This is a genomic window from Nocardia sp. NPDC051833 (assembly GCF_040681225.1).
GTDB lineage: Bacteria > Actinomycetota > Actinomycetes > Mycobacteriales > Mycobacteriaceae > Nocardia.
Genome location: NZ_JBFAYK010000004.1, coordinates 1 through 110,899, shown reverse-complemented (window position 1 = coordinate 110,899; position 110,899 = coordinate 1). Strand labels below are relative to the sequence as shown.

General features: G+C 70.4%; 115 protein-coding genes, 1 rRNA gene and 2 pseudogenes. 58 read left to right on the top strand and 60 right to left on the bottom strand.

Going from position 1 to position 110,899, the window contains the following annotated elements:
• Window positions 1-122: 122 nt before the first annotated feature.
• Both AB0L91_RS28845 and AB0L91_RS28840 read right to left on the bottom strand, forming a co-directional pair.
• Window positions 123-4,316 carry a bifunctional nitrate reductase/sulfite reductase flavoprotein subunit alpha gene (locus AB0L91_RS28845; protein ID WP_365015485.1) on the bottom strand — a complete coding sequence of 1,398 codons (4,194 nt, stop codon included), beginning with the start codon at window positions 4,314-4,316 and terminating at the stop codon, window positions 123-125.
• On the bottom strand, window positions 4,313-5,545 hold the full coding sequence (locus tag AB0L91_RS28840; RefSeq protein WP_365015483.1) for a molybdopterin biosynthesis protein: 1,233 nt from the start codon (window positions 5,543-5,545) through the stop codon (window positions 4,313-4,315). The genes AB0L91_RS28845 and AB0L91_RS28840 overlap by 4 nt, the downstream gene beginning before the upstream one ends.
• 232 nt (window positions 5,546-5,777) lie before the next feature.
• On the opposite strand from AB0L91_RS28840, the gene AB0L91_RS28835 reads away from it, so the two are divergent.
• On the top strand, window positions 5,778-6,146 hold the full coding sequence (locus AB0L91_RS28835) for a gamma-glutamylcyclotransferase family protein (protein ID WP_365015481.1): 369 nt from the start codon (window positions 5,778-5,780) through the stop codon (window positions 6,144-6,146).
• On the opposite strand, the gene AB0L91_RS28830 is transcribed toward AB0L91_RS28835, so the two are convergent.
• The 3 genes from AB0L91_RS28830 to AB0L91_RS28820 are packed head-to-tail and all read right to left on the bottom strand — an operon-like array spanning window position 6,134 to window position 8,416.
• Window positions 6,134-7,183, bottom strand: a complete 1,050-nt coding sequence (locus AB0L91_RS28830; protein WP_365015479.1) for an ABC transporter ATP-binding protein — start codon at window positions 7,181-7,183, stop codon at window positions 6,134-6,136. The genes AB0L91_RS28835 and AB0L91_RS28830 overlap by 13 nt on opposite strands.
• A complete protein-coding gene (gene modB / locus AB0L91_RS28825) occupies window positions 7,180-7,992 on the bottom strand; it encodes a molybdate ABC transporter permease subunit (RefSeq protein ID WP_365015962.1) in 813 nt (270 codons plus the stop codon). Before modB ends, AB0L91_RS28830 begins: the two co-directional genes overlap by 4 nt.
• Window positions 7,993-8,017: 25 nt before the next feature.
• A complete protein-coding gene (locus AB0L91_RS28820) occupies window positions 8,018-8,416 on the bottom strand; it encodes a helix-turn-helix transcriptional regulator (protein WP_365015960.1) in 399 nt (132 codons plus the stop codon).
• A 262-nt stretch (window positions 8,417-8,678) separates the two neighbouring features.
• Here AB0L91_RS28820 and AB0L91_RS28815 point away from each other — a divergent pair, with 262 nt between their 5' ends.
• Complete coding sequence (locus tag AB0L91_RS28815) at window positions 8,679-9,311, top strand: methionine biosynthesis protein MetW (protein ID WP_365015477.1); 633 nt, start codon at window positions 8,679-8,681, stop codon at window positions 9,309-9,311.
• Between the two features lie 159 nt (window positions 9,312-9,470).
• Window positions 9,471-11,756 (top strand): hypothetical protein, encoded by a 2,286-nt coding sequence (locus tag AB0L91_RS28810; RefSeq protein ID WP_365015958.1) that lies wholly within the window; start codon window positions 9,471-9,473, stop codon window positions 11,754-11,756.
• Here AB0L91_RS28810 and AB0L91_RS28805 read toward each other — a convergent pair.
• Window positions 11,707-12,380 (bottom strand): annotated as a pseudogene (locus AB0L91_RS28805) (thioredoxin domain-containing protein). The gene AB0L91_RS28810 and the pseudogene AB0L91_RS28805 overlap by 50 nt on opposite strands.
• Window positions 12,381-12,593: 213 nt before the next feature.
• On the opposite strand from AB0L91_RS28805, the gene AB0L91_RS28800 reads away from it, so the two are divergent.
• The gene (locus AB0L91_RS28800; protein ID WP_365015475.1) at window positions 12,594-12,920 is read left to right on the top strand and encodes a hypothetical protein; all 327 of its coding nucleotides are present in this window, start codon (window positions 12,594-12,596) and stop codon (window positions 12,918-12,920) included.
• A gap of 34 nt (window positions 12,921-12,954) precedes the next feature.
• Here AB0L91_RS28800 and AB0L91_RS28795 read toward each other — a convergent pair whose 3' ends face one another.
• Complete coding sequence (locus AB0L91_RS28795) at window positions 12,955-13,314, bottom strand: Rv2640c family ArsR-like transcriptional regulator (protein WP_357348300.1); 360 nt, start codon at window positions 13,312-13,314, stop codon at window positions 12,955-12,957.
• Window positions 13,315-13,413: 99 nt separating this feature from the next.
• On the opposite strand from AB0L91_RS28795, the gene AB0L91_RS28790 reads away from it, so the two are divergent.
• Complete coding sequence (locus AB0L91_RS28790) at window positions 13,414-13,932, top strand: ArsI/CadI family heavy metal resistance metalloenzyme (RefSeq protein WP_365015472.1); 519 nt, start codon at window positions 13,414-13,416, stop codon at window positions 13,930-13,932.
• Between the two features lie 93 nt (window positions 13,933-14,025).
• Here the strand turns inward: AB0L91_RS28790 and AB0L91_RS28785 are convergent, their stop codons facing one another.
• Entirely contained in the window at window positions 14,026-14,838 is an 813-nt protein-coding gene (locus AB0L91_RS28785; protein WP_365015470.1) for an SGNH/GDSL hydrolase family protein, read from the bottom strand.
• On the bottom strand, window positions 14,835-15,251 hold the full coding sequence (locus tag AB0L91_RS28780; RefSeq protein WP_357348306.1) for a nuclear transport factor 2 family protein: 417 nt from the start codon (window positions 15,249-15,251) through the stop codon (window positions 14,835-14,837). The genes AB0L91_RS28785 and AB0L91_RS28780 overlap by 4 nt, the downstream gene beginning before the upstream one ends.
• Window positions 15,252-15,371: 120 nt before the next feature.
• Between AB0L91_RS28780 and AB0L91_RS28775 the strand changes: the two genes are divergently transcribed.
• Entirely contained in the window at window positions 15,372-15,971 is a 600-nt protein-coding gene (locus tag AB0L91_RS28775; protein ID WP_365015468.1) for a PadR family transcriptional regulator, read from the top strand.
• Window positions 15,972-16,023: 52 nt separating this feature from the next.
• On the opposite strand, the gene AB0L91_RS28770 is transcribed toward AB0L91_RS28775, so the two are convergent.
• Window positions 16,024-16,170, bottom strand: a complete 147-nt coding sequence (locus tag AB0L91_RS28770; RefSeq protein ID WP_365015466.1) for a hypothetical protein — start codon at window positions 16,168-16,170, stop codon at window positions 16,024-16,026.
• Window positions 16,171-16,337: 167 nt separating this feature from the next.
• Between AB0L91_RS28770 and AB0L91_RS28765 the strand changes: the two genes are divergently transcribed.
• Entirely contained in the window at window positions 16,338-17,564 is a 1,227-nt protein-coding gene (locus tag AB0L91_RS28765; RefSeq protein WP_365015463.1) for a lipase family protein, read from the top strand.
• Window positions 17,565-17,566: 2 nt separating this feature from the next.
• Here the strand turns inward: AB0L91_RS28765 and AB0L91_RS28760 are convergent, their stop codons facing one another.
• From AB0L91_RS28760 to AB0L91_RS28710, 11 genes are read right to left on the bottom strand one after another with little or no spacing between them, the layout of a single operon-like run.
• Window positions 17,567-17,698 carry a hypothetical protein gene (locus AB0L91_RS28760; protein WP_365015461.1) on the bottom strand — a complete coding sequence of 44 codons (132 nt, stop codon included), beginning with the start codon at window positions 17,696-17,698 and terminating at the stop codon, window positions 17,567-17,569.
• A 4-nt stretch (window positions 17,699-17,702) separates the two neighbouring features.
• Complete coding sequence (locus AB0L91_RS28755) at window positions 17,703-18,296, bottom strand: SRPBCC family protein (RefSeq protein WP_365015459.1); 594 nt, start codon at window positions 18,294-18,296, stop codon at window positions 17,703-17,705.
• A 5-nt stretch (window positions 18,297-18,301) separates the two neighbouring features.
• Complete coding sequence (locus AB0L91_RS28750) at window positions 18,302-18,886, bottom strand: hypothetical protein (protein ID WP_365015458.1); 585 nt, start codon at window positions 18,884-18,886, stop codon at window positions 18,302-18,304.
• 25 nt (window positions 18,887-18,911) lie between these two features.
• Window positions 18,912-20,186, bottom strand: coding sequence for an MCE family protein (locus AB0L91_RS28745; RefSeq protein ID WP_365015456.1), 1,275 nt, complete (start codon window positions 20,184-20,186; stop codon window positions 18,912-18,914).
• On the bottom strand, window positions 20,183-21,265 hold the full coding sequence (locus tag AB0L91_RS28740) for an MCE family protein (protein ID WP_365015454.1): 1,083 nt from the start codon (window positions 21,263-21,265) through the stop codon (window positions 20,183-20,185). Before AB0L91_RS28740 ends, AB0L91_RS28745 begins: the two co-directional genes overlap by 4 nt.
• Complete coding sequence (locus AB0L91_RS28735) at window positions 21,262-22,356, bottom strand: MCE family protein (RefSeq protein WP_365015452.1); 1,095 nt, start codon at window positions 22,354-22,356, stop codon at window positions 21,262-21,264. The genes AB0L91_RS28740 and AB0L91_RS28735 overlap by 4 nt, the downstream gene beginning before the upstream one ends.
• Window positions 22,356-23,420 (bottom strand): MCE family protein, encoded by a 1,065-nt coding sequence (locus AB0L91_RS28730; RefSeq protein ID WP_365015450.1) that lies wholly within the window; start codon window positions 23,418-23,420, stop codon window positions 22,356-22,358. The genes AB0L91_RS28735 and AB0L91_RS28730 overlap by 1 nt, the downstream gene beginning before the upstream one ends.
• Window positions 23,420-24,445, bottom strand: a complete 1,026-nt coding sequence (locus AB0L91_RS28725) for an MlaD family protein (protein ID WP_365015448.1) — start codon at window positions 24,443-24,445, stop codon at window positions 23,420-23,422. The genes AB0L91_RS28730 and AB0L91_RS28725 overlap by 1 nt, the downstream gene beginning before the upstream one ends.
• Before the next feature lies 1 nt (window position 24,446).
• Window positions 24,447-25,829 carry an MCE family protein gene (locus AB0L91_RS28720; RefSeq protein WP_365015446.1) on the bottom strand — a complete coding sequence of 461 codons (1,383 nt, stop codon included), beginning with the start codon at window positions 25,827-25,829 and terminating at the stop codon, window positions 24,447-24,449.
• Between the two features lie 9 nt (window positions 25,830-25,838).
• Entirely contained in the window at window positions 25,839-26,702 is an 864-nt protein-coding gene (locus AB0L91_RS28715) for an ABC transporter permease (RefSeq protein WP_365015444.1), read from the bottom strand.
• A gap of 1 nt (window position 26,703) precedes the next feature.
• On the bottom strand, window positions 26,704-27,510 hold the full coding sequence (locus tag AB0L91_RS28710; RefSeq protein WP_365015957.1) for an ABC transporter permease: 807 nt from the start codon (window positions 27,508-27,510) through the stop codon (window positions 26,704-26,706).
• Window positions 27,511-27,691: 181 nt separating this feature from the next.
• Here AB0L91_RS28710 and AB0L91_RS28705 point away from each other — a divergent pair, with 181 nt between their 5' ends.
• Window positions 27,692-28,459 carry a TetR/AcrR family transcriptional regulator gene (locus tag AB0L91_RS28705; RefSeq protein ID WP_365015442.1) on the top strand — a complete coding sequence of 256 codons (768 nt, stop codon included), beginning with the start codon at window positions 27,692-27,694 and terminating at the stop codon, window positions 28,457-28,459.
• Here the strand turns inward: AB0L91_RS28705 and AB0L91_RS28700 are convergent.
• Window positions 28,451-28,666, bottom strand: coding sequence for a hypothetical protein (locus AB0L91_RS28700; RefSeq protein ID WP_355276739.1), 216 nt, complete (start codon window positions 28,664-28,666; stop codon window positions 28,451-28,453). The genes AB0L91_RS28705 and AB0L91_RS28700 overlap by 9 nt on opposite strands.
• Window positions 28,667-28,677: 11 nt before the next feature.
• Complete coding sequence (locus tag AB0L91_RS28695; RefSeq protein WP_365015956.1) at window positions 28,678-29,751, bottom strand: oxygenase MpaB family protein; 1,074 nt, start codon at window positions 29,749-29,751, stop codon at window positions 28,678-28,680.
• Window positions 29,752-30,153: 402 nt separating this feature from the next.
• On the opposite strand from AB0L91_RS28695, the gene AB0L91_RS28690 reads away from it, so the two are divergent.
• Window positions 30,154-31,176 carry an LLM class flavin-dependent oxidoreductase gene (locus AB0L91_RS28690; RefSeq protein ID WP_365015440.1) on the top strand — a complete coding sequence of 341 codons (1,023 nt, stop codon included), beginning with the start codon at window positions 30,154-30,156 and terminating at the stop codon, window positions 31,174-31,176.
• Here the strand turns inward: AB0L91_RS28690 and AB0L91_RS28685 are convergent, their stop codons facing one another.
• A complete protein-coding gene (locus tag AB0L91_RS28685) occupies window positions 31,177-31,494 on the bottom strand; it encodes a GYD domain-containing protein (RefSeq protein ID WP_365015438.1) in 318 nt (105 codons plus the stop codon). It lies immediately after the preceding gene.
• 208 nt (window positions 31,495-31,702) lie between these two features.
• On the opposite strand from AB0L91_RS28685, the gene AB0L91_RS28680 reads away from it, so the two are divergent.
• The 4 genes from AB0L91_RS28680 (at window position 31,703) to AB0L91_RS28665 (ending at window position 34,336) form a co-directional block, all read left to right on the top strand.
• On the top strand, window positions 31,703-32,110 hold the full coding sequence (locus tag AB0L91_RS28680) for a hypothetical protein (protein ID WP_365015437.1): 408 nt from the start codon (window positions 31,703-31,705) through the stop codon (window positions 32,108-32,110).
• A 170-nt stretch (window positions 32,111-32,280) separates the two neighbouring features.
• Window positions 32,281-32,721, top strand: coding sequence for an anti-sigma factor (locus tag AB0L91_RS28675; RefSeq protein ID WP_365015435.1), 441 nt, complete (start codon window positions 32,281-32,283; stop codon window positions 32,719-32,721).
• A gap of 94 nt (window positions 32,722-32,815) precedes the next feature.
• Window positions 32,816-33,616: a SigB/SigF/SigG family RNA polymerase sigma factor gene (locus AB0L91_RS28670; RefSeq protein WP_365015433.1), complete on the top strand. Its 801-nt coding sequence runs from the start codon at window positions 32,816-32,818 to the stop codon at window positions 33,614-33,616.
• Window positions 33,617-33,727: 111 nt separating this feature from the next.
• Window positions 33,728-34,336 carry a hypothetical protein gene (locus tag AB0L91_RS28665; protein WP_365015431.1) on the top strand — a complete coding sequence of 203 codons (609 nt, stop codon included), beginning with the start codon at window positions 33,728-33,730 and terminating at the stop codon, window positions 34,334-34,336.
• Between the two features lie 42 nt (window positions 34,337-34,378).
• Here the strand turns inward: AB0L91_RS28665 and fadD11 are convergent, their stop codons facing one another.
• The 7 genes from fadD11 to AB0L91_RS28630 all read right to left on the bottom strand — a co-directional run bounded on the left by fadD11 (window position 34,379) and on the right by AB0L91_RS28630 (window position 42,985).
• The gene (gene fadD11, locus AB0L91_RS28660) at window positions 34,379-36,178 is read right to left on the bottom strand and encodes a fatty acid--CoA ligase FadD11 (RefSeq protein WP_365015429.1); all 1,800 of its coding nucleotides are present in this window, start codon (window positions 36,176-36,178) and stop codon (window positions 34,379-34,381) included.
• 24 nt (window positions 36,179-36,202) lie between these two features.
• Complete coding sequence (locus AB0L91_RS28655; RefSeq protein ID WP_365015428.1) at window positions 36,203-37,135, bottom strand: alpha/beta hydrolase; 933 nt, start codon at window positions 37,133-37,135, stop codon at window positions 36,203-36,205.
• Window positions 37,132-38,013: a short-chain dehydrogenase/reductase gene (locus tag AB0L91_RS28650; RefSeq protein WP_365015427.1), complete on the bottom strand. Its 882-nt coding sequence runs from the start codon at window positions 38,011-38,013 to the stop codon at window positions 37,132-37,134. The genes AB0L91_RS28655 and AB0L91_RS28650 overlap by 4 nt, the downstream gene beginning before the upstream one ends.
• Entirely contained in the window at window positions 38,013-39,473 is a 1,461-nt protein-coding gene (locus AB0L91_RS28645) for an NAD(P)/FAD-dependent oxidoreductase (RefSeq protein ID WP_365015426.1), read from the bottom strand. Before AB0L91_RS28645 ends, AB0L91_RS28650 begins: the two co-directional genes overlap by 1 nt.
• A gap of 2 nt (window positions 39,474-39,475) precedes the next feature.
• Window positions 39,476-40,963 carry an aldehyde dehydrogenase family protein gene (locus tag AB0L91_RS28640; RefSeq protein WP_365015425.1) on the bottom strand — a complete coding sequence of 496 codons (1,488 nt, stop codon included), beginning with the start codon at window positions 40,961-40,963 and terminating at the stop codon, window positions 39,476-39,478.
• Window positions 40,964-41,024: 61 nt separating this feature from the next.
• Window positions 41,025-42,086: a PDR/VanB family oxidoreductase gene (locus tag AB0L91_RS28635; protein ID WP_365015423.1), complete on the bottom strand. Its 1,062-nt coding sequence runs from the start codon at window positions 42,084-42,086 to the stop codon at window positions 41,025-41,027.
• Between the two features lie 5 nt (window positions 42,087-42,091).
• Complete coding sequence (locus tag AB0L91_RS28630) at window positions 42,092-42,985, bottom strand: metal-dependent hydrolase (RefSeq protein WP_365015422.1); 894 nt, start codon at window positions 42,983-42,985, stop codon at window positions 42,092-42,094.
• A 97-nt stretch (window positions 42,986-43,082) separates the two neighbouring features.
• Here AB0L91_RS28630 and AB0L91_RS28625 point away from each other — a divergent pair, with 97 nt between their 5' ends.
• The gene (locus tag AB0L91_RS28625; protein WP_365015420.1) at window positions 43,083-43,697 is read left to right on the top strand and encodes a helix-turn-helix domain-containing protein; all 615 of its coding nucleotides are present in this window, start codon (window positions 43,083-43,085) and stop codon (window positions 43,695-43,697) included.
• A gap of 49 nt (window positions 43,698-43,746) precedes the next feature.
• Here the strand turns inward: AB0L91_RS28625 and AB0L91_RS28620 are convergent, their stop codons facing one another.
• Complete coding sequence (locus AB0L91_RS28620; protein WP_365015418.1) at window positions 43,747-44,343, bottom strand: TetR/AcrR family transcriptional regulator; 597 nt, start codon at window positions 44,341-44,343, stop codon at window positions 43,747-43,749.
• A 55-nt stretch (window positions 44,344-44,398) separates the two neighbouring features.
• Between AB0L91_RS28620 and AB0L91_RS28615 the strand changes: the two genes are divergently transcribed.
• The 3 genes from AB0L91_RS28615 to AB0L91_RS28605 are packed head-to-tail and all read left to right on the top strand — an operon-like array spanning window position 44,399 to window position 48,145.
• Window positions 44,399-46,564: a molybdopterin-dependent oxidoreductase gene (locus AB0L91_RS28615; protein WP_365015417.1), complete on the top strand. Its 2,166-nt coding sequence runs from the start codon at window positions 44,399-44,401 to the stop codon at window positions 46,562-46,564.
• A 1-nt stretch (window position 46,565) separates the two neighbouring features.
• Window positions 46,566-46,826, top strand: coding sequence for a ferredoxin family protein (locus AB0L91_RS28610; protein WP_365015416.1), 261 nt, complete (start codon window positions 46,566-46,568; stop codon window positions 46,824-46,826).
• Window positions 46,823-48,145 carry an FAD-dependent oxidoreductase gene (locus AB0L91_RS28605; protein ID WP_365015415.1) on the top strand — a complete coding sequence of 441 codons (1,323 nt, stop codon included), beginning with the start codon at window positions 46,823-46,825 and terminating at the stop codon, window positions 48,143-48,145. Before AB0L91_RS28610 ends, AB0L91_RS28605 begins: the two co-directional genes overlap by 4 nt.
• A 21-nt stretch (window positions 48,146-48,166) precedes the next feature.
• On the opposite strand, the gene AB0L91_RS28600 is transcribed toward AB0L91_RS28605, so the two are convergent.
• Window positions 48,167-48,628, bottom strand: coding sequence for a VOC family protein (locus tag AB0L91_RS28600; protein ID WP_365015413.1), 462 nt, complete (start codon window positions 48,626-48,628; stop codon window positions 48,167-48,169).
• Window positions 48,629-48,750: 122 nt separating this feature from the next.
• Between AB0L91_RS28600 and AB0L91_RS28595 the strand changes: the two genes are divergently transcribed.
• From AB0L91_RS28595 to AB0L91_RS28585, 3 genes are read left to right on the top strand one after another with little or no spacing between them, the layout of a single operon-like run.
• Window positions 48,751-49,725, top strand: a complete 975-nt coding sequence (locus AB0L91_RS28595; protein WP_365015411.1) for a YafY family protein — start codon at window positions 48,751-48,753, stop codon at window positions 49,723-49,725.
• Window positions 49,726-49,759: 34 nt separating this feature from the next.
• Window positions 49,760-50,635, top strand: a complete 876-nt coding sequence (locus AB0L91_RS28590; RefSeq protein ID WP_365015410.1) for an alpha/beta hydrolase — start codon at window positions 49,760-49,762, stop codon at window positions 50,633-50,635.
• A gap of 14 nt (window positions 50,636-50,649) precedes the next feature.
• Window positions 50,650-51,408 carry a MerR family transcriptional regulator gene (locus AB0L91_RS28585; RefSeq protein ID WP_365015408.1) on the top strand — a complete coding sequence of 253 codons (759 nt, stop codon included), beginning with the start codon at window positions 50,650-50,652 and terminating at the stop codon, window positions 51,406-51,408.
• Between the two features lie 151 nt (window positions 51,409-51,559).
• Here the strand turns inward: AB0L91_RS28585 and AB0L91_RS28580 are convergent, their stop codons facing one another.
• Window positions 51,560-51,931 carry a universal stress protein gene (locus AB0L91_RS28580; RefSeq protein WP_365015954.1) on the bottom strand — a complete coding sequence of 124 codons (372 nt, stop codon included), beginning with the start codon at window positions 51,929-51,931 and terminating at the stop codon, window positions 51,560-51,562.
• Between the two features lie 64 nt (window positions 51,932-51,995).
• Here AB0L91_RS28580 and AB0L91_RS28575 point away from each other — a divergent pair, with 64 nt between their 5' ends.
• Window positions 51,996-52,883 (top strand): helix-turn-helix transcriptional regulator, encoded by an 888-nt coding sequence (locus AB0L91_RS28575; RefSeq protein ID WP_365015406.1) that lies wholly within the window; start codon window positions 51,996-51,998, stop codon window positions 52,881-52,883.
• Between the two features lie 67 nt (window positions 52,884-52,950).
• Here the strand turns inward: AB0L91_RS28575 and AB0L91_RS28570 are convergent, their stop codons facing one another.
• On the bottom strand, window positions 52,951-53,868 hold the full coding sequence (locus tag AB0L91_RS28570) for an alpha/beta hydrolase (RefSeq protein ID WP_365015405.1): 918 nt from the start codon (window positions 53,866-53,868) through the stop codon (window positions 52,951-52,953).
• Between the two features lie 166 nt (window positions 53,869-54,034).
• On the opposite strand from AB0L91_RS28570, the gene AB0L91_RS28565 reads away from it, so the two are divergent.
• From AB0L91_RS28565 to AB0L91_RS28555, 3 genes are all read left to right on the top strand, one after another.
• Window positions 54,035-54,604: a TetR/AcrR family transcriptional regulator gene (locus AB0L91_RS28565; RefSeq protein WP_357348378.1), complete on the top strand. Its 570-nt coding sequence runs from the start codon at window positions 54,035-54,037 to the stop codon at window positions 54,602-54,604.
• 73 nt (window positions 54,605-54,677) lie between these two features.
• On the top strand, window positions 54,678-55,700 hold the full coding sequence (locus AB0L91_RS28560) for a medium chain dehydrogenase/reductase family protein (RefSeq protein WP_365015403.1): 1,023 nt from the start codon (window positions 54,678-54,680) through the stop codon (window positions 55,698-55,700).
• Window positions 55,701-55,731: 31 nt separating this feature from the next.
• Window positions 55,732-56,328, top strand: coding sequence for an ABC transporter permease (locus AB0L91_RS28555; RefSeq protein WP_365015402.1), 597 nt, complete (start codon window positions 55,732-55,734; stop codon window positions 56,326-56,328).
• A gap of 51 nt (window positions 56,329-56,379) precedes the next feature.
• Here AB0L91_RS28555 and AB0L91_RS28550 read toward each other — a convergent pair whose 3' ends face one another.
• Window positions 56,380-57,180: an alpha/beta hydrolase gene (locus AB0L91_RS28550; RefSeq protein WP_365015400.1), complete on the bottom strand. Its 801-nt coding sequence runs from the start codon at window positions 57,178-57,180 to the stop codon at window positions 56,380-56,382.
• Window positions 57,181-57,444: 264 nt separating this feature from the next.
• Between AB0L91_RS28550 and AB0L91_RS28545 the strand changes: the two genes are divergently transcribed.
• Entirely contained in the window at window positions 57,445-57,642 is a 198-nt protein-coding gene (locus tag AB0L91_RS28545) for a three-helix bundle dimerization domain-containing protein (RefSeq protein ID WP_355276684.1), read from the top strand.
• 80 nt (window positions 57,643-57,722) lie between these two features.
• Entirely contained in the window at window positions 57,723-58,712 is a 990-nt protein-coding gene (locus AB0L91_RS28540; RefSeq protein WP_365015398.1) for a hypothetical protein, read from the top strand.
• A gap of 3 nt (window positions 58,713-58,715) precedes the next feature.
• Here the strand turns inward: AB0L91_RS28540 and sulP are convergent, their stop codons facing one another.
• Entirely contained in the window at window positions 58,716-60,398 is a 1,683-nt protein-coding gene (sulP, locus tag AB0L91_RS28535) for a sulfate permease (protein WP_365015396.1), read from the bottom strand.
• 209 nt (window positions 60,399-60,607) lie between these two features.
• On the opposite strand from sulP, the gene AB0L91_RS28530 reads away from it, so the two are divergent.
• The 3 genes from AB0L91_RS28530 (at window position 60,608) to AB0L91_RS28520 (ending at window position 63,976) form a co-directional block, all read left to right on the top strand.
• Window positions 60,608-61,252: a response regulator transcription factor gene (locus AB0L91_RS28530; protein WP_365015393.1), complete on the top strand. Its 645-nt coding sequence runs from the start codon at window positions 60,608-60,610 to the stop codon at window positions 61,250-61,252.
• Window positions 61,253-61,291: 39 nt separating this feature from the next.
• Window positions 61,292-63,031, top strand: a complete 1,740-nt coding sequence (locus tag AB0L91_RS28525) for a GAF domain-containing protein (protein WP_365015392.1) — start codon at window positions 61,292-61,294, stop codon at window positions 63,029-63,031.
• An 87-nt stretch (window positions 63,032-63,118) separates the two neighbouring features.
• Window positions 63,119-63,976: a universal stress protein gene (locus AB0L91_RS28520; protein WP_357348392.1), complete on the top strand. Its 858-nt coding sequence runs from the start codon at window positions 63,119-63,121 to the stop codon at window positions 63,974-63,976.
• Window positions 63,977-63,982: 6 nt separating this feature from the next.
• On the opposite strand, the gene AB0L91_RS28515 is transcribed toward AB0L91_RS28520, so the two are convergent.
• On the bottom strand, window positions 63,983-64,690 hold the full coding sequence (locus AB0L91_RS28515) for a hypothetical protein (protein ID WP_365015391.1): 708 nt from the start codon (window positions 64,688-64,690) through the stop codon (window positions 63,983-63,985).
• A gap of 309 nt (window positions 64,691-64,999) precedes the next feature.
• On the opposite strand from AB0L91_RS28515, the pseudogene AB0L91_RS28510 reads away from it, so the two are divergent.
• Window positions 65,000-65,419: pseudogene (locus AB0L91_RS28510) on the top strand (MgtC/SapB family protein); the annotation flags it as partial.
• 76 nt (window positions 65,420-65,495) lie between these two features.
• Window positions 65,496-66,077, top strand: coding sequence for a TerD family protein (locus tag AB0L91_RS28505; protein WP_365015390.1), 582 nt, complete (start codon window positions 65,496-65,498; stop codon window positions 66,075-66,077).
• On the opposite strand, the gene AB0L91_RS28500 is transcribed toward AB0L91_RS28505, so the two are convergent.
• Window positions 66,078-66,932 (bottom strand): AraC family transcriptional regulator, encoded by an 855-nt coding sequence (locus AB0L91_RS28500; protein ID WP_365015389.1) that lies wholly within the window; start codon window positions 66,930-66,932, stop codon window positions 66,078-66,080.
• Between the two features lie 144 nt (window positions 66,933-67,076).
• Here AB0L91_RS28500 and AB0L91_RS28495 point away from each other — a divergent pair, with 144 nt between their 5' ends.
• The 3 genes from AB0L91_RS28495 to AB0L91_RS28485 all read left to right on the top strand — a co-directional run bounded on the left by AB0L91_RS28495 (window position 67,077) and on the right by AB0L91_RS28485 (window position 68,610).
• Window positions 67,077-67,613: a carboxymuconolactone decarboxylase family protein gene (locus AB0L91_RS28495; RefSeq protein ID WP_365015388.1), complete on the top strand. Its 537-nt coding sequence runs from the start codon at window positions 67,077-67,079 to the stop codon at window positions 67,611-67,613.
• Window positions 67,614-67,733: 120 nt separating this feature from the next.
• On the top strand, window positions 67,734-68,069 hold the full coding sequence (locus AB0L91_RS28490; protein ID WP_355276665.1) for a hypothetical protein: 336 nt from the start codon (window positions 67,734-67,736) through the stop codon (window positions 68,067-68,069).
• A 28-nt stretch (window positions 68,070-68,097) separates the two neighbouring features.
• The gene (locus AB0L91_RS28485; RefSeq protein WP_365015387.1) at window positions 68,098-68,610 is read left to right on the top strand and encodes a DUF1990 domain-containing protein; all 513 of its coding nucleotides are present in this window, start codon (window positions 68,098-68,100) and stop codon (window positions 68,608-68,610) included.
• Between the two features lie 7 nt (window positions 68,611-68,617).
• Here AB0L91_RS28485 and AB0L91_RS28480 read toward each other — a convergent pair whose 3' ends face one another.
• A complete protein-coding gene (locus AB0L91_RS28480) occupies window positions 68,618-69,655 on the bottom strand; it encodes a beta-ketoacyl-ACP synthase 3 (RefSeq protein WP_365015386.1) in 1,038 nt (345 codons plus the stop codon).
• Between the two features lie 88 nt (window positions 69,656-69,743).
• Between AB0L91_RS28480 and AB0L91_RS28475 the strand changes: the two genes are divergently transcribed.
• Complete coding sequence (locus AB0L91_RS28475) at window positions 69,744-70,325, top strand: TetR/AcrR family transcriptional regulator (RefSeq protein WP_355276659.1); 582 nt, start codon at window positions 69,744-69,746, stop codon at window positions 70,323-70,325.
• Here AB0L91_RS28475 and AB0L91_RS28470 read toward each other — a convergent pair.
• Together AB0L91_RS28470 and AB0L91_RS28465 are read right to left on the bottom strand one after the other, a co-directional pair.
• Window positions 70,322-71,218, bottom strand: coding sequence for an alpha/beta hydrolase fold domain-containing protein (locus AB0L91_RS28470; protein WP_365015385.1), 897 nt, complete (start codon window positions 71,216-71,218; stop codon window positions 70,322-70,324). The two genes, AB0L91_RS28475 and AB0L91_RS28470, sit on opposite strands and share 4 nt — an antisense overlap.
• Before the next feature lie 58 nt (window positions 71,219-71,276).
• The gene (locus AB0L91_RS28465) at window positions 71,277-71,825 is read right to left on the bottom strand and encodes a YaeQ family protein (protein ID WP_355276655.1); all 549 of its coding nucleotides are present in this window, start codon (window positions 71,823-71,825) and stop codon (window positions 71,277-71,279) included.
• 55 nt (window positions 71,826-71,880) lie between these two features.
• Between AB0L91_RS28465 and AB0L91_RS28460 the strand changes: the two genes are divergently transcribed.
• The gene (locus AB0L91_RS28460) at window positions 71,881-72,315 is read left to right on the top strand and encodes a hypothetical protein (protein ID WP_365015383.1); all 435 of its coding nucleotides are present in this window, start codon (window positions 71,881-71,883) and stop codon (window positions 72,313-72,315) included.
• Here the strand turns inward: AB0L91_RS28460 and AB0L91_RS28455 are convergent.
• The 6 genes from AB0L91_RS28455 to AB0L91_RS28430 form a co-directional block, all read right to left on the bottom strand.
• Entirely contained in the window at window positions 72,309-72,650 is a 342-nt protein-coding gene (locus AB0L91_RS28455; RefSeq protein WP_365015381.1) for an MmcQ/YjbR family DNA-binding protein, read from the bottom strand. The two genes, AB0L91_RS28460 and AB0L91_RS28455, sit on opposite strands and share 7 nt — an antisense overlap.
• Window positions 72,651-72,690: 40 nt before the next feature.
• Window positions 72,691-73,209: a hypothetical protein gene (locus AB0L91_RS28450; RefSeq protein ID WP_355276650.1), complete on the bottom strand. Its 519-nt coding sequence runs from the start codon at window positions 73,207-73,209 to the stop codon at window positions 72,691-72,693.
• Window positions 73,210-73,319: 110 nt separating this feature from the next.
• On the bottom strand, window positions 73,320-74,195 hold the full coding sequence (locus tag AB0L91_RS28445) for a metal ABC transporter permease (RefSeq protein ID WP_365015380.1): 876 nt from the start codon (window positions 74,193-74,195) through the stop codon (window positions 73,320-73,322).
• 10 nt (window positions 74,196-74,205) lie between these two features.
• Window positions 74,206-74,937 (bottom strand): metal ABC transporter ATP-binding protein, encoded by a 732-nt coding sequence (locus tag AB0L91_RS28440; RefSeq protein ID WP_365015378.1) that lies wholly within the window; start codon window positions 74,935-74,937, stop codon window positions 74,206-74,208.
• A complete protein-coding gene (locus AB0L91_RS28435; RefSeq protein ID WP_365015376.1) occupies window positions 74,934-75,878 on the bottom strand; it encodes a metal ABC transporter substrate-binding protein in 945 nt (314 codons plus the stop codon). Before AB0L91_RS28435 ends, AB0L91_RS28440 begins: the two co-directional genes overlap by 4 nt.
• A 67-nt stretch (window positions 75,879-75,945) precedes the next feature.
• Complete coding sequence (locus AB0L91_RS28430; RefSeq protein WP_365015374.1) at window positions 75,946-76,380, bottom strand: cupin domain-containing protein; 435 nt, start codon at window positions 76,378-76,380, stop codon at window positions 75,946-75,948.
• Between AB0L91_RS28430 and AB0L91_RS28425 the strand changes: the two genes are divergently transcribed.
• A complete protein-coding gene (locus tag AB0L91_RS28425) occupies window positions 76,379-76,855 on the top strand; it encodes a MarR family transcriptional regulator (RefSeq protein WP_355276640.1) in 477 nt (158 codons plus the stop codon). The genes AB0L91_RS28430 and AB0L91_RS28425 overlap by 2 nt on opposite strands.
• A 187-nt stretch (window positions 76,856-77,042) precedes the next feature.
• Window positions 77,043-77,273 carry a hypothetical protein gene (locus AB0L91_RS28420; RefSeq protein ID WP_355276638.1) on the top strand — a complete coding sequence of 77 codons (231 nt, stop codon included), beginning with the start codon at window positions 77,043-77,045 and terminating at the stop codon, window positions 77,271-77,273.
• Here the strand turns inward: AB0L91_RS28420 and AB0L91_RS28415 are convergent, their stop codons facing one another.
• Together AB0L91_RS28415 and AB0L91_RS28410 are read right to left on the bottom strand one after the other, a co-directional pair.
• Entirely contained in the window at window positions 77,274-78,698 is a 1,425-nt protein-coding gene (locus AB0L91_RS28415; RefSeq protein ID WP_365015372.1) for an amidase, read from the bottom strand. It abuts the gene before it with no gap.
• A gap of 99 nt (window positions 78,699-78,797) precedes the next feature.
• Window positions 78,798-79,493 carry a hypothetical protein gene (locus AB0L91_RS28410; protein ID WP_365015370.1) on the bottom strand — a complete coding sequence of 232 codons (696 nt, stop codon included), beginning with the start codon at window positions 79,491-79,493 and terminating at the stop codon, window positions 78,798-78,800.
• 105 nt (window positions 79,494-79,598) lie between these two features.
• Between AB0L91_RS28410 and AB0L91_RS28405 the strand changes: the two genes are divergently transcribed.
• From AB0L91_RS28405 to AB0L91_RS28355, 11 genes are all read left to right on the top strand, one after another.
• On the top strand, window positions 79,599-80,864 hold the full coding sequence (locus AB0L91_RS28405) for an ATP-grasp domain-containing protein (RefSeq protein ID WP_365015369.1): 1,266 nt from the start codon (window positions 79,599-79,601) through the stop codon (window positions 80,862-80,864).
• Window positions 80,861-81,529, top strand: a complete 669-nt coding sequence (locus tag AB0L91_RS28400) for a hypothetical protein (RefSeq protein ID WP_365015367.1) — start codon at window positions 80,861-80,863, stop codon at window positions 81,527-81,529. Before AB0L91_RS28405 ends, AB0L91_RS28400 begins: the two co-directional genes overlap by 4 nt.
• A 15-nt stretch (window positions 81,530-81,544) precedes the next feature.
• Window positions 81,545-81,685, top strand: a complete 141-nt coding sequence (locus AB0L91_RS28395; protein WP_365015365.1) for a hypothetical protein — start codon at window positions 81,545-81,547, stop codon at window positions 81,683-81,685.
• A complete protein-coding gene (locus AB0L91_RS28390; RefSeq protein WP_365015363.1) occupies window positions 81,682-82,773 on the top strand; it encodes a pyridoxal-phosphate dependent enzyme in 1,092 nt (363 codons plus the stop codon). Before AB0L91_RS28395 ends, AB0L91_RS28390 begins: the two co-directional genes overlap by 4 nt.
• A complete protein-coding gene (locus tag AB0L91_RS28385) occupies window positions 82,770-84,080 on the top strand; it encodes an MFS transporter (protein WP_365015361.1) in 1,311 nt (436 codons plus the stop codon). The genes AB0L91_RS28390 and AB0L91_RS28385 overlap by 4 nt, the downstream gene beginning before the upstream one ends.
• Window positions 84,070-85,011 (top strand): hypothetical protein, encoded by a 942-nt coding sequence (locus tag AB0L91_RS28380; protein ID WP_365015359.1) that lies wholly within the window; start codon window positions 84,070-84,072, stop codon window positions 85,009-85,011. Before AB0L91_RS28385 ends, AB0L91_RS28380 begins: the two co-directional genes overlap by 11 nt.
• Window positions 85,008-86,144, top strand: a complete 1,137-nt coding sequence (locus AB0L91_RS28375) for an ATP-binding cassette domain-containing protein (RefSeq protein WP_365015358.1) — start codon at window positions 85,008-85,010, stop codon at window positions 86,142-86,144. The genes AB0L91_RS28380 and AB0L91_RS28375 overlap by 4 nt, the downstream gene beginning before the upstream one ends.
• Window positions 86,141-87,229, top strand: coding sequence for an iron ABC transporter permease (locus AB0L91_RS28370; protein ID WP_365015356.1), 1,089 nt, complete (start codon window positions 86,141-86,143; stop codon window positions 87,227-87,229). Before AB0L91_RS28375 ends, AB0L91_RS28370 begins: the two co-directional genes overlap by 4 nt.
• Window positions 87,230-87,262: 33 nt before the next feature.
• Entirely contained in the window at window positions 87,263-88,240 is a 978-nt protein-coding gene (locus AB0L91_RS28365) for an ABC transporter substrate-binding protein (protein WP_365015354.1), read from the top strand.
• Entirely contained in the window at window positions 88,237-88,791 is a 555-nt protein-coding gene (locus AB0L91_RS28360) for a GNAT family N-acetyltransferase (RefSeq protein WP_355276617.1), read from the top strand. The genes AB0L91_RS28365 and AB0L91_RS28360 overlap by 4 nt, the downstream gene beginning before the upstream one ends.
• 96 nt (window positions 88,792-88,887) lie before the next feature.
• Window positions 88,888-90,312, top strand: coding sequence for an AIM24 family protein (locus AB0L91_RS28355; RefSeq protein WP_365015352.1), 1,425 nt, complete (start codon window positions 88,888-88,890; stop codon window positions 90,310-90,312).
• A gap of 8 nt (window positions 90,313-90,320) precedes the next feature.
• Here AB0L91_RS28355 and AB0L91_RS28350 read toward each other — a convergent pair whose 3' ends face one another.
• Both AB0L91_RS28350 and AB0L91_RS28345 read right to left on the bottom strand, forming a co-directional pair.
• Complete coding sequence (locus AB0L91_RS28350) at window positions 90,321-91,571, bottom strand: hypothetical protein (protein ID WP_365015350.1); 1,251 nt, start codon at window positions 91,569-91,571, stop codon at window positions 90,321-90,323.
• Between the two features lie 65 nt (window positions 91,572-91,636).
• A complete protein-coding gene (locus AB0L91_RS28345; protein WP_357348437.1) occupies window positions 91,637-92,938 on the bottom strand; it encodes a hypothetical protein in 1,302 nt (433 codons plus the stop codon).
• A gap of 419 nt (window positions 92,939-93,357) precedes the next feature.
• Between AB0L91_RS28345 and AB0L91_RS28340 the strand changes: the two genes are divergently transcribed.
• From AB0L91_RS28340 to AB0L91_RS28330, 3 genes are all read left to right on the top strand, one after another.
• Window positions 93,358-94,503, top strand: a complete 1,146-nt coding sequence (locus AB0L91_RS28340) for an acyl-CoA dehydrogenase family protein (RefSeq protein ID WP_365015348.1) — start codon at window positions 93,358-93,360, stop codon at window positions 94,501-94,503.
• A 189-nt stretch (window positions 94,504-94,692) separates the two neighbouring features.
• Window positions 94,693-95,148: a DUF4254 domain-containing protein gene (locus tag AB0L91_RS28335; RefSeq protein WP_355276608.1), complete on the top strand. Its 456-nt coding sequence runs from the start codon at window positions 94,693-94,695 to the stop codon at window positions 95,146-95,148.
• Between the two features lie 244 nt (window positions 95,149-95,392).
• Window positions 95,393-96,769, top strand: coding sequence for a metallophosphoesterase (locus AB0L91_RS28330; protein ID WP_365015346.1), 1,377 nt, complete (start codon window positions 95,393-95,395; stop codon window positions 96,767-96,769).
• Window position 96,770: 1 nt separating this feature from the next.
• Here AB0L91_RS28330 and AB0L91_RS28325 read toward each other — a convergent pair whose 3' ends face one another.
• Both AB0L91_RS28325 and AB0L91_RS28320 read right to left on the bottom strand, forming a co-directional pair.
• Window positions 96,771-97,205: an Rv3235 family protein gene (locus tag AB0L91_RS28325; RefSeq protein ID WP_365015345.1), complete on the bottom strand. Its 435-nt coding sequence runs from the start codon at window positions 97,203-97,205 to the stop codon at window positions 96,771-96,773.
• A 162-nt stretch (window positions 97,206-97,367) separates the two neighbouring features.
• Complete coding sequence (locus AB0L91_RS28320; protein WP_355276602.1) at window positions 97,368-98,210, bottom strand: DUF72 domain-containing protein; 843 nt, start codon at window positions 98,208-98,210, stop codon at window positions 97,368-97,370.
• Between the two features lie 104 nt (window positions 98,211-98,314).
• Here AB0L91_RS28320 and AB0L91_RS28315 point away from each other — a divergent pair, with 104 nt between their 5' ends.
• The 5 genes from AB0L91_RS28315 (at window position 98,315) to AB0L91_RS28295 (ending at window position 103,209) form a co-directional block, all read left to right on the top strand.
• A complete protein-coding gene (locus tag AB0L91_RS28315; protein WP_365015343.1) occupies window positions 98,315-99,568 on the top strand; it encodes an MFS transporter in 1,254 nt (417 codons plus the stop codon).
• Complete coding sequence (locus AB0L91_RS28310; protein ID WP_365015341.1) at window positions 99,565-99,759, top strand: hypothetical protein; 195 nt, start codon at window positions 99,565-99,567, stop codon at window positions 99,757-99,759. Before AB0L91_RS28315 ends, AB0L91_RS28310 begins: the two co-directional genes overlap by 4 nt.
• Window positions 99,760-99,836: 77 nt before the next feature.
• On the top strand, window positions 99,837-100,382 hold the full coding sequence (locus AB0L91_RS28305; RefSeq protein ID WP_365015339.1) for a YceI family protein: 546 nt from the start codon (window positions 99,837-99,839) through the stop codon (window positions 100,380-100,382).
• A gap of 26 nt (window positions 100,383-100,408) precedes the next feature.
• Window positions 100,409-101,611, top strand: a complete 1,203-nt coding sequence (locus AB0L91_RS28300) for an Ig-like domain-containing protein (protein WP_365015337.1) — start codon at window positions 100,409-100,411, stop codon at window positions 101,609-101,611.
• Window positions 101,608-103,209 (top strand): LCP family protein, encoded by a 1,602-nt coding sequence (locus AB0L91_RS28295; RefSeq protein ID WP_365015335.1) that lies wholly within the window; start codon window positions 101,608-101,610, stop codon window positions 103,207-103,209. Before AB0L91_RS28300 ends, AB0L91_RS28295 begins: the two co-directional genes overlap by 4 nt.
• Before the next feature lie 38 nt (window positions 103,210-103,247).
• On the opposite strand, the gene fadD32 is transcribed toward AB0L91_RS28295, so the two are convergent.
• The gene (fadD32, locus tag AB0L91_RS28290) at window positions 103,248-105,128 is read right to left on the bottom strand and encodes a long-chain-fatty-acid--AMP ligase FadD32 (RefSeq protein WP_365015952.1); all 1,881 of its coding nucleotides are present in this window, start codon (window positions 105,126-105,128) and stop codon (window positions 103,248-103,250) included.
• A 121-nt stretch (window positions 105,129-105,249) separates the two neighbouring features.
• Window positions 105,250-106,470 (bottom strand): KasA/KasB family beta-ketoacyl-ACP synthase, encoded by a 1,221-nt coding sequence (locus AB0L91_RS28285; RefSeq protein WP_355276591.1) that lies wholly within the window; start codon window positions 106,468-106,470, stop codon window positions 105,250-105,252.
• A 257-nt stretch (window positions 106,471-106,727) separates the two neighbouring features.
• Between AB0L91_RS28285 and AB0L91_RS28280 the strand changes: the two genes are divergently transcribed.
• The gene (locus AB0L91_RS28280; protein WP_365015334.1) at window positions 106,728-107,720 is read left to right on the top strand and encodes an acyl-ACP desaturase; all 993 of its coding nucleotides are present in this window, start codon (window positions 106,728-106,730) and stop codon (window positions 107,718-107,720) included.
• A 27-nt stretch (window positions 107,721-107,747) separates the two neighbouring features.
• Here the strand turns inward: AB0L91_RS28280 and AB0L91_RS28275 are convergent, their stop codons facing one another.
• The 4 genes from AB0L91_RS28275 to rrf all read right to left on the bottom strand — a co-directional run.
• Window positions 107,748-109,028, bottom strand: a complete 1,281-nt coding sequence (locus tag AB0L91_RS28275; RefSeq protein ID WP_365015332.1) for a sensor domain-containing diguanylate cyclase — start codon at window positions 109,026-109,028, stop codon at window positions 107,748-107,750.
• A 44-nt stretch (window positions 109,029-109,072) separates the two neighbouring features.
• Complete coding sequence (locus tag AB0L91_RS28270; RefSeq protein WP_355276585.1) at window positions 109,073-109,882, bottom strand: SAM-dependent methyltransferase; 810 nt, start codon at window positions 109,880-109,882, stop codon at window positions 109,073-109,075.
• A gap of 86 nt (window positions 109,883-109,968) precedes the next feature.
• Window positions 109,969-110,604, bottom strand: coding sequence for a YdcF family protein (locus tag AB0L91_RS28265; protein ID WP_365015330.1), 636 nt, complete (start codon window positions 110,602-110,604; stop codon window positions 109,969-109,971).
• A gap of 204 nt (window positions 110,605-110,808) precedes the next feature.
• Window positions 110,809-110,899 (bottom strand): 5S ribosomal RNA (gene rrf / locus AB0L91_RS28260); the annotation flags it as partial.

The window sequence follows — 110,899 nt, the reverse complement described above, 5'->3', positions numbered from 1 at the left end:
CGGTTACGGTTACCTCTCCGCAGATGCGGGGATTCTTGTGAGATCACCTCGGGGATGCGGAATAACAGGGCTGATCGTACTTCAACTGCGAACATTATGTGCGGTGGTCCGGGAGGGCAGGCTCAGTACACGTCGCGGACATACCGCTTGTCGGTGGCGAGTTTCTTGACGTAGGCGTCGGCGTCTTCTTCGGTCATCGCGCCGTGGTGGGAGACGATCTCGCGCAGTGCGGCGTCGACGTCCTTGGCCATGCGGGCCGCGTCGCCGCAGACGTAGAAGTGGGCGCCGTCGCGCAGCCAACTCCACAGGTGCGCGCCGTGCTCGCGCATGCGGTCCTGGACGTAGATCTTGGCCCGCTGGTCACGGGAGAACGCGACGTCCAGGCGGCTCAGCACACCGTGTTGCTGGAGTTCGCGCAGTTCGTCGCGGTAGTAGAAGTCGGTGGCTTCGTGCTGTTCGCCGAAGAACAGCCAGTTCGGGGCCTGGTCGCCGCGGGCGCGGCGGTGTTCGAGGAAACCGACGAACGGGGCGACCCCGGTACCGGGACCGACCATGATCGCCGGGGTGGCCGGGTCGTCGGGTGGCCGGAAGTGCGGCGCGGGCTGGACGTGCAGGACCAGCGGCTGGTCGAGGTCGACGTCGGCGAGGTAGGCCGAGCACAGGCCGCCGCGCGGGCGCCCGGTCGGGCCTTCGTAGCGGATCACCGAGACCGTGGTCCGGACGATCGCGGCGTCGACCAGCGGGCTGGAGGAGATCGAATACAGGCGCGGCTGTAGGCGTTTGAACAACGCCACCCACTGTTGTGGCCCGGCCGACAGCGCGAATTCGGCCGCGATGTCCACAGGTTGGCGTCCCCACAGCCATTTCGCGAGTTCACCCTTGTTGTCGGGTCGCAGCAACCACTTGATGGTGCGGTCACCGGTCTGTTCGGCGACGAAACGCAGCAGTTCGGTGGTCGTCTTGGTCAGGTCGAGGTAACCCTCGAGCGCGATCGACAGCGGCATCGGCCCCGCCTTGGGCACCTCGACGACGACGGCCGGGTCCAATCCGGTGACGGCGAGGAATTCCCAGACCAGGCCGAGGTCGTTGGCCGGTCGGACGCCGAGCGCGTCGCCGACGTCGTAGCGCAGGTCCGATCCGGTCAGGTCGTAGGTGAACTGGCGGACCTCCTTCTGCGCGCCGGACAGGCTGAGCAACCGGTTGCCGACCAGTCGTCCGGTGGGGGTATCGATGCGGACCGCGGTGCTGGTCGAGCCGGACATCGGCGCCGGGACGGTGGCCGGAGGCGCGAGGGCGGCGGTGGACTCGGGCGGCGGGTCGCCCAATGCCGGCAACAGTTGGGCGAGCCACGCGTGCGCGGCTTCCTCGAAGTCGGGTTCGCAGTCGACCCGATCGATGATCCGCTCGGCGCCCAGCTCGGCGAGGCGTTCGTCGAGGCGTTTGCCGTGGCCGCAGAACGCGTCGTAGTTCGAGTCGCCGAAAGCCAGGACCGCGAACCGCGAACCCGCCAGCAGGTCCCCGGGCGCCGCCGCCAATGAGGTCCAGAAGGTGGCGCCGTTGTCGGGGGCGTCACCGTCGCCGAAAGTGCTCGACACCACCACCAGATCGCAGTGCGGCGGAAGCTTGTCGATCGCGATCTCGTCCATGCCGTGGACCGCGGGCGCACGTCCGGTTCCCGCGAGTGCGGGTACCGCGGTGGCGGCGACGAAGTCTTCGGCGTTACCGGTCTGGGAGGCCCACAGCACGACCAGCGGCCGGACCGCGGCGTCCGCGGATACGCTGCCGACCTCGGCCGGAGGCACCGGTTCGACCATGGGCGCGAGCCCGTGAGTCACGGTCTGGTGCGGGCCGAACACCGCCGCCAGCATGCCGTTCACCCAGGCCGTGGCCGGTGCAGGCAGCGGTGCGCTCGGTGGCAGGACGGGGAGGACGGCGGCGTCGAGGCGGTCGATGCCGGAGAGGAATCCGGCCAGATAGGCCCGGTCGGTCTCCGACAGGGGCGGAACAGCCAGGTCACCCAGGCCGAGCGCGGCGGCAGCGGCGGCCACCGATCTGGCCGATACCCCGACGCCGGGCACGCCTGTCGGCGGCGCGGTGGTGGCCGCTGCGGCGTCGACGACCGGCGCGTCGGCAGTGGGCTCGACGACGATCGGTGCGGGCACCTTCAGCAGCCGCACGGCGCAGACCTTGAATTCGGGCTGCTGGGAGATCGGGTCGATGGCGTCGTTGGTGACGGCGTTGACGGCCCGGTACTCACCGAACAGGTCGTTCCAATGGAACGGCGCGAAGACATCACCGACCCGGACCCGATCGGTGACCACCGCTGGCAGCACGGCGCGACCGCGGCGGGATGCGACCTCGAGCCAGTCCCCGGCCGACACGTCGAGGCGGGCGGCGTCATCGGGGTGGACTTCGACGAACGGGCCGGGATTGAGCTTGTTCAGCTTGGCGATCTTGCCGGTCTTGGTCAGGGTGTGCCATTGATGTTGCACACGACCGGTATTCAGTACGAATGGGTAGTCGTCGTCGGGCAGTTCGGCCGGTTCCAGATTCGGTCGGGCGAAGAACACCGCGCGCCCCGACGCGGTCGGGAACCACAGTCGTGGTGTGGTGCCGTCCTCGCGGGTGCGGAGCTCCTGACTGATCCCGTCGTTGCGGTAGCGGATGGGATTGCGGCGCGGGCCGTCCGGGGCGATCGGCCACTGCACCGAGCCTTCGCGGAGCCGGGCGTAGGTGGCCCCGCGCAGGTCGTAGCCGGTGCGCGGATTCCAGGCCCGTTTGATTTCCTCGAAGATCTCCTCGGCGCTGCCGTAGGTGAAAGCCTCGGAATAGCCCATCGCGCAGGCGATTCGGGCGATGATCTGCCAATCCGGGATGGCCTGGCCCGGCGCCGGGAGGGTCTTGGGGATCAGCGTGAGGTTGCGTTCGGAGTTGATCATCACCCCCTCGCCCTCGATCCATAGCGTCGCGGGCAGGATCACGTCGGCGTAGGCGTTGGTCTCGGTCTCGGCGAAGACGTCCTGGGTGATCACCAGCTCGGCCGCTTCCAGCCCGGCCAGCACCGTCTTGCGGTTCGCCACTGTCGCCACGGGATTGGTGCAGATGATCCAGCACGCCTTGATCTCGCCCGCCGCCATGCGGGCGAACATGTCGATGGTGCCGCTACCGACCTCGGTGCGCAGTGTGCCCGCCGGGACCTGCCACAGCTTCTCGATGAACTCGCGATCACCGTCGACCAGGACCGACCGCTGTCCGGGCAGACCCGGTCCCATGTAGCCCATTTCGCGTCCACCCATGGCATTGGGCTGGCCGGTCAGGGAGAACGGGCCGGAACCGGGACGGCAGATCGCACCGGTGGCCAGGTGCAGATTGATCAGGGCGTTGGAGTTCCAGGTGCCGTGGGTGGACTGGTTCAATCCCATTGTCCAGCAGCTCATCCACTCCCCCGCCGTGCCGATCAGTTCGGCGGCGCGGCGCAGGTCCTCGACCGCGACGCCGGTCAGCGCGGCGACGGTCGCCGGGGTGTAGTCGGCGAGGAACTCCGGCATGCCCGCCCAGCCCTCGGTGAACTCGGCGATGAACTCCTCGTCGACGTATCCGCCCTCGACGAGCAGGTGCAGCAGGCCGTTGAGCAGTGCCAGATCGCTGCCGGGCGTGACCTGGAGGAACAGGTCGGCCTTGTCGGCGGTCGCGGTGCGGCGCGGGTCGACCACGATCAGCTTCGCTCCGGCCTTGACGCGGTCCATCATGCGCAGGAACAGGATCGGGTGGCAGTCGGCCATATTGGCGCCGATCACGAAGAACACGTCGGCGTGATCGAAGTCCTCGTAGGAGCCGGGCGGGCCGTCCGAACCGAGCGACAGCTTGTAGCCGCTGCCCGCGCTGGCCATGCACAGCCGCGAGTTCGATTCGATCTGGTTGGTCCCGATGAATCCTTTCGCCAGCTTGTTGGCCAGGTATTGGGCTTCCAGTGTCATCTGGCCCGAGACGTACAGCGCCACCGCGTCGGGACCGTGGGTGTCGATCAACTGCCGGAGCCGCTGTGCGGTATCGGCGATGGCGGTGTCCACCGATCGCGCGACGGGCTCGGCGCCGCGCTCGGCGCGCACGAGCGCGGTGTCGAGGCGGCCGTCGACCCCGAGCAGGTCGAGGTGGCTGCCGCCCTTGGTGCACAGGCGTCCGCCGTTGGCCGGATGTTGTTTGTCGCCAGGGGCTTTGCGTACTCGCGTGGTGCCGTCGGCTCCGGTCTCGACCTCGAGCGCGATGCCGCAACCGACACCGCAGTAGGAGCACACCGTGCGGATCGGCCCGGTCATCGCGGGAGCGGGATCAGTTCGGCGAGCGCGCCCCTGGTGCCGCCCGGCGGGAGCAGCGCGAGGGCTTGGGCCTCGACCAGATGCGCCAGGTGCGGGATGCCGACGGGGCCGGTGGCCCGCCATACTCCGCCGCCGACCTGACCGACCGGGACTACTTCGGTCAGGTCCGCGGTCGCGGCGCAGCGGTCGACCAGACGCCCGAGCATCGGCGGCACCGGATCGCGCGCGGTCAAGGCCTCGAGGACGCGCCGTCCGGTGACCATGAGCGCGGCGATCGCTTCGAACGGATCGGCGGGCACCGCGAGCAGGGTGCGTCCATCGGGTAGCCGGGCCAGCAGCTGGTCGCCGCCGGGGCGCATCCGGACGCCGTCGACGAGGAGGTCGGCGGCGATCTCGGCCAGCAGGAAACGAACTTCCTCGAGTGCGCCGACGACAACGACGACCTCGGCGTCGGCCGGCAGTGCGAACCAGGAGCGCAGCAGTTCGCCGTCGCTCATCGGCCACACCTTGCCGGAGCGGATGTCGCACGCCCGCAGGAAATCCGAGATCACGGGGGCGACGGCGTCGGGTGCCCACTGCGCGCCGCGGTTGACGCCCCGACCGAGCCGACCGCTGGTCACGAGGACATCGGCCGACAGCGGTCCGCGCACCGAGGCCTGCCCGACCCGCGCGCTCGATCCGACCGAGACCACCGCCGGGCCGACCCGCATGCCCGCCGAAGCCAGCACCATGCCCGCGTGCCACTGCGCACCGCGGACTCGGGTGTCGTCGGACTTGGGCGCTCCCGCGGCGCGCATCAGCACGGCCTGGCCGAGCACGCGCGCGAATTCCACGTGAGCGTCGCGGATCACCGCCGTGGTGCATAGCGGCGTCGAGGTCCCGGCGGTGATCCGCGCGGCTTCGCCCACCGCCAGCGCCGGGGTCGTCGTGCTCACTCTGCCCGCGCGGACCACCCAGTAGGGGCCGGGTCCGCTGACGGCGTAGCCATCGCGCGCGGCGGTGTCGACGGAGGGTTCGGCGGTCTGGGCCAGCAGCGGCCGCGCCAGGGTCGCGCCGACGGCGTCGGACAGCAGTCGGGTCGCCGGCGCGATCGGCCGCAGCCCGCGACGGACCGCCGGCCCGAGGTCCGCGACCGAGATCCGCGCGGCGCATTCCGGCACCGGGTCCGCGGTGATCGTCTTTCCCGCGGCACCGGCCGCGACCTGCTGCAACCCATCGACTCCGACCATGCCACGATCCTCAGTATCGGATATTGCCGCTCAATATCACCGCAGTTGCCCATTCATCACCGACTTCTCACCCGCATTTGCAGGTCGGTGTGCGCTCGCCCGCTGGTCGACCTCAATCGCGAGGTCACGGCGGGTATGAGCGGGAATGTTCGACAGGGAGATGGCCGAATCCGCAGGAGAGGAGACTCAGATCACGTTCGTCCGCAAGTGCGGATCTGCTTGAGTCGACACCATGGCCGACATCCTGCTGTTCTCCTACGGAACCCTGCGTCAACCCGAGGTGCAGCGCACCGTGTTCGGCCGCGAGCTCGACGGCAGGCCCGATGCGATCGTCGGCTACCAACTCGGTGAGGTGACCATCACCGACGCGGCGGTCATCGCGGCCAGCGGCAGCGCCGTGCATCCGGCGCTGGTGTCCGCCGACCCCGATTCCGGGGTGAACGGGACCGTATTCGCCCTCACCGCAACCGATCTCGCGGCAGCCGACGACTACGAGGTCGACGACTACACGCGGGTGCTGCTGCCGCTGCGCTCAGGCGCGAAAGCGTGGGTGTATGTGCTGGCGGCCGCGACTCCGGACGGTGTCGATCACGCGGGATAGGTGTGGATCTCGGTCGCTTTCACCGAGGCCCACAGCCGCGCTCCGCTGTGCAGGCGCAGGTCGGCGACGGTGGCGGGGGTGATCTCGGCCAGGACCGGCGGGGCGCCGTCGAGGCGGACGCGGGTGGTGTGCGCGTGCTGTTCGAGGCCGGTGACGGTGACCTGCCAGGTGTTGCGCGGGCTGCCGCTGGGGCGTTCGGGATACAGGCTGACCGCGGTGGGCGCGAACGACACGTGGACCGGGCCGTGCGCGGGTTCGGCGATGGTGAAAGACGCGCCGCCGCCGAGGTCGACCGTGGTGCCCGCGGCCGTGCCCCGGTAGAGGTTGAGGCCGACCAGGTCGGCGACGTAGTCGGTGCGGGGGCGGCGGGCGACCTCGCTCGGCGCACCCTGCTGGACGACGTTGCCGTTCTCGATGATGATCAGCCGGTCGGCCAGGACCATCGCGTCGAAGGGGTCGTGGGTGACCAGCACGGTGTGGCCGGGGTAGTCGCCGAGGTGATGGGCCAGTTCGGAGCGAACCTGCAACCGGGTGCCCGCGTCGAGCGCGGCCAGCGGTTCGTCGAGCAGCAGCAGGGCCGGGTCGGTCACCAGGGCCCGCGCGAGCGCGACGCGCTGGGCCTGACCGCCCGACAGCGCCCGGGGTTTCGCGTGCAGGTGCTCGCCGAGGCCGACGCGTTCGAGCCAGGCGCCGGCCGCGGCCCGGGCGGTGGTGCGGTGTTGTCCGCGAGCGCGCGGGCCGAAGGCGACGTTGTCCTGGGCGTTCATGTGCGCGAACAGCAGATAGTCCTGGAACACGACGCCGACCTCGCGTCGTTCCGCCGGGACGAACCGGTCCGGCGGCGCGTCCCAGACGTGGTCGTCGAGGACGATCCGCCCGCCGGTGAGCGGGGTGAGCCCGGCCAGCGCCCGCAGGGCGGTGGTCTTGCCCGCGCCGTTGGGCCCCAGCAGGGCGACGACCTCGCCCGGGGCGACCTCGATCGTGATGTCGAGTTCGAACGCCGCGCGGGTGACGCGGATGTCGGCGGTGAGGGTCACAGGGCACCCCGCGTCCACCGGTCCCGCAGGGCCACCAGTACCGCCACCGACACCGCGAGCAGCACGACACTGAGCACGATCGCGTCCTCGGGATCGGTTTCCAGCGCCAGGTAGACGGCCAGCGGCATGGTCGTGGTCGTGCCGGGATAGCTGCCCGCGAAGGTGATGGTCGCGCCGAACTCGCCGAGTGCCCGCGCCCAGCACAGCACCGCGCCCGCGACGACGCCGGGCAGCACCGAGGGCAGGGTGACCCGGCGGAAGGTCAGCCACCGCGACGCGCCGAGGGTGGCGGCGGCCTCCTCGTAGCGCGGATCGGCGCCACGCAGCGCACCCTCCACCGAGATCACCAGGAACGGCATCGCGACGAATGCCTCGGCCACGATCACGCCGGTGGTGGTGAACGGCAGCGAGAAACCGAACCATTCGTAGAGGTATCGGCCGACCAGACCGCGTCGCCCCAGCACCAGCAGCAGCGCCACACCGCCGACGACCGGCGGCAGCACGAGCGGCACCGTGACCAGCGCACGGACGAACCGCTGACCGGGCACCTCGCCGCGCGCGAGCAGCCACGCCAGCGGGATGCCGAGGACCAGGCACACCAGGGTCGCCGAGCTGGCGCAGATCAGCGAGAGCCGCAGCGCCTGCCAGACCTCGGGACTGCTCAACCGCTCCGGCAGGGTCCGCCACGGCGTCCGCAGCAGCATGCCGAGCAGCGGCAGGGTCAGAAAGACCAGACCGCATACGGCGGGCACCAGCAGGATCAGCGGCCGCCTGCCGCGCACGGCCCGCCGCCGGGCGACCCGTGTCACGATCCGGCCCACACGATCGACCTCGTCAGCTTTCCGGAACTTCGACGACGACATGCGTCGACTTGACCGAGGCCACCGCGATACTGCCGACCTCGAGCCCGAGCTCGTCGACCGAATCGCGGCTCATCAGCGACACCAGCTGAAACGGCCCGGCCTGCATCTCGACCTGCGCCATCACGGTGTCCTTCACGATCCGCGTGACGATCCCGCGCAGGCGATTGCGCGCCGAGGACGCGATCGTGATCCCCGGCTCCGGCGCCTCCGCATTGTGTTGCAGGAATTCCGCCAGCTCACGCCCCTCGACGCCCTTGCGCCCGCTGTCGAGCTGGATCGCGGTGAGCCGCCCCTGGTCGATATACCGGCGCACGGTGTCGTCACTGACACCCATCAAGGCCGCAACTTCACTGATCCGCAGATTCGACACGATAGGCAGCATATTCGGAGCACTTGCGGAACGCTCGATCCCCGGTCCCTCGGATCCGGTCCGACGCGAAGGCACTGGATGAACCGGAGTCGACAAGCCGAGGACAATCGAGCTTTCGCGTTGCCGCCGCCCACGGCTCGCAATATCGTGGTGCGCAACCGATCCGGCTGCGGCGCGATGAAGCGCTCACACCGACGACCAGACACCGTTCGCGCCCGCCGTCGGCAGCGCATTCACGCAGTCACCCCGAGCAGGAAAATCTGTGAGCACCACCAGCGTCATCTATCGGCACACGTCTGTCTACAACCTCCTCATGCGCGGGCTCTACGGCCGCCACTACGGAGCCCGATTCGAAGCGATCGCCGCGTTGATCCCCGACGGAGCCGAGGTCCTCGACCTGTGCTGCGGCCCGGCCACCCTCTACACCCGCTACCTGCGCGGAAAGTCGGTCCGCTACAAGGGTTTCGACATCAACGAACGCTTCGTCGACCGGGTGGTCGCCGCGGGCGGGGACGGCCTCGTCTGGAACCTCAGGGAAGACACCGCGCTGCCTCGCGCCGACTACGTCGTCATGCAGGCCAGCCTCTACCACTTCCTGCCCGACCCCGACCCGGTCGTCCGGCGCATGCTCGAGGCCGCCCGCGAGCAGGTGATCCTCGCCGAACCGATCCGCAATCTCACCACCAGCTCCAACCGGACCCTCGCGCGATTGTCGGGCCGGTTCACCGACGCGGGCGAGGGCGCTCAGGCGCACCGATTCACCCGCGACACCCTCGACCGGGCACTCGCGCGCTATGCCGACCGCATCGCGTCGACCAGCCTCATCGCCGGCGGCCGCGAGCAGCTGTATGTGCTCACACCGCACCCGCGGGCCCATGTCACCTCGGCGTCCTGACCACCGCGGGCACCGCGATCGCATCCCCTGCCGAGTGCCGCCCGTCGCTGTAGGGTCTGCTGCGTGACCGACAGAGCTGTACCGATCACGGCGGCTGACCCCACTGGCTCCGAATCCCGCGAACACGAAGCCGGAGAACCGTTCTCCCGATCCGGGAGGATTCGCTGGGGCATCGTCACCGTCGTCGGCACGATCGTCGGCTACCTGGCGGTGCTGCTGGCCGACCCGCGCCACTACTACCTTGACGACACCGAATCCCAGTACACCGGCCTGTGGGTCGGGCTGGGGCGCTCGCTGCGCGCGGGCGATTTCCCCGCGCTGTGGCCCAACCAGTGGATGTCGGGCAACAACACCATGGACGACGCGGGCCTGTTCAACCCCGTGCAGCTGCTGATCGACGTCATCGCGCCGTCGGTGGACAACATGGCCGTCTACGCCACGGTCGTCAAGCTGGTGTTCTCGATTCTGTGCGCGCTCGGCGTCTACCGGATCTGCCTGGTCTATCGAGCGGCTCCCGCGTGGAGCGCCGTCGCCGGTGTCGCGTTCCCGCTGTCCGGGTTCTTCCTCTTCTTCGACCAGGCCAGCTGGATGACGGCGCTGACCGGAACCGCCTGGATGCTGCTGGCCTGGGCCTCGGCCGTGCGCTACACCCGCGGTGACGGCGGACCGATCCCCGTCTTCGTCTTCCTGTACCTGACGATCTCGACGCAATACATCTTCCCCGCCGTCGAGGCCGTGCTGATGCTGTTCGCGATCGCCGTCGGCGAGCTGGTCTCCCGGGGCGACTGGCGATCGGTCCTGCGGCTGACGGCCGTGTCGGCGTGCGCGGGCCTGGCCGGGCTGCTCACCTTCCTCCCCTCGATGCTCTCGGCGAAAGTCACCTGGCGCGGTACGGCGCAGATCAACAACGACAATTTCCTCGCGGTGCCGTGGTCGGAATCCCTCAACGCGAGCCTGCCGACGGTGTCACCGGCGTTCACCACCTGGTGGGGCTATATCCAGCCGTTCCCGGTCACCTACGTCGCGTGGTTCCTCATCCCGATCCTGGCGTTCGTCGACTGGGACCGCGCCCGCCGCCACTGGCGCGAACTCACCACCGTGGCCCTGTTCACGATCATGATGCTGATGTGGACGGCGGGCCCCGGCACCATCGGCCCGCTCCGGTGGCCCGCGCGGGTGCTGCCGATGCTCGCGATCGGTCTGCTCGTCCTGGTCTGTGTGCTGGTCGGACGCTTCGGCACCACCGCCAACGCGCGGGCGCGCGGCATCGCCGCCGGCGTGCTGATCGGCTTGCTGTGGATTCGCACCGCCTCCGCGGATCCCGCCGACTGGATCAGCCACGGTGTGGCCGCGGGGTTCGTCGCCGCGGCGGGCGCGGGCGTCTACTGGCTCGCGCGGCATCGGAACACCGCCGCCGCGTGCGCGGCGACCATCGCGGTGATGTTCCCGATCGCCTTCTATCAGGTGGATCACGCCCTGCCCAACATCATGTCCTATAACCTGCCGACCAGCCGCGCCGAGGCCAAAGCGGTGTTCCCCGACCTGCCCGGGTCGACGATCCAGCTCGCCGACCGCGCGCTGCTGCAGCCCGGTGACAAGAGCCTCGACGGCGCGTACGGGTCCCTGGTGTTCGGCAACTACGCCAAGTCACTCGAGCTCGACTATGTGAACGGCTACACCCCGACCGGACATTTCTATTTCGGTGAACTGCTGTGCATGCGCTGGGATTCGAGCGTGTGCCCCGATGCCTATCGCCGCATGTTCGCCCCCGAGTCGACGACCGGGCGGCCCCTGGTCGATCTGATGCTGCTGGATCGGGTGGTGCTGCAGAAGGCACTGTTCCCCGAGGCGGGCAACCAATCCGCGCCCACCGGATGGCATTTCGTCCGCTACCCGGGTCACGAACGCTATATCTGGGTGCTGGAACGCGATGGTGGCGCGGTTTCGACGGTCAACGGCCGGGTCTCCGACCTGCGCGGAGTGTCGGCGACCTCGCTCACCGAAACCGATATGTCGAGCACGCTGCGGGTCAGCTCCGCCGACGGCGGCCGGATCGTGTTCGCCCGCCTGGCCTGGCCCGGCTACCGAGCGACGCTCGACGGCAAGCCGATCCCGATCACCAACGTCGCGAAATCGATCACCGCGGTAAATATCCCCGCCGGCACGGACAACGCTGTCCTCGAACTGACGTGGCGCCCTCCGGGCTGGAAGATCGGCGCCGCGACTGCAGCCGCCGGTCTGGCGGGCCTGGCGGTGCTGCACTGGCTCTACCTCCGCACTCGCCGCCGCGCCGCCATCGCGTCACCTCCCGACCACGACGACCTGGTCGCCGCACCGGCCGATGCGCACCCGGATCCGGCCGGATCGCCGCCCGATCAGACCGACTTGGCGACCGTCATCGCAGCGCCGCGTCCAGAGCGGCGGCCAGGTCGCGTGAACCGCTGACCGTGATCTTCTCGCCGTTGAGGAAGAAGCTGGGGGTGCCCGCCACGCCCAGCGTCAGCCCCTCGTCGAAGTCCGCCCGCACGCGCGCCCCGTCGCGGGGTCGGTGTAGGCGGAATCGAAAGCTGCCATGTCCAAGCCGATTTCGGCGGCCAGATTCCGGAACACGGCGTCCTGGCCCACGCGCTTCTCACCCCAGTCGGCCTGCGTTTCGAACAGGCGCTGATACATCCGCTCGAACCGGCCCTGTCGCGCGGCCGCCTCGGCGGCACGAGCCGCGCGCCCCGAGTTGACGTGCGCCGGAATGGGGAAATAGCGCACGACGAAGCTGACACGATCGCCGTACTCGGCGCGTAGTCGCTCCATGGCCGGATACATCGCCCCGCAGGCCTCGCACTCGAAGTCCAGGAACTCCACCAGCGTCACCCGCGCCCCGGCGGGATCCGACAGCCGATGACTGTCCGGCCGGACCGCCATCGCGGGTTGATCGGTCGCGGCGGCGCCGGGCACTGGAGCGCGGTCGTCAGTGCGGGCCGCGGCCAGCACCACGGCGCCGACCACGATGACGAGCACCGTGGCCAGCGTGGTCAGAATCCTGGTGCGGCGGGAGACCGAGCGCGTGTTCACCGACACCAACTCCTGACAGAAGAGACAAATCGGGCAGATTCGAACATGGCCGCCATGCTAGCCAGATGCACGCCGCCCTCGGCTTCACCGAACGCGAACGCGTCGTGTACTACCGGAAGATGCTGTAGCAGAGCACTATCGGTGTGGGTGCCCCGGACCGGCAGCAACACGGGCGTGGGTTCGAACACACCCGTCGAAGCGGGGGAGGAAATGATGGGACCGAGACGCGCACCGAGCACGCGATGGCGGCTGCCGATCGCGGTCGCGGCCGGCGTCATCGTCACCGTGGCGGGCCTGATCTTGCTGCGGTGCGTGTACATCGCGCTGCGCTCTCGGCTGTCGACCGATCCGCTGACCGATCCCCACGGCTACGAACTCATCGCCGGCACCGTGCTCGCCTTCCCCGCCGCCGCCGTGGTCGCGGTAGCCGCGCCGCTTCTCGTCGCGCCGGGCCCGGGCCGGACACGCTTGACGAAGACCGTGACGATCCTGCTCGTGGTCCTGACGCCGCTTCCCCTGATAGCGCTGCTCACCGCCTGAACCCGACCTCGAGCCGCACTCGGGCGGCGCCCGATCAGGTGCAGCAGTTGGGATCGAGGACCACACAGAGCGCGGAGAGGGCGTCGCGGCGGGCGCGGTGGAAGGTGTTCATTCCGCGCCGCTCGGATTCCACCAGTCCGGCCTTGCGGAGCTGGCCGAGGTGATGGGAGACCGTGGACTCGCCCAGGCCGACCTCGGCGGCCAGATCGCCGCCGTTGCGTTCCCCCTGCGGGGCGGTGAGCAGCAGCGACAGCAGCCGGACCCGGACCGGGTCGGCGATCGCCTTGAGCCGCAACGCCACTTCGAGCGCGGCGGCGTCGTCGACCGGTCCCGCCGCGACGGGGGCGCAGCAGACCGGGGCGGACATGTCGATCACGGGTAGCGCCTTGGGCATGACATCGACACTACCCGCGGTATTGACATATGTCGAAAAGGTAAGCAGACTCGGCAGCAGAAGTTCTTCGATATATGTCACACAAGTGGAGGTTCGATCATGTCTCGCATCCAGCTCGCCCTCAATGTCGACGACCTCGACACCGCCGTGCGGTTCTACTCGACCCTGTTCGACACCGAACCGGCCAAGCGCAAGCCCGGCTACGCCAACTTCGCCGTCACCGATCCCCCGCTCAAGCTCGTCCTGATCGAGAACGCCGGACAGGGCGGGTCCATCAACCACCTCGGCGTCGAGGTCGAAACCTCCGAGCAGGTGCACGGCGAGATCGCCCGACTCTCGGACGCCGGACTGTTCACCGAGGAGCAGATCGCGACCACGTGTTGCTTCGCCACCCAGGACAAGGTGTGGGTGACCGGTCCGGGCACCGAGCGATGGGAGGTCTACACCGTGCTGGCCGACAGCGAAACCTTCGGCACCGCACCCGAACTCGGCCGTGCCGACGCCGAGGCGGTCGAGGTGTGCTGCGGCACCACCGCCGAAGCCGAGGCCGAGGGCGCGTGCTGCGGCAGCCAGGCCAAGGAGAAGGCCGTGGCGTCCGGCGCCGGCTGCTGCGACTGATCGGAGCGCCTCGCGACCGTCCGAACCCGCCTTGCCGGGCGCGTCCCCGATGGTGGTGACGCGCCCGTGCCCCCGATGCGGGGAGGCCGCGACCTACGCGGGCGAATCCAGCGTGACCGCGTCGGGCCGTGCCTCGACCGGAGTCAAGGTCGGCCGCTTGGCCACCCGGCCGTCGCCGGACGACTTGCCGGTGAGGCGCCGCAGCACCCACGGCGCGAGAAATCCTGTCACCCAGCGGATTTCGGTGGCGACGGCGGCCACCACACCCCGCTGGTCCGGGTCGGGCGGCAACGGCTCGGTCCAGCCACTGCCGGATCCCGGCAGATCCAGCACTTCGGCCAGGGCGTCCGCGATGCGCTGGTGCCCGAGCACACTGGCGTGCAAGCGATCCCACGACCACATGCGCGGATCGGTGCACACCGGGTGGGCGGCGGTTTCCGCCACGAGGACGCCGTGTCGTCGCGCCACGGCGCGGATCTCGTCGTTGAGCGCGACGACGCGGCCACCGAGGGGCCTGGTCACGGGGTTGATCCGGGTGATGTCGGGGACGGTCACCGTCGCCACCACCGCGCCCTGCGCGATCAGGGCCGCGAACATCGCGTCGAGGTGGCGGCCCACCACGCTCGCGTCGAAGTCCGGGCGGAGCAGGTCGTTCACGCCGGCGATCACCGTGGCGACATCGGGGCGCAGCGCCAGCGCGGCCTCGAGCTGCTCGTGGCGCACCTGGCCCGCGAGCTTCCCGCGCACCGCCAGATTCGCGTACCGCACGTCGGGATTCGACCGCGCCATCGCGATCGCGAGCCGGTCGGCGAGGCCGATCAGCCCGGTGTCGTCGGTGCCGTCGCCGACCCCTTCGGACTGACTGTCCCCCAGCGCGACGTAGCGGGCGAACGACGGATCGCTCACGCCGAAGCCTGGCTCTCGATCGCCGCGCGGGCTTCCTCCTGGATGCGCGGGTACTGCTCGGCCATCCGGGCGGCCAGCGCCTGGGCCGCCGAGAGCGGTCGCACCATCACCGTGAACTCGTCGATCCTGCCGTCGGCGTCGAAGTGCAGGAAGTCGCAGCCCGTCAGCTGCAAGCCGTTCACGGTGGCCTCGAACACCAGCGCGTGGTCACGGCTCGCCGGGTCGCCGATCTCGCGCACGTAGCGGAAGTCCTCGAACACGCGCAGCACCCCGCGCAGGATCGCCGCCGTCACCGCCTTGCCGGGGTACGGGGCGAACGCCACCGGGCTGGTGAACACCACATCGTCGGCCAGCAACTCTTCCACGTTGTCGAGATTCCTCGCCTCGACCGCGGCCCGAAATCGTTGATGCACCCGTTCCTCCTAAGCAAATAATTGAATAGATTTGATCGAGGCTATCCCGCGTCGACATCGCTGTCCAGGGTGGCGCTATCAGTGCCAGAATTGAATAGTTCAATCCTGTAGAATCGGCCGATGGCGTTACGACATGCGGTGCTGGCCACGCTGATGGAAGGCGAGGCGTCCGGCTACGACCTGGCCAAGCTCTTCGACGCGGCGGTCGCGAACTACTGGATGGCGACCCCCCAGCAGCTGTACAAGGAGCTCGAGCGGATGACGGCCGACGGCCTCATCGAGGCGCGGGTGGTCGAGCAGGAGAAGCGGCCGAACAAGCGGCTGCATTCGATCACCGAATCCGGCCGGGAGGCCCTGCGCGCCTTCATCGCCGACTCGACCAAACCCACTGTCATCCGCGACGAGATGCTGGTCAAGGTGCAGGGCATGGACTCCGGCGACGCCGCCGCCGTGGCCGCGGTCCTGATCGAGCGCATCGGCTGGGCGGAGGCGAAGCTCGCCCGCTACGAACGGTCGCGAACCCGCCTGCTCGCAGGCCGCAGCGAGCAGGCCTACCTCAGCGAATCCGCGCACATCGGCCCCTACCTGACCCTGTTGCGCGGCATCGCCTTCGAACAGGAGAACATCCGCTGGGCCCGGTTCAGCCTGGACGCCATCCGACGCCGCGACGCGACTGCGGCCGATCCGGCCGACGGCGAGGACTCGACCACCCGCCGGTGACCACACGACCGGAGCCCGCGTTTCCCGGCGGCGAACGCCCGTCGAGCGACGATCAGCGCAGGTACGCGCCGATCCGGTTGCCGAATTCGCAGGCCAGGTGCCACTGGTGTTCGGCGAGGTAGAGCCCCGGCATCGCACCGCCGCCGCCGTGGTCCCGGCCGCACGAATCATGAAACTTCCCCTGGTCAGCATCGACCATTCCCTTCGGATACCCGCTGCCCACACCGCACAGCGGGCGGGCGACAGCCCAACAGTTGCGTTACCGAACCGGCATCGGCGAGGGCCTTCCCGCTACCCGGTCCAGTGGCCCGTCGAATGCACTACGCTCGCTCGAACTAGAACAGGTTCCAGGGGTGGGAGCGGGCAATGCGGGTAGTGGAGATCGCGGCGATGCGGGCGGCGGTCGCCGGTGTGGCGTTCGCGCTGGTGGTCGCGTGCGCGGGAGCGGCCGCGGCAGTGCCGCCGCCGGAACAGGATTCGTTCTACGTCGAGCCCGGCGGTCTCGCGGGGGTGGCCGACGGGAAGGTACTCGCGTCCCGGGTGATCGAACCGGAGTCGTTCGGGCAGCCACTGCCCGCGCACGCGTGGCAGGTGCAGTACAAGACGATCGACAACCATGGGACGCCTCGCGCCTACATCGCGACAGTTCTCGTGCCGCAGCGCGAATGGACCGGAAGTGGTCCGCGTCCGCTGCTGTCGTACCAGGTCGCCGAAGACGGTGTCGGCGCGAAATGCACTCCCTCGTACGCGCTGCGCGGCGGGCTGAACCGCGTTCCGAGCAACGCGTACACCGAGACCGGCATGATCCGGTTCGCGCTGGAACAGGGGTGGGCCGTGGTCGTGCCGGACTTCCAGGGGCCCGACTCCGATCTGTTCGGCGCCGACGGGTACGCCCGCGGCGTGCTGGACGGCATCCGCGCCGCCACGGCGTTCACACCCGCGGGGGTCGATCCCGCGGCGCCGATCGGGCTGTGGGGATACTCCGGCGGGGCGCAGGCCAGCGCCATCGCGGCGCAAGCGCAGCGCACCTATGCCCCGGAGCTCCGGGTGACCGGGGTGGCACTGGGCGGGACCGTGGCGGATCTCGAGGCCACCCTGTCCGGCTTCAGCGGTAGCGCCCTCGGCGGAGCCGTCGTGATCGGGCTGGCGGGGTTGAACCGGTCCTACCCGGACGCCGATATCTCCCGGTACCTCAACGAATACGGCCGCGGCGTCATGGCAGCCGTCGACGCGGAGTGCCTGACCGACGCCGCCGTCGCGTATCCCTTTCTCGACGCGGCGGCGTTGGAGGCGTGGCCCGGATCGATCACGAACAACCCCGAATTGAACGCGGTGGTGCGGCGTGCCAGCCCCCGGTACCGCCCGGGCGCCCCCACCGCGCCGACCCTGATCTACCACGCCGTCGCCGACGAATTCGCCCCCGTGTCGGCGGCCCGGGCCTTGGCCGGGAACTACTGCGCCACCGGCATTCCCGTGCAAGTCGTCGAGCATCCGATCGGCGAGCACGGCACCGAGGCCATGGTCGGACTGCCGACGGCCCTGACCTACCTGGCCGACCGTTTCGCCGACAAACCGGCGCCGAGCACCTGCTGAGCTCAGGTCATCGTGGTCCGGTCGGACACTCCCCGCCAGCCGCAGGGCAGACCACAGGTAGCGACCACCTCGGTCACGATGCGGCCGTCGACGAAGGCCCCGGCGGCGTAGTTCGGCACCGGATGCACGGTCACCCCCTCAGCGGTAGTAGTTCGCCCATCGCCCGAGGACGACCCGGACGAACGGACGGAGGAAAGGGGCGGTCCAGCTCAGCGGTACGAAGGCGAAGACGGCGGGCCTGCCTGCGATCGTCCAGCGGAGAAGCGTTGCGCCGTCGGGTGTTTCGGTGAGCTGGAAATCCATCGTGTAGGACTCGACGAGCAGCGGGATCGAGGTCTTGACGGCGGCCACGCTCAACCGGGTGTGCGGATCGCGGCGGGTGACCTGTTCCGCGGCGGCGAAGACGATGGCGTCGAGGGTGCGGACGGTGCCGGGACCACGCGCCTGGTCGCGGTAGCTGACGCCGTCGATCATCGGGATCCAGGTGAAGGCCCCGTCTTCGAGGGCGGACCACACTTCCCAGGGCATGGCGGGGAAGTACTGCTCGACCGTCATCCGGAAGGTCGGGCGCCGGGATTCGAGCAGCCGGATCGTCGGGTCGTCGACCGGCGCGATCTCGGTGGCGCGCAGGCGGACAGCGCGGCGTTGCAGGACGAGGAGGACGACGAGACCGCCACCCGCGGCCACGAGGAGCGCGCCGAGCGCGGAACCGAGGAGACCGAACCACACCATGGGTGTCACGGGGCGGGGCGCAGCAGGGGCGAGGAGACTTTGCTGGTCAGCCATCGGTCGCCGGACTTGGTCAGCGACAGGGTGATCGACAGCTGACCGCGCCGGGGCTGCTGCTGCGTCCCGACACTGGCGATGGACTGGTCGACGACGACGATCGCCTCGGCGGACTCCGTGTCACTGGTGGCGATCGCGCAGTCGACGGTGCCCGCCGTCGACTGCACCCGGCCCTGGACCAGCACCTCGCGCAGATCGGCGCTGGTGGACTCGAATTCCTGTTTCCACGCGCCGGTGGCCCGGTCGAGCACGGCGGCGAAGTAGGCATCGAGATCGGTGGCGTTGTAGGTCGACAGCACCGAGCCGTAGGCGCAGGCCGCCGCCCGCGCCTCGGTGCGCGCCCGGTCGAGTTCCCCGGCACGGTGGTGCTGCCAGCCGAAGTACCCGCCGCCGGCTGTTCCGCCGATGCCGAAGGCGACGGCCAGGGCGACCACGATCGAGGTGGTGCGATTCCGGCTGCGCGATGGTGTTGCCGCGGTGGCGGTTTCCTCGGATTCCGCCGCGGCGGGGGCTGTCGATTCGTCGGTGTCGGTCATGGGGTTCCTTTCGGTGGCGGGGGCATCAACGGCCGGGCAGCGGCGCGGACCGCTCGTCGCCGGTGCTGCCCGGCGGTGGTCCGGCGGTGTTGTCGGGCGTCGCGGGCCGTGGCGCGTTGGCCGACCCGCGGACCTGCTGCGCGGGATCGCTGGTGACGCAGTAGTTGTAGAGGCGGACGGTGCCGTCGGAGACGGTGGCGGGCGAGACCGGGATGGTGTCGTACTCGCAGAACGGCCGCGGCCAGATGTCCACCATCGTGTGGAAGGCGTTGTCGTGCGCGGGAACTCCGAGCAGAGCCGTGCCCGTGCGCAAGGCCGGGAACAGCGCCGTCAGCGCCGGAGTGCGCAGCCGGGCCGCGCGGGTGATGGCCCGCAGGTTGGTCACCAGGTTCGTGATCGGGTCGGTGGTCTCGGCGACCACCCCGCCGAGCGTCGCCAGCTGTCCGGGGCCGAGGTCGAGCAGGCGCCGCAGCTCCTGGTCGGCGGCGGCGAACTGCCCGAACAGCACGCCCGACCCTTCGACGAGCGTGCGCAGGTCCGGCTGGGCGTGCGAGGTCGTCTCCGCGATGACCGACAGCTTCTCGACGAGGTTGCGGGTCTGCGGAAGCAGCTCCGTCATCCCCACCATGGCCTGGCTGATCCCGCTGATCACGGTGCGCAACTGGTCCGGCCCACCGGCCAGCGCCCTGTCGAGTTCAGCGACGATGACGTTGAGCCGCTGTGGATTCAGGCCGCCGATGAAACCGGCCGTGTCGGTGAGGAACTCGTCGATGGTGACCGGTGTCGCGGTCCGGTCCCGTTCGACGACCGCGCCGTCGGACAGGTACGGGGCGTCGTTGGAATCGGGCCGGAAATCGAGGTACTGCTCCCCCGCGGCCGACAATCGGGCGACGACGACAGCGCCACCCGCGGGCACGTGATATCCGGCATCGATATCGACGACGGCGGTGACACCGGTCTCGGACAACTCCAACGAGCGCACCGTCCCGACCCGCACGCCGCGGAAGGTGGCATCGGAATGCTCGAGCAGCCCACCGGAGCCGGCCAGTTCCACCCGGACGGTGATGCTGTCCCGCCGCGGGTCGACCCGGATGACATCGACGAGCAGATATCCGCCGCTCACCAGCAGCGTCAGCACCAGCCCCACCGCCGCGATGCCGTTGACATGGTGTTTCGCCCAGCCCGCGGCCCGGAGCAGGTATTGCGCGGCGACCTCGAGTGCCACACCGGCGAACCAGATTCCGGCGGTGAACACGAGCGCCAGCGTGTACCGGACGCTGCCTCGGGGGTACTCGGTCATCGCCCACCGCCCTGCAATCGGCCGATCACCCGGGCGAGGACTTCGGCGAGGCTGCCGACGAAGGCGCCGGGGTCGGAGCCGTCGGGCAACCTGCTGCCCTGCGGGTCGGTCAGGGCGCCGACGCTGAGGTAGGAAATCGTCGCCGCGACCGCGAGGCTGGTGCCCTGGGTGGTCGCCAGCAGCGACGGGTGCAGCGCGTGCAGCTGGTCGAGCGCGCCGGCCAGGTTGTCGCCCATCTGGGTGAAGCCGGTCATCAAGGCCTGCACGCTGTCGAAGAGGCCGACGAAATCCGCGCTGCTGGTGGACGTGAACTCGCCCAGCGCGCCGAGGGTGACCGAGACATCGGCGGTGAGCTCGGTGATGGCGCGATTGTTCTCGGTGAGCACCGAGATCAGCGGCGGGAAGGTGTCGGCGGCCTGGCCGAGCTCGGCTCTGCGCTGGTTGAGGGTGACGCTGAGCGCGTCGAGACCGTGCAGGACGGCGTCGATCTGACCGGTTCGTTCGTTGAGCGCGGTGAGCGTGGCGGTCAGCTCGGTCAGCAGGTGCGCGAGCTGGGGACCGCGGCCCGCGAACATCGAGTTCGACTCGCTGGTGATCCGGGCCACCTGGCTGAGCGCGCCGCCGTTGAGCAGCATCGACAACGACATCATCAGTTCCTCGACCGAGGCGCCCGCCGAGGTGTGGTCCCGGTCGATCACGTCACCGTCGGCGAGCATCGGTGTGCCGGAACGGAGTTCGGGCAGCACGATCGCGACGTAGATGTCACCGAGCGGGGTCGGCTGGCGGAGTTCGGCCCGCGATCCGCGTGGCAGCCGGACATCCGCGCGGATCTCCAGGTCGACGGTGGCCACGAAATCGGTGGTGTCGAGGCCGGTGACGACGCCGATGTCGGTCCCGCCGGTCTTCACGTGCGCGCGATCGGGCAGGTTCAGCGCATTGTCGAACAGCGCCCGCACCGTGTAGGTGGGGCCGTCGAGGCCGGGCTTGGGCAGGGGCATGGAGTCGACGGTCACGGCGCAGCCGGCGACCGAGCAGGCCGCCAGCGCCAGGACCGCCGCCCGGGCGAGCCGGGGCCTCATCGGGTCAGTCCCAGCAGTGCGGCGAACAGTCCGAAGTCGGGCCCGAAGTCCTGCAGCTTGCCGGTCCGGCAGCCGTCGGCCCGGAGCTCGACCCGCTGGCAGAACAGCGCGAGCAACTCGTTGTCGAGCAGGCTCTTGTCCGTCAGCAGGTGCAGGCGCACCGCCTTGGCCTCGGGACTGACCGCGTTGCCGAGGTTGTCGAGGAACAGCGGTGCGATGTCGACGATCTCGGTGAGTCCGCGGGCATGGTCGCGCATCTGCGCGGTGATCGTGATCAGGCGCAGCAGCGCGTCGGTCAGCGGTTGCTCGTTCTCCCCGACGACGGCGCTGGTGTTGGCGACGAAGTCGTTGATCTGGGTGAGCACGGCCTGTAGTCCCGGGGACTGCTCGCGCATCAGCGTGACCAGCTGGGTGAGCCGGGCGCTGAAGTCACGGACCGTCGCGTCGTTGTCGGCGAGAATCTGGGTGACGTCGTTGAGCCGGACGATCGCGTTGGCGATCTGGTCCTTGTTGGCCAGGGTCACGTCGAAGGCGCCGGCGAGCGCGTCCAGGGTTTCGCGAATGCGGTCACCGTTTCCGTCGAGCAGCGGGAACAGCACCCGGCTCGCCATCGGACCATCGGAGTTGTTGCCCGCCAGTGCCTTTCCGATGTCGTCGAAGTTGCGCAGGATGCGGTCCAGCTCGACCGGTGTCCTGGTGCGGGCGAACGGGATGTGGGCGCCGTCGGACAGGGTGGGGCCGCCGGTGTAGGCGGGGGTGAGTTCGATGTGCCGGTTGGTGATCATCTGCGGGGAGACCAGCGCCGCGATCACGTCGGCGGGCACGTCGACCTCGGGGTCGACGACCATGTGCACCTGCACGTACTCGCCTTTGGGGACCAGCGCGGTCACCCGGCCCACCGGCATGCCGAGGACGGAGACCTCGTTGCCGACGTACAGGCCCGCGACATTCTCGAAATCCGCCGTGAAGGTCTTCTCGCGGCCGAGCAGCCGGTCCGGCAGGGAGGTCAGGCTGTGCGGCAGCGCCGAGCAGCCCGACAACAACACAGCGACAGCGGCCACGACGGCCAGCCGGACGAATCTCGTGCGCATCAGCGGCACCCCGCTACGGCCTGAACGGCACACAGCCAGTTGTCGGGGAACATCCACGGCAGATAGAGCTCCCCGTACGGGCCGTTGCCGAGGGAGTTGTTGAACTGCCGGAGCGTGACCGGCATGATCTGGAACAAGCTGTCGAGGTTGGCCTTGTTGTTCTGCAGGCCCGCCGACATCGTGTTCAGATCGGCGATCAACGGCGCGAGCTGTCCCCCGTTGTCGATCCCCATCGCCTGCAGGTCCTTCGAGACCGCGGCGATACTGTCGAGCAGCTGGGTGACCAGGGTCTGCCGCCGGGCGACCGCGTCGCCGATGGCCTGGCCGCGGGTCAGCAGCAGGAGAACGGCATTCTGGTTGTCGGAGACCACGCTGGAGACCTTGTCGATATTGCGCAGCAGCTGCTCGACCTCGTCCCGGCGCTCGCTGATCACCTGGGCCAGCGAACCCACCGAGTCCAACGCCGTCGCGGTCAGCTGCGGCGAGTCGCCCATCTGCCGGGCGAGGGCGTCCAGCGATGCCCGCAGGGCCACGGGGTCCACCCGTTCGAGGTGCTCGAAGGAGTGGGTGTACTTGTCGTCGTTGACGACCTTGGCCAGGTTGTAGGGAACTTCGGTCCGGTCCAGGGGAATTCGCTTGCTCTCCGGCGCCGAGGGCGCGCCCGGATCGAGTTCGACGTGCATCCGGCCGAGGATGGTCGACATCTTGATCGCGGCTCTGGCGTCGTCGCCGACGCGGATGTCGTTGTCGATCGAGAGCGCGGCCTCGATCCGGTCGCCGGCCAGTCGCGTCGACTTCACCGTGCCGACTTCGATGCCCGCGATATCGACACTGTCGCCGGCGCGGAGCCCGGCGGTCTGGGCGAATTCGGCGTGCACGGTGCGGTTGCCGAGGTCGAACCGGGTGAGCGCGCTCGAGCCGAACAGCAGCACCAGCACCGCCGCGCCCGCGCCCAGGCCGAGCCACCAGTGGCGATTGTCCGCGAAGCTCGGTATCGCCTGCCACAGTCGCCGCGCCGTGGGCAGCAGCGCGCGCAGGCGCTCGGATGGTCGGGTGGACGTCATTACCGGCATACCTCCGAATGGGAATTGCCACCGATCTGGGTCAACATCCCGGGCGGCAGCACCACGCCCCACAGCGAGACGTCGAGACTGCAGACATAGGAGTTGATGTAGGTGCCGTTGCCGCTGATCCGGGCGAGGCCGGCCAGGACGAACGGCAGTTCGGCGGCGGTGATGTCGAGCCGCGCGCCGTTGGCGATCAGCAGGCGCACGCCCTCGTTCGCGGACTGCTGCGCCTGCGCGAGCCCGGGCCTGATCCGGGCGATGAGATCGGCGAGCTGCCTGGTCGACCCCGAGGCCTGCTCGACCGCGGACGCGAGCGTCGTGCCCTGCTCGTAGAGCTCGACGGTGAGCGTGCGCGACTGGGTGATCAGTGTCTCCAGCTCACCGCTGCGGTTGGCCAGACCCTCCACCACCCCACCGAGATTGGTGATCACCTGCCCGAGGATCTCGTCCCGGTCGCGGAAGGTACTCGCCAGTTGCGCGGCCTGGGTGACCAGCGCGCTGAGCGATACCCCGTCGCCCTGGAGGGCCTGAATCAGGGTGTGCGACAACGAGTTGATGTCGTCGGGCTCCAGGGTCGCGAACAGTGGTTCGAAGCCGGCCAGCACCGTGGACACGTCGAAGGACGATTCGGTGCGCTCGTAGGGAATGGTCCCGTCCGGGGGCAGCCGGTTCCCGCCACGGTCCCCGGCGGCCAGCGCCACATACCGCTGCCCGATCAGGTTCTGATAGCGGATCAGTGCCTTGGTCGTGGTGGTGAGCTGATGGCGTGACTGCACGCGCAGCACCACCGAGGCGCGGCGGTCGGCGTCGAGTTCGATGGCATCCACTCGGCCGACGCGGATTCCGGCCATGCGGACGTCGTCGCCCACCCGCAGACCGAGGACATTGCCGAAAGTCGCGGTGTAGCGGACGGTGTCGCCGCTGACTCCGCGCTGCAAGGTCGAGAAGATCGTGTAACCGGCCACCAGGGCCAGCCCGACGAACAGCGTCAAGATCAGCAGGGCGGTGCGGGTTTTCATCATGTCAGTTCCCCATCGGCGGTGCGTCGGCGTAGGTGACCTGGACTGCCCCGTCGGCCAGGACCGGCGTGAGCAGCACCAGTTGCGCGGCGTTCGGCGGTCGCCCGACGAGCGCCTCGATGGCTTCGATGCCGTGCAGCGACGCCGGTGCGGTGGCCGACGCCGGGGCGGCGGGGCCGGGGACGACCGCGCTCAGTGTCAGACCGGGGACCGCGGGCAGGCCGGGAATCGCTGGGAGACCGGGGACCGCGGGCGGCGGGCCCGCCGCTTCCAGCCTGCCCGGCAGCAGCTGGGTCGGAATGTGCTGCTCCGGCGCGGTATACGGCACCGTCGCTCCGCCACAGCGCGGCCCGGCCAGGCTGCCGTATCGAGGGCAGTCCGCCGCGGTGTACTGGGTGAAGGGGGTGAAGCTGACGTCGACGACCCAGCGCATCTGCCGGTCGGGTCCCCAGTTGAAGACGGTCGCCAGCTTGCGCAGCGCGGTGTCGAGATTGGCGACCGCGGTGCCGATGGCACCGGAGTCGGCGGCCAGCGCGCCGAAGGTCTCGTGCAGCCCGCCGACCAGTTCCGGGCCCGCGTCCGGATTGCGCTCGAAGAGGGTGTTGGTGACACCGACCGCGCCGCGCGCGGCGGTCAGCAGCGCGATCAGGTTCGCGCGTTTCTCGGTGAGGGTGCGCGCCGCGGTCACCGACGAGACGAGGGTGTCGACCAGCTGCGGCGCGGACTCGTTGACCGCCGACGCCGCGGCGCCGAGATCGCCGAGCAGGTCACCGATCCCCGGTGTCGTCCGGACCTGGGTGGTCCAGGTGTCGAGTCGTTCGATGGTGGAGCCGGGCATGCGGTAGCTGGGGTCGAGCGCGTCGGCCAGCGTGCCGAGGACGGTGGCCAGCCGGATCGGATCGATGGCGTCGAGCACGGTCCGCAGGGTGGTCAGGGTCGTCTGCAACTGGGCGCCGACCTCGCTGGTGTCCTGGGTGACGGTGGCGCCGTCGCGCAGCGGGTCCGGCGCCGGGCCGTTGTCGACGAGTTCGACGGCGGTGACGCCGAAGATGTTGTTCGGCACCACCCTGACGGTGACCGTGGCGGGAATACGCTGGGCCAGTGCGGGTTCGATGCGCAACCGCACCTCCTGCCGCTCGCCCCGCGCGGCGATGTCGGTGCCTGCGACCTGGCCGACCAGCACCCCGCGGAAGGTGACATCGGCGCGCTCGGGGACGCCGTCGCCGGTGCTGGTCATCCGCGCGGTCACCTCGACGGTGTCGAGGAACTCGCCGTTGTAGCGCAGTCCGAGCAGGTAGACGACCGCGGCGAGGAGCACCGCGATGAGCACGCCGAACAGGCCGAGTCGCAGCGCACTCGGGCCGCGACCACTGGGATCGAGAATCATGGTCGCCGCCTATCCCGTGATCCGGATGCCGGGGTCGATCCCCCAGATCGACAGGGAGAACAGGAGATTGACGAACACGACGGTGACGATGGTCATCCGGATCGCCCGGCCGGAGGCGACGCCGACACCCTCGGGTCCGCCCGCCGCGGTGAAGCCGTAGTAGCACTGGATGAAGGTCGCCACGGCGGCGAAGACGATGATCTTGAGGATCGAATAGGCCACGTCCACCGGGTCGAGGAACTGGTGGAAGTAGTGGTCGTAGGTGCCCAGCGTCGTCCCGCCGAGGAAGGCCACGGTGAATCGCGTCGCGAGATAGGCGACGGCCAGGCCCGCGGTGTAGAGCGGCACGATGGCGACGACCGCCGCCAGCATCCGCGTCGTGATCAGGTAGGGCAGCGGCCGGATGGCGATGGACTCCAGGGCGTCGATCTCCTCGGAGATGCGCATCGAGCCCAGCTGCGCGGTGAACCGGCAGCCGGCCTGGGCTCCGAACGCGAGGGTCGCCAGCAGCGGCGCCAGTTCCCGCGTGGTGGCGAATCCGGAGATCGCGCCGGTCAGCGGGCTCATGGTGAGCAGGCTCAGCGCGGTGTGCGACTCCATGCCGACGGTGATCCCGCCGAAACCGCAGAGGATCACCACCACACCGATCACGCCGCCGCCGACGATCAACGAGCCGTTGCCGAAGCTCACGTCGGTGATCAGCCGCAGCAGTTCCTTCCGATAGTGCCTGAGCACGAAGGGAACAGCCGCGACCGCCTGCAGGAACACCAGTCCCTGATGGCCGAGCCGCACCGGCACGGTCGCCGGCGCGGTGGCGGCGGCGCGCAGCCGGGCGAGCGGACGCAACAGTGGTGGAACGTAACCGGACGCCATCTCAGAGCACCTTCGACGGGAACACCGCGTTGTAGAGCTGGGTGAGGATGATGTTGGCCGCGAACAGGACGATCGCGGAGTTGACGACCGCGGAGTTCACCGCGTCGGCCACGCCCGCCGGTCCGCCCCGGGTGTGCAGCCCGGTGTCGCAGGCGATGATCGCCGCCAGCGCGCCGAAGACCGCGGCCTTGACCATCGCGACGACCAGATCGGCGGCCACCGCGAAGGAGGCGAAGGTGCCGACATAGGAGCCCGGCGTCCCGCCCTGGATGTAGACGTTGAACACGTAGCCGGTCGCGAAGCCGACGAACACGACCAGCCCGCACAGCAGGGTGCTGATCACGACGGCGGCGGCGAGGCGCGGGGCGACCAGGCGGCGGACGGGATCGACGCCCATCACGACCATGGCGTCGATCTCCTCCCGGATGGTGCGCGAACCGAGATCCGCGCAGATCGCCGACCCCACCGCGCCGGCGATCATCAGCGAGGTCACCAGCGGGGCACCCTGGCGGATGATGCCGAGCCCGTTGACCGCGCCGATGAAGGTGGTCGCCCCGACCTGGCTGACGAGCGAGCCGACCTGGATCGACACCACGACGGCGATGGGAACGGCGACCAGCAGCGTCGGCGTCGCCGACACACTGGCCATGAACGCGCACTGCTTGACGAATTCCGTGGCCGGAAAGCGCCGGGTGACCAGCGCGCGGATCAGTTCGGCCAGCGCCCGCCCTGTCATCAGGACCTGGCGCCCGGCCGTCTCGACGGCCCGTTGCGGGTGGTCGCGCCAGTAGGTCAGCCCGAAGGTGATGACCTGATCACGGGCATCTCCGCCCGGTGGTGGAGCTGTAGTCGACGACTGCTGCACGATGGTTCACTCTCCGCGGACATTTTCTACGGTGAAGTAGTTAGTAATTACTACGCTAGAGTAGATATATGGACACTGACGGCGCCGACAGCGCGGCACCCTGCCGGTGGGGGATCATTTCTCGATGAGCATCGAAGAGGACACCGACGGCGTCTGGCGGATCGCTCCGCCGCGCCCGGCCCGGCCGCGGCGCCGCAACGGACCGCGACTACCGCCGGAGGAACGCCGCGAGCAACTGCTCGACGCCGCCCGCGCGGTCGCGGGCCGGGACGGCTTGGCCGAACTCACGATGCAGGCGGTGGCCAAGCAGGCCGGCGTCGCGAAGCCCGTGCTGTACGCGATCTACCCCACCGCACCCCAGCTGCTCGACGCACTGCTGCGGCGCGAACACTCCCGGGGCATCGCTCAGGTCCTCGAGGCCCTGCCCGCGGGCTTCGACGACGCCGACCCGGACGCGGAGTTCGAGGAGGCCGTCATCGCGTTCCTCACCGCCGTCCAAGACGATCCGGTGCGCTGGCGGTTGATCCTCATGCCCGCCGACGGCGCCCCCGCCTCCTATCGCGGCCTGCTCGCCGGCGCCAGGGAGAAGGTCGTCGAGCGCTGCGCCCAGCTGCTCGAAACGGGCATCGCGCGGCGCGGTGGACCCAGCGACGTGGATGTCGAACTGGCCGGTCGCGTCATGCTCGGGTTCATCGAGTCGCTCGGCCGACTGGTGCTGTCGAATCCGGAACTCGCTTCCCCCCAGGCGCTCCGGCCCACGGTGCGGGCACTGACCAGGACGCTGCCCAAGGACGACAAGGGCACTCGGATCATCCCGTCCGGCGGGTCGGTGGTGTCCGCCTGGCAGGCCGGGAACGCGCGGACGCCACCCGAGCATCCGGCGTCACCGTAACCGGATGTCGGAGATCAGCAACGGCGGCCAGGCGATGATCTCGCCGATCGCCGAGAACAGCTTGTCGAAGCCGTGCAGTTCGGCGAGGTGCTCGTGGTGGTAGCCCAGCCAGAACAGCCCGATCAGGAAGTACGGCACGCCGAAGGCGATGCCGAGGAAGATGAGCTGGCGCAAGCTGATCCGGTAGCCCAGCAGTTCTTTGATCATCACCGCTCCCCTTACGCGATCTCGCCGAGCACGGCCTGCGACTCGATCAGCCCCTGGTCGTCCGGCGCTTCCCCGCGACCGAAGACCCTGGCCCGCTGCTTGTCCCGCAGTGCCTGATGGGCCTGTGCGGGAATGTCGTAGCCGTAGAGTTCTTGCGCCTGGCGCGGAGTCATCGTGGTCGCGTTCGCCGGCGGGATCTTCAGCAGCACCGGACCGGCCACCGGCACCGACATCGGCGAGATCAGCCGCAGCAGCTGAATCTGCAAGCGCGCGTTGAGACTCACCACCGTGAACGCGACGCTCATCGGCGTGGTGACGAGCACGTCGAGCAGCCTGCCGGTCGGTAATCCGGCCATCTCCCGCATCCAGCGCGGCATGGTGGCCAGGGTGCCGCGGCGCAGGAAGGCGTAGACGACCTTGAAGATCGGCCGGAGCGGCAGCGGGATCTCCGGCATCATCACCTCCGCCCGCAGCAGGTGCCGCATCGCCTTGCGGGCGATGTCGGACCCGATCAGCTGCGGGCGCATCCGCTCGAAGTACTCGCTGATCCCGGCCCTGGTGCGCGGCACGTCCGCGGGGTCGCAGGTCTGGAGTTCCGCCGCCCGCGCGCACTCCGCCCAGTACTGCAACTCGTCGGCCTCGCTGAGCCGGCCCGGCCCGTACTTCTCGTAGGCGACGAGGATGGAATGCCATGCCGTCAGGTGGATCCACAGCTGGGACTGCGGATCGTTCGCGTCGTAGGACCGCTGAGTGACGGGGTCGACGCCGATCCCCTTGGAGTGGATCTTCACCAGGATGTCGGCCGCGTGCGCGGTGGACCGACTGTCGGCGAACATCACCATGGCGAAATACCGCAGGGTGCGGTCGTAGCGGGTACGCGGCCGGTCGTAGATGGCATGGGTGGCGTCCACCGAGGCGACCAGCGCCGGGTCCAGCTCCTCGATCACCACCGCCCGCTGGAAGCCGACCGTCAGGCTGGTCGGGTAGCTCCAGACCTGCCACGCGACCGACTCCGGACCGAAGAATCCGTAGTCCTCCGCGGGCGTCAGCGGGGGTATCGACAGCCACTCACGCAAGGACGCCATCGTTGCCATCGCGGGCTCCAATCCATTTACTACTCATGCGTAGAAGTATTACTACGCGTGAGTAGAAACGATAGACCTGCCTCAGGCGGCCAGTCAACGGTTTCGGCCGAAAAATCGCCAACTGACTCAGACAGATACTCACACAGGACTATCTCCGAAAACTGCTGACCGAGGCCACACTTGAATACAGAGTCGCCGCACAGCAGTCAGATATCGCGCGCATCAGCGGGGCATCCAGATCAACCAACCCAGACACTGACATTTCGGCTGTGAAGCCGCCTCGACACAGGGCCGGGTAGCCGAATTGCGTTCGGGCTGAGCGGAATCCTGTCCGTCGGCCGCCGGATCGGATTCCATCGATGACATGGCTACCCAGGCGACCGAGACCGACGAGCGCCGGGGATGAGCACGCCGCGGATCAGCTCGCTGGCGTTCCTGACCCCGGGCAACTACCTCGACGAGGATCCGTACACCGGCCTCGAGGACACCCTGCGGCTGTTCGAGTACGGCGAGCGTCTGGGGTTCGACGGCGCGTGGGTCCGGCAGCGGCATCTCGAGCACGGGGTCGGTTCGGCGGCGGTGTTCCTGGCCGCGGCGGCCCAGCGCACCAGCCGGGTGGAGTTGGGGACCGCGGTCATTCCGATCGGATACGAGAGCCCGTTCCGGCTGGCCGAGGATCTGTCGCTGGCCGACGTGCTGTCGCGGGGGCGCCTGCAGCCGGGGTTCAGCGCAGGGACACCGCCGCACGCCGACCTGATCGGCGATCTGGTCTTCGACGGCGACTGGCGCACCTTCGACCTGTCCTACGGCCGGGTCGCCCGGCTGGTCGAGAACCTGCGCGGCCACTACCTGGGCGACGCCGACACCGTCATCCACTCGCCGGGCAACACCCAGCGCCCCCGGCTCCAGCCGCACAGCCCCGGCCTCGCCGATCGTGTCTGGTACGGCGGCGGGAGCACCCGATCGGTGCGCTGGGCCGCCGAGAGCGGACTGAATCTGCTCAGCGGCAATATCGTCTTCGGGGATCGCAGCGACGACTTCGCGACCGCCCAGCGGGGCCTGATCAGCGACTACCGCGAGCGGATCGATCCGGCGCGACCGGCGCGCGTCGCGGTCGGCCGGGTCCTCGTCCCGTTCGACAGCGCCGATCGCGCGACCCGCGAGCGGTACCGGGCCTACGCCGCGAGCAGGCACGAACGCACGCTCGGACCGCAGGGCGAGCGGCGGGTGCTGTTCGCCCCCGACGTCGTCGGGACCGCCGAGCAGATCCTCGACCAGCTGCGCGCCGATCCGGTGCTCGCGCTGACCACCGAGCTGCGCCTGGAATTGCCGTACGAGTTCCACCGTGCGGACTACGAGCAGATCCTGCACGACACGGTGACGCTGATCGCTCCCGAACTCGGGTGGAAACCCGCGCTCGGCTAGTTATTCCGGCGGTCGGTAGGTGACATCCAGCCCCGTCGCGGCATCGATCTGCTCGGGCGTGAGCAGGCCGACGGTGTGCGAGACGGCGGCACCGGCGGCCGCGGTGCGGATCGCGAGCGCCGCGGCGGCCACCTCGTCGGGGACCTCACCGATCACGAACAGATCGTCGTCGCCGAAGGCGAAATAGCAGGCTTCCACCCGCCCGCCGACGCTCTCGACCATCTCGGTGATGGCCGCGCGGCGAGCGCTACCACCCTGTGCGAGGAGGCCGTTGGCCCCGTCTTGCAGATAGCTGACCCGCCACATGTACTTCGGCATACCTTCGAGCCTCCTCGGACTGGGACGCGATCTCGGCGTCAAAAGCCTAGGTCACGACGGCACGCGGCGCGGAAAGGCGCGGCCGCAATGATGCGCCACCGTGACGATGGCGATACCGCCTTGCCTCGGATCGACGATGCTGGCATTATCCGAAACCGATAGTTTCGAAACTAAAGGTTTCGTAATCCGAAGCACGGGAGGACCCGACATGAAACTCACTGCACAGCTCGCGGGGTTGCTGGCCGCCACCGCCGGCGTCGCGCATCTCGTCCTCGCCGCGCCGCAGGCGGCGGCCGCCACACTCGCGCCCGGGATCACCTGCGACGGATTCGCCTGCCGCAACGACACCGACGACACCTACCGGGTGCGATCACAGGTGCTCTGCGATGCGGCGGGTGTCTCGGCGGTGCCCCGGCAGACGGTCATGGTCGACACCCACGTTCCGCCTCGGGACACCGCGCGGATCAGCGTGGCGTGCCCGGTGGTGTCCACGCCGCCCACCCCGCCCGAGGTCCGGCCGGGCCCACTGGTCGGCACCATGGCGACCGGGGTGGTCCACCTGTCGGCCGAGGTCGACAACGGTCCGCGACCGGACAGCGGTTCCGGTGGAGCGTGAGCCCTGGTCCGCGCGACCGCCGCTGAGGTTGCCATCGACGTGCGCCCCGATGATTCCGCGAATGCGTCTAGGCTCGGCGAACGGCGATTGGCCCGGCGTGGTGTGGGTACGCGCCGGGTGGAGCTCATCGCACGGGAGTCCACCGGTCAGCGACGACGAAGGGAGGCGGCGTGCGGAACGGCAACCAGGACGGCGCGCCGCGATCGCGGGCCGTCGGCTTCACAGTTCCGGCCGAACTGGACCAGTTGACCATGGCGCACGCCCTCGCCGAGACGATCCTGCTCATCGAGGGATTCGCCCTCGACGAGGTCACCGACCTGCTGCTGGCCCTGGACGAGGTGGTCACCGCGCTGGTGCTGGCCGCCGTCCCGGGTTCGCACCTCGAGTGCGTGTTCACCGGACGCGACGGTGTGCTCGGCGCACGTGCCTCCACCCTCGCGCGGGCACCCGCGGCGATCGACGAGAACGCCTTCGGCTGGCACGTGGCGGCGACCCTGACCGACGCGCTGGCTACGGAGTACAGCGAGTACGACCCGGCACGCGACGGCTACCCGACGACCATCGAATTCGGCTGGATTCGCCGAGCTCACCGGCCCGCGCTGCCCGAGTAGCCCGCCGCCGAGGCATAGCCACCGTGATGCTGGGTACCCCATTGTCATCCAACTCCGCCCGGAAGCGAGGCACGTGGCGATGACAGTGGAAACGATGACGGCAGGCGAGACGGGTGCCCGGCGATCCCGGTCCAGCGGCGACAGCTACGACAACATCGAGCCCTGGTTCGAGAAGCTGGGGGCGCTCCCGTCCGACGACGAACACCACGAGGCCCTGCGGGCCGAGGTGATCCGGCGGTGCCTACCGCTGGCCGACCACATCGCCCGCAAGTTCACCGGCCGTGGCGAGGCGTTCGACGATCTGGAGCAGACGGCCCGGGTCGGGCTCGTGCTCGCCGTCGACCGGTTCGACGTCACCCGGGGCTTCACCTTCCTGTCCTTCGCGATCCCCACCATCATGGGTGAGGTCCGCAGGCACTTCCGCGATCGCACCTGGGCCGTGCACGTCCCGCGCAGGCTCAAGGAGCTCCAGCTGCGGATCGGTCCGGCCACCGAGGAACTGTCCCAGCGCTTGGGCCGGATGCCGAACGCGCCCGAGCTGGCCGCGGAACTCGAGGTCGAGCTGGACGAGGTGACCAGGGCGCTCGTGGCGAGCAACGGCTACCAGACCAACTCGATCGACGGGATCACCGACGACGATCGCGACAACCCGGCGCCGCCGATCGCCGACACCCTCGGCGCCGACGAACCCTGCTACGAGCTGACCGAGAACGCCATCGCGGTGGCGCCCCTGATCGCCGCACTGCCCGCGGAGAGCAAGCGGGTGCTGGTGATGCGGTTCTACGAGAACCTGACGCAGAGCCAGATCGCGGAACGCCTCGGGGTGTCCCAGATGCAGGTCTCGCGCATCCTGGCCAAGACGCTGGGCGACCTGCGCGAACAGGCGCTGGGCTGATATCCCATAGCCACCGCGCGGTGCGAGCGAGGCCGCTCACATCCCGGTAGCGCCTGGTCGTCCGACCACGATCTGCACGGTGACGGATGTGGACTCGGGAAGGACATCACGGTGGCTGGACGGCATCGAGCAGTGAGCAAGCGCGGCAAGGCCTTGCGCGGACTTCCCGTGGCGGTCGCGCTGCCCGCGGCGATCGCCTTCGGCATCGGGCCGGGCGCCGCCCAGGCCGCGCCGGTGGAGACCGTCTCCTACACCCCTGACCTGCCGGATTTCGCGGCCACGCAGGCCGAGGAGGTCGCCTTCGAGACGGCGGCGACGGACCTCGAACACCGTGCCGCGCAGCCGATCTCCTTCGTCGACGACGAGCCGTACCTCGGTGCCGACACGGAATCGGTTGTCCCGCAGCCGAGCACGGACGCCCGGCCGATCGCGACGGCGGCCCCGATCGCCAGCCCGATCGAGAACGCCACGTTCCTCGGATCGACGGCCGGGCAGGTGATCGGCGGTCTGGCCGGTGCCGGGCTCGGCGCGGCGGGCGGCGCGGCGCTGGCCACCCCGCTGGCGGTCCCCACCGCGGGCCTCGGCATCCCGGTCGGCGCGGTCGCCGGTGGCATCGTCGGTGGCGTGGTCGGTACGTATGCCGGTTACTACGCCGGTGCCTACCTCGGCACCCTGGTCGCCCAGCAGGCACCGCAGATCATCCCCAACGTGCTGCCCTGACCGGTGTGCGGTGGCGGGCCGGGGTGGCCCGCCACCGGACGGCTACACCGGTTGCCGGACCTGGACGGGCGGGTTGTCGGCGTAGAGCTCGGCGATCTCGGCCGTGTACTTCTCGGCGATCACCTTCCGCTTCAGCTTCATGGTCAGCGTCACCTCGTCCCCACCGGCCTCCCAGAAAACCGGCAGAATCCGGAAACGCTTCACCTGCTCGACCCGCGACAACTTCGCGTTACCCGCCGCCACACCCGCCGCGATCTCCTTGACCACCTCGGGATTCACCGCCAACGCCGCAGCCGAGGCATCGGACAGATTGTGCTGGGCCGCATACGGTTCCGCGCTCTCGGCATCGAGGACGATCAACGCGGTGTTGTAGGCCCGACCATCACCGATCGTGGCCATCGCACCGATCAGCGGGGTCGCCGCCTTGATCGCGTGCTCGATCGTCGTCGGTGACATGTTCTTGCCGGAGGCGTTGATGATCAGTTCCTTCTTGCGGTCGACCACCCGCAGGTAGCCGTCGTCGTCGACGGTCACCACATCACCGGTACTCAGCCAGCCCTCGGCGTCGACGGCCTCGGCCGTCTTCTCCGGCTCGCCGCGATAGCCCTTCATCACCAGCGGGCCCTTGACGAGCAGTTCCCCGTCCTCGGTGATCCGCGCTTCCATGCCGGCCAGCAGTCGCCCGACCGTCCCGAGCCGGGTCTCGCCCGGCGCGCTGACACTGCAGATGCACGACAGCTCCGACATGCCCCAGATCTCCGAGATCGGCACCCCGAGCCCGGCGAAGAAGCCGAGGGTCTGCGGCGGAATCGGCGCGGCGCCCGAGAGCGCGAAACGCAGCCGGTCGAAACCCAGCTTCGCCCGCAACTTCGACAGCACCAGCTCGTCGGCCTTGGCCCACTCGGCGGCCACCTCGTCGGGAACCGGCTGTCCGGCCAGCTGATACCCACTGCGCTTGACACCCACCGACAGCGCCCACTGCATGCCCTGCTTGCGCGTCTCGTCGGGCTCGTTGGCGACGACGAATTCGATAGCGGCCTTGAGTTTTTCCCACACCCGCGGCACCGCGCCCCAGATGGTCGGGCGCAGATCCGCCAGCGCGGCCGCGATCAGCTTCGGGTCCGACACCGCGGTGACCTGGGTGCCGAACACCTCCTGCAGATACAGCGCGGTCAACCGGTCGGCGATGTGCGCGCTCGGCATGAACGAGGTGATCGAATCACCGAACTCGAACCCGAGCACGTCGCCGAGGCCGTAGGCCTGGAACATCAGGTTCGCGTGCGTGGTCTCCACGCCCTTCGGGTTGCCGGTGGTGCCCGAGGTGTAGATCAGGGTCGTCACGTCGCCCGGCTCGACCGCTCGCCAGGACGCGTCGAAGTCGAAATCCGGTGCACCGCCGGCGATCAGCTCGGCCACCGGCACCGTGCCCTCGACCGCGTCGTCGAGACAGACGATGTGGTCCAGCGGCACCCCGCTGTCACGCAGTCGCGACACGTACTGCGGCTCGCAGATCACCACGCGCGCGCCCGCGTTGCCGAGGACATGTGCCAGCTGCTCGGCGGAGAGCGTGTTGTAGACCGAGAACGACGTCGCGCCCACATGCTGGGCGCCGACCTCGAGCGGATAGAACTCGACGCGATTGCCCATCATCAACGCGACGGTGTCACCGCGCCGCACACCCAGCCCGGCCAGACCCGCCGCCGCGGCGCGCACACCGTCGGCGTACTCGCGCCAGGTCATGGTCCGCGCGTCACCAGGGGTACGCAACGCGACGGCGTCGGGATCGATGGCCGCGTTGTACTGGAATGCGGCACAGAGGGTTTCGAAACGTGGTGTCGACATAGTTGTGTGTGGTTCTTCCGTGTATCAGACCGCGGTCGCGGCCGGTGATTCGAGCAAGGAGGTGACGAAGCGACCCGCGGCGCCGAAGGCGAAACGGGCCTCGGGAGCCAATGCGGGCATGACCTGGAAGACGTGCATCTGGTCCGGCCATACCTGGAGTTCGCACGCCCCGCCGACCTGCCGGAGGCGATCGGCCAGTTCGATCGCGTCGGCGGCGAAATACTCGGCCCCACCGGTCTGGATCAGCGTGGGTGGCAGCGTCATGCCCCGTTCCGGCCGCAGTTCGAGGCGATCGCTGGTGAAGTGCGCGACCGCCTTGACCGACAGCGCGTAGGAGATCACCCCGTCGCGGTTCCGGTCGCCGGTGTGGGCGATCCGCAGACCGAGGTCGGCCATCGGCGAGAACAGCACGAGTCCAGCGGGTCCGGGGATCCGCAGGCGGGCGTTGGCGAGGGCTAGATCGGCGGCGAGGAATCCCCCGGCCGAATCGCCGGCGACCACGATCCGGTCCGGCGCGAACCCACGGCGCAGCAGCCACCGGTACGCCCGCGCCACGTCGAGCTGGGCGCACGGGCTCGGGTGTTCCGGCGCCAGCCGGTAGTCGGCGACGAACACCGGGGTGCGGGTCGTCGTCGACAGGCGCGACGCCACCCCGCGATACGCGGCGACCGAGCCGGCGACGAAGCCACCGCCGTGCACGTACAGGATCACCGCGTCGAGGCGATCGGCCTTGAGCCCGGTGACGAACTCACCGCGGACCGCGCCGTCGTCGACCCGGTGCGCCGATGTACCCGGCAGGCTCGGCCCCACCACCCGCATCGCCGCCTCGATCACGAATCTGGCCACCGGCAGGGTCGCGGTGTTGACCGGGAGCGCGGCGGCCAATGGCTTGACCGTGTGTTCGGCCACCAGCCGGGTTGCCCTGGTACGCAACGAGCCCCGGTCCGGCGCGGTCATCGGCCGCTCCGCCGCTCGACCCGGTCGAGCAGGTCCTTGACCTTGCCGCTGCCCGCGAGCTGCGCGTCGAGCACCACGTTGACCAGGCCGCGCAGCAGCGCGTAGGGCTCCCACCCGCTGGGGGCGATGGTGCGGGCGGCGCGGCGCGCGATGCCGTCGGCGATCACGGTCGCCGCGTGCGCCGCGCTGATCCGGACGTTCAGCGGCCACGGCAGCAACTCGTCGAGTTCCCGGCCGAGGTCGTCCTGGTCGAGCATCGCGTGGGTCATCTCGGTGTCGACGACGCCGAAGTAGGCGATGCCCGCGCTGGCGCCCGCCGCGGCGAGTTCCACCCGCAACGCGCGCCCGAACTGCTCGACCGCGGCCTTGCTCATCATGTACGGCGACCCGGCCATGCCCGGCGCGAACGACGCGCACGACGAGACGACGACCACGTGCCCCTCGGCGGCGACGATGTGGTCGAGGGCGGGATGCACGGTGTTGAAGCAGCCTTCGAGATTGATCGCCATCACCCGGTCGAAATCCGCCGGGTCCATCGTGCGGACCGTGGCGGGCTTCGGGGTGACCCCGGCATTGGCGACGACCACATCGAGGCGGCCGAAGTAGTCCACCGCGAGCTGTGTCGCGTCGGCCATCGCCCCGCGATCACGCACATCGGCAACGATCGCCAGTGCCCGGGAACCGAGACGCTGCGCGGCAGTCTTGACGGCGATCTCATCGATATCGACGAGCGCGACGAACGCCCCACGGTCGATGAGGATTTCGGCCAGCGCGAGCCCGATGCCCTGTCCCGCGCCGGTGATCAGGACGACCTTGTCGCGGACATCGAAGGACCGGCGACCGAGCAGGTTCGACGGGGTGAGCGCGGTGATATCCATCAGGCACTCACCTCGTAGGACGAGGCGTCGAACACGCTGGTGCGCTTGCGGTATTCGAAACTCCAGCTCGGGTATAGCCCGGCATTCTGGCCGTCCGCTGTCGTGTAGTAGCTGTCACAGCCGCCGGTGAGCCACACCGTCGACGCGCTGCGCCGGTGCATCTCCTCGACGAAGCGGTCCTGGACGTCCTGGCGGACCTCCACCCGATGCGCGCCCTTGTCGTGCAGCGTCTTCAGCGCGTCGACGATGTAGGCGACCTGGGATTCGATCATGAACACCGCCGACTGGTTGCCCACCGCGCCGAACGGGCCCAGCGTCAGGAACAGGTTGGGGAATCCGGCGATGGCGGTGCCCAGATAGGTCCGGCGCTGCTTGCGCATGACGTCGCCGACCGACATCCCGTCACCATCCATGACCCGGTCGAAGAACGCGGGCGCCGGATCGAAGCCGGTGCCGTAGATGATGGTGTCGACCGGGATCTCGACCCCGGCGCGGGTGACGACGGAATGCGGCCGCACCTCGGCGATGCCGTCGGTCACCACCTCGACGTTGTCCTGGTCGAGCGAGGGCAGGTAGGCGTCGGAGAAGATCGCTCGCTTGCAGCCGATCATGTAGTCCGGCGTCAGCTTCGCGCGCAGCTCCGGATCGCGCACCTGACGGCGCAGCTGCCAGCGGCCCAGCAGCTCGTACGGGTGCCGGAAGCGGTTGTCGACGAAGCCGACCAGGCCGAATCCTTCGATCGCCGCGTACCAGGCGCTGCGAATCGCCTTCCGCGCCAACGGCACCCGACGCAGGACGAAGCGCTCCAGATCCGGGATCGAGCGGTCCATCCGCGGGATGATCCACGGCGCCGAGCGCTGGAACACGGTCAGCGCCGCCACCTTCGGCTGGATCTCGGGCACGAACTGGACCGCCGAGGCGCCGGTGCCGATCACCGCGACCCGCTCGCCGGTGAGGTCGTGGTCGTGGTCCCAGTGCAGGGAGTGGAAGGTCTTGCCCGCGAAGGTGTCCAGGCCGGGCAGCGTCGGGTACTTGGCGTCGGCGAAGATACCGGTGGACGAGATCAGGTAGTCCGCAGTGAGCGCACCCTGGGAGGTTTCGAGGTGCCACAGCGAGCGATCCTCGTCCCAGCGGGCCTCGAGCAGTTCGGTGTTCAGCCTGATCCGCGGGACGACATCGAATCTCGTCGCCACGTCGCGCAGATAGGCGAGAATCTCCGACTGCTTGCCGTAGGTCCGTGACCAGTCGGGATTGGGCGCGAAGGAATAGCTGTAGAGCTGGGACGGCACATCGCAGGCGCAGCCCGGGTAGGTGTTGGCCTGCCAGGTTCCGCCCAGATCCGCGGCGCGTTCGAGGATCGTCAGATCGTCGAACCCGGCCTCGCGCAGTTTGATCGCGAGCGCGATGCCGCCGAATCCGGCACCGATCACGACGATGTGACGGTGTTCGGTTGCTGCCATGATTACCGATTCCTTCCGTGCAGCACGGTGACCAGGCGATCGACGAGGGCGTCGGTGGTCTCGCTGCGGGTGAACGTGGTCAGCGCGGGCGGCATCGCGAAGCGCTGACGGGTGGTCGCCTTGGCGTAGGTGAACTCCTTGAGTCCGTCCTCGCCGTGCACGCGGCCGAAGCCGGAGTCACCGACGCCGCCCAGCGGCAGGCGCGCGATGGTGGCATGGGCGACATAGGCGTTGATGGAGGTGCCGCCCGCGCGGATCCGGTCGGCGATCCGCTTGCCGTTGCGCCGGGAGAAGACGGTGCTGCCCAGCCCGTAGGACCCGGCGTTGACCCGCTCGATCGCCTCGTCCATATCCCGCACCCGGGTGACGATGAGGGTCGGGCCGAAGGTCTCCTCGGTGACGGCGAGCGCGTCCTCGGGAACACCGACCAGGATGGTGGGTTGCACGAACTGACCGTCGATCGCGTGGGCGCCCCCCAGCAGGGCCCGCGCGCCGCGCGCCAGCGCGTCCTCGATGTGGTGACGGATGATCTCGATCTGCTTGGGCATGGTGATCGGGCCGATCTTCGCCGCGCCGGTGCCCGCCCGCAGATCCGTTGCGCGGTCGAGGAGTTCGGCGAGGAAGTCGTCGTAGACGTCGGTGTGCACGTACACCCGCTCCACCCCGAGACAGGTCTGGCCCGCGTTCGACATGCCGCCCCACACCGCGGCGTCGGCGGCCGCGGCCAGGTCGGCGTCGGCGTCGACCACGAGCGCGTCCTTGCCGCCGAGCTCCATCAGCACCGGCGTGAGTGTCTCCGCGCACGCGGCCATGACCCGCTTGCCGGTGGCGGTCGACCCGGTGAAGCCGATCTTGCCGACCCCGGCCCGGCACAGGGCGGCGCCGGTGTCGCCGAGGCCCGTGATCACCTGGAACACCGGCTGTTCCGGGACCACCGCCGCGAACCGCTCGGCCAGCCACTGCCCGACACCCGGGGTGTACTCGCTCGGCTTGAACACCACCGCGTTGCCCGCGGCGAGGGCGAACGACACCGATCCCAGCGGCGTGAACACCGGATAGTTCCACGGCCCGATCACGCCGACCACCCCGAACGGGCGGTACTCGAGCGTGCATTCCTGATTCAACGCGAGCAGCCCCGGGCGGACACCGCGCGGGCCGAGCACCCGGCGCGCGTTGCCCGCCGCCCAGGCGAGATGTTCGAGCGCCATGGCGATCTCGAGCCGCGCGTCCGAGCGCGGCTTGCCCATCTCGGTGTGGATGAGCTCGGCGAGTTCGGCTCGCCCCCGGGTGATCTCGGACCGCCAGGCATCCAGTCGCCGGGCCCGCTCACGGAAGCCGATCCGCGACCACCAGTCCGCGGCCCGGCGCGCGTCGGCGACCGTGGCCGCGACGTCGGCCGCGGTGTGCACCGGATACGTGCCGACGACCGCACCGGTCGCCGGCGAGACGACGTCGAAGGTCGAGTCCTCCCGCGCGGGAACAGAATTCAAGGATTCCGCGGAAGAGAGTGTTGTTCGCCCCATGGACGACCCTTTCTCGTTCGTGCCCTGCTCAGAGATCGAGGACCAGGGATTCGCCTGCCGCGCGGGACACGCAGGTCAGCATGTGGTCGCCGCGCTCGGCGTCGAGGAGTTTGCGGTCGCGGTGGTCGACCTCGCCGGCCATGACCGCGACCTTGCAGGTGCCGCAGAAGCCCTGCCTGCACGAGTACACGGCGTCCGGCTGGACCCGGGTGATGGCGGACAGGGCGGTCTCGTCCGCGCCGACCCGGACTGTGGTCCCCGATCGGGCCAGCGTGAGCTCGAATTCCCGGCCGTCGACCACCGGCGCCGCGGAGAACCGCTCGGTGTGCAGCGAACCCGTCGGGTTGACGGTGAAGGCGTGGCGGTGCGCGGCGTCGAGGACCGGCGGCGGGCCGCAGACATAGATCGCCGCGCCGGGCGCGGCCCGGCCGAGCAGTTCGCCGACGTCCGGGGTGCCGAACTCGTCGTCGGGCCGGATGTCGATCCGGCGACCGCCGATCACGGCCAGTTCGTCGAGGAACGGCATGGTCGCCCGCGAGCGCCCCAGGTAGATCAGCCGCCAGTGCGCCCCCGCGCGGGCCGCCGCCCGGACCATCGGCAGGATCGGCGTGATCCCGATCCCGGCCGCGACGAACAGGTACGACGGCGCGTCGATGAAGTCGAACGCGTTGCGCGGGCCGCGGATTCGCAGCGCGTCGCCCACCGCCAGCCGGTCGTGCACCTCGATCGATCCGCCCTCGCCGTCGGCGATGCGGCGCACCGCGATCCGGTAGCGGCGCCGATCCGCGGGGTCACCGCACAGCGAGTACTGGCGTTGCTTGCCGGAGGGCAGCACGATGTCGAGGTGCGAGCCCGGCCGCCACGGGGGCAGCGGCGCGCCGGTCGGCGAGGTCAGGGTGAGACAGGTGACGTCGACCGCCACCGGCTCGATTCCGGCGACGGTCACCGGAATCTCGAAGCCGGTGTGCCGCACCGGGTTCGGTCGCGAGATGAGCGATGCCGCGCGCCCGGAGACGAACAGCTGCCGATAGCCGTCGGCGACGGCGCCGATCGCGCGCAGGGCGGCGGGCGGGGTGTACCGCTCGGTCATCGCCGTCACTGCTCGGCCGCCCGCGCCGCGGGCGAATGCGCGAGATAGCGCAGCGCGCGATCCATCGGACCCAGCTGGGACGGATGGAAGCCCGGCCGCAGGTAGCGCGGAATCTCGGTGAGGAACAGACCGAAATTCGGCATGATGCCTCGGGTGGTCGCCCGCACCAGCTGCACCGGCCAGAACGGGCCCTTCTTCGGCGACGGGTCCTTGGCGTAGAGGTAGGCCGAGGACAGGATGAAGGTCGCGAGCAGCGCCGTGCTCGCCGCCACCGCGGTGCGCGCCTTGCGCGCGTAGCCGCCGTCGACGTACATGTAGGCGTCGTAGACCACGCTGCGGTGCTCGACTTCCTCGGCGCCGTGCCAGCGGATCAGATCGAGCATGGTCGGGTCCATGCCGAGGTCTTCGAACTTGTCGTTCTCCAGCAGCCATTCGCCGATGACGGCGGTGTAGTGCTCCATCCCGGCGAACAGCGCGAGCCGCTCCTTGAGCCATTCCTCCTTCGCCCGGCCGGTCAGGCCGTGGTCGCCGAGGATGCGATCGACGAACCAGGCGAAGGTCTTGACCATCGAGTCGACGTCGAGGCCGATGGACTGGAGGTGGTCGCGCGCGCCGGCGTGGCTGCTGGCGTGCATCGTCTCCTGGCCGACGAAGCCCTGCACCTCCTCGCGTAACCGCTGGTCGTCGATGTAGGGCAGGGCCTCGGCGAGCGCCTGGGCCATCGCCCGTTCGCCTTCCGGCAGCACCAGGTGCATGACATTGATGACATGGGTCGCGAAGACCTCGCCCGGGATGTAGTGCATCGGCACATCACCGAAGTCGAAGTGCACGTCTCGCGCGTGGATCGCGTGCGCTTCCTCGCGGTGATGACGCCTCGTTGCGTCAGCGGAGTGAGCCATGCCTCAACCGTACGATGCAACACAAATGATTGCAATGTTGCAGCAACAAATTGTGTGGATATGTTGCACCGAGCCCGGAGTTGCTACCGTGGTCCCCATGACCGCGGCGTCCCCCACCTCGACGAACACCCCCGAAACCGACGATTCCGCGGCGGCGCGCATCCTCGACGCGGCGCTGGTCCAGTTCGAGCAGGTGGGCGTCAAGAAGACGACGATCGAGGACATCGCCCGCCAGGCCGGCGTGGACAGGGCGACGGTGTACCGCCGGGTCGGCTCCCGCGACGACGTGGTCACCGCGGTGTTCGCGCGGGAGGTCGCGCGAGTGCTGGCCGACCTGCGCAGCCTGCCGGGCAAGCACGACGACCTCGACGACCTCGTCGCCGACATCCTCGTCACGGTCGTGGGCCGGTGGCGCGATCACCCGCTCGTGCAGCGGCTGCTGGTCCTCGAGCCGGACCGGGTGATGCCGCACCTCACCACCGACAGCGCGTCGACCTTCACCATGTCGATCCTGACCACCGAATCCATGCTGCGGGAAGCGATCTCGGCCGGGCTCCTGCCCGAGACACCGGACCTGCTGGCCCGCGCCGAGGTGCTGTGCCGGGTGGTGCACTCGATGATCCTGGCGCCGAGCGGCCTGCTCCCCTTGCGGACCGACAAAGAACTCGACACCTTCGCCCGCACCTATCTCGTTCCGATCATCACCCGCTGACCGTGCGCGACCAGGTCCACCACGGACAGGTCGCGCGAGACGCGTTCCGTCAGCGCAACGGCGCGACGGGTATCAGCGCACGCAGCACATCGGTGAGACTGGCCGCCGGGATGCGCGGGTCCATCGCCCGCTGCGCACCGATGCCGTAGGCCAGGCCGACGAAGGCCAGCGCCGCCAGCTCCGGGTCGAGGCGCCCGGCCAGCGCGGGCGAACTCCGCCACGCGGTGGCGATGGCCTGCCGCATCCGCGCCTGCCGGTGCGCGATCGCGGCGCGCAACGCCTCCTCGTTGGGATCGGCGGCCAGCACCTCGAGTTCGAGTCGCACCCAGGCCAGATTGCCGAGGACATCGGCCAGCTCGACCTCGGCGGAGTCGAGTAGCGCGGGCAGATTCCCGGCGTCCAGCTCGCCGAAGTTCGCGATGACCCGATCCACCGTGCCGATGTAGAGCTCGTCGAGCACGGCGGTGCCGAGCGCGGCCTTGTTGGCGAAATTGGAGTAGACCGCGCCCACCGTGTAGCCCGCCCTGGCGGCGACGGAGACGAGCGATGTCGCGCGAAATCCCTGCTCGAGGAACATCGCGGTCGCCGCCTCGATGATCAGCTTGCGCGTCTGCTGCTTGGACTCGACCCGGTTGACGCGTTGCATGCGGTCAGTCTACTCAGATAACGTGATTATCTGAGTGTTGACGAAAGGCCGCGAAATGCGCGAGGAAAAAGTCACCTTCTGCCGGATCTGTGAGCCGTTCTGCGGCATGATCGCGACAATCGAGAACGACAAGCTGGTCGGGCTGCGACCGGACCGGGACCACCCGCTGTCGAAGGGATTCGCCTGCCCGAAGGGCATGGCCTACCCGCACGTCCAGAACGACCCCGACCGCGTGCGCTTTCCGCAGCGGCGGCGACCCGACGGCAGCTTCGAGCGCGTGAGCTGGGACGAGGCGATGACCGACATCGCGGCCCGCCTCCGTCACCTGCGCACGGAGTACGGCGGGCACACCATCGCGAGCTACATGGGCAACCCGGCGGCGCTGAACTACTCGGGAGCGCTGTGGGGTCAGGTCGCCTTGAAGGCCTTCGGCGTCACGAAGTTCTACTCCGCGGGCTCGCAGGACACCAACAGCCGGCTGGTCGCGAACTACCTGCTCTTCGGCAACCTGCTGCTGCAGCCACTGCCGGACCTCGACCACACCGAACTACTCGTGATCCTCGGGGCCAACCCGGTGGTCTCCCATCTCAGTCTGGCCAGCGTGCCCCGGGTGTCGGACAAGCTGCACGCGATCACCGGTCGGGGCGGTCGCGTGTTGGTGATCGACCCGCGCCGCACCGAGACCGCGCGCGAGTTCGAGTGGCTGCCGGTCGTGCCGGACGCCGACGCCTGGCTGCTGCTGTCGCTGGTCCACGTCCTGTTCGAGGAGGGGTTGGTCCCGAACCGGGTCCGCGAGATCGCGACGGGGGTGGACGCCATGCGGGCGCTCGCGGCGCCGCACACCCCCGAGGTGACGCACGCGCACACCGGCATCGACCCCGAGCAGGTCCGCTCGCTGGCCCGTCAGTTGGTCGCCCGGAAATCGGTCGTCTACGGGCGGCTCGGCGCCTGCCTCGGGTCCTCGGCCACGCTGGTCAACTTCCTGATCGACACCGTCAACCTGCTGGCGGGCAACCTCGATGTGCGCGGTGGCGTGGTCTTCGGGCAGTCGCCGCTGCGGCTGGTCGAGCTGGCGGCGCGGGCGGGGATGGGCAGCGACTACCAGCCGGGAGATCCGGACACCGGACGGCTTCCCGTGGTCATGGGGATGTATCCCGCCGCGCCGATGGCCCGCGAGATGACCGTCGACGGTCCCGATCAGGTCCGCGCCCTGATCGTCCAGGGCGGCAACCCGGTCCTGTCCACACCGGCGGCGGCCGATCTGGCGACGGCGATGCAGGGGCTGGACCTGGTGGTTTCGCTCGACCTGTACGTCAACGAGACCAATCAGTACGCCGACTACATCCTGCCGTGCACGGCGATGTACGAGCGGGAGGACCACGCGCTGTTCTCCGGTGCGCACTATCTGCAGCCGTTCCTGCAGGTCACCGACGCGGTCGTCCCCGCGCCCGGCGAATGCCGAGAGGAGTGGGTCATCCTGCAGGAGCTGATGGAGCGCGTCGGCGTCGGGCCGGCGCCGCACTGGTTGGTCGCGGTCACCAGCCGGGTCGGCCGGCTGCTCCGGATGCAGCCCACCCCGCGCCGGATCCTCGACACGCTGATCCGGCTGGGCACCGTCGGTGATCGGTTCGGCCTCCGTCCCGGTGGGCTCACCTTCGCCGAACTGCTGCGCAGGCATCCACACGGCCTCGTCGTCGCCGAGCAGGTCGAGGTGGGCAGGCTGCGCGAGGTCGTGCAGCACAAGAATCACCGGGTCGCGCTCGACCATGCCGAGATCCGCGCCGAAGTCGCGCGGCTGGCGGCCCGCGAACCGGCCGCCGACTTCCCGCTGCGACTGATCGGACAGCGGGAGCCCCGCTCGGAGAACTCCTGGATGCACAATGTGGCCACGCTGCGGGCGGCGCGCGATCCGCACGCCGCGCGGATGCACCCGGCCGATGTGGTCGAGCTCGGCTTGACGCACCGCGGCCGGGTCCGGCTCGTGTCCAAGGCCGGGGCGATCGAACTGCCGGTCCTGGCGACCGAGGACATCAGCCGCGGCGTGGTGGCCGTGCCGCACGGCTGGGGTCACGGCGGCCGGGGGTCGTGGCGGCGCGCGAACGCGGAGGGCGGGGTGAACGTCAACGAGCTGGCCTCGACGGATCCGGCCGATCTCGACCCCCTGGCCGGAATGTCGCACCTCACCGGCATTCCGGTGCGGGCCGAGCGGGTGGGAGCCTGACGTGGCGTACGTGATCGGTCCGGCCTGTGTCGCCGACTATTCCTGCCTCGAGGTCTGTCCGGCGGACTGCATCCGGCCCCGCCCGGACGACCCCGGGTTCGACTCCGCCGAGCAGCTCTACATCGATCCCCGGTCGTGCATCGACTGCGAGGCGTGCGTGTCGGCGTGCCCCGTCGGCGCCGTGCACGAGGCGACCCGCCTGCCCACCGAGATCTCCGGCTACGCCGAGCACAATGCCGCCTGGTTCGAGGAGACCGCATGAAGCCGCTGCGTGTCGCCGTCGTCGGGGCCGGTCCGTCCGGGCTCTACGCCGCGGGCCACCTGCTCGAGGGCCCCGGTGGGACGTACCTCGACGGTCGCCTCACCACACTGCACACCCGGGCCGTCGAAGTCGACGTCTTCGACCGGCTGCCGACCCAGTGGGGACTGGTCCGGCACGGTGTCGCGCCGGACCATCCCGACAAGAAGCAGGTCGCCACGGTCTTCGAGCAGATCGCGGCGCGTCCCGGCTTCCGGTTCTTCGGCAATGTCGAGGTCGGTCGCGACGTGCAGACCGAGGAGCTCTCGGAGTGGTACGACGCCGTCGTCTACGCCGTCGGCGCGACGGGTGACGCCACCCTGGGCATCCCCGGCGAGGATCTGCCGGGCTGCCTGGCCGCTCGCGCCATCGTGGCCTGGTACAACGGCCACCCCGACTACCGGACGGCCCCGATCGACCTGTCCGGCGAGCGGGCGGTCGTGATCGGGAACGGCAACGTGGCCATGGATGTCGCGCGGCTGCTCACCACTCCGATCGACACCCTGGCACGGACCGACATCGCCGATCACGCGCTCGACGCCCTGCGGGCGAGCCGGGTGCGGGAAGTCGTCGTGCTCGGCCGCCGGGGCAGACAGCACGGCGCGTTCAACAACCCCGAGCTCGAAGAACTGGGGCACCTGCCCGGCGTCGACCTGGCCGTCGTGCACGGCGAGCCGGCGGACTCCGCCGATCTCGACCCGTCGAGCGCGCGCAAGCTTCGCACGCTGCACGACTACGCGACCCGGCCGTCGACCGGTGCCGCGCGCCGCATCGTCCTGCGTTTCCAGACCTCGCCCCTGGAGGTCCTCGGCACGGAGGCCGTGCGCGGCCTGCGGGTCCGGGGCCCGGACGGTGACGAAGTGCTCGACGCGGGCCTGGTGCTGCGCGCGATCGGCTACTTCGGGACGCCGACGCCCGGCCTGCCGTTCGACCACGATCGCGGCGTCATCCCGCACACGGACGGCCGGATCACCGACGTCCCGGGCAGTTACGTCACCGGCTGGATCAAGCGGGGACCGCGCGGGATCATCGGCACGAACAAGAAGTGCGCGCGCGACACGGTCCGTTCGCTGCTGGCCGACGCGGACGCGGGCGCGCTCCGCGCCGGGACCCACACCGGCGAGGAGGTGGAGCGGGCGCTGCGCGAACGTCAGCCCGCGCTGGTCGACCAGGCCGGCTGGCTGGCCATCGACCACCACGAGCGCGCCGCGGGCCTCGCCGCCGGGAGGCCACGGGTCAAGGTCACCGACCTCGCCGGGCAACTCGCGCACGGCGTGCGCTGATCCGGTCCGGCGGACGGCCGGTCAGTCGAGGCAGAACTCGTTGCCTTCGGGATCGGCCATGACGATGAAACCGAAGCTCATCGGGGGCTCGGGTTCGAAGCGGCGCAGCCGGGTCGCGCCGAGGGCGACCAGTCGCGTGCATTCGGCTTCCAGGGCGGTCATCCGCTCGTCGCCCTGGAGGCCGGGGGCAACGCGGACGTCGAGGTGGACGCGGTTCTTGGCGACCTTGCCCTCCGGCACCTGCTGGAAGAACACGCGCGGGCCATCCCCCGCCGGGTCTTCGATGGCCGAGCGGGTGTTGCGCTGATCCGCCGGAACGCCGAGCCGGGCGAGGAATTCGTCCCAGGCGGCCAGCGGGTCGGCGCCGTCCGCCAGCTCGACCCCGGGCGGGCCGGGATGCACATAGCCGAGCACCTCACGCCAGAAGGTCGACAGCGCCTTCGGATCGGCGGCGTCGAAGGTGACCTGGAATTGGCGGCTCATCGCGATTGCTTCCTTTCGTCGGTTCAGCGGATGGTCCCAGTCGAGGTCGACTGCGTCCCTGCGGACACTCTCGCACCAATAGCGGACAGATCAGGTCCGCTATCTCTGGCACGCTGAGAAACGTGAACACCGACAGCGCGGAACGCGGCCAGACCGAGCGGGTCCTCACGCTGCTCGGGCTCCTGCAACAGCGGCAGGTGTGGACCGGTCCCGAGCTGGCCGAACGGCTCGGGATCACCACCCGCACGGTCCGCCGCGATGTCGACCGGCTGCGCGCTCTCGGCTATCCGGTCCAGGCCGGTCATGGGGTCGGCGGCGGCTACCGGCTCGGCCCCGGTCAGGAGCTGCCGCCGCTGCTGCTCGACGATCAGGAGGCGATCGCCACCGCGGTCTCGCTGCTGGTCGGCGCGGGCGGGGCGGTCACCGGCGACGGCGCGCTGCGGGCACTGACCAAGCTCGACCGGGTGCTGCCGACCCGGCTCCGGCACGAGGTGCGCGCGCTGACCGGCTCGGTGGAGTCGTTCGGCACCGGGCACACGCCGGTCGACCCGGACGCGCTGATCACCCTGGCCAGGGCCTGTCGGGACGAGGTCGAGGCGGGGTTCGGCTATCCGTCCGCCGGCGCGACGCGACGCAGGCGGGTCGAGCCCTATCGCCTGGTCGCCTCGGATCGGCGCTGGTATCTGTTCGCCTACGATCTCGACCGCGCCGACTGGCGCAGCTTCCGCGTCGACCGGATGACCGAGGTCGCCGCGCGCACCTGGCGGTTCCGGCCGCGGCCCGCACCCGACGCGGCGACCTACGTGCAGGAGGGCGTGGCGAGCCGGGTCTATCCGAAGCAGGCGCGCTTCCTCGTGCACGCGGACGCCGACACCGTCCGCGCCCAGCTCCCCGGCTCGACCGCCGTGGTCCGGGAGCGCGACCGGACGTCGTGCGAAATCCTCAGCGGTGCAGCCGATCTCGACATCCTGCTGGTGCGGATCCTGCTGCTCGGCCACGACTTCGCGGTGCTCGATCCCCCGGAGCTGGCGGCGCGCTGCCAGGCGCTGGCGGACCGGCTGCGGGCGGCGGGCACCGCGATCCCGGACGGGGCTTGACCTTGACCCTGCGTCAGGGTTGGAGGGTGGTCGCATGACGAACATCAGCAATCACGCCCCGCCGATCGGCGGGTTCCAGGAGATCGACGGCCGACGCCTCTTCGTGTTCCGGTGCGGTACCGGTGGGCCCGCGGTCGTCTTCCTGCCGGGCGCGAGCGCCGTCGGCCTGGACTATTTCGGTGTCCAGCAGCAGGTTTCGCAGTTCACCACCGCCGTCGTGTACGACCGTGGCGGCACCGGGTACAGCGACCCGCTGCCCCTACCACGCACCGCAGCCGAGGTCGCCATCGAGCTGCGAGAACTGTTGCGGGCCAGCAACATTCCCGGACCCTACGTGCTGGCGGCCCACTCTCTCGGCGGGTTCTACGCGCATAGGTTCGCGCAGTTGTACTCGGGCGAGGTCGCGGGGCTGGTCTGGCTCGACGCCCTGCACCGCGATTGGGACGACCACGTGCCGCCCGAGGCGCGCCTGGCCGCGACCGAGCGGCTCGGTCCCGACCTCGCCCAGCTCGCCGAGCTGCGGCCCGCCATGCGCGCGATGCGGGCCGAGCTGCTCACCGGCTATCCGGCCGCGATCAGCGACGCGCTGCTCGACGCCAAGGGCAGCGACGCCTGGCTGCGCACCGGGATGGCCGAACGCCGCACTCTCGTACCGCTCGCCACCGAATTGCGGAGCGGGCCGGGGATTCCGGACGTGCCGGTGGTCGCGCTGACCGTGGTCTCCGACGACCCGGCCCAGCGCGACCTCGACGCCGCCAAGACGCGGATGGACGCGGCCCTGGTCGGCGCCGTCTCGCACGGCGAGCAGCGCGTGCTCACCGATACCTTCCACCACCGGCTCTGTTTCGACCGGCCGGATGCGGTGGTCCGGGCGATCCGGGACGTCGTCGACCGGGCGGCCCGCCCCTAGACTCGGCGGCGACGATGTTCGACGACCCGAGGGGACCGGTGCTCACGATCGGCCAGCTCGCGGCGACGGCCGGGGTGACCGTGCGCGCCGTGCGCCACTACCACCACGTCGGCCTGCTGCCCGAGCCGGAGCGCGACGCCTCGGGGTATCGCCGCTACGGCGCGCAGGCGGCGGTGGACCTCATCCGGATCCGCACCCTCGCCGACGCCGGGGTGCCGCTGTCGCGCATCGACGCCCTGCTGCACGCCGAGCCCGCCGAGTTCGCCGCCGCCGTCACCGCCATCGACGACGAGCTCCGGCGCCGGATCGACCAGCTCACCGACTACCGCCGCCGGATCGCGGCGCTCGACAGCGGCGAGAGCCTGGTGCTCCCCGCCGAGGTGGTCGCGCTGCTGGACCGGATGCGCGCGCTCGGCATCGGCGAGCGCCGGATCCGGCTCGAACGCGACGCCTGGATCCTGTTGCGGGCCATCGACCCGCGCGCCCTCCCCCGCCGCGTGCGCGAGAAGAACGCCGACTTCGACGACCCGGCGACGACCCGGGTGTTCCTGGCCTGTGATCGATCCGTCGACTGGGACCCGAACGACCCACGCCTCGACCAGCTCATCGACGAGCTGGACGCCTGGGAGATCGCGCACGAGAGCGATACCGGCCGCCCGGCGAACCGCCTCGTCACCGCCCACATCGCCGAGGCGTCCCCAGCCTGGCAACGCATCGTCGAAACGCTCGCCCACCGGGCCGAGCAGCGTCGGACTTCGCTGCGCGACAGCTGAACCGTGCACGGTCGGGCCAGGATCGGCGACTACCCGCGAGCGGGCGGACAACACAGGGAGTGCGGCGGTACCGTCCGGCCTCACTCCCCGGCGCCCGCCGGAACCGGCGACAGTGGGCCGACGACACCAGCGGTGCGGCGGCCGTCCGGGCTCAGCCGCCGGGACCGGCCGGGACCAGCAGCACCGGGCGATGAGCGTGGTGGACGAGATGGGCGGAGACCGACGCGCCGAGCAGGCGCTCGACGAGCGACTGCAGTCCGTGCCGGGGCGCGCCGATCACGATCATCGACGCGTCGTAGGTCTCGGCGAGGGCGTCCAGCAGGTGCGCTGGGTTGCCGCGGCGCGCGTAGTAGGTCCAGTTGCCCGGCAGTTCGGCGAGCCGGGCGCATGCGGCGGCGCGTTCCCGCTCGACCGTTTCGGTGACGGCCCGCTCCCAGTCGGCCGCGTCGGGGTCGTCGGGCAGATCGTCGGCGTCGATGACGTGGACGACGTGCAGGTGAGCGTCGAGCCTGGCGGCCGGTATCCGCGCCGGACGGGGGTACCGCCAGACCCTCCATCCGGCGCGGCAGCCGTCTTAACCTGGAGGGATGGAGTTCGCCGAGGACATCAAGGAGTTCCTGACGACCCGCCGCGCCAAGATCGTGCCGGGCCAGGTCGGGCTGCCGACCAGCGGGCGACGCCGGGTCGCCGGGTTGCGCAGGGAGGAAGTCGCGCTGCTGGCGGGGGTGAGCGCGGAGTACTACATCCGGATCGAGCGCGGGCGCGTGGACGGAGTCTCCGACGACGTGTTGCACGCGATCGCCACCGCGTTGCGGCTCGACGAGGCCGAGACCGAGCACCTGTTCGATCTCGCCCGCGCCGCCACCACCCGGCCGGGGCGCAGGCGCGGCCAGGCGCCGAAACGCGAGCAGGTGCCCGAGGGGATTCTGGCCCTGATGCATTCGATGACCGCGCCCGCGGTCGTGCAGAACGGCCGCCTCGATCTGCTCGGCGCCAACACACTCGGCCGCGTCCTGTACGGGCCGGTGTACGAACGGCAGACCGGCACCCCGAATCTCGCGCGGTTCCTGTTCCTCGACCCGCGCGCGGGCGAGGTCTTCCCGGAGTGGGAACGCGCCATCGACGAGGTGGTCGCGCTGCTGCGGGTGGAGACGACGCGGGCGCCGCAGTCGACCGCGCTGACCGGGCTGATCGGCGAACTGGCCACCCGCAGTACCGAATTCCGCACCCGCTGGGCCGCTCATGATGTGCGGGTTCATCGCCGGGGCACCAAGACGTTCCGGCATCCCGCCGTCGGCACGCTGCCACTGCGCTACGAGGCGCTCGAGATCGGCGGCACGGCGGGCCTGACCCTGATGGGTTTCACTGCGGTACCCGGCTCCACCGCCGACGAGGCGCTGCGGCTGCTGTCGAGCTGGGCGGCCACCGAGCAGACGGCCGCGACCACACCGGTGTCCCCGGCGATCGACGAGTAAGCCCTTCGACGACGCGAAAACAGCGCAGCGGCGGAGGATTCCGCCGCTGCGCTGTTCCGGTGTGCGCTCAGTTCCGCGCGGCCAGGTTCTCCTGGAAGAACGGCGTCGCCTCGGTGACGGCCCGCTCGACGTACTTCGGCACGTCGTAGAAGTCCATGTGCGTCGCGCCGTCGACGACGACGAACCGCTTGGGACTGCGCACCCGCGAGTACAGACCCGCCGAGGCCCACAGCGAGCCCGCCTCGCTGCCCGCGATGATCAGGACCGGCTGCGTGAGCAGGTCCTCCACCAGGTGGAACGCGTCGAAGCCGAAGATCTTCGAGATGCTCTTGGTGAACAGCTTCTTGTTCTGCGCGTTGGGGTGCTGCGCGCGCGGGGTCAGGTAGTAGTCGCTCGCCTCGACCAGGTCACGCGGGGTGTTCTCGTCCGGCTGCGCGGGCACGTACGGGATGTAGGCGGGTTCGGCGCCCTGCGCCTCGGCGGTGCGCTGCCCGGCGACGGCGTCCAGGGTCGGCACCGCGGCGGAATCGGGGTCGGTGCCCAGCCAGCCTCGGCGGTAGGACGAGCCGATGTCGATGCCGCTGACGGTGGCCAGCGCCTTGATCCGGTGGTCGGTCTTGGTCGCGGCGACGGAGTAGCCGCCACCGGCGCAGATGCCGAACACGCCGACGCGCTCGGCGTCGATGTAGCCCAGCGACTGCAGGTAGTCGACCGCGGCGCGGACGTCCTCGACGCGGGCGCCCGGGTCCTCCAGGAAGTGCGGTTCGCCGCCGCTCTCGCCCTGATGCGACGCGTCGTAAGCCAGTGCGACGAAGCCCTGCTCGGCGAACTTGCTCGCGTAGAGCCCCGCGGTCTGTTCCTTCACGCCGCCACCCGGATGCACCGTGATGATCGCGGCGTAGCTGCCGGCCGGGTCGAAATCGGCGGGCAGGTGCAGGTTGCCCGCGATATCGATCGGCCCACTGGGGAACTTGACGGATTCCATGAAAACTCCCTGCTCGAGACGGTGCTCGACCGGTCGGTGCGAGCCTCGATCTCTACTCTGCTGCGCCGCGGGAGAGCGCGGGAGAGCCGGTTTATAGGGGGTACCGGCGGTTCCCCCCACCCGTGCGGATTGACGCCCCAGAAAGAGTGAGTGTACAGTCACTCACATGAGCAAGAGCGGAGCCACCCTCTCCAAGTCGGACGTGCGGCGCGATGCCGTGGTCGACGCCGCGATCGTCGAGTTCGCCAGGACCGGCTATCACGGCACGCCGATCAGCACGGTGGCGGCGACGGCTCAGATCTCGCCGGCGTACGTGTTCAAGCTGTTTCCCGGCAAGGTCGCCCTGTTCGTCGCGGCGCTCGAGCGGTGCTTCGACCGGATCGTGGCGGCCATGTCGAGCGGTGCGGCCAGGTCCACCGGCGAGAGCCCCGAACAGATCCTCTACGACATGGGCGGCGCCTATGCCGAGCTCATCGGCGACAAGAGCCTGCTCATGCTGCAAGTACACGCCCAATCCGTCGCGGACGTGCCGGAGATCGGCGCGGCCCTGCGCGACGGGCTGGCCCGGGTGACCGAGCTGGCCAAACAGCGCTCGGGCGCCGCGGACGAATTCGTCCAGCGCTTCATCGCCTTCGGCCAGCTCTGCCACCTGATCACCACCCTCGGCCTCGACGGCGACAACAGCGCCTGGGCGCAGATCGTCACCGCGGGCATCCGCCACCCGAAACCGCACTGACCGACCATGCCCCTCGCGGGGCATTTTTTCGACCCATCGAGTGATTGACCAGTCACACACTAGGAGTGTCGCCATGTCCACCACCGCCACCGAAATCGTCCTGCCCGGCCGCGTCGAACCCGCGGGCCTGCTGATCACCCGGCGTGAACTGCCCGCGCCCGCCGCCGGACAGGCGCTCGTCCGTGTCGAGGCCAGCGGCGTCTCCTTCGCCGAGCAGCAGATGCGGCGCGGCAAGTACTACGACCAGCCGCCGTTCCCGTTCGTGCCGGGCTACGACCTGGTCGGGACCGTCACCACGGTCGGGGCCGACGTCGACCCGGCCCTGGTCGGCACGCGGGTCGCCGCGCTCACCAAGATCGGCGGCTGGGCCAGCCACGCCGTGCTCGACGCGGCCGACCTGGTGCCGGTACCGGCCGCGCTCGACGCCGCCGAGGCCGAGACCTTCGTCGTCAACGGGATCACCGCCTGGCAGATGCTCTTCCGGACCGCGAAGGTCCGCGCGGGGCAGACGATTCTGGTGCTCGGCGCCAACGGCGGCGTCGGCTCGACTCTCGTGCAGCTGGCCCGCGCCAACGGAATCCACGTCATCGGGACCGCCTCGGCCCGCCATGCCGACGCGGTGCGCGCCCTCGGCGCGACCTGGGTGGACTACCGCGGCGAGGTCGCGCGGCAGGTGCGGGCACTCGCCCCCGGCGGGGTGGACGCCGTCTTCGACCATGTCGGCGGACCCGGGATCGCCGACTCGTTCGCACTGCTCGCGCCGCACGGCACGCTGGTCTCCTACGGCACCGCGGCCACCAAGAACGACGAGGGCGACTCCCGGCTGCCGGTGCTGAAGCTGTTCGCCCGGCTGCTGCTGTGGAACGCGTTGCCCAACAAGCGCAACGCGCACTTCTTCAATCTCTGGGCGGGCAAGCGGAACCACGCCGGCTTCCGCGCCCGCATCGCCGCGGACCTGGGACAGGTCTTCGCGCTCGCCGTCCGCGGCGACCTGCGCGCCCAGGTCGCCGCCCGCATCCCGCTCACCGAGGCCGCCCGTGCCATGGAACTCGCCGAGTCCCGCACGGTCGTCGGCAAAGTCGTCGTCGTCGCCTGATCCGTTCCACCCCGCACCCAGGAGATCTGTGATGTCCCAGCCCGTTTCGTCCGCCGAAGCCCGACCGTCCACCCTGCGCGTCCTGCTCGACAACCGGCCGTCCTACCTGAGTTTCGGGCTGGCCTGGCTGCTCGGCCACGGCGCCTACGCCATGTCCCACGGCGCCGATCCGCTGCTGCGGTTGCCCGCGGCCGTGCCGACCGCGCTGCTGATCGCGGGGCTGCTGATCGCGATGGTGATCACCAGCGTCGTGACGATGCGGGCCCAGCGTGGCGCCACCGGCGCCGACGCCGTCGTCGGCAACCTGCTCGCGGTGTCCTGGCTGGTCGGATTCGGCGCACTGTTCCTCGTGATCACCGCGCTGAGTTCGGCACTGGCCCAAGATGATCTGAAGATGCTGCTCTGGCCGACCGGTTCCGGCCTGATCGTCGGCCTGCTCTACCTCGCGGGCGGCGCCGCCTACCGTGACGTCCTGCAATACGCGCTCGGCGCCTGGCTGGCCCTGACCTCGACGGCCGCCCTGTTCCTCGACGGCGCGAGCCCGTACTGGGTGCTGGCCCTCGCGGGCGGCGGCAGCTATCTGGTCGCCGCCGCCGTCGAACCCCGGCGACGGGCCCTGGCCGCCTGACGTTTTCGCCCCGATTGCCCGCCCGGACCCGCCGGGCGGGCAATCGGTGGTTCAGCCCGCGGCGGCCTGCTCGACGACCTCGGCGACGACCTGCGGCTGCGCGACCAGGGACGCGTGCGACGCGGGGATCTCGCTGGTCCTCGCCCCGATCCGGTCGGCCATGAAGCGCTGGGACGCGGGCGGGATGACCCGGTCCTCGCCCGAGACCAGGTACCAGCTCGGCAGGTGCCGCCAGGCGGCGGGCCCGGACAGCTCGAGATTGGCGGCGACGGCGATCGAGCGCTGATGGGCGATCATGTCGGCGGCGGTCGCGTCGTCGACGTCCTGGGCGAACACCCGGTGGAACGACGCGGGATCGACATAGCCGTCGAGGCTCTTGCCCGCGAGGCCCTGCGGGTCGTCGACCAGTGCGAGTTGCAGGACCGGGGGCAGCAGCTGGCTGCCGGGGAAGCGGATCGGGTCGAGCAGGAGCTGGGTCGGCTCGCCCTGCGTCGGGGCGAAGGCCGCGATGTAGACCAGGGCGGTCACGTCGGGATCGTCGACATTGGTGATCACCGCGCCGCCGTAGGAGTGGCCGACCAGCACGATCGGCCCGTCGATACCGGCGATGGCGCGTTCGACGGCCGCCGCGTCGTTGGCCGGGCCGCGCAGCGGGTTGTCCGGCACGACCACGCGATAGCCGTCGGCGCGCAGGGCGGCGGCGACACCGTCCCAGCTGGTGGTGTCGGCGAACGCGCCGTGCACCAGCACCACGGTCGGGCTCTCGGCGGCCAGGGCGGGCGCGGCGGTGAGCACGCAGGCGCTCAGCCCGGCGGCCAGCGCGAGGGCCGTGCTCGGTCGGATTCTGCTCATGATCGGTCTACCTCTCCCGGCGATCTCGGATTCAGATGACGTGCGGCGCGGATCCAGGCGACATGGCGACATCACGGGTCCCGGCCGTGACCGGAACGCCCGTCGGCGATCGCCCACCGCCCAGTATCGTCCGGCGCCGACAGCCCCTGCGCGGCGGACCACATCGAGGGACTCTCGTGTCCACCATCACCGCTCCGGCAACATCTGGCAAACGATCCGCGTGATTCGATTGACCCCCGATCGACCCGAGCTGACCATGGACTCATGGCCACCGATGAAGCTCAACAGATCGACGAAGTCGTCGTCCGCCTCACGCAGCGATATCCCAGCATCGCCCCCGAGTTCATCTCCGACACCGTCCACACGGCCTACGACCGGTTCGCCGACGTGCACGTCCGCGACTTCGTCCCGCTCCTGGTCGAGCGCCGCGCCAGCCGCAGCCTGTCGACCCCGCCCACCTGAGCCGATGAGTGACTTCGGTCCCCCGCGAAAGTGCGCAAAGCCCGTTTCGGCCGTCCGGATCCCGGACCAGGCTGGATGACATGACCGAGCAAACGGTTCCCCCGATCCCCGACCACCCCACGGTGCGCGCGGCGATCCGGCTCGGGTGCCGGGCGCCGTCGGTGCACAACACCCAGCCGTGGCGCTGGGTCTTCGACGGCACCGCGCTGGAGCTGTGGCGCGACCCCACCCGCGTGCTCACCGAGGCCGACCCGACCGGACGGCAGGCCGTGATCAGCTGCGGTGCCGCGCTGCACCATGTGCGGACCGCGTTCGCCGCCGCCCACTGGCACACCGAGGTCACCCGGCTGCCCGATCCCGACCGCCCGGATCTGCTGGCCCGCATCGGGTTCGCGCCGTGGCCCGATCCGCCGATCGGCGAGCTGCGCCGCGCGGAGGCGATCGACCGCCGCTACACCGACCGGCTGCCGATGGCGGCCCCGATCGGCCTGCCCTCGGTGATGTCCACCGTCGGGGGACTCGTCGCGCCGCACGATCTCGACGTGGATGTGCTGCCGGAGGACGCGCGTCCCCGGTTGACCACCGCATCCGAGCAGGCCGACGCCCTGCGCACCTACGACATGCAATACCAGGCCGAACTGCGCTGGTGGGCGGGACATTCCGAGAAATCCGACGGCATCCCGCCGACCGCGCTCGCCTCGGAATCCGAGCGGGCCAGGGTGGGTGTCGCGCGCGCGTTCCCGGCACCGGGTCGCTCGGCGCGACGCGGCGAGCTCGACGACGATCACGCGCGCCTCGCCGTCCTGTCCACCGGTGCGGAAGCGACGCTGGACTGGCTGCGGGCGGGCGAGGCGCTCTCGGCGGTGCTGCTCGAGTGCACCGCGTCGGGCCTGTCGACCTGCGCGCTGACCCACATCACCGAACTCCCCGCGAACCGGCGCCAGCTGGCCGGCCTGGCCGGGCGGCCGGGTGCCCCGCAGGTCGTCATCCGGATCGGCATCGCCCCCGGCGACGAACAGCATCCGCCCACCCCGCGGCGGCCGCTGACCGAGGTGCTCACCGAGAAGTAGCGGTCAGGCGTCGGCCCGGAAGGCCTCGATCGCGGTGGGCAGGGTGGGAAACAGCAGGTCGGGACCGATACGCTCGGTGAGGCCGAACGCGTCCAGATCGTCGCGCAGATCCTGTTTGACCCGCGCCATCGCGAAAACCACCCCGCGAGAGGTCAATTCGTCGCGGACCTGGTCCACGGCGTCGAGCGCGGTGAGGTCGACCTCGACATTGGCTTCCGCGTTGAGCACGAACCAGCGCACCGGTTCACCACTGCGCTCGGCCCACCAGTCGACCGCGGCCAGCGCGCGCTTGCGGAAGTCCTCGGCATTGGCGAAACACAGCGGCGCGTCGTAGCGGTACACCACCAGTCCGGCCAGGGGTGTCGCCTCGGGGTAGTCGTCCACGTCGTGCATGCCGTCGAGACCGGGGACGAAGCCGAGGACGGCGTCGTGGCCGCGGGCGATCCGGCGCAGCAGGTCGAACACCGACAGCGCGATCGCGACGAGCACGCCGTAGAGGACGCCGAGCACCAGCACCGCGGCGACGGTGCCGAGCGCCAGGAACAGCTCGCTGCGCCGGAACCGGGCGATCCGGCGGAACTCGCGCACGTCGATCAGCCGCAGCGCCGCGTAGACGACCAGCGCGCCCAGCGCGGCCGAGGGGAATTGGGCCAGCAGCCCGGTGGCGCCGAAGAGCACGACCAGCACCGACACGAGGGTGACCAGGGCGTAGAGCTGAGTGCGCGCGCCCATCAGGTCGGCGATGGTGGTGCGGCTGCCGCTACAGCTCACCGGGAACCCGTGGGTGAACGCGGTGGCCACATTCGTCGCGCCGAGACCAGCCAGTTCGGCGTTGGCCTGCACGCGCTCGCCGTGCCGGGCGGCGAAGGCCCGCGCGGTCAGCGCGTTGTCGGAGAAGCCGACGACGGCGATGCCGACCGCGGGCAGCAGCAGGGCCACCACATCGTCGAACGCGATGGCGGGCAGCCCCGGCGCCGGCAGACCGGCGGGCACCTCCCCGACGACATCGATGCCGAAGCGCTGCAACGAGAACACCCCGACCGCCAGCGCCGCGGCCAGCACCGCGATGAGCGGGCCCGGCGCGCGTGGCGCCCACCGCGCCATGATCAGCAGGGCCGCCAGCACGGTACCGGCCAGGAGCGCGGTGGCCGGATGCCACTGCGCGAGGTTGGACACGAACGATCGCACCTGGTCCAGGACGGACTCCCCCTCGACCGGCACGCCGGTGACGGACTCCAGCTGACCCGCGATCATCAACCCGGCGGTGCCTGCCAGATACCCGACGAGGACCGGCCGGGACAGCAGATCGGCCAGTACCCCGAGCCGTGCCAGCGCCGCGACCAGGCACAGCACGCCGACCAGCAGCGCCAGCAGCGCGGCCAGCGCCGCGTAGCGGGACGGGTCGCCCGCGGCCAGCGGCGCCAGCGCGACCGCCGTCATCAGCGCGGTCGTCGACTCGGGGCCGACCGAGAGCTGTCGCGAGGTCGCCAGCAGCGCGTACACCGCCAGCGGCCCGATCGTGGCCCACAGCCCGACCACCGGCGGCAGCCCGGCGACCGTCGCGTACGCCATCACCTGGGGGATCAGATAGGCGGCGACGGTCACGCCCGCGACCACGTCCGAACGCAGCCACGCGCGCCGATAGTTCCGGAACTGCCGCAGACCGGGCAGTGCGCGCTCCAACACAGTGCGAACATTGTGCGCCGTCGCGGCCGCGCGCGGCGCCGACGTCACCGGATCGGGACGCGAGTCCCACTCCCGGAGGACCTTCGGCCCTGCCCCCGGCCACCCACCGGGGGCAGGCTCGAAGCATGATCGGCTACCTGCGATGTCCCCGGCCGGCGACGACGGCGGACAATGGAACGCGACGGTCGGTCTTCGAGAGAGGGTCAGCGATGATCACGGTGTTCCTGGTCGACGATCACGAGATCGTCCGGCGCGGCGTGGGTGACCTGATCGCGCTCGAATCCGATCTCGGGGTGGTCGGTGAGGCGGGTACCTGCGCGGAGGCGCTGGCCCGCATTCCCGCGCTGCGACCCGACGTCGTCGTGCTCGACGTGCGCCTGCCCGACGGCAACGGCATCGAGCTGTGCCGCGAACTGCTCTCGGCCGACCCGGCGCCGCGCTGCCTGATCCTCACCTCGTTCACCGACGAACAGGCCATGCTCGACGCGATCCTGGCCGGCGCCAGCGGCTACGTGGTCAAGGACATCCGCAGCCTGGAGCTGATCAACGCCGTGCGCGAGGTCGGCCACGGCAAATCGCTGCTGGACAACCGGGCCGCCGCCGCGCTGATGGCCAAGCTGCGCTCGGAGGCGGCGGAGAAGTCCGGACCGCTGGCGACGCTCACCGAGCAGGAGCGCACGCTGCTGTCGCTGCTCGGTGAGGGCCTGACCAATCGGCAGATCGCCGCGCGCATGTTCCTGGCCGAAAAGACGGTCAAGAACTACGTCTCCCGGCTGCTGACCAAACTCGGCGTCGAGCGTCGCACCCAAGCCGCCGTCATGGCCGCCGACCTGGACCGACCGCCACGCCCATGACGTCGGCCACGGCGCCCGCACCGTGGAAGAATGCCCGGCATGGACGACGATTCGGCGGCCGCGGGCCGGCCCCCGGTGACCGAGACCCTGTCCCAGCTGCGTCTGCGTGAACTGCTGACCGAGGTACAGGACCGGATCACCCAGATCGTCGACGTGCGCGACCGGATGGACCGGTTGATGGAGGCGATGCTCGTCGTCACGGCGGGCCTCGACCTGGACAACACCCTGCGCACCATCGTGCACACCGCGATCGAACTCGTCGACGCCAGCTACGGCGCGCTCGGCGTGCGCGAGACCGACAAGACCAGCAACCAGCTCGCCGAGTTCGTCTACGAGGGCATCGACGACCGCACCCGCGTGCTGATCGGCGACCTACCGCGCGGGCACGGCGTGCTCGGGCTGCTCATCGCCGAGCCGAAACCGATTCGGCTGACCAATCTTTCGGACCACCCGTCCTCGGTGGGGTTCCCCGACCGGCATCCGCCGATGCGCACGTTCCTCGGCGTTCCGGTACAGGTGCGCGGCGAGGTGTTCGGCAACCTCTATCTCACCGAGAAGGCCGACGGGCTCGAGTTCACCGAGGACGACGAGGTGGTGGTGCAGGCGCTGGCCGCCGCCGCCGGCATCGCGATCGAGAACGCCCGCCTCTACGAGCAGTCGCGGATCCGGCAGCAGTGGCTGGAGGCGATCCGGGATGTGGCCACCGAACTGCTGGCGGGCAGCCCGTCCGAGGACGTGCTCGAGCTGATCGCCGAACGTGGCCGCTCCCTGACGAATTCGGCGTGCACCTTCCTGGCCCTGCCCGAGGACCCCGATGTCCCGTCCGAGGAGATCACCGAGCTGAGGGTGGTCGCGGCGGCCGGTGCCGACGCCGGTGTCCTGGTCGGCCGGGCCATTCCGCTGACGGCGAGTTCGCCGGTGGCGGCGGCGTTCCGGTCGGGCCTGCCGGTCACCTCCGATGCCCCCGCCCACGATCCGGTCTTCGACTCGATCGCCGACTTCGGGCCGGCGCTCACCCTGCCGCTGCGGGCGAACGGCCTGGTCACCGGGGTCCTGACCACGGTGCTCCCGGCCGGGACCACCCCGCCCAGCGACGAGGACCAGGCGCTGATGACCACCTACGCCGACCAGGCGGCGGTGGCGCTGCAACTGGCCGCGACCCAGCGCCGGATGCGCGATCTGGACGTCTACGCCGACCGCGACCGGATCGCCCGTGGGCTGCACGATCACGTCATCCAGCGGCTGTTCGCGGTCGGCCTGTCGCTACAGGGCACGATGCAGCGGGTCCGGACGCCGGAGGTGCGGACCCGCCTGGACGAGACCATCGACGACATCCAGGCGATCGTGCAGGACATCCGGTACTCGATCTTCGACCTGCAGTCCAACACCACCACCGACTCCTCGCAGTACCGGAAACGGTTGCACCACATCATCACCGAGATGACCGCCGAGACCGGGCTGCGCACCACGGTCCGGCTGGCCGGGCCGGTCACCGTACTCGAGCCGCCGCTGTCCGATCACGTCGAGGCGGTGCTGCGCGAGGCGGTGAGCAATGTCGTGCGGCACGCGAAGGCGAACTCGGTGGCGGTGGAACTCGTGGTGCGCGACGAGGTGACGATCGAGGTCGCCGACGACGGCATCGGGATCGCGCCCGAGGTGACCCGGCGCAGCGGACTGGCCAATCTGGCCGCGCGGGCCGGGGCCGCCGGCGGCGTCTTCACCGCCACCGCGCGGCCCGAGGGCGGCACGCTGCTGCGCTGGTCGGCCCCGCTGGACTGAGGGACCAAAGTCCCTGCGGCCCAGGTCCTGCGGCCCTGTCCCGGCCCGGCGTCCGGGGCGCAGGGTGGACTCGAGAGAGAGGCCGTCATGTCCCTTCCCGAGTACCCCGGCCGCCCGGTCGTCGCCGGTGTCGACGGTTCGGCGCAGTCGCTGATCGCGGTGCGCTGGGCCGCCGAGTACGCCGTTCACCATGGAGCTCCACTCGAACTCGTCTACGCCGTCGAGATCCCGATCGACTACGGGCCGGGACTCAGCGGTCCGCTCTTCGACGGTGCTGCGCTGCACGCGCACGGCGAATCCGTGGTCGCGGAGGCGGCGGCGCTGGTCGCCACCGACCGGCTCACCGTCGGCACGGGCGTCGAGGTCGGGGACGCGCGCGCGGTGCTGCGGGACCGCAGCGAACGGGCCAGGTTGGTCGTCGTCGGCTGCCGGGGACTCGGCGCGTTGCGGCGCACGCTGCTCGGCTCGGTCAGCACCGCGATCGCCCGGCACGCCGCGTGCCAGGTCGCGGTGGTGCCGGAAGCACCGGCCACCGCTGGTGCGGTGGTCGTGGGTGTCGACGGTTCCGGGGTCAGCGCGGACGCGATCGCGGTCGCCTTCGACGAGGCGAGCAGGCGCGGGGTCCGGGTGATCGCGGTGCACGCCTGGTCGGAGTTCTTCCGCTACGAATCGCGGGCGACGATGCGGGCCGAGGCCGAGGCGGAGCTCTCGGCGAGCCTGGCGGGCTATCGCGAGAAGTATCCCGAGGTGTCGGTCGAGCGCATCGCCGTGGAGGACCGTCCCGCCCGAGCGATCCTCACCGCCGCCGCGGGCGCGCAGCTGATCGTGGTCGGCAGCCACGGCCGCGGCGGTTTCGCCGACGCCGCGCTCGGCTCGGTCGCCCAGGCCGTCCTCCACGGCACCACCTGCCCGCTGATCATCACCCGCCCGGAATCCCCGCGCTGATCGGGGTCACCGCGAGCCGGTGTGCGGCGGCGGCCGGTGTTCGTCCTGCGCCACCGCGCTGCCGAGGTCGGCGAGGAATGCCTTCCAGGTGTACAGCTCGACGCCGGCCCGGCGCGCCGCGTCGTGCGCGTCGGGGCCGAATCCCGTCGCCGCGGGGTTGCTCGACGCGATGGCGTCGATGGCGAGGGTGCGGTGTTCGGCAACCAGGCTGTGCACCTCCCCGGCGGTCAGCTCGTATTCCTTCGTGATCACGACCCGCCTGGTCCCGGCCGCGACGGCGCCGAGCACCACCTCGTAGGCCCGTTTCGCGATCCGCCCGAACCCCTCGACCCCCGCGTGGCGGGCCAAGCCGTTCTCGATGAAGATCCGCTCACTCGTGCGCGCGCTCGCCACGTCCGCGTGCCGCAGCGCGAACAGCAGGTCGCCGAGCGAGCCGAGGCCGATGCCCAGCACGTCGGCACGGTGATAGGTCTGATGGGCGATCGGACTCGACCGGGTGCCCACCACGAAGTCGACCTCCGGGATCTGCGCGCAGACCGCGTCCAGATCCGCGGCGGTGAACTCGGCCCCCGAACGCTCCAGGCACACCACGATCGCGGGCCCGCACGTCGGCGTCCGCTCGACGATCAGGACCTGCTCACCCTCGGGCCGTGTCCGGTAGGTGGCGCCCCTCGACTCTTCCACCTTCTCGGCGATCCACTCGCGGGTGTCCATTCGCTTCCCTCCCGGCCATGGCTCCCCTGCGCCCACCCCTCGATTGTATGGCGCGAAACATGTTGGTAATCAAAAGAACTCGATCGTTACCGATATTCGGGTTGCGGAATCCGGTAACCGGGGGTTTACTGGGCCCCGATCGGCGCCCGGCACCGCCGGGTGCGCGGGTTCACGCCGTGAAGTGGGCGAAAGGAGGTGGTTGTCGTGTCCGACGGAAGTCATCGAGCTGTGCTGTCCCTCGTTCACCCGGCGATCGCCTCCGCGACTGCGCGGTAGCGACGCCACCACCCGCCGAAAGGTGTGGTCGTCATGTCGACTCTGGAAATGCTGCTTCGTCTCGGCGCCGGCATCGGTCTCGGTGCGCTGATCGGGATCGAGCGGCAATATCGCGCCCGGATGGCCGGGCTGCGGACCAACGCGCTCGTCGCCGCGGGATCCGCCCTCTTCGTCCTGCTGTCCGCCAACGGTTTCCACGGCGCCGACGCCGACCCGACCCGGGTGGCGGCGCAGATCGTCTCCGGCATCGGGTTTCTCGGCGCCGGGGTGATCCTGCGCGACGGTGTCAATATCCGCGGGCTGAACACCGCGGCCACGCTGTGGTGCGCGGCGGCGGTGGGCGCGCTCGCCGGTGCGGGCATGTACGCCACCGCGGCGGCGGGCACGGTCGCCGTCGTCGTCACCAATGTCGCGCTGCGGGCGGCGGGGCGCGCGGTGGATCGGCAGCCGGAGCCCGAGACGGCGGGTGACCGTTCCGGGTGAATTCTGTTGCCCTGCACCCCGCTCCGCGAGTCCGTAGCCTGGAATCGTGATTACGCTGAAGAAGGAAGACGGCGCGGCCGACCTCGCCGGCATCACCAAGATGAGCGTGGGGGTGAGCTGGGACCCGTCGGCCGGATCCAGCGGCGGCCTGCTCGGCATCGCCCGGCGCAAGCGCGGCGTCGACCTGGATCTGATCGCCATCCTGCTGCAGGGCGGGGAACCCGTCCGGTTCGCCGGGCTGGATTCGCTGAATCCACTGGGCAACGGCGCGGTGGTGCACACCGGTGACGAGCAGACCGGCGCCGCCACGGGCGACGACGAGACCGTGCACGTCACCTTCGCCGAGGTCCCGCCCGGCATCGACGCGATCGTGTTCGTCGCCGCCGCCTTCAAGAAGGGCTCCTCGTTCGAGAAGGCGAACAACGTCTCGTTCAAGATCTACGACGCCACCGGCGCCGACAGCCAGCCGGTCGCCGACATCTGGCCCTCGCTGCTCGGCCAGGAGAACGCCAACGCGATCGCCAGGGCGTTCCGCAACGGCCCGGTCTGGCAGCTGGAAGTGCTCGACCGCAAGGGCAAGATCAAGCAGGGCGACCGCCAGGCCCTGCTGCGCTTCGCGATCCAGTAGTCAGTCGCCGAGCTCGGCCAGCCACGCCGTCGGCGACCGGCCGATCCGCTGGGTGAAGACCCGCGACAGGGCCGAGCTGTTGGCGTAACCGAGCTCGGCGGCAACGGCTTTCACCGAATGCCCGGCCTGCAGCCGCAGCTGGGCGAGCGCGAGTCGCCACGCGGTCAGATAGTCCAGCGGGGTCTGGCCGAGGACGGCCCGGAACCGGGCCGCGTAGGCGCTGCGCGACATCGCCGCGTGCCGGGCCATGCTCGCGAGCGTCCAGTCGTCGCCCGGCGCCTCGTGCAGGGCGAGCAGCGTCGGGGCGAGCTGCGGGTCGGCGATGCCGGCGAGCAGGCCGGGCGGCATCGCGACGTCGCCGGGGTGATCGAGCAGCCAGCGCAGCAGTTGCAGGAGCACCACTTCGAAGAGGCGATCCGCGAGCACCCGGTGCCCGCACCGATGCCGATCGATCTCACCGAACAGCAGTTCCAGCGCCTGATCGAGCCCCTCGACCCGCGCGAGGGGGACGACGATCACCGGCGGCAGCGCCCTGGCGAGCGGATGCTCCGCGCCGCCGTCGAAGTCCACGGTGGCACAGGCGAAATCGGTGTCGCCGCAGGCGTCGGTATGGAAGACGTGCGCCAGCGGCCGCGGATAGAACACGACGCTCGGCTCGGCCACCTCCAGCCGGTGCGTCGCGCCGAGCGGATCGCGGTGCTCGACGGTCATCCGCCCGGCGCGGATCAGATGCAGGAACCCCCGCCCCCGCTCGGCACCGAATCGCGTGACGCCGCACAGCGGTCCGGTGTGCAGCACGTGCGCCCGCACCCGGAACTGTTCGAGCAGTGGGGACAGCCGATCAACCGAAGACATCCCCCAAAGTTAGACGATTCGGTAAGCATCACGGACTTTTAGTACCTTTTCGGCCGATTTCGACGACGAAGCTGGAGGCATGCCCAGGCATCCGCCGGAGCCGATCGGTCCCGGTGGCAACCCCCGCACCACGGAGGAATCACCATGTCGCACGTCTCGCTCATCGCCCGGACCGACACCACGGGCGGCACTCGCGAGCTGCTCGATCAGATCGACGGCGCCTTCGGCACCACCCCGGCCATGTTCCGGGCGGTGGCGAATTCGCCCGCGGCACTGCGCAGTATGTGGGGATCGTTCACCGCGCTCGGCGCGGGCACCTTCGGCCCGGCCCTGACCGAGCTGATCGCGGTGGCCGTGGCCAATCGCAACAGTTGCGAATACTGCCTGGCCGCGCACACCGGCCTCGGCCGCAAGGCCGGGCTGTCCGCCGACGCGCTGTCCGCGGCACAGGTCGGCGCCGCCGACGACCCCAAGACGGCCGCGCTGCTCGGGCTCGCGCTGGAGCTGGTCGAGCAGCGCGGACACGTCGACGACGAGCACGTCGAGCGGGCGCGCGCGCTCGGCTGGACCGACGCCGAGCTCGTCGAACTCATCGCGCACGTGGCGCTGAACCTGTTCACCAACTACGTGAACGTGGCGCTGCGCGTGCCGGTCGACTTCCCGGTGGTCGCCCTGCGGTAGCCCACCCGCGATCCGCCGGGCCGGCGACCCGCCCGGCGGATCGGAGTGACTTTGCGAAGTTTGGTCAAGGGCACTCGATTTCCGTGTTCCCTGAATAGTTGCTGAGTTACCGTTTCCCGCATGGACGACATCGAGTTGGATTTGCCGAGCGTCGCTTCTGCCCATAACGCCGGACGAATTCTGGAAATCGGCGCGGTCGGTCTGCGCAACCCACTGCCCGTCGACGGCGAGCGGACACACGCCTACGTGTCCTGCGTCGACGGCACCACCCTGCGCCTGCCGGATTCGCTGCAGAACTGGGCGATGCAGACCCTCGCGGCGAACTACGACCTACGCTCCACCGGCCTACCCTCGCTGTTCCCGTGCCGCTTCGAATTCGGCATCCGCGACGGCGCCGCCTACGCGATCCCGGTCACCGAGCGGCGCGCCAAGCGCACCCCGCAGCCCACCGCCTGACCTCCCTCGGCGCTCTATCGTCGACGGTATGCCCGCGGCACTCACCTATCACCCGGCGGGGGCGACCCGCCCCGCCGAGGAATCCTGGACGGCGGAACTCCCCGGGTTCCGCCGGTTCGAGACCTCGGTGGTGATCGGCCACGGCGACCACGTCTGGACCGCCGCGACCGACACGATCCTGCGCTGGGGCATCAAGCGCCGCAGCGGGTTTCGCGTGGCACCCAACACCCCGGTGGTGACCGACGCCGACTACCGGATCACCGCGGGCTTCGGCCCGATCGTCGTGCACGAGCCGGTGCGGGTGGTGGCGGTCGTCGACACCGGCGACCGGTGCGGCTTCGCCTACGGCACCCTGCCCGGCCACCCGGTCACCGGCGAGGAGGCGTTCGTGGTGCATCGGCGCCCCGACGGTGCCGTTGTCCTCACCCTGCGCTCGCTGACCAGGCCCGCGCGGGTGGGCTACTGGCGCGCGGCGTTCCCGATCCTGCTGCTGGCCCAGCGTGTCTACCGTCGCCGGTACCTGCGCGCGCTGGTGCGCTGAGCACCGCTCAGGCGATCGGCGGCAGATGCACCACCTGACCGGCGTAGGCCAGGCCGGCGCCGAAGCCGAGCAGCAGCGCGGTGTCGCCCGGCTTCGCGCCGCCGGAGCGCAGCAGCTGTTCCATCGCCATCGGGATCGAGGCGGCGCTGGTGTTGCCGGTCTCGATGATGTCGCGCGCGACGGCCACCGACTCGGGCAGCCCGAGGGTGCGCACCAGCGCGTCGGTGATGCGGATATTGGCCTGGTGCGGGACGAACGTGTCGAGGTCGGCCGCCGCGACACCGGCCTGATCGAGCGCGGCCCGGCACGCCTTCTCCAGGAACGTCACGGCCCAGCGGAACACCTCGGTCCCGTTCATCCGGATGTACGGGCGCACCGACGTGCCGCCGTTCGCCTCCGCCTCCGCGACCTCGGCGAAGTACTCGAGGAAGTCCTTGTCCTGCTTGATCGCCGAGGTCCGGCTGCCGTCCGAACCCCACGCGACCGGGCCGATCCCCTCCTGCTCGGCCGCGCCGACGACCACCGCGCCCGCGCCGTCGGCGAAGATGAAAGCGCAGCTGCGGTCGGCGGTGTCGAGCAGATCCGACAGCCGCTCCACGCCGATCACCAGGACCTTGCGGGCCTGACCGGAACGGACCAGGTTCGCGGCGTCGCCCAGGGCGTAGCAGAAGCCCGCGCACCCGGCGGAGATGTCGTAGGCGGCGGTGTCGTCCATGCCGAGTTCGGTGGCGACGACCGCGCCCGCCGACGGGCCGAGCACCATCTGCGAGGAGGTCGCGAGCACGACGACATCGATCTCCGCGGCCGCGACGCCGGCCGCCGTCAGCGCGTCGCGGGCGGCCGCGACGCTCATCCCGACGATGGTCTCGTCGGGCTCGGCCCAGTGCCGGGCGGCGATCCCCGAGCGGGTCTTGATCCACTCGTCGGAGGAGTCGATGGCCTCGACGATCTCGGCGTTGGGCACAACCCGGCGCGGGCGATACACGCCGAGGCCGAGAATTCCCGTATGGGTGACCGGAACTGCGGTGGCGATGGGGGTGGGCATGGCATCCTCTCCATATGAACCGATCGGTTCACGTGGAATAGGTCTAACATGGACCGATCGGTTCAATCAAGGGTTGGGAGGAGATCGGATGGCAGCCGGACCACGCGCCCGACTGATCGAACACACCATCAGCACCGTCCAGCAGCACGGCGTCCACGCGGCCGCGCTGAGTGAACTGCTCAAGCGCAGCAACACCTCACGCAACTCGCTGTATCAGCACTTCCCTTCGGGCAAGGGCGAATTGGTGCAGACCGCGGGCCGGATCGTCTCGCGCCTGGTCTACTCGCACGTGAGCACCATGGCCGACGCGTTGCAGACGGCGCCGTCGGTACAGCAGTGGCTCACCGACCTGCTCGCCTTCTGGCGCATCCCGCTGGAGAAGTCCGATTACAGCGCCGGCTCGTTCATGATGGCCGCCGCGCTGGACGAACTCGACCCGGCCGTCCAGTCCATCGCGGGCCAGGCCTTCGCCGAGTGGACCGCGCGCCTGGCCGACGGCATCGTCGCGACCGGCATCGAACGCGCCACCGCCGTCTCACTGGCCGGGTTCCTGCTCACCACCATCGAGGGCACCATCGTGCACAGCCGCGCGCTCAAGTCCCCGCACCCGTTCGATCAGGCCGTCACCCAGCTCACCATCCTGCTCAACCTGCACCTGTCCCAGCGCTAGAGGTGGGCGCGCAGCGTCTCGACGATGGTGCGGCGGGCGGCGGCGCCCTCGGGGGTGGGGGTCAGCGGATAGACGTGGACCAGGCCGTCGGCCTCGTGATAGTCGACCTCGACGCCCGCCGCGCGCGCCTTGTCCACCATGAGCCGGGTGTCGGGATTGAGGATGTCCTCGGTGCCGCTGAAGACGGTGAGCGGGCCGAGACCGGCGTAGTCGCCGAACAGCGGGCTGACCATGGGGTGCTTCATCGGCAGGTCACCGCGCCACAGTTCGGTGAAGACCAGGCCACCGTCCCGGCCGAGCCACGGATCGCGCGGCAGCAGGTCGGTGATCCGCGGGTTCTCCAGGCTGAGATCGAGGGCGGGTGAGATCAGGACGATGCGCGGAACGGGGGCGGCCGCGAGGTCACGCAGATGCAGGGCGGTCGACAGGGCGATCTGACCGCCCGCCGAATCACCGGCGACGAAGGTGGAGCCGTAGCGCGCGCGACTGTCGACGATGATCTCGGCGAAGCGGGGAATCACCTCGGCGGCGGTGCCGGACGGGATCAGCGGATAGATCGGCACGGTGACGGTGAGCTCCAGCTGGGCGGCCAGCCGCGCCGCCAGCTGCCAATGCTGGTTGACGATCTCGCCCACCCAGCCACCACCGTGCGCGTACACGAGCCCACCACGCGAGATCCCCGAGGCCGGGGTCAGGGTGTACACCGGCCAGCCACGGTCGTGCGCCACCGACACCTCGACGCCACGCAGCCGTTTCGGCGGCAGGTAGGACGCCGGGTCGGCGCTGCGACGGCGCACATGTTCGCGGGCGGCCGCCGCGCTCACGTAGTTCCGGTTGCGCCGGGTGATCCGCAGGAACGTGGGAACGACGATCCGGCTCATCACACTGGGCACCGGCAACCTCCTGGTCAATCGTCCGAACCGAGGATAGGCCATGGGCCCGGATCGCGGGTCAGACCTGGCCGAGCCGATGCTCGGTGACCTCGCCGCGCAGGCTGGTCCCGTTGAGATCCAGGTACAGCACGCCCTCGGTGACCGACAAGCTCAGGGTGTTGCGGCGATCGATCAGCGGCACGGCCTCGTCGATGAAGGCGCGGTCGATGCCGTAGAGCGGGATGTCCTCGGCGCGGTGGATCTTCTTGCCCGCGTACTGCGCCAGCACCTTCGCCGGATCGCGATGGGTGTAGACCGCCGCGCGACCGGCCAGCTTGCTGCCGCGATGCACGCGGTCGGCGTCCGGCGCGCCGACCTCGATCCAGGCGGTGACCCGGCCGGTGAGGTCGCGGATCTGCACGGCGGGTTCGTCGGTGGCCGAGATGCCGCCCTCGCTGAAGACGATGCCCTCCTCGTACTGCAGGCAGTAGGCGAGGATGCGGGTGAGCATGTACTCGAGGGTCTCAGAGGGATGACGGGCGACCCGCAGCTCGAGGTCCTCGTAGACGCCGCGGTCGACGTCGGCGAGCTGGACGGCGAAATGATGCAGGGTTGCGCTGAGTGCCATAGGAGTTCCGAGACTACCGCTTGCGCTCGCCCGCCCCGACGGCCAGCATCTCCGCATGCGAATCACCCATGTTTCAGCAATAGCCGCCACGTTCCTCGCCCTGGGCGCGGGAACCGCTGCGGCAGTACCGAATCCGGCCGACACCCCGCGCCAGGCCATCGCCCGCGCCTACATCGACGCGCTGGTCTCGCACGACGCGAGCGCGGTGCCGTTCACCCCCGACGCCACCCGGGTCGAGGTCGGCTTCCAGACCGGGTACTCGGGCCCGCAGCTGAGCGCGGATCTCGAGAACGGACCGCAGTATCGGGTGATCCAGGGCGTGCGTGAGCTCACCATGTCCGAGTCCGGCGACACCGTCACCACCCGCTACCTGCTCGACACCGGCATCGCGGGCGTGCGGCTCACCACCGTCGAGATCGTCGAGACCTTCGTCATCCCCGACGACGCCATCCGCACCATCGAGGCCGACATCAGGCCGGTCGGCTACTGATCGGCGGCCTCGAGCAGGGCCCGCGGTGCGGCCAGCCGCCACGAGTCGGTGACGATCGCCGTCAGTTCCGCGCGATCGTCGAGGGCGGCCAGCCGGACCCGGACCCACGGATTGCCCGACTCGTGCGCGGCGATCCAGAACTTTTCCGGTTCCGCGACGACCAGTTCGTCGCGGTCCACGATCGGGCAGCGCACCGCCATCGAGGTCTCGTCCTCGGGCAGGGTCAGGAACAGCTTGCCCGCGACCTTGAAAATCGGCATGCCCCAGGCGAACTGCTCCACCGTCTCCGGTAGCGCGGCGACGATCGCCCGGACGTCCTCCCCAGTGGCCTTCATGACCGTCATCCTGCCAGCAGGCCCCGACAGCTCGCCGGGCTCACCGCTCGGCCAGCAGCGCCTTCCACCGCGCCCCGACCGGCCGGGCGACCGGAACGGCCCAGGCCGGGAGCGTCGCCCGGCGGCAGAACGCGACCGGTTCCACGGTGCCGGACACCCCGAACCAGGCGGTGGACGCGGGCCGGTCCAGCAGCGTGATGACCGCGACCGACACCACCACGGCGGGCAGCGTGAGCAGGCCGAACAGCGCCACCCCGGCGATCAGCGCCGCCCCGTACCAGCCCAGCGCGTGCACGTATCGGCTGCGGTTGGCGAATTCGCTGGTGAGCACCGCGAGCAGCACCGTGCCGATCGCGGCGGCGTAGGCGAAACCCTCGTAGCGCAGCAGCAGGGCATCGGCGGGCAGCAGTTCCGTTGCCGGAATGGTGACCAGCGCGAGGCCGGTGCAGTAGACGGCCTGCCACACCGCCAGTTGCTGGGCCCGCCGGACCTCGCGCGGACGCCCGTCGGGCGCGTCCAGCGAGAGGGCGACGGAATCGAGAATCCCGAGTCCGAACATCGAGCGACCTTTCCCGCGTGCCGCCACGGCCGACGGCCGGGGGCAACTGGAACACGTTCCAGGTCACATGGTGCGACGCGGCACGGTTCCGCGCGGCCGATTCGCCGAAATCAGCGCGCGACGGCCACCTTCGCGCGGGCCCGCGCGGCGGTCAGCCTGCGGCCGATGATGCCGTGCCGCGGCGCGAACAGGTAGACCAGCGAGAAGGCCACGCCCTGGGTGACCACCACCATGCCGCCCGCGGCGGTGTCGAGGTGGTAGCTGAGGTAGAGGCCGGTCACCGCGCACACCACCGACACCGTCGGCGCGATGATCAGCATCCGGGCGAACCGGTCGGTCAGCAGGTACGCGGTCGCGCCCGGGATGATCAGCATGGCCACCACCAGCACCACGCCGACGGCTTGCAGCGCCACCACCGAGGTCAGCGCGAGCAGCGCCAGCAGCGCGGTGCCGAGGATCCGGGGGTTCAGCCCGATGGCGTGCGCGTGGGTGGCGTCGAAGGCGTAGAGGGTGAAGTCGCGGCGCTTGAGCACCAGCGCGGTCAGCACGATCGCGGCCAGGATCATGATCTGGATCATCTCGCCGCGGCTCACCCCGAGCAGATTGCCGAACACGATGTGGTTCAGGTCGGTCTGGCTCGGTGTCACCGATACCAGCACCAGGCCGAAGGCGAACAGCGTCGTGAAGACGATGCCGATCGCCGCGTCCTCCTTCACCCGGCTGGTGTCGCGGACGACGCCGATCAGCGCGACCGCGAGGAAACCGAAGATCACCGCGCCGACCGCGAACGGCCAGCCGACGATGTAGGCCAGCACCACACCGGGCAGCACCGCGTGCGAGACGGCGTCACCCATCAGCGACCAGCCGATCAGCACCAGCCAGCACGACAGCACCGCGCACACCACCGCCGCGGTGACGGTGGTCGCGAGCGCGCGCACCATGAACTCGTAGCGCAGCGGGTCGAGAAAGAATTCTTCGAGGCTCATCGGTTCTTCCTCACGCGTCCACGTCGAGCCCGAAGGCCTTGGCCAGGTTCTCCGGTCGCAACACCACATCGGGGTCGCCGTGCTCGAGCACCCGGCGGTTGAGCAGCACCGCCTCGTCGGCCAGTGCCGGGAGGGCGTGCAGGTCGTGGGTGGAGACCAGGATCGTCGCGCCGTCGGCGGCGAGTTCGCGCAGCAGCGCGGTGATGGTGGCCTCCGAGCGCTTGTCGACGCCGGCGAACGGCTCGTCGAGCAGCAGGATCGTCGCCTCCTGAGCGATGCCGCGGGCCACGAAGGCCCGCTTCTTCTGGCCGCCGGAGAGCTGACCGATCTGACGGTCGGCCAGCTCGGTCAGCTCGACGCGGGCCAGTGCCTCGGCGACGGCGGCGCGATCGGCCCTGCTCGCCCGGCGGGTGAAGCCCATCTTCCCGTAGCGGCCGGTCATCACGACATCGCGCACCGACAGCGGGAAGGTCCAGTCCACGTCCTCGGACTGCGGCACGTAGCCGAGGCTGCCGGCCTTGCGGGCCGCGACGGGCGCGCTGCCGTTGATCAGCACCCGGCCGCGGTCGGGGGTGACCAGGCCCATGATCGTCCTGAACAGCGTCGACTTGCCCGAGCCGTTCATGCCGATCAGGCCGCAGACCCGGCCGGATTTCAGGGTCAGTTCGACATTGTCGAGGGCGAGCACGTCACCGTAGTGAACGGTGACGTCCTGGATCTCGACGACGGGCGCGGTGGTCATTTCGGGGCTCCGGCGAGTGCGGTGGCGATGGTGTTCGCGTCGTGACGGATCAGCTGGAGGTAGGTCGGCACCGGGCCGTCGGCCTCCGAGAGCGAGTCGACGTAGAGCGTGCCACCGTAGCGCGCGCCGGAAGCCTCGACCACCCGTTGCATCGGCGCGTCGGAGACGGTCGACTCGCAGAACACGGCGGGCACGCCGCGCTGGCGCACGAAATCGATGGCCGAGCCGATCTGCTGCGGGGTCGCCTGCTGTTCGGCGTTGACCGGCCAGATGTACTTCTCGGTGAGACCGGTGTCGCGGGCCAGGTAGGAGAACGCGCCCTCGCAGGTCACCAGGGCCCGCTGCCCGGCGGGCAGGGTGTTCACGGCGGCGACCAGGTCGTTGTGGACGGCGGCGAGCTGGGCCTTGTAGGCGGCGCCGTTGGCGCGGTACTCCTCGGCGTGGCCGGGGTCGAGGTCGGCGAAGGCGCGGACCATGTTGTCGACGTAGATCTGCGCGTTCACCGGCGACATCCACGCGTGCGGATTCGGCTTGCCGCGATAGGCGTCCTCGCTGATGTCCATCGGGGTCACGCCCTCGCTGACCACCGCGTGCGGCACCGTCAGATCGGCGACGAACTGGGCGAACCAGGCTTCCAGGTTGAGCCCGTTGTCGAGGATCAGATCGGCCTTGGCCGCCTTCTTGATGTCGCCGGGTGTCGGCTCGTAGCCGTGGATCTCGGCGCCGACCTTGGTGATCGACTCGACCCGCAGATGCTCGCCTGCGACATTGCGCGCCATGTCGGCGAGCACGGTGAAGGTGGTGAGGACCACCTTCTTCCCGTCGTCGGAGGCGGTGGCTCCACCGCACGCGGTCAGCGCGAACGCCATGACACTCAGCACACACGCCGCGACAACTCGACGCCGCGACGAACCCGGCGCGCGGTGAAACCCAACCTTCATTCCAGAATTATATTGTTCGGGTTACCGAACTTTCAAGTTCAACGTCTAGAACAGACGCCGTGACGGTTCAGGATGCCCAGGGCGGAACGAAAGTCGAGCCATCGGGCAGTTCCGCGGAGAAGCCGACGCGCACCGTCACGAGCAGCACCGCAGGCTCGGCGGCCGCGTTGGTGAGGCCGATCATCGACCCGGCGGGCGCGACGGCGGCATCGCCCGGCCGCAGCGGCGCCGATTCGCCATCGATGGTGATCTCGACCTCGCCCGCGAGCAGGTAGAAGGCCTCCTCCCCCAGGATGCGGTGCGGCACCCCCACCGAATCGGGCGCGACCTCGGTCTGCCAGACGCAGAGTTCGGCACTGCCGGTGCCGGGGCGGATGAGCGAGGTGAAGCGGGCGTTGTGGATCTCGTGGACCTGAGCGTCTTCGGAACGGGTGACCGGCATGGGCGCCTCTTTCAGATAGTCAAGCAACTTGCCTATATGGTCAAGTAGATTGACCATCATGTCAAGTGCCAGAATGACGGCCGTGCACCGGAACCCGCCGCCCGCCACCGATCTCCCCCTGTTGCTGCTGGCGGCGGCGAGCGAGGTGAGCGCGGCGATCCAGGACGGGGTCACCGCCGCGGGCTTCACCGACATCCGCCCGGCACACGGCTTCGCGTTCGTCCGGATGGCACCCGACGGCGCGACCGTCGGCGAGATCGCCGAGCACCTGGGCGTCACCAAGCAGGCGGCGAGCCAGCTGGTCGACGAGCTGGTCACCAAGGGTTACGCCGACCGCAATCCGCATCCGCGGGACGCGCGCGCCCGCCTGATCACCCTCACCGATCGCGGCTGGGCCTGCACCAGGGCGGCCGACGCGGCCGCCGCCGCCTTCGCCGCGCACTGGGTCGACACCCTCGGTCCGGCGATGTTCGCGCAGACCAGAAATGCCATCGCCAGGATGGTCACGCCCGGCCGGGTCCGCCCGTCGTGGTGATCATGACGAAGCGATGACGAGTAGCCGTTAATCCGAAGAACAGGATTTTCAAAAGAACCCGCGTACTGTCGCGTCGCGCGGCATACTCGGCAGCGAGCGGTGACGCGCCACCGCGGCATCCGGACCATCGGACCGGACGCGCCTCGTCACGTCAGTCACCGTTTCCCACCCTCCCGACAGGATCGTCATGTCAACCCTTGCCACCGTCGCCACGGTCGACACCATCACCCGCCACAAGTACGAGCGGCTGCAGTACACCGGCTCGGCGGGTGTCATCGACTCGCTCGAGGACCCGCGCCTGGTCGGCCGCTGGCACACCGAGTTCCCCGGCTGGCACGGCGAGCACTGGGCGTTCGAGGCGGGCACCGCCAGCCCGGGCCGGCTGCGCCCGATCAATGTCGCGGTGCGCCAGAGCTGATCAGGCCGCGCCCTCGGCCGCCGTCCGGTCGACGATGCGCGGGAACGGGCTCGCCGCCTCCAGCTGGTAGGCCAGGTCGAGCAGCGATCGCTCGTCGCCCCGCCGGGCGGCGAGCTGGATCGAACCGGGCAGCCCGTGCGGGAGCAGCCCGTGCGGCAGCGACACCGCGGGCCCGCCGCCGACATTGTTGAGCGGTGTGAAGCCCACGTAGTCGACCAGTTTCGTGAACAGCTCGTCGAAGGGCTGGCCCGGCGCCAGCTCGCCGATCCGCGGCGCCGGATGCGACAGCACCGGGGTGAGCAGCACGTCGACGTCGGTGAAATGCCGGTCGTAGGTGGCGGTTCCGGACCGCAGCCGCCAGGTGGACGCGGCGACACCGAGCGGATTGCGCTTGGCCAGCGCGATCAAGCCGCTGGTGAACGGATCGAGCTTGCCCGCGTCGAAGTGGTCGCGGTGCCCGAACCGGAACGACAGCGTCATCGCGGCGGCCATCATCGCCCAGTACCGCTTGAAGTCCTCGACGAACCGCGGCTCCACGTCGAGCCGCGTCTCGACGACCTCGTGGCCGAGGCCGGCCAGGATCGCCGCCGCCGAGGCGAGCACCGCGGCATTGTCGGGGTGCACCGGGCGGCCGAGCACATCCTCGCTGATCAGCCCGATCCGCAGCCGCCTGGCGCTCGGCCCCTCGACCAGGCCGATCGGCGCCAGCTTCGGATTCGCGCCGAACCGTTCGACGGCGGCCAGATAGTGCGCGGTATCGCGCACCGAGCGGGTCACCACGCCCTCGGCGACCAGGTGCACCGGCAGTTGCCGGGCGCCCGGCTGGTCGAGCAACCGGTTGCGGGTGGGCTTCAGGCCGACCAGGCCGTTGGCCGCGGCCGGGATCCGGATCGAGCCGCCACCGTCGTTGGCGTGCGCGATCGGCACGACGCCCGCCGCGACCAGTGCCGCCGAACCGCCCGAGGACGCGCCGGCGGAGTACTCGATGTTCCACGGATTGCGGGTCGGCGCCCGGCCGGTGAACTCGGTGCTGGCGGTGAGCCCGAACTCCGGCAGCGTCGACTTGCCGATGACGACCACGCCCGAATGCAGGAACTGCGCGCCGGGCCCGCTGGTCGCGGTGGCCGCGCGCGGCGTGAACGCGGCCGACCCGTGGCAGCTGGGCAGCCCGGCGATATCGGTGTTGTCCTTGACGAAGGCGGGCACGCCGGCGAACACGCCCGCGGTCTCCGGCGCCGACGCGGCCCGCTCGAAGCAGGCCACCTGCACCGCGTCCAGGCTCGGGTCCACCCGCCGGGTCCGCGCGATCGCGGCCTCGAGCACCTCCGCCCGGCCGACCTCCCCCGCCCGCAACGCCGCGGCGACCCCGACGGCATCCAGCGTGCCGAGGGCATCATCGGTGAATCCATGGACGGTAGTGCTCATAGCCGCAGCGTAATGCGATCCGGTGGCCATTTGCGGCGGTAACGAATTTCCTCGAGAAACCCTTAGAGTCCCGTGACCAGCGGGCCACGGGACCCCCGCCTACTTGGCGGGTGGGGTGAACGGCTGGTTGATCGTGGTGAAGTACTGGATCGCGGCGCCGAGGGCGACGGGTGCGGTCACGAAGATCTGTCCCGCCACGGTGCCCAGGGCTCCGATGGCCAGTACACCGCCGATGCAGCCGACGGCGGCGGCGGGCAGGAACGGGCCGAAGAGCCCGACGATGGTGGCCGAGGCGACGGTGGCGCCGATGATGCCGCCGAGGACGCAGCCGACGGCCGCGCCGCCGAGTCCGCCGACGAGGGTGCCGATGGAGGCGCCCAGGGAGATGGTGCTGGTCATGCGCGACCAGGCGGCTTGTTCGCGGTCGTATTCGGTTTTCCAGGGTGCCTTGTCCTCGAAGGGCAGGGCGACCGGCTTGTAGACGGCTTTGTCCATGCTCAGCTGGGGGGTGAGGGTGGCGGTGCGGCCGGTGATCTCGGCGGCGATCGGGAACTCGAAATCGTCGACCGCGAAGGTCAGCGGTGTCGCGGCCACGACGGTGCCCGCCAGGTCGCGCACCTGCAGCGCGCCATTCTCGACCACCAGGCCGCCCTGCTCGACCTCGATGATCGACGCGGTCTCGGTGGCGTGGGCGGTGAACGCGACCGGCCGCTCCGGCGCCTGGGCCTGCGCGGTGCCGGTGGCCACCGTCAGGGCGGCCAGCGAAAGCACGGCGGGCACAACGAATTTCCTCATCAACATGCGGTTTTCCTCATCATTTCCGGTCGAGCGAGCGCTCGACTGTCGCAATCCTAACGATAATGGTTATCATTAGCACCTTGCTGGAGGCTGGGAGGCTACATGGGACATCTGCTGATGGTGGAGAGTTGGGTCGGCTCGATGAGCACCCTGCTCCCGGCGGGAATCCGGGATTCCGGACACAGATTCAGCTTCCTGACCAGGGATCTCGCGCACTATCTCCGGCCGGGTGCACCGTCGCCGCACCCCCTGCTGGCCGCGGACAACGTGTTCACCGCCGAGACCAACGACGAGGCCACGCTGCTGCCGTACGTGCGAAAACTGCACGAGGTCTTCGGTTTCGACGGCGTGCTCACCTCCTGCGACTACTACCTGCCGACGGTCGCCGCGATCGCCGCCGAGCTCGGCCTGCCGGGCGCTGGCCGCGCCGCCGTGGCCGACGCGTGCGACAAGGACCGGACCAGGCAGATCTGCCGGGCCGCCGGCGTCGCGGGACCCGACTTCGCGGTCGCCCAGGAGTGGAACGAGATCATCGGCGCGGCAGCCGGTCTCGGCTATCCGCTGGTGGTGAAGCCCGTCGATCTGTGCGGTGGGATGTTCGTGCGCCGGGTCGAGGACGAGACCGAACTGCGGGCGGCGGTGGACCGGATCGCCGATTTCCCGGTGAACGCGCGCGGACAGCGCCGCTCACCGCGGGTGCTGCTCGAAGAGTGCGTGGACGGACCGGAATTCAGTGTCGAGACGGTGACCGTCGGTGGCCGCACCACGGTGATCGGGGTGACCGACAAGCAGCTCACCGGCGCGCCCGCGTTCATCGAATCGGGGCACATGTTCCCCGCCGCGCTGCCCGCGGCCGAGACGGCGGCCGTGGTCGAGCTCGCGGTGGCGGCCGTCGCCGCGCTGGGTCTGGACGCGACCGTCGCGCACACCGAGATCAGGCTCGGCGCGCGGGGCCCGCGGCTGATCGAGGTCAACCCGCGCCCGGCGGGCAACCGGATCACCGAACTCGTCCGGCGCGTCACCGGAATCGACTTGGCGGCAACGTATGCCGAGGTGGCCGCGGGTGGGACCCCGGATCTGACACCGCGTCCGAGCGACGTGGCCAGCGCGGCGGTCGCGTTCGCGGTGCCCACCGGGACCGGCGAGCTCGACGGCATCGACGGCGCGGCGCACTGGGCCGACGACCCCCGAATCGTGGAGTACACCCTGGCGGCGCCGGGGACGCGGGTGCGACCCGCGACCGACAACAACAGCTACCTCGGTCATGTCATGGTCACCGACACGGAGCCCGGTGGCGCGGGCGCACTGGCCCGGACGCTGATCGGGGACCTGCGCTTCGCGCTCGCCACACCGGGCGGTGCGGCATGACCGTCGCCGCCTGTCCCACCTCGGTCGCCGAACTCACCGAGTGGGCGCGCACCGGGCTGCTCGGGCCCGACGCCGCGTCCCTGCACGCCTCGACCGCGTTCCGCACCACCTACGGCACCCGTCATCCGGGCCGGACCCGCGGCTACCGCAACGAGGTACTGAGCATCCGGCTCGGCGCGGCGGTCGGCTCGTGCGGGCTCGAACCCGGCACGGCCACTGACGAACTCGTCGACGACTGCGTCGCGGCTCCGATCGCCGAGCTGCTCGCGCATCCGCGCGCCGAGGTCAGGATCGCCGCGCTGGACGCCTATCTGATGCACGCGCGGCCGCATCCGCACGCGGCGGGCGCGCCGGGCCGACCGGTGCGCATCGACGGGCCGACGTCGCTGACGAAATCCCGGCACCGGGCGGCCGCCGTGGTCGATCTGCTGCCCGCCGGGGTCGGCCAGGTCCTGGTCGTCGGGGTGGTCGGCTCGCTGCTCGCCGAACTGCGGGCGCGGGCGATCGGGTATCTGCCGTGTGATCTCGCGGGCGGCGTCACCGAGTGGGACGAGCCCGTGTACGAGTCCGTCGCGGCGGCTCCGACGAGCTACGACGCGCTGCTGGTCACCGGAATGACCCTGGGCAACGGCAGTTTCGACACGCTGCGGGCCGTCGCCGTCTAGCGAGAGCTGCCGCTGGTGATGTTCGCGCAGACCGGGAGCGCGGTGCTGCCGTGGTTCCTCGGCGCGGGCCTGCACGCCGTCTCGGCCGAGCCCTATCCGTTCTTCTCCCTCGACGGCGGACCCAGCACCGTCGTCACCTATCGAGAGCGCTCATGACGACACCGCAGCCCGCCCTGCTCCAGCTGATCGGCGGCACGCCCGCCGTGCCCGTCCCCACCGAAAACAGCTGGTACACCGCGAAACTCGAAGCCGCGAGCGTCGCGGGCATGAAGGCCCGCGCGGCCGTGTCGATGCTGCGGGGCGCCGCGGCGCGCGGCGAGCTCGCGCCAGGGGCGACCATCATCGAGTCCACCAGCGGCACCCTCGGCCTCGGCTTGGCGCTGGCGGGCAAGGCGCTCGGGCATCCGGTCCTGCTCGTGGTCGACGACGAGCTGGAACCCGAACTGCGCTCGCTGTTCTCGGCATACCGGATCGGGCTCGACGTCGTCCGTACGCCGCACCCGACCGGCGGCTGGCAGCGGGCCCGGCTGGACCGGCTCGCCGAACTGCTCGCCGCGACACCGGGCGCCTACTGGCCCGACCAGTACGACAACCCCGACAACGCCGACGGCTATCAGGCCATGGGCGCGGAGATCCTCGACCAGGTCGACGCCGTCGACGTGCTCGTCGCCTCGATCGGCTCGGGCGGGCACTGCGCCGGACTCACCCGCGTGCTGCGCACCCGATGGCCCCACCTGCGGGTGATCGGGGTGGACGCGGTCGGCTCCCGCATCTTCGGCCAGCCCGACCGCCGCAGGCTCATGCGTGGTCTCGGCAGCAGCATCCTGCCCCGCAATGTGGCCTACGCCGACTTCGACGAGGTGCACTGGGTGGGAGCACGCGAGGCCGTCGCGTCGTGCCGGGGGCTCGCGGCGTCGACCGGGATCGCGGGCGGCTGGAGCACGGGCGCCGCCGCGCTGGTCGCGGGCTGGGCCGCCGAGCGCGCGCCGGCGGCCCGGGTGCTCACCGTGTTTCCCGACGGGCCACACCGCTACCTGCGCACCATCTACGACGACGACTGGTGCCGGGCGAACGATCTGCTCGGCGAGTCCGCGCACGCGCCGGCCGAGCTCGCGTCGCCCACCGGGTCCGAGGTCACCGGCTGGGGCCGCTGCGCGGTCGTGCGCGATCCGGCCGCGGAGGTGATGCGTGTCGCCGACAGCGCTCCCGGGACAACGGATGTCGGGGCGGGGGCCGCCGGATGAGCGGGCTCGCCACGTTCCGCGCGATGCCGGGCGCGGTGCGGCTGCTGCTGGTGAACCACCTCGTCGGGCATATCGGCTTCTACCTGCTCGTGCCGTTCCTGGCGGACTATCTCCTCGACGACCTCGCCCTCTCGGCCGCCGTCGTCGGTGTGGTGCTCGGGGTCCGCAACCTGAGTCAGCAGGGTCTGTTCCTGGTCGGCGGTTCGGCGGCGGATCGGCTCGGCGCGCGTGGCGTGATCATGACCGGGCTCGCCATCCGGGCGCTCGGCTTCGCCCTGTTCGCCGTCGGCGGGTCGCTGCCGGTGGTGCTGGCCGCGTCGGTGCTCACGGGTTTCGCTGGCGCGCTGTTCAATCCGGCGGTCCGCGCCTTCATCGCCCGCGACAGCGGTGCCCGCTCCGCGCAGGCGTTCGCGCTGTTCAACGTGTTCGGCAACGCGGGCTCCGCGATCGGTCCGGTGCTGGGCACCGTGTTGATCGCGGCGGGTTTCCGGCTGTCCGCGCTGGTCGCGGCGTCGATCTTCGCGGTGCTCGCGGTGGTGCAGTGGCTGCTGCTGCCCGCCCGTCCGGTGCCGAAGCACAACGGCGGGGTCGGGGCCGACTTCGCGACGGTGTTCACCGATCGGCGCTTCTGGGCGTTCACCCTCGCCCTGATGCCGATGTTCGCGTTGCAGAGCCAGATCTATTTCGTGTTCACCCTGCAGGCGCAGGACAGTGCGGGGCCGGGGCACGGTCCCGCCGCGGTGGCCGCGCTGTTCGTCGTGGAGACGATCGCGGTGGTGGCGTTGCAGGTGCGGGTCACCACGGTGCTGGCGCGCCGACCGCACCGTGGGCCCGCGATGGCGCTCGGGATGGCGGTCATGGGGCTGTCGTTCCTGGTGCCGCCCGCCGTCGCGGGGCTCGTCGCGGCGGCCGGAGATGGCGTGACGGGCACGGTGATCCGGGTCGCGCCCTTGGTGGCGGCCGCCGTGCTGCTCGCCCTCGGGGTGACGGCGGTGCAGCCGTTCGTGAACGAGGCGATCGGTCGATTCGCCGGGAATCGGCTCACCGGAACCTATTTCGGCGCGTTCTATCTGGCGTCCGGGGTCTTCACGGTCGTGGGCACCTCGGTCACCGGCGCCGTCCTCGACCGGTCGGGCGGGTCGCTGACCTGGCCGCCCGCCGTGCTCTGCGCCGCCGCCGGACTGCTGTCGGCGCTCGCCGTGCTGCGGCTGCACCGGCGCCGCGTGCTGCCCGGTCCCGGCGAGCCGACGGCGGAACCCGCTGTCGACGACACCGCGGCGAAAGACGGTGCCGCCGATGTCCGCTGACCTCACCGCCACCGGGATCGGCGTCGGGCGCGCCTACGGCAGCTGCGGGGAACTCCTGCAGGGTGTCACCGCGCGGAATCGGCACTTCCTGGTCACCCTGCCCATCCGGCGCGGGTCCGTGGCCGTCTTCGAACCGGGCGGCGACGACATCACCGTGGTGCCGGAACGGAAATCGAAGGCACGCGGGCTGGCCCGCGCGATGGTCGCCCGATCCCGCGTGCTGCGCGGCGGCCGGCTGACGCTGCACAGCGAGCTGCCCGAGGGCAAGGGACTGGCCAGCTCCACCGCCGATCTCGTCGCCACCGCCCGCGCGATCGCCGACGCCGAGGGCCGCACCGTGCCCGTCGACGAACTCGAGGCCGACCTGCGCGCCATCGAACCCTCCGACGGCGTCATGTACCCGGGCACCGTCGCCTACTTCCATCGCGAGGTCAGGCTGCTCGCCCGGCTCGGCACCCTGCCGCCGTTGACCATCGTCACCGGCGACGAGGGCGGCGCGGTCGACACCGTCGAATTCAACCGTGCCGGACCGTGTTTCGGCTCGGCCGCGAAGCACGAGTACGACCGGCTGCTGAGCGAGCTCGGCGTCGCGGTCGCGCGCGGCGACCTCGCCGGGATCGGGGCCGTCGCCACCCGCAGCGCGGTGCTCAGCGCGAGCCTGCGGGACCGGCCGCACCTGGACGCGACGATCGACGCGGCGCGCGCGATCGGCGCGCTCGGCGTCGTCGTCGCGCACAGCGGGACCACCACGGGCATCCTGCTGGCCGACCATGATCCCCGCCTGCGCGTGCAGGTCCTCGCCGCGCGGCGGATCTGCGACAGCTTCGCCTGCTCGGTCACGGTGCACCACTCGTGGCGGCCCACGGCCGACACGCCCCGCGACCGCGTCCATCCCTCGCCCCACCCCCGAGCAGAGAGCACTCCGCGATGATCACCGTCGACCAGATCCGCTTCACCTACGACGGCCGAACGACGCTCGACGGCATCACCTTCCAGGTCGAGCAGGGCAGCACGATCGGGCTGATCGGCCCCAACGGGTCCGGCAAGTCCACCCTGCTGCGGCTGATGTATCGCGCGCTGCGCCCGGCGGGCGGGACCGTCGTGATCGATACGACGCCGGTCGAACAGCTGCGCGGGCGGGCGCTCGCGAGCAGGCTCGCCGTGGTCGCCCAGGAAGCACCGCCGGATACGCCGGTCACCGTGGCCGAGACGGTGTTGCTCGGCCGCTCGCCGTGGGTCGGTGCGTTCCAAGGGTATTCGCGGGCCGACCGGATCGCCGCCGCGGCCGCGCTCGAGCAGGTCGGGGCGCGCACGCTGGCCGACCGCCGGTTCGCGACGCTGTCCGGCGGCGAACGTCAGCGCGTCCTGATCGCCAGGGCGCTGGCCCAGCAGGCCGATCACCTGCTGCTCGACGAACCGACCAACCATCTCGACATCCGGTACCAGCACGAACTGCTCGGCCTGGTCCGCGGTCTCACCGCGACCACCACCATCGTCGTGCTGCACGAGCTGAACCTGGCCGCCCGCTACTGCGACCGGCTCGTCCTGCTCGACGGCGGCCGGGTCGCCGCCGCGGGCACCGTGCCCGACGTCCTGACCCCGGAGGTCCTCGAGCCGGTCTACGGCATCCCGGTCCGCCGGACCACCGCGTTCGGCGCGGTCCAACTCCTCTTCGGCCCGCTCGACGAACCGGCGACCACCGCAGCCGACACACCGACCGGCGAACCGGCGACCACCCCACCCGACGAGTCGACCGCCACCCCAACCGACAGGCCGACCGCCGAACCGCCCGACACACCGACCACCGATCCGGCAACCACCCCAGCCGACAGGTCGACCGCCACCCCAGCCGACGAATCGACCACCACCCCAACCGACATACCGACCAACGAACCGACCGCCACCCCAGCTGACAGGTCGACCGCCACCCCAGCCGACGGTCGCGCAGCCGTTCCGGCCGACAGATCGGCGCAGGTACAAGGACCCGGCGCCGACCACTCCGACCACGAGGTACCCAGGGCCGACACACCGTCGCCCGTGACCCGAGAGGCGGCCGCGCGATGACCGCGACACTCACCGCGGCCCCGGCCGTCGACGATCTCGACCACGCCCGGCACCGGGGCCGCGCGCTCCTGTTGGGCGCGGGACTCGGCGTCGCGCTGGTGGCGACCCTGCTGGTGGCCGCGGGGCTGGGGCCGGTGGCGGTGCCGCCGGGCACGGTCGCGCGAATCATCGGCCACCACACCATCGGGTACCCGGTGACCGCCGACTGGACCGCCGCGCAGGACTCCATCGTCTGGCTGGTGCGGGTACCCCGGGTGCTGCTCGGCGCGCTCGTCGGGGCCGCGCTGGCGATCACCGGCGCGGTGTTGCAGACCGTGGTGCGCAATGTGCTGGCCGATCCGCACATCCTGGGTGTCACCTCCGGCGCGTCGACCGGGGCCGCGGTGTACCTGCTGTTCGGGATCACCGCGGCGACCACGGCGACGGCCTTGGCGGCGAGCGCGTTCGCCGGCGCGCTGGCGGCCACCGCGCTGCTGTTCCTCCTCGCGCGGATCAACGGGCAGCTCACCTCGCTGCGGCTGCTGCTCGGCGGCGTCACCATCGGCTACATCTTCTCCGCGGCGACCAGCTTCCTGATCTTCGCCTCCGACCGGCCCGAAGGCGCGCGGACCGTGCTGTTCTGGCTGCTCGGCTCGCTCGCGCCCGCCGCGTGGTCGTCGGTGGCCACCACGGTGGCCGTCGTCGCGGCCGCCACCGTGGCGGTGCTGCTGCTGGCGCCACGCCTGGACGCGCTGGCCGCGGGCGACGACACCGCGCGCACGCTCGGCGTCGCGCCGAACCGGATCCGGTTGTCGGCGTTGCTGATCGTCGCGCTGGCCGTGGGCGCGGTGGTGGCCGTGGCGGGGGCCATCGGCTTCGTCGGGTTGATCGTGCCGCACGTCGCCCGGCTCTGCGCGGGGGCGGCCCACCGGCAGCTGCTGGTGGTCAGCGGTCTGCTGGGGGCGTTGTTCCTGGTCGTCGCGGATGTGGCCGCGCGGACGGTGTTCGCGCCGCGCGAGCTGCCCATCGGCATCGTCACCGCTGCCGTCGGCGCGCCGCTGCTGCTCGTGCTCATCCGCCGCCTCCAGGCGCCCTCCGCTTCCTGAATTCTTCGCTCCACGAAAGGAAACCCGATCACCGTGTTCTCAGGTGTCCGTCCGTCGCACCGTGCGACGCTACCCGTGCTCGCCCTGCTCACCAGTGCCGTCGTCGCCGGTTGCGGTACACCCGCACCGGCCACCACCCCGGCCGCCGACGGCTTCCCGATGACGATCTCCAGCTGCGGCCGCGACGTCACCTTCGCCGCGCCACCGCAGCGCGTCGTCACCGTCGGGTCCATCGCCGCGCCACTGATCGCCGCGGCGGGCGCGGCCGACCGCATCGTCACCCGTACCTTCGAAGCCGCCGCCTTCCCCGGCGAATACGGCGAGCGGCTGCGGGGCATCGAGATCACCGCGCCCACCGCGGAACTCGCGCGCGAGGAGATCATCAGCCGCTCCCCCGACCTGGTGGTGAGCGTCGAGGGCCTCTCGGTGACCCCCGACGACCTCGCCCAGGTGAACATCCCGCTGATCGTGACCCGCGGCTACTGCCGCGACGCGGCGGGCACTTTCGAGGACGTGTTCGCCGATATCGCGCTCTACGGCAAGCTCTTCGGCACCGCGAGCGCCGCCGACGCCGAGGTCGCCGCGCTCCAACACCGCGTCGACGCCGTCACCCAGCGGCATCCGGCGGCCGCCACCCGCACCCCCGCCGCCGCGCTGATCATCTCCCGCGACGGCGCCCAGCTGAAGGCCTACGGCGCCAAGAGCACCGTCGATGCCCAGATGAAGATCCTCGGCCTGGAGAACATCTACGGCGGCATCGACAAGCGCAACTTCGAAGCCAATACCGAGACCCTGATCGCCCGCGATCCGGCGGTGATCATCCTGCTCACCCAGGGCGACCAGACGCCCGACGCGGTCCGCACCGCACTGCGCCAGCGCCCCGAACTCGCCGGACTGCGCGCGATCCGGGAGAACCGGATCATCGTGGCGCCCTTCGGGTACACCGGGCCGGGACCGGTCGCGGTCGAGGGGCTGGAAGTGCTCGACCGGGAACTGGCGGCGGTCCGATGACCAGCGCGACCACCACCGGCTACCTCGTCCGGCCCGCCGGGCCCGCCGATCTGGCGGGCGCGCGCAGTGTCATGCTGGACACCTTCTATCGCGTGTTCGGCATCGGCTACCTGCCCGAATACCACCAGGACGTCATCGATCCGGAGACCGCGTACCTGCGCGATCCCCGCCATCGGCTCTGGGTCGCCGAACACGACGGCGCGATCGTCGCGACGACGGCGATCCGGGCGCAGGGACCGGCACACCCACCGCATCCGGCCGAGCTGGCCCTGGCCTATCCCGACGCGACCACCGCGCAGCTGTTCCGGGTCTACGTCCGGCCCGAACACCACCGGCGCGGCCTGGCCACCCGGCTGGTCGAGGCGGCGGTCGAGCACGTGCGGGCCACACCGTCGTTCGAGCGGCTGTACCTGCACACCGACGCGCGGACGCCCGGCGCGCTGGAGTTCTGGCTCACCTTCGGCCGAGTCGTGCACGACGCGCGGGGCCCGCACGACGGCTTCCAGACCGTGCACCTGGAAATCCCGCTGGACCGGGAACAGCCGCGCTGACAGGGGCAGCTGGCGCGGCGGCGGCGCACACGGCACTATCGAGGCCGTGGAACGATTTCGAATCGGACAAACCACCCGGTCTTGGGTCGTGGTGTCGTGACCGCGCTGGCTCCCGGCGAGAACCGCCCCGCGCCCAGTGACGAGCTGACCGTCACCGTGGCGAGCTCGGCCCCGGTCGACGTCTCGGCGCTGTTGCTCAACAGCGCGGGCGTCGTGCGTTCGGACGCCGATTTCGTCTTCTTCAATCAGCCGACCGGACCGGGCGTCGTCTACCGGCACGGCAACGGCGGACCGGACGTGGTGCAGGTGCGGACCTCCGCGCTGCCCGCCGACGTGGACAAGGTGGTGGTGACCGCGAGCCTGGACGGCCGCGGTCCCGCCACCTTCGCCGCCGTCGGCGAGCTGACCACCACGATCGGATCCGCCTCGGGCACACTGACTTTCCCGATCCCCCGGCTCACCACGGAGAGCGGTGTGGTGTGTGTCGAGATCTACCGGCGCGGTGACGCGTGGAAAGTCAGGGCGATCGGGCAGGGCTACGACGACGGGCTCGCCGGCATCGCCTCGGCGTTCGGCGTGAACCTCGACGACGAACCCGAGCCGCCCGCACCCGCCCCGCCGCCCGCTCCTCCCCAGAGCCCCCCACCCGCCTATCCACAGAGCGCGCCGCCCACCTACCCACCGAGCGCGCCGACCGTGGCCTTCCCACCCGGCCAGGCCGCACCCGTCCCACCGCCGTATCCGGGAACTCCCGCCCAGCAGTCTCCGTTCCCTTCCCAGCAAGGAGCCCCGCCCGTGCACAGCGACCTGTTCGACCCCTCGCACGCCGAGGTCAACGGCCTCGGGATCCAGAAGCAGGGCGGCAAGATGATCAAGGTCGGCCTCAACGGCGAGGTCATGGCCAGGGCCGGCTCGATGGTGGCCTACCAGGGCGACCTGCAGTTCCAGGCGCTCGGCTCCGGCGGCATCGGCCGCGCCATCCGCCAGCACCTCACCGGTGAGGGCGTGCCGCTGATGAAGGTGACCGGCCGCGGCGACCTGTTCGTCGCCAACAGCGCCGCCGACGTGCACATCATCGACCTCGACGGCTCCGACGGCCTCACCATCAACGGCGCCAATGTGCTCGCCTTCGACTCGACCCTGCGCTACGACATCGGCCGCGTCCAGGGCGCGGCCGGCTACGCGTCCAACGCGGGCCTGTTCAACTGCGTGTTCACCGGCCGGGGTCGCATCGCCATCACCACCCACGGCACGCCGGTCGTCCTCACCGTCGACCAGGCCACCTTCGCCGACCCGAACGCCGCGGTCGCGTGGTCGTCGAGCCTGCAGACCGGGATCAAGCGCAACGACTCGTTCGGCCTGGGCAGGCTGATGGGCCGCAGCACGGGTGAGGCGAGCACGCTGGCGTTCACCGGGCGCGGCTTCGTCATCGTGCAGCCGTCGGAACTGCCGCCGGGCGGCTTCGTCGGTGGTACCGGCGGTGGCCAGCAGGCGGGTCACTCGGGCGGTATCTTCGGCTGACCGCCGGATCAGCCCGGCTCGGCGGTAGCGCGCAGCCGCCACCCGACCAGCGCCGCGCAGCCGAGGATCACCACGGTGGCCGCGGCCAGCGGTAGCTCGGTGCGGGTGGTGACCGCGTAGATGTCGGGCGTGTACGCCGTCCAGCCCGGCTCGACGTCGGACTGCCACGTGGCCCTGCTGTTCTCGAAGAGCCGGGCCACCACGGGCAGCACCGACATTCCGACGACCGTCAACGGCGAGACCGGCAGACAGGCGCCGACCGCGAAGCCGATCGCGGCGGGCAGGACGAACCGGAACGCCAATTCGGCGACCGCCGAGCCGCCCACCAGCGCGGACACCAGGCCGCTCAGCGTCACCAGCGCGCACAGCCCGATCCCGGCGACCGGCACCCGCCACACGGTGCCGGCCAGCGCGCCCGCCGCCAGCACGCCGATCTGGATCGACAGCCCGATCCGGTCCGGCCCGACGCCGACCACGGGATCGACGGCGATCGCGGCCGAGATCGCCAGGATCGTCAGCACGTACACGGCCTCGGCCCGCGGCAGCCACCAGCTCACCGCGACCACCGCGGTTACCGCCACCACGGCGACGGTCACCGACGGATTGCCCGGCAGCACCCCGACCAGCCAGATCAGCGCGCCCGCGCCCAGCGGGACACCGGCGCCGACGGCCACCGCGCGCCCGGGCGACACCGGCTCGATCCGCTCCCGGCCCACCACGAAACCCGCCGCCAGCAACGCGATCAGGGCGGCGACCAGCAGCGGCCAGCTGTCGGGCAGGTCGGGCACGGTGCGGGTGCTCAGGTAGTCGGCGTAGCGCCGCGACAGCTCGACGCTGTCATCGATGCGCGCGCCGTACAGCACCGCGATCATGGCGCCGACGACGAACCAGGTCTGCCCGCCGGGCCGCAGCACCGCGGCCGCGATCAGCAGACCGGCCCCGATGCTGCCGAGAACCCATTGCTCGGACCAGGTTCCGGCGGACTGTAGCGCCGCGATCGCCACGACCATCGCCAGCCCGGCCATCCCCGCGGCCACCGCGACGAGATACCGCGCCCGGAACCGGCCGAGCAGCACGACGACACCCACCGCCACGACGGCCGCGATCACCGCCGCCGACGCGGGCCCCGAACCGAACCAGCTCGCCCGTCCGTCCCGGACGACGACGGCGAAGTTCGTCCGCGTGTGGCCGATGACGTATCCGCTGAGGTAGCCGCACAGCAGACCGACCGCCCCGATGACGAACGCACGCCCGTTCATTCGCAGCACGATAGCCGCCGACCGTGCTCGGCGAGCACGAATCAGCGGCTCGATTCAGCCGGTGGTCAGGACCCCGCGCGCTCCTTGCGGGCCTGGCGGCGGGCCTCCCGCATCGCGTTGAGTTCCTGTTCCAGGCTCTCCGCGATACGGAACTGGCCGGTGTCGTAGACGTTGACCGGCTCGATCGCCTCGTAGCCGAAGTTGGCTTCGGCGAAGGCCTTTTCGACGCGCGCCTCGATATCGGAGATGGTGCTCTTGCGGGCCGCCGGCACCGAATCGGTGGACTTCACCGGCTCCGCGGGCTTGACCGCCTCGACCGGCTCGGGCGCCACGACGGGGGCCTGCGACACGGTCTTCTTGGCCGCGGCCTTGTCCGAGCCCGGCTTGCCGATGCCGAACCGCTTGCGCTTCTCGGTGGGCTTGCCGTTGCCGTTGGCGATCGGCTCGGTGGGCGCCCAGGCGGGTTCGCGGGTGATCGGCGCGGTGGCGGCGGCCTGGTCGGCGGCGAACGCCTCGGCGCGGGCCTGACCGGTCATCGGCGGCTGATAGGTGAGCCGCACACCCTCGCTGGACTGCCGGTTGAGCATGCCCTCGGCTGGGTCGGGCATGTCCCTGACCTGGCTGGTCGCCCGGGTGATGGCGAGGCCGTACCTGGCGCTGGCGGCGTCGTGGATGAGCAGCGCGACACCGATCATCACCGGCGCGACGGCGTGCACCGCGGCGTCGTACCAACGACCGTCGCGCACATACGGATAGGTGTTGAGGGTGACGGTGAGCCCGAGCAGCGCGATCTCGGCCAGGGCGACCTGGCGCCGGTTGTCGATGACGCCCCACTCGGCGACCTTGTTCGTGCCGACCATGATGATGATCAGACAGACGCTGATCATGGCCTCGAGCAGGTAACTGAACCAGTACAGCGGATCGCTGGGGCCGCCGGGGGCGATGTTGTGCTGCACGTTCACGGCCGACCACAACATGCCCGCGCCGACGACGCCCGCCAGCGCCTTGAGCGACCACGACCGATGCCGGTACAGCGAAGCCAGCTTCGCGTGCGGGCTCGATTCGCGCCGCTGGGCGGCCATCGCCTTCCTGGCGAGCAGCAGATCTCGCATGTCGGCCTTCTCGATCGCTTCGGTGGTGCTCCTGGCCCGGTCGGAGGCCTGCGCCATCGCTTGGGTGTGCTTCCAGCGCTGTTCGCGATCCTGTTCACGGATGCGTTCGGCGAGTTCCCGCTCCGCGCGCAGCTCGTCCTCGGACAGTGCGTCGGTCAGCGCGGGATCGAATTGGTAGGCGAGGCGCCCACGCGCCCGTTCCACTCGCTGGGCGAGCTGACTGACATCGTCCTCGACGGGAGACTCGATGGTCATGCCTGACCACCGCCCCGGCATCGCGAAGGCAGACGGGTGACCACACGTGTGAACGGCACACGCCATTAATAGTCCATACACCCTCCGGTGCGAAACCGATGCTCCGACACCGCTCCCCATTCCCGGCGCGCCGCGGGCGACACGCGCAGGCGATACCGGTCGGTAGCCCGACCCCGAAAGATAATCGCCGACTTCCGCGCGGACCACTGTTTTCGCACCTTCGGTGCCGATCCGTTGTCGAACAATGTTCGCGGACAACGCGAATCGGGCATGCGTTATACGCCGTCAAGGTACGGTTCCGATTCGGCCCCGCGCCGGAAAAAATTCATTATTGCCACTTCGCCAATAGTGGTCCACACTGTATCTGTAACCACTGGTCACCCCTGAGCCAGTGCTGTGCCGAGCCGTAAGGAGACTCGATGGCCGCGAACCGGTCCAGCTGGATGAACGAGGACCTGGACGCCCTGCGCGACCTCGCCCGCGCCTTCATGGCCAAGGAACTCGTCCCCAACATCGACAAGTACCGCGAGCAGCACCACGTAGACCGGGACCTGTGGAACAAGGCCGGTGAAGTGGGCCTGCTGTGTCTGTCGATCCCGGAGGAGTACGGCGGCGGTGGCGGCACCTTCGCGCACGAGGCCGTCCTCATGGAGGAGCAGGCCCGCGCGGTGGACACCTCGTGGGGCGTCAGCCTGCACAACGGCATCGTCGCCCACTACCTGCTCGCCTACGGCACCGAGGAGCAGAAGCAGCAGTGGCTGCCGAAGATGGCCAGCGGTGAGGTCGTCGGCGCGATCGCCATGACCGAGCCCGGCACCGGCTCCGACCTGCAGAGCGTCAAGGCCAAGGCCATCCGCGACGGCGACGAGTACGTCATCAACGGGTCCAAGACCTTCATCACCAACGGCGCCCAGGCGGACCTGATCATCCTGGTCGCCAAGACCGACCCCACCCAGGGCGCCTCGGGCGTCTCGCTGGTGCTGGTCGAGGCCGATCGCCCCGGTTTCCGCCGCGGCCGCGTGCTCGACAAGATCGGCCAGAAGGGCCAGGACACCTCCGAGCTGTTCTTCGAGGACGTGCGCGTCCCGGTGACCAACCTGCTCGGCACCCAGGAGGGTCAGGGCTTCATCCAGCTGATGCAGCAGCTGCCCCAGGAGCGGCTGATCGTCGCCCACGGCGCGGTCGCTGGCATGGAAGTGGCGCTGGAGCACACCCTGCGCTACACCAAGGAGCGCGAAGCGTTCGGCCGCCCGGTGTTCGGCTTCCAGAACACCAAGTTCAAGCTGGCCGAGGTCGCCACCGAAGCCCGCATCGCGCGCGTGTTCATCGACGACTGCATCGAGAAGCACCTGCGCGGTGAACTCGACATCCCCACCGTCGCCATGGCCAAGTGGTGGACCACCGACAAGGCGATGCAGATCGCCGACACCTGCCTGCAGCTGTTCGGCGGCTACGGCTACATGAACGAGTACCCGATCGCGCGGATGTGGGTCGACAACCGCGTCCAGCTGATCTACGCGGGCACCAACGAGATCATGAAGGAAATCATCGCCAGGAGCCTGTAATACTCCTGCGCACAGCTGGTTTTCGCCGTTGAGCTGCCATTTCGTGACCTATCCGGACCTGCGGCGGAGACGAATGTCCTTCGGAAGCGGTGCAAACGGGGCGACGAGGACGGTGCGGCGACAGTGGACACGGACGGCGGTTCATCGGGTGCTCCCGGACAGGAACCGGTACTGCCGGACCGTGCGCACATGATGCAGGCGGTGTGCGGGTTCGCCGGCGACGGCGATCCCGTCCTGCTCGCCGCGCACGAACTGGCCGGCCTGCACGAACGCCGCGAGCAGCTCGTCCCCGGCGACACCAGCGAGATCGACTGGGCGCGGGCACGTCTGGTCTGCGAGATCGACCGGTGGGTGGTCATCCGCTCCCCGAGGCCCGACACGACGGCGCCGATGCACACCGAGAGCATCGGCGCCGTCGTCGATCGGATGGCCCACTTCGCCGCGCTCACCTATCGCGCGCTGGCCTGCGGCGCGGAGTCCGAACTGCGCGCCGCGCAGCTGCGCCTGCACGAACTGGCCTGTGGCTACGACGATCTCATCGTCGAGGTGGCCAACGGCGCGCGCAGGCTGCCCGACGGCCCCGACGGCGACGCACCGGAAAGCGGTGGCGCGCAACCAAGCCGGAACCGCCCGCGCACCGAATAACAGTCGGTGCGCTGCCCGAGACCGGCCACGGAACCGGCGCACCACAGCTCCACGGCCGCGCCCGGGTTCACACCCACCCTCCCCCAGGTCCGGCGCGGCAGACGGGCCCCGTTCTTCGGGCGGCGGGGACCGTTCCAGCTCCGGCGATTTCGCCACGACCACGGTGGCTGACGGCCACATCGGCGTCCACGCGCGTTCAACCGGCACCCGTACCGTCCCCGGTAGACGGCGAACGGAGCTCGGCGTGGATCCTCGACTGCACACCGCATGGCTGGTCAACGCGGCTTCCGGCGCGGCGGCGGCCACCGTCCGCGCCCCCTTGGCCCGCCCGCGCGACGCGGTGCCGACGCGCGATCGCCTGGTCGCCACCGACCTCGAGGTCGTGACCGTCACCCACGACACGCTGATCCTCACCTGGACCACCCGGCGCCGCGACCGGTCCGGCATCCCGCGCCCGGCGGCCGCCGACACCGAGGTGCGGCTCGCCCCGGCCGACGGCACCGCGGCACCGGTGCCGGTCTTCGCCGATCCCCGCCGCACCGCGTACCACTACGCCGAGGTGCGCGGGCTCGAACCCGGTCGCCGCTATCGCTTCACCGCCCACTCCGACGGTGTCCGCGCCGTCGCGGGCCGCACCTGGGTGACCCGCAGGCCCGGCACACCGGAGGTCACCGGGGTCGTGCGGACCGCGCCACCGCCGCCAGGACGGCTGCTGCGGACCATCGCGCTCGCCAACGACCTGCACTGGGGCGAGGATCGCAGCGGCCTGATCGTCGCCGGCCTGCCGCCCGGTCTGCGCCACGACGACGGCCACTACCCCGAGGTGATGGCCGACGCCCTGCTGCGCGATCTGCGGCGGCCCGAACGCGCCGCCGACCACCTCGTCGTCGCGGGCGATCTCACCGACAGCGGCACCGCCGAGCAGTCCGGTGGCATCCGCGCCCGCCTCGACGCCTGGGGCCGCAACGGCCGGGACTACCTCGTGTGCCGGGGCAATCACGATGTCGCCCGCGGCCGGGAGGACCACTGGGGCTGGGTCTTCCACGCCCACCAGCGCCTCACCTGCCACGACCTCGGCGGGTTGCGGCTGATCGGGCTCGACACCACCCGCGGGCGCGGTGCGGGCGGCACGGTACGCGCCCCGCAGCTGGCCCACCTGCGGGAGATCCTGGCCGCCGCCCCCGACCAGCCGACGCTGATCTTCGGCCACCACCCGGTGACCCGCTATGCGGCACTGAGCAATCCGGGTGGCCCCGGCTTCGTCCTCGACCGCGCGAGCGCGCACGGCCTGCAGGCGATCTACCAGACCGCGCCGGGAGTGTTCCTGCACCACAGCGGACACACGCACCGGAACCGGATGAGCCGCCCCGATTCCGGCCGGGTCGAGTTCCTCGAGGTCGCCGCGGTCAAGGAGTATCCGGGCGGCTACACCCTGCTGCGGATCTACGAGCACGGCTACACGGCGCACTTCCATCGCATCGCCGCGGCGGCCGCGCTGGCCTGGACCGACCGGACCCGCAGGCAGTACTTCGGCCTGCAACCCGACCACGCCCTCGGCACGCTCGCCGATCGCAATCACCGGGTGGCGCGCGACTTCTCGGGGGTCGGCGCGCGCCGCTGACTCAGAACAGCCGCAACGCCACCAATCGCCACCGATCCCGGACCGATTCGATCCGCCCCGCGACAGCGAAGGTCCGGTCGCCGCGCTGATAGGAGGCGAAGATCTCGGCGCCACCGGGATCGGCGGCGGTCACCCGCACCCGCGTCAGCGTGGCGGCCCCGAGTTCCCGGCCGGGCACCAGGTCCTGGGCGAGCATCGTGCGCACCGCGGCCAGCACCAACGGATCGCTGACCGACCGCAGCTGGTCGGCCTGCCTGCGCCGGTCGACCACCTCGAGCACGAGCCGCACCACCTGTTCGGCGAATCGCTCTGCCCCGGTTCCGGATTCGACTCGGCCACGCGTGCCCTGCACGCAGGACGCGCGCACCGCCCGCCGCACCCCGTACGGCGCCCCGCCCGAATGTCGGCGGCGCTGGATGGAAACTCGATGCGGCACAACGATATCCGCCCCCTGATCGGCGAGACCCGGCTCGCAATGCGGTGCCCGCGACAACGACAGTCGATCCGTAGACATCACTCGTCCCCTTCGAGTTTGCCCACCCACTCCCCAGTGCTGGCGCACAGCATGCCATGAGGGTCCGACAGGTGTGCGCGGAATTCAGAACAGGGTCATCGGCCCGTCGGGTGCCGGCGTCGGCTGGGGCGGCAGATCGGGCACGACGGCGCCGACCGCGTCGTGGAAGCGCCGGGCCAGTCCGCGCGCGGCGGCGTTGTCGGGGGTGTGCACGAACACCGTCGGCGACCGGCCCTCGCGCAGCCACTGCGCGACGGTCTCGACCCACGGCGCCCAGCCCGCGACGGTGCGCTCCTCGTCGGCGCGCCCGTGGTAGCGCACGATCGGGTACTCCGTCAGCGCCCGCATCCGCCGGGGCACCCGGGGCTTCTTCGCCCGCGCCTCGTACTCCGACGGGTCGCCGGGCGGTCCGTCGAACAGCACCGTGGTGTCGAAGGGCACCCATTCGGCGCCGATCCGGCCCAGCACCCGTTCCAGCTGTACCGCCGCCCGCTCGTCGGTGAAGAACGCCGGATGCCGCACCTCCACCGCGCAGCGCAGGCCGCCGGGCAGCTCGCGCTGGAACCGGGCCAGCGCGCCCAGGTCGGTGGGCCCGAAGGACGCGGGCAGCTGGATCCACAGCGCGTGCACCCGCGCCGCCAGCGGGGCCATCACGTCGAGGAAGGCCCAGAGCTCGCCCTGCGCGTCGACGAGCCTGCGCTCGTGGGTGACGGCGCGCGGTGGCTTGAGCACGAACCGGAAATCGGGCGTCGTCTGGCGGACCCAGGACTCGACCGTCGCGGCCGAGGGGGTCGCGTAGAAGGTGGTGTTGCCCTCGACAGCGCCGCAGTACCCGGCGTAGGTCCGCAGCCGCTCCCCGGGCGCGAGCTGGCGCTGCTGCCACTGTGGGTGCTGCCACATCGCACACCCGACCCGCAGCTCACGCACAGGCCGACCGTAGTACAGCGATCGGCCGCGCCTAAAATGAGACCGGTTGCCACCATTCGCCCCGTGCGCGTCCCCCGGTGCGCGCACGACGGAAAGGGCCTGTGATGGCGATTCTCACCAGTGAACGGCCCGGTGCTGTCACCGGCTCTCGCACCCGCGCCTGGCTCGGCGTTTCCGCGGCGATGGTCGCGATCGCCTGGGGCGGCAACGAGTTCACGCCGCTGCTGGTGATGTACAAGAGCCACGGCCTGCCGCTGACGGCGGTCGATCTGCTGCTGTTCTACTACGTCCTCGGCATCGTGCCCGCGCTGCTCATCGGCGGCCCGCTGTCGGACCGGTTCGGCCGTCGCCCGCTGATGCTGCCCGCCCCGCTGATCGCGGCCGCCGGGTCGCTGCTGCTCGCGGTGGGCGCCGCATCGGTGCCGCTGCTGGCGGCGGGCCGGATGCTGTGCGGCGTCGCGCTCGGCCTGGCGATGGCGGTCGGCGGCAGCTGGCTCAAGGAGCTGTCCCAGCCGCCGTACGCCGTGGCGGCAGCCGGAGTCGGCGCGCGCCGCTCGGCGATGAGCCTGACCGCCGGTTTCGCCCTCGGCGCCGGGGTGGCCGGAGTGCTCGCGCAGTGGGGTCCGCTGCCCGATTCCACCGCCTATCTCGTCAACGCGGCGCTGTGCGTCGCCACCTCGGTCTGGCTGGCCAGGTCACCGGAAACGGTGACGCGGCAGCGGAACCCGGGCAGGCTGCGCGACGATCTGACGATCCCCGCCGCGGGCCATCGCCGATTCCTGCGGGTCGCGGTGCCGATCGCGCTGTGGCTGTTCACCGCCAACGCGACCGCCTACGCGGTGCTCCCGACGCTCATGCTGCCGCGCGTGCAGGGCGCCCCGATCGCCTTCTCCGCGCTGGTCACCATGGTGACGCTGGGCTGCGGATTCACGATCCAGTCGGTCGCGCGCAAGATCGACCGGCCCGGTACCGCGCGGGCCGGTGTCGTCGCCCTGGTGCTGCTCACCGCGGGCATGGTGCTGGCGTCGTGGACCGCGGCCACCCTGAGCATCCCGGTGACGCTGCTGACCGCCGTCGTGCTCGGCAGCGGCTACGGCATCGGCCTGGTGGCCGGGCTCCAGCAGATCGAGCGCATCGCGGGCCCGGGCGACCTGGCCGGGCTGAACGCGGTCTTCTACTCGGTGAGCTACCTCGGCTTCGGCGTGCCCGCCGTCCTGTCGGCCCTGCACGGCGGCTTCGGTTTCGGCTACCCGGCCATGTACCTCGTCGTCGCGCTGATCGCCGCGGCCAGCCTGGCGCTGGTCGCCGCGAACTACCGCGAGCCACGGGCGGCCGGGAGCGATACGGTCGAGCCGTGAGCGCCGACCCGATCGAGACCCTGCGGCGCTGGGCCGATTCCGGCGCGATCTGGCGGGTATTGGCCCGGCGCGCCGACACGGTGACCATCGGCCTGTTCGAGTGCACGGGCGGTCAGGAGGTCGACCGGTTCACCTCCGCCGACCCGGCACTGCTGAGCTTCCTCGGCGATCGCAGCAGCAGCGAGGACTGACGCGGGGTTAGGCTGGGTGCCGTCATCGCTTCACGTCACGACGGCCCTCGGGCCGGTCCGCTCGGTGAGGAGAGATCATGTCGGCACCAACCCAAGGACTGTCCGCGGGCACCTGGGTCATCGACCCGAGCCACTCGGCCCTGGAATTCGCCGTGCGCCATCTGATGGTGAGCAAGGTGCGCGGCCGGTTCACGATCTTCTCCGGCACGCTCGTCATCCGCCCCGACGGTTCGGCCGACGCCGACGTCGAGATCCGGGTCGATTCGGTCACCACCGACAATCCGCAGCGCGACGACCACCTGGCCACCGCCGACTTCTTCGACGTGTCCCACTACCCGCTCGCCACCTTCACGGCCACCGGGTTCCGGCCCACCGACACCGAATTCGACGTCACCGGCGATTTCACCATCCGTGGCACCACCCGCCCGGTCACCCTGGCCGTGGAGTTCCTCGGCGCGGGCCCCGGCATGATCGACGCGCCGGTCGCCGGTTTCACCGCGACCACCACCATCAACCGCCGTGATTTCGGGATCACCACCGAGATGCCGATGGCCAACGGCGGCGCCGTGATCGGCGACAAGATCACCATTTCGCTCGATGTCGAGGTCGGCCTCCAGGGCTGACTCGGACACGGGCACAGGAGGGGCGAATGTCAGGACGTCGATGGCGGGCCGGCCTCGCCGCGGGGCTCGCGCTGCTCCTCGCGGCCTGTGGCTCCACCGATTCGGGAACCCAGTCCACCGCCCCACCCGACCCGGTCATCACCGTCGCGCCAGCGGCGGGCGCTACCGACGTCGACCCGCTGGCACCGGTCCGGGTCGGCACCAGCGACGGCAAGCTGACCTCGGTCACCATGACCAACGAGCAGGGCCGCGCCGTCGAGGGCATCTTCACCCCCGATCAGACCGCCTGGAAGCCCGCCGAACCGCTCGGCTACGGCCACACCTACACCGTCGGCGCCGAAGCGCTCACCGTGCTGGGCACCGTGGGACCGATCACCTCCTCGTTCTCGACCCTCGCGCCGAACAACCAGACGAAGGTGTACTTCCGCACCACCGGCGGCGCCGCGCTCGACCCCGCGGACAGCTACGGCGTCGGCACCGTCGTCGTCGCGCACTTCGACGAGGACGTCCCCGACCGGGCGACCGCGCAACAGCGGCTCAGCGTCACCACCGACCCGCCGGTCGCCGGTTCTTGGTTCTGGCTCGACAACCGCAACGCGCACTGGCGCCCGCAGAACTACTACGCGCCCGGCACCAAGGTCACCCTGGCCGCCGACATCTATGGCAAGGATCTCGGCGGCGGCCTGTACGGCCAGGAGGACACCAGGACCAGCTTCACCATCGGCCCCTCGCACGTCTCGATCGTCGACGACAACGACAAGCAGGTGCGGGTGTACGAGAACGGCACCCTCATCCGCACCATGCCCACCTCGATGGGCCGGGGCGGCAGCGAGGTCATCGGCGGCAAGACCATCACCTTCTGGACCCAGCCGGGCACCTACACCGTCATGGACAAGGCCAACCCGGTGATCATGGATTCCTCCACCTACGGCCTGCCGGTGAACTCCCGGCTCGGCTACAAGGAGACCATCGGCTGGGCGACCAGGATCAGCACCGACGGCATCTACCTGCATCAGCTCGACGACACCGTCTGGGCGCAGGGCAATACCAACGTCTCGCACGGCTGCCTCAATCTCAGCGGCGAGAACGCGAAATGGTTCTACGACTTCGCCCAGCCCGGCGACGTGGTGGAGATCCGCAACACCGGCGGCGCGCCGCTCGAGGTGTGGCAGAACGGCGACTGGAGCGTTCCGTGGGAACAGTGGCAGGCAGGTAGCGCACTGCGGTGAACCGAACACACGACACCCCGGCGCCCCCACCGCGCCGGGACACACCCGGATATGGACCACAGCGCGTCGGCCGACCGGCCCGCCACGCCGAACACCGCGACCGCCGCGGCGGTTTCCGGCGCGCGGCGCTGATCATGGCCAGGATGCTCGGCGCGACGACCGCGCTGGCCGTGCTCACCGGCACCGGCCTGGCCTGGTCGGCCAAGCAGGACTTCGATTCCGGCTTCACCCATTCCACCGCGCTCGGCGAGGACGCGCCGCGCTCGGGCGGTGGTGCCGTCAACATCCTGCTGATCGGCCTGGACACCCGCAAGGATCTCGACGGCAACGACCTGCCCAAGGAGATCCTCGACCAGCTGCACGCCGGCGACGGCACCGAGGGCGGCTACAACGCGAACTCGCTGATCCTGCTGCACATCCCGGCCGACCTGAGCAAGATCGTCGCGTTCTCCATCCCACGCGACGACTACGTCCCGGTCTCCGGCATCCCCGGCTATTCGCAGATCAAGATCAAGGAGGCCTACGGCCTGAAGAAGGCCGCGGTGCAGGCGAAGCTGATCGAACAGGGCGAGAAGGACCCGGTGGTGCTCGAGCGGCGCGGCCGGGAGGCGGGCCGCGCGTCGACCGTGTCGACCGTGCGCAATCTGGTCGGGGTGCCGATCGATCGGTTCGCCGAGATCTCGCTGGCCGGGTTCTACGACCTGGCGACCGCGGTCGGCGGCGTCGACGTGTGCCTGAACAACGCGGTCAACGACAGCGCGTACTCGGGCGCGGTGTTCCCGGCGGGCCGTCAGCACCTGAACGGCTCCGACGCGCTGGCCTTCGTCCGGCAACGCCACGGCCTGCGCAACGGCGACCTGGATCGTACGCACCGCCAGCAGGCGTTCCTCACCTCGGTGGCCAAGTCGCTCAAGGATTCCGGCACGCTCACCAATCTGAGCAGGCTCGCGCAGCTGATGGACGTGGCGCACAAGGACGTGGTGCTCTCCGACGGCTGGAATCTGTTCGACTTCGCCCGCGAGCTGGGCGCCGCGGGGTCGCTGCCGGTGGAGTTCCGCACGCTGCCGGTGGTGCGCTACGACGTGATCGACGGCCAGGACGTCAATATCGTCGACCCGGCCGCGATCAAACGGGAGGTCCGGGCGGCGTTCGGGCAGGAGGTGGCGGCGACCACCACCCCGACACGGACGCCGACCGGTGTCGTCGACGTGCACAATGTCGGCGGGGTGGCCGGTCAGGCCGCGACGCTGTCGGCCGCGCTGACCGCCCGTGGCTACCGGGCGGGCGAGATCGGCAACGGAACCACCGGGGACGGTCCCACCTCGGCCCTCACCTACGGCCCCGGCGCGGCCGAGGACGCCAGGGCGCTCGCCGAAACCCTCGGTGGACTACCGGTTTCCGCGTCCGCCACCGTCGAGGAAGGCCATGTCCGCGTGGTCGTCGGCGCCGATTTCACCCTGCCGACCGAGATGGCACCGACCACTACGACAACCACCACCCCGACGACGACCACGCCCGGCAACTCGACGATGCCGCTGCCCGACGCGGGAAAGCCGGTGACCACCACCATCGGCAGCACCATCCCCTGCGTCAACTGATCGCGGTTCGGCCACCGGAACCCGGTGGCCGAACCGGCTCACTCCTCCGGCGCGTCCGGGTAGGCGTCCTGGCGGTGCCCGCCGCGCAGCGTGCCGTCCAGATAGGCCGCCTTGCAGGCCCGCCGGGCGATCTTGCCGCTCGACGTGCGCGGGATCGACCCCGCGGGCACCAGCAGCAGATCGCGGACCGTCACCCCGTGCCTGCGCGCGATCGCCGCCCGCACCGTGTCCACGATCGGCGCCGGATCGAGTTTCGCCGCGCCGGTCCCGCGTTCGGCGACGACGACGAGCGCCTCGGCCATCTCGTCGGTGATCCCGCCCGCCTCGAGCACGGCCGCGGGCAGCTGCCCCGCCTGCACCGAGAACGCCGCGACGAACCCCGGCCGCAGCGCGGTGCTCGACTCCTGCGCCGAGTACTCGAGATCCTGCGGATAGTGATTGCGGCCGTCGACGATCACCAGGTCCTTCACCCGGCCGGTGATGAACAACTCGCCGTCGTGGTACGCGCCGAAGTCGCCGGTGCGCATCCATCGCGCGTCGTCGGGCGCGCCCTCGGCCCGGCTGCCGACGGGATTGCGGGCGAGCACCCGGTTGTGGAAGGTCTCCACCGTCTCCCCCGGCCTGCCCCAGTACCCGATGCCCATGTTGTCACCGTGCAGCCAGATCTCCCCGACCTCGCCCTCGCGACGCTCGATGCCGGTCTCCGGGTCGACGATCACCGCCCACTGCGACCGGGCGACATACCCGCACGACACCTGCGCGACCGCGTCGTCGGCGTGCTCGTCGACCTCCACCATCCGGCCCTCGTTGAGCTGCCCGCGATCGACGTAGACCACCCTGGCCTCGTCGTCGCGCTTGGTCGCCGACACGAACAGCGTCGCCTCGGCCATCCCGTAGCACGGCTTGATCGCGGTCTTGGACAGCCCGTACGGCGCGAACGCCTCGTTGAACTTGCGCATCGAGGCCACCGACACCGGCTCGCTGCCGTTGATCAGGCCGATCACGTTGGACAGATCCAGCGACTCGTCACCCTTGGGCAGGCCACGCACCGCCGCGTGCTCGAACGCGAAGTTCGGTGCCGCCGAGTAGATCTCGGCGCCGTCGGCCTGGGCCGCCAGCTCCTTGATCCAGCGCGACGGCCTGCGCACGAACGCGCTCGGCGACATGATGGTGATGAACTTGCCGCCGATGGTCGGCAGGATCACCGTCAGCAGTCCCATGTCGTGGAACAGCGGCAGCCAGGTGACCCCGCGCGCGTTCTCGGTGATGCCGATGGCGTCGATCATCTGCAGCAGATTGGTGCCGACGGCGCGGTGGGTGATCTCCACGCCCGCGGGTACCCGGGTCGAGCCCGAGGTGTACTGCAGGTAGGCCACGCTGTCGATATTGATGTCGGGCCTGCGCCAGCGCGTGCCGACCGTGTCCGGAATCGCCTCGACCGCGATGATTCTCGGCCGCTGCGCGGCGGGCTGCTCACGGAAGAAGTTGCGCACTCCCGCCGCCGCGCTCGCGACGGTGAGCACCGCGGCGGGCTCGCAGTCGCCGAGCACCGCGTGCAGCCGGTCGCTGTGGCCCTGCTCCTCCGGATCGAACAGCGGCACCGCCACATTCCCCGCGTACACCGCCGCGAACAGCGCGACGACGTAGTCCAGGCCCTGCGGTGCCAGCACCGCCACCCGGTCACCGGGCTCGGTCACCTGCTGCAACCGCGCGGCCACCGCGCGCAGCCGGACGCCGAATTCACGCCAGGTCAGCTCCTGGTATTCCCCCTCCCGCTCCCGCGAATAGTCGATGAAGCGGTAGGCCAGATCGTCCCCGTTGGCCTCGCTGTGTTTGTCGACGAAGTCGATCAGGGTCTGGTCACCGGGAATCCGGATATTGCCCAGTTCGTCCACATAGTCGTCGAAAGTCTCGCCGATCATTCCCTATCCTTTTCAACGCACAATGCCTCGCCGAGAGGCTGAACTCGTGCAATGACGCCGAACAAAGAAGAACTCACAGGCGCCCGGCACAGTACCGGGCGCCCGCGCGTGGCAATCGTCAATACCGCCCGAAGGCGATGGCGACGTTGTGCCCGCCGAACCCGAAGGAGTTGTTCACCGCGTAGTCGATGCGGCCGCGCCTGGCCTCGCCGGAGACCACGTCCAGGTCGATCTCGGGGTCCTGGTTGTCCAGGTTCAGGGTGGGCGGGACGATGCCGTCGCGCACGCTGAGCACGGTCAGCACCGCCTCGAGCGCGCCGACCGCGCCGATCGAGTGGCCCAGCGCCGACTTGGGCGCGTACACCGACGCGTGCGAACCGATCGCCTTGCCGATCGCGTTGGCCTCGGCGGTGTCGCCGATGGGCGTCGCGGTCGCGTGCGCGTTGATGTGGGTGACGTCGGTGCGGCTGATCCCGCCGGTCTGCATGGCCCGCGTCATCGCGCGCGCCGCGCCGGTGCCCTCGGGGTCCGGTGCGACGAGGTGGAATCCGTCGGAGGTGACGCCGGCGCCGAGCAGCCGCGCGTGGATGGTCGCGCCGCGCGCCTTGGCGTGCTCCTCGGTCTCGATCACCATCATCGCGCCCGCCTCGCCGAAGACGAACCCGTCGCGGTCCTTGTCGAACGGCCGCGAGGCCGCCTTCGGATCGCCGTTGCGGGTGCTCATCGCGCGCATCTGGGTGAAGGCCGCGATCGGCACCGCCTGGATCGACCCCTCGACGCCGCCGGTGACCACCATGTCGGCGTCGCCCATCACGATCATCCGCCACGCGTTGGCGATCGCCTCCGAGCCCGACGAGCAGGCCGACACCGGCGTGGAAACACCGGCGCGCGCACCCAATTCGATGCCGACGCAGGCGGCCGGGCCGTTGGGCATGATGGCGCCCACGGTCAGCGGCGACACCTTGCGATAGCCGCCGTTGCCGAGCTTGTCCCGCGCGTAGATCAGGGATTCCGCGCCGCCGAGCCCGGTCCCGACCGAGACGCCGAGCCGGTCGCGATCCACCTCGGGACTGCCCGCGTTGCGCCACACCTCGCGGCCGAGGACCACGGCCATCTGCTCGACGTAGGACAGCCTGCGCGCCTCCTCGCGGGTGAGCGAGGCGGCCGGGGAGACCTTCAGGTGGCCACCGATCCGCACCGGCAATTCGAAATCATCGATGAAGGAGTCCTCCAGGACGTCGATCCCGCTTTCGCCGTTGAGCAGACCCTTCCAGGTCGAGTCGACGTCGCCCGCGATCGACGTGGTCGCCGCCAGGCTCGTGACCACGATGTCCGTCATATTTTTCGCTCACTCTCTCTAGCTATGCCACGACTGATCGGGAACCGCTGATGGAGCTGAACTGGTGGAGCGTATATGCAGGCGCCGCGACGCGCCCAAATTCAGAAACAGGCGCTGCCGCACCGTGTCGTTCGGAGGCGCGATCCGCCGGGTCTATTGTCGGTGGGTCGCATTCGACCCAGAGCACCCGGCGACGACGGGCAACACTACCGGACCAGCGCAACTCTTGCTTTTCACTTCATGGAAAGGGCACGAGCGTGGCCAGGAACCTCACCCAACTGGAACTGCTCATCGAACTCGAACCGGTCGCCGCGAGCAACGTCGACCGGCACCTGTCGACGGCGAAGGACTGGCACCCCCACGACTACGTGCCGTGGGACGAGGGCCGCAACTTCGCCGCCATGGGCGGAATCGATTGGGACCAGGAACAATCCCAGCTCTCCGACGTCGCCAAGGCGGCGATGATCACCAACCTGCTCACCGAGGACAACCTCCCGTCCTACCACCGGGAGATCGCCGAGAACTTCTCCAAGGACGGCGCCTGGGGTACCTGGGTGGGCCGCTGGACCGCCGAGGAGAACCGGCACGGCATCGCCATCCGCGACTACCTGGTGGTGACCCGTGGCGTCGATCCGGTGGCGCTCGAGCAGGCTCGGATGATCCACATGACCAACGGCTATTCGGCGATGGCCGTCGTCGACGCCAAGGCAGGCGATACCGACATCAGGGCCGGATCCGTGGCGGGCCTGCTGTATTCGGTCGCCTACGTGACCTTCCAGGAACTCGCCACCCGGGTCAGCCACCGCAACACCGGCCGCGTCTGCGACGACCCGATCGCCGACCGGCTGCTGGCGCGCATCGCGACCGACGAGAACCTGCACATGATCTTCTACCGCAATCTCTGCGAGGCCGCGCTCGAGCTGGCGCCCGATCAGGCCATCGAGGCGATCAGCATCATCGTGCGCGGCTTCCAGATGCCCGGTGCGGGTATGCCCGGCTGGCGCCGCAACGGCGTCCTGATGGCCAAGCACGGCATCTACGATCTGCGCCAGCACCTGGAGGAGGTCCTGCTCCCGGTGCTGCGCAAGTGGAATGTCTTCGAACGCACCGATTTCGGCGCGCGCGGGGAGCAGGCGCGCGAGGAACTCGCCGCCTTCCTGGACCGGCTGCGCGAAGACGTCGTGCGCTTCGAGGAACAGCGCGACCGCTCACTCGCGCGGGCGGCGAACCGGGAGCGCCAGCTCACCTGAGCGGCGCCCGGCGATCCGGCCCGGCCGCTACCGGGCCGGATCGCGGCGGCTGTCGTGCTTGTGCCGGTACATCGCGGCGTCGGCCGCGTGCACCAATTCGTCCACCGTGCCGGGTAGTTCGTCGAAGTACGCGGCGCCGATGCTCACCCCCACCGCGAGCATGTGCCCGTCCACCTCGAGCGGCGTGGTCAGCACCGACATCAGATCGTCGGCCAGCGCCGACAACTGCGCGGACCCGGAGCACTCCTCCACCAGCACCAGGAACTCGTCACCGCCGATCCGGGCGGCCATCGCGTCCAGCGGCCGGACGGTCTCGCGCATCCGGTCGGCGACCACGCGCAGCACCCGGTCCCCGACCGTGTGCCCCCACAGGTCGTTGATCTCCTTGAAGCCGTCCAGGTCCAGATAGCAGACCCCGATCGGGGGTTCGGCGTCGGCGAGCCGGTTGAACAGGTGCGGACGGTTGGGCAGGCCGGTCAGCGCGTCGTGGTTCGCGTCGTGCCACAGGCGGTCGGCGAGTTGCTTGCGCTCGGTGACGTCGACCGCGACGCCGATCAGGAAGCGGATGTTGCCGTCGGCGTCGCGCACCGCCGACATCGACAGGTCGATGACGGTGATCTCGCCGTCGTCGTGCAGGTGCTCGGTCTCGGTGCGGAAGCTCTCGGATTCGCCGCTGACCATGCGCTGCAGTTCGACGAAGGCCTCGTTCAGATTCTGCGGGCCGAGGATGTCGGCGACCGTCCGGCCCGGCATCGTCTCCGGGGTGTGGCCGAGCATCTCGGCCATCGTCGCGTTGCAGTTCACCACCCGCCCGGTCATGTCGACCGTGCCGATACCGACCAGGGCACCGTCGAACACCGCCTCGAAACGCGCTTCCGAGAGTGCCCGCCTGCTCTCGGATTCGCTCGCCGCCGCGAGCACCGCGGCCAGCGTCGCCTCCTGCTCGGCCAGGGCGGCGGCCCGTAGCGCCGCGGTGAAGCCCGCGGCGAAATCGGCGGCGAGGCCGATCGCGCGCTCCCTGATCTCGGGCAGGAGCGGATCGTCCGGCCCGTCGGCGGCGATCTCGACCAGGTCCCCGCAGATCACCCGGACCGAACGGCTGACCGCCGCCGGATCACGGTAGTTGGCGGCGACCAGCATCCGCGCCGTCCGCCGCGCGACATCGGGGTCCTCACCGCCGCGCGCCGCCTCCAGCAGCCCGGTGCACAGCGCCGCGAGCATCTCCTCGATCTGGGAGCGGTTGAGGGTGGGAGCGACGACGCCGTCGAGGGCATCGGCCCACCGCTGCGCCAGCTCCCACGACCCCACTACTCGTCCACCCTGTCATCTCCGAGCACCGCCGGATCGACGGCTCAGTCTCTCCGCGCGACTCCGGCCAACCCGAGCGATCGCCCCGGCTTCTCGTGCTGATCCCGCTCGGACTCCGGCCGCCACAGCGGCAGCTCGACAACCCCGGGGGAAACCATGCCCCAACCCTCGAACAACTCCACGATCGCGTCCCTGGACCGGAATTGGATACCGACCCTGGTCTCCGTCGCGGAGTGCTCACCCAGCTTACCGGCATCCTCCGGCCGCAGCGCCGAGGTGAGATGTGAAATGGCTATGAAACTGCCCGGTGCGACCGCCTCCCGCAGCGCGGCCACCTTGCCGACCGGATCGTCGGCGTCCTGCACCAGGTGCAGCACCGCGATCAGCAGCAGCCCGACCGGCTCGTCGAAGTCGATCAGGCCCGTCTCCCCGACCTTGGCGATCAGGTCCTCGGACTTGCGCAGGTCGGCCTCGATCGCGCCGGCCCGCGCCCGGCCCGCCAGAATCGTCCGGGAGTGGACGACGGCGACCGGATCGATGTCGACATAGAGCACCCGCGCCTCGGGGTCGATCTCGTGCACGATCTCGTGGACATTGCCCGCGGTCGGGATGCCCGATCCGATGTCGAGGAACTGCCGGATCCCGGCGTCGAGCATGAACCGCACCGCCCGGCGCAGGAAAGCGCGGTTGCTCAGCGCGAGCCGGGGCAGATCGGGCACGAGCTCGGTCGCCTTCTCCGCCGCCATCCGGTCAACGGCGAAATTGTGCGAGCCGCCGAGCAGCGCGTCATACATGCGCGCTGGGCTCGGTTGCTGCATATCCACGCCGTCCGGTGCCCACGCAGGCCTGTCCATCACATACCCCTGTCCGCTCGCGGCGACATCACATCCCGCGACAACGCCAGACGCATCGTAGTGCCCGCCACCGACTCAGGCGTGCCCTATCGCTCGTTTCCGGCACCGAACGGTTGCGCCCACAGCGGCGCGACATCCGGCGTCATGGTCGCGACCACCGGAATGCCCGCGGCCATGAAATTGTCCAGCGCGCGGCGCATGTGGTCGGCGGAGGTGATGAGCACGGCCTTGTGGATGCCGAGAGCCTCCATCAGCTTCGCGGAGAACTCCGCGTTCTGCACGGTCGACCCGGCCTGGGTCTCGGCATAGATCCGATGCCTGGCGACCCCGCGGATATTGAGCCAGTCCGCCATCACCTGCGCCTCGGTGATCCCGTTGCGCGGGTTGCCGCCGGTGACGATCACCGGGGAGGAGGGCGACATGAAGGCCTGGACCAGCGCGGCGTGCAGCCGGTTGCCCAGTTCGGCCCGCATGGTGCCGTCGGGTTGCAGACCGTAGCCGAGCACCACGATCGCGGTCTCGGGTCCGTAGGTGTCGGGCAGGTCGATACCGGCCACGCCGGCGATCGAATTCGCCGCACCCGCCACGCCGTCGGCGATGCCCGCCAGCGGGTCGGGTGCGGGCGCGGCGAGCGCGGGCGCGGCGGTGGCCAGCGCGCCGATCAGCGCGGCGGGCAGCACGAGGGCGGCCGCCCCGCGCCGCAGAGACTTGTGAGCGAACAACCAATCCATGGTGACCTCCCGAAGCAACGTCGCACCATGGTGACGGACCGGGCCGGTCCGCACAGACGTTTCTGAAATATTCACAGTTCGGATTGCAATCCCCCGATTCTGGGGGCACGCGGGAGCCCGGACTGCTAGCGAGAGCGGTTGTCCCACAACGCAAAAAGGCCCTCCAGCAATGCTGGAGGGCCTTTCGCAATGATGTTCCGGCGGTGTCCTACTCTCCCACACCCTGTCGAGTGCAGTACCATCGGCGCAGGTGGCCTTAGCTTCCGGGTTCGGAATGGGACCGGGC

Excerpts from the sequence above, each read along its gene's own strand:
- AB0L91_RS28440 (WP_365015378.1), bottom strand. The coding sequence starts at position 74,937 with ATGACCACCGCGCCCGTCGTCGAGATCCAGGACGTCACCGTTCACTAC.
- AB0L91_RS28630 (WP_365015422.1), bottom strand. The coding sequence starts at position 42,985 with ATGGCTCACTCCGCTGACGCAACGAGGCGTCATCACCGCGAGGAAGCG.
- AB0L91_RS28790 (WP_365015472.1), top strand. The coding sequence starts at position 13,414 with ATGTCTCGCATCCAGCTCGCCCTCAATGTCGACGACCTCGACACCGCC.
- AB0L91_RS28645 (WP_365015426.1), bottom strand. The coding sequence starts at position 39,473 with ATGGCAGCAACCGAACACCGTCACATCGTCGTGATCGGTGCCGGATTC.
- AB0L91_RS28360 (WP_355276617.1), top strand. The coding sequence starts at position 88,237 with ATGACCAGCGCGACCACCACCGGCTACCTCGTCCGGCCCGCCGGGCCC.
- AB0L91_RS28350 (WP_365015350.1), bottom strand. The coding sequence starts at position 91,571 with ATGAACGGGCGTGCGTTCGTCATCGGGGCGGTCGGTCTGCTGTGCGGC.
- AB0L91_RS28800 (WP_365015475.1), top strand. The coding sequence starts at position 12,594 with ATGGGACCGAGACGCGCACCGAGCACGCGATGGCGGCTGCCGATCGCG.
- AB0L91_RS28545 (WP_355276684.1), top strand. The coding sequence starts at position 57,445 with ATGGCCACCGATGAAGCTCAACAGATCGACGAAGTCGTCGTCCGCCTC.
- AB0L91_RS28685 (WP_365015438.1), bottom strand. The coding sequence starts at position 31,494 with ATGCCGAAGTACATGTGGCGGGTCAGCTATCTGCAAGACGGGGCCAAC.
- AB0L91_RS28500 (WP_365015389.1), bottom strand. The coding sequence starts at position 66,932 with ATGTCTTCGGTTGATCGGCTGTCCCCACTGCTCGAACAGTTCCGGGTG.
- AB0L91_RS28605 (WP_365015415.1), top strand. The coding sequence starts at position 46,823 with ATGAAGCCGCTGCGTGTCGCCGTCGTCGGGGCCGGTCCGTCCGGGCTC.
- AB0L91_RS28405 (WP_365015369.1), top strand. The coding sequence starts at position 79,599 with ATGGGACATCTGCTGATGGTGGAGAGTTGGGTCGGCTCGATGAGCACC.
- AB0L91_RS28730 (WP_365015450.1), bottom strand. The coding sequence starts at position 23,420 with ATGACGTCCACCCGACCATCCGAGCGCCTGCGCGCGCTGCTGCCCACG.
- AB0L91_RS28845 (WP_365015485.1), bottom strand. The coding sequence starts at position 4,316 with ATGACCGGGCCGATCCGCACGGTGTGCTCCTACTGCGGTGTCGGTTGC.
- AB0L91_RS28695 (WP_365015956.1), bottom strand. The coding sequence starts at position 29,751 with ATGGCGTCCTTGCGTGAGTGGCTGTCGATACCCCCGCTGACGCCCGCG.
- AB0L91_RS28450 (WP_355276650.1), bottom strand. The coding sequence starts at position 73,209 with ATGTTCGGACTCGGGATTCTCGATTCCGTCGCCCTCTCGCTGGACGCG.
- AB0L91_RS28430 (WP_365015374.1), bottom strand. The coding sequence starts at position 76,380 with ATGATGGTCAATCTACTTGACCATATAGGCAAGTTGCTTGACTATCTG.
- AB0L91_RS28370 (WP_365015356.1), top strand. The coding sequence starts at position 86,141 with ATGACCGCGACACTCACCGCGGCCCCGGCCGTCGACGATCTCGACCAC.
- AB0L91_RS28735 (WP_365015452.1), bottom strand. The coding sequence starts at position 22,356 with ATGCGCACGAGATTCGTCCGGCTGGCCGTCGTGGCCGCTGTCGCTGTG.
- AB0L91_RS28745 (WP_365015456.1), bottom strand. The coding sequence starts at position 20,186 with ATGACCGAGTACCCCCGAGGCAGCGTCCGGTACACGCTGGCGCTCGTG.
- AB0L91_RS28390 (WP_365015363.1), top strand. The coding sequence starts at position 81,682 with ATGACGACACCGCAGCCCGCCCTGCTCCAGCTGATCGGCGGCACGCCC.
- AB0L91_RS28770 (WP_365015466.1), bottom strand. The coding sequence starts at position 16,170 with ATGGTCGATGCTGACCAGGGGAAGTTTCATGATTCGTGCGGCCGGGAC.
- AB0L91_RS28300 (WP_365015337.1), top strand. The coding sequence starts at position 100,409 with ATGTCAGGACGTCGATGGCGGGCCGGCCTCGCCGCGGGGCTCGCGCTG.
- AB0L91_RS28775 (WP_365015468.1), top strand. The coding sequence starts at position 15,372 with ATGGCGTTACGACATGCGGTGCTGGCCACGCTGATGGAAGGCGAGGCG.
- AB0L91_RS28720 (WP_365015446.1), bottom strand. The coding sequence starts at position 25,829 with ATGATTCTCGATCCCAGTGGTCGCGGCCCGAGTGCGCTGCGACTCGGC.
- AB0L91_RS28620 (WP_365015418.1), bottom strand. The coding sequence starts at position 44,343 with ATGCAACGCGTCAACCGGGTCGAGTCCAAGCAGCAGACGCGCAAGCTG.
- AB0L91_RS28690 (WP_365015440.1), top strand. The coding sequence starts at position 30,154 with ATGAGCACGCCGCGGATCAGCTCGCTGGCGTTCCTGACCCCGGGCAAC.
- AB0L91_RS28740 (WP_365015454.1), bottom strand. The coding sequence starts at position 21,265 with ATGAGGCCCCGGCTCGCCCGGGCGGCGGTCCTGGCGCTGGCGGCCTGC.
- AB0L91_RS28415 (WP_365015372.1), bottom strand. The coding sequence starts at position 78,698 with ATGAGCACTACCGTCCATGGATTCACCGATGATGCCCTCGGCACGCTG.
- AB0L91_RS28585 (WP_365015408.1), top strand. The coding sequence starts at position 50,650 with ATGTTCGACGACCCGAGGGGACCGGTGCTCACGATCGGCCAGCTCGCG.
- AB0L91_RS28455 (WP_365015381.1), bottom strand. The coding sequence starts at position 72,650 with ATGAAGGCCACTGGGGAGGACGTCCGGGCGATCGTCGCCGCGCTACCG.
- AB0L91_RS28435 (WP_365015376.1), bottom strand. The coding sequence starts at position 75,878 with ATGAAGGTTGGGTTTCACCGCGCGCCGGGTTCGTCGCGGCGTCGAGTT.
- AB0L91_RS28650 (WP_365015427.1), bottom strand. The coding sequence starts at position 38,013 with ATGGATATCACCGCGCTCACCCCGTCGAACCTGCTCGGTCGCCGGTCC.
- AB0L91_RS28485 (WP_365015387.1), top strand. The coding sequence starts at position 68,098 with ATGCCCGCGGCACTCACCTATCACCCGGCGGGGGCGACCCGCCCCGCC.
- AB0L91_RS28835 (WP_365015481.1), top strand. The coding sequence starts at position 5,778 with ATGGCCGACATCCTGCTGTTCTCCTACGGAACCCTGCGTCAACCCGAG.
- AB0L91_RS28530 (WP_365015393.1), top strand. The coding sequence starts at position 60,608 with ATGATCACGGTGTTCCTGGTCGACGATCACGAGATCGTCCGGCGCGGC.
- AB0L91_RS28525 (WP_365015392.1), top strand. The coding sequence starts at position 61,292 with ATGGACGACGATTCGGCGGCCGCGGGCCGGCCCCCGGTGACCGAGACC.
- AB0L91_RS28670 (WP_365015433.1), top strand. The coding sequence starts at position 32,816 with ATGACGGCAGGCGAGACGGGTGCCCGGCGATCCCGGTCCAGCGGCGAC.
- AB0L91_RS28570 (WP_365015405.1), bottom strand. The coding sequence starts at position 53,868 with ATGGAATCCGTCAAGTTCCCCAGTGGGCCGATCGATATCGCGGGCAAC.
- AB0L91_RS28635 (WP_365015423.1), bottom strand. The coding sequence starts at position 42,086 with ATGACCGAGCGGTACACCCCGCCCGCCGCCCTGCGCGCGATCGGCGCC.
- AB0L91_RS28750 (WP_365015458.1), bottom strand. The coding sequence starts at position 18,886 with ATGACCGACACCGACGAATCGACAGCCCCCGCCGCGGCGGAATCCGAG.
- AB0L91_RS28715 (WP_365015444.1), bottom strand. The coding sequence starts at position 26,702 with ATGGCGTCCGGTTACGTTCCACCACTGTTGCGTCCGCTCGCCCGGCTG.
- AB0L91_RS28575 (WP_365015406.1), top strand. The coding sequence starts at position 51,996 with ATGGAGTTCGCCGAGGACATCAAGGAGTTCCTGACGACCCGCCGCGCC.
- AB0L91_RS28765 (WP_365015463.1), top strand. The coding sequence starts at position 16,338 with ATGCGGGTAGTGGAGATCGCGGCGATGCGGGCGGCGGTCGCCGGTGTG.
- AB0L91_RS28705 (WP_365015442.1), top strand. The coding sequence starts at position 27,692 with ATGAGCATCGAAGAGGACACCGACGGCGTCTGGCGGATCGCTCCGCCG.
- AB0L91_RS28680 (WP_365015437.1), top strand. The coding sequence starts at position 31,703 with ATGAAACTCACTGCACAGCTCGCGGGGTTGCTGGCCGCCACCGCCGGC.
- AB0L91_RS28520 (WP_357348392.1), top strand. The coding sequence starts at position 63,119 with ATGTCCCTTCCCGAGTACCCCGGCCGCCCGGTCGTCGCCGGTGTCGAC.
- AB0L91_RS28340 (WP_365015348.1), top strand. The coding sequence starts at position 93,358 with ATGGCCGCGAACCGGTCCAGCTGGATGAACGAGGACCTGGACGCCCTG.
- AB0L91_RS28465 (WP_355276655.1), bottom strand. The coding sequence starts at position 71,825 with ATGGCACTCAGCGCAACCCTGCATCATTTCGCCGTCCAGCTCGCCGAC.
- AB0L91_RS28375 (WP_365015358.1), top strand. The coding sequence starts at position 85,008 with ATGATCACCGTCGACCAGATCCGCTTCACCTACGACGGCCGAACGACG.
- AB0L91_RS28425 (WP_355276640.1), top strand. The coding sequence starts at position 76,379 with ATGTCAAGTGCCAGAATGACGGCCGTGCACCGGAACCCGCCGCCCGCC.
- AB0L91_RS28625 (WP_365015420.1), top strand. The coding sequence starts at position 43,083 with ATGACCGCGGCGTCCCCCACCTCGACGAACACCCCCGAAACCGACGAT.
- AB0L91_RS28495 (WP_365015388.1), top strand. The coding sequence starts at position 67,077 with ATGTCGCACGTCTCGCTCATCGCCCGGACCGACACCACGGGCGGCACT.
- AB0L91_RS28475 (WP_355276659.1), top strand. The coding sequence starts at position 69,744 with ATGGCAGCCGGACCACGCGCCCGACTGATCGAACACACCATCAGCACC.
- AB0L91_RS28560 (WP_365015403.1), top strand. The coding sequence starts at position 54,678 with ATGTCCACCACCGCCACCGAAATCGTCCTGCCCGGCCGCGTCGAACCC.
- AB0L91_RS28840 (WP_365015483.1), bottom strand. The coding sequence starts at position 5,545 with ATGGTCGGAGTCGATGGGTTGCAGCAGGTCGCGGCCGGTGCCGCGGGA.
- AB0L91_RS28380 (WP_365015359.1), top strand. The coding sequence starts at position 84,070 with ATGTCCGCTGACCTCACCGCCACCGGGATCGGCGTCGGGCGCGCCTAC.
- AB0L91_RS28550 (WP_365015400.1), bottom strand. The coding sequence starts at position 57,180 with ATGAGCAGAATCCGACCGAGCACGGCCCTCGCGCTGGCCGCCGGGCTG.
- fadD11 (WP_365015429.1), bottom strand. The coding sequence starts at position 36,178 with ATGTCGACACCACGTTTCGAAACCCTCTGTGCCGCATTCCAGTACAAC.
- AB0L91_RS28515 (WP_365015391.1), bottom strand. The coding sequence starts at position 64,690 with ATGGACACCCGCGAGTGGATCGCCGAGAAGGTGGAAGAGTCGAGGGGC.
- AB0L91_RS28385 (WP_365015361.1), top strand. The coding sequence starts at position 82,770 with ATGAGCGGGCTCGCCACGTTCCGCGCGATGCCGGGCGCGGTGCGGCTG.
- AB0L91_RS28270 (WP_355276585.1), bottom strand. The coding sequence starts at position 109,882 with ATGGACAGGCCTGCGTGGGCACCGGACGGCGTGGATATGCAGCAACCG.
- AB0L91_RS28480 (WP_365015386.1), bottom strand. The coding sequence starts at position 69,655 with ATGCCCACCCCCATCGCCACCGCAGTTCCGGTCACCCATACGGGAATT.
- AB0L91_RS28445 (WP_365015380.1), bottom strand. The coding sequence starts at position 74,195 with ATGAGCCTCGAAGAATTCTTTCTCGACCCGCTGCGCTACGAGTTCATG.
- AB0L91_RS28410 (WP_365015370.1), bottom strand. The coding sequence starts at position 79,493 with ATGAGGAAATTCGTTGTGCCCGCCGTGCTTTCGCTGGCCGCCCTGACG.
- AB0L91_RS28420 (WP_355276638.1), top strand. The coding sequence starts at position 77,043 with ATGTCAACCCTTGCCACCGTCGCCACGGTCGACACCATCACCCGCCAC.
- AB0L91_RS28400 (WP_365015367.1), top strand. The coding sequence starts at position 80,861 with ATGACCGTCGCCGCCTGTCCCACCTCGGTCGCCGAACTCACCGAGTGG.
- AB0L91_RS28590 (WP_365015410.1), top strand. The coding sequence starts at position 49,760 with ATGACGAACATCAGCAATCACGCCCCGCCGATCGGCGGGTTCCAGGAG.
- AB0L91_RS28565 (WP_357348378.1), top strand. The coding sequence starts at position 54,035 with ATGAGCAAGAGCGGAGCCACCCTCTCCAAGTCGGACGTGCGGCGCGAT.
- AB0L91_RS28615 (WP_365015417.1), top strand. The coding sequence starts at position 44,399 with ATGCGCGAGGAAAAAGTCACCTTCTGCCGGATCTGTGAGCCGTTCTGC.
- AB0L91_RS28795 (WP_357348300.1), bottom strand. The coding sequence starts at position 13,314 with ATGCCCAAGGCGCTACCCGTGATCGACATGTCCGCCCCGGTCTGCTGC.
- AB0L91_RS28490 (WP_355276665.1), top strand. The coding sequence starts at position 67,734 with ATGGACGACATCGAGTTGGATTTGCCGAGCGTCGCTTCTGCCCATAAC.
- AB0L91_RS28600 (WP_365015413.1), bottom strand. The coding sequence starts at position 48,628 with ATGAGCCGCCAATTCCAGGTCACCTTCGACGCCGCCGATCCGAAGGCG.
- AB0L91_RS28755 (WP_365015459.1), bottom strand. The coding sequence starts at position 18,296 with ATGGTGTGGTTCGGTCTCCTCGGTTCCGCGCTCGGCGCGCTCCTCGTG.
- AB0L91_RS28460 (WP_365015383.1), top strand. The coding sequence starts at position 71,881 with ATGCGAATCACCCATGTTTCAGCAATAGCCGCCACGTTCCTCGCCCTG.
- AB0L91_RS28285 (WP_355276591.1), bottom strand. The coding sequence starts at position 106,470 with ATGACGGACATCGTGGTCACGAGCCTGGCGGCGACCACGTCGATCGCG.
- AB0L91_RS28345 (WP_357348437.1), bottom strand. The coding sequence starts at position 92,938 with ATGACCATCGAGTCTCCCGTCGAGGACGATGTCAGTCAGCTCGCCCAG.
- AB0L91_RS28305 (WP_365015339.1), top strand. The coding sequence starts at position 99,837 with ATGTCGGCACCAACCCAAGGACTGTCCGCGGGCACCTGGGTCATCGAC.
- AB0L91_RS28655 (WP_365015428.1), bottom strand. The coding sequence starts at position 37,135 with ATGACCGCGCCGGACCGGGGCTCGTTGCGTACCAGGGCAACCCGGCTG.
- AB0L91_RS28700 (WP_355276739.1), bottom strand. The coding sequence starts at position 28,666 with ATGATCAAAGAACTGCTGGGCTACCGGATCAGCTTGCGCCAGCTCATC.
- AB0L91_RS28540 (WP_365015398.1), top strand. The coding sequence starts at position 57,723 with ATGACCGAGCAAACGGTTCCCCCGATCCCCGACCACCCCACGGTGCGC.
- AB0L91_RS28555 (WP_365015402.1), top strand. The coding sequence starts at position 55,732 with ATGTCCCAGCCCGTTTCGTCCGCCGAAGCCCGACCGTCCACCCTGCGC.
- AB0L91_RS28725 (WP_365015448.1), bottom strand. The coding sequence starts at position 24,445 with ATGATGAAAACCCGCACCGCCCTGCTGATCTTGACGCTGTTCGTCGGG.
- AB0L91_RS28315 (WP_365015343.1), top strand. The coding sequence starts at position 98,315 with ATGGCGATTCTCACCAGTGAACGGCCCGGTGCTGTCACCGGCTCTCGC.
- AB0L91_RS28335 (WP_355276608.1), top strand. The coding sequence starts at position 94,693 with ATGATGCAGGCGGTGTGCGGGTTCGCCGGCGACGGCGATCCCGTCCTG.